This is a genomic window from Mesorhizobium sp. B2-5-3, from assembly GCF_006441005.1.
Lineage (GTDB): Bacteria > Pseudomonadota > Alphaproteobacteria > Rhizobiales > Rhizobiaceae > Mesorhizobium.
This window is the reverse complement of the sequence record NZ_VFUS01000005.1, coordinates 283,517-398,859: the sequence shown is the minus strand read 5'-3', so window position 1 is coordinate 398,859 and position 115,343 is coordinate 283,517. Positions and strand designations below refer to the sequence as shown.

Below are 115,343 nucleotides of genomic sequence, written 5' to 3'. Positions count from 1 at the left end.
CGCTCTTGAGGGCGTGGATATCCGGGTCGTAGCCGATGACCTGACCGGCGCCCTGGACAGCGCGGTTTCCTTCGCATCGCCCGGCCACGGCATTGGGGTGAGCTGGCGACTGGACGGTCCGTTTTCGGAGCGCATGGCTGTCGATGTCGCCACACGAGAGGGCGCCGAGGCCACGGCCGTCGCCAGGCACCAGGCGCTCGCGCCATGGCTCGCCGCCGGACAGCTGAGTTTCAAGAAGATCGACAGCCTTTTGCGCGGTCACGTCATCGCCGAAATAGAAGCCTGCATCGTCAAGGGGACGTACCAGCGCGTTGTGCTGGCGCCTGCTTTCCCGTTTCAGGGGCGCGTTACGCGCGTCGGACGCCAATGGCGGCTCGATCGCCCCGAAATGGTAGGTCCTGACCTCCTCGCCGACCTCGGCCAGCGCTTTTCGGCCGGGCGTTCAACACCGGGGGCACGGTCGGCTCATTTCATCACCCTCTACGACGCCGAAACGGACACGGACCTGGACAAGATCGTCGCAACGGCCGGAATGCCGGAGGCACGGATCTTGTGGGTCGGTACAGGCGGCTTGGCGGCGGCACTCGCCCGGCACATGAAAGCACAGCAGAAGCCTGCTCTTGCGTTATCCGGGCCGTTCCTTGGCCTTGTCGGCACAAATCACGAGGTCACAGCGGGACAGGTGGCCCTCTTTGCCGCCCGGCATGCGGATGCGCATATCGTTATCGAACGCGACATCGACAAAGCGAGAAAGCGCTTGGCGGAGCGGATGATGCAAGGCGCGCCATCAATTGTCAGCGTCGCTGCATCGGGTGATCGCCACGCGGTGGCGGATCATATCGGCAAGGTGTTTGCCTCGCTTCTCGAAGATTTGCCGAAGCCCGGCACGTTGCTCGTCACTGGCGGCGAAACATTGCGGTCGGTGTGCGACAGCCTAGGCGCCGTCGAACTCACAGTCGAAAGCGAGATCGAGCCGGGGCTGCCGGTTTCCGTCATCAAAGGCGGCGTTTTCGAGGGGCTGGCCACGATTTCGAAATCGGGCGCGTTCGGCGACAGCGCCCTGCTCTGCAGGCTTGCCGCTCTCGCGCGTTCCTGATCAGGACGATCGCCGGCGAAGACGCGGCACATCCGCCTTGCCGGTCAAATAGCGTCAAAAAACCCTGCGAAGCCGAGCGCGGTCGAGATTTCAGCCCGCAGAGGGAGAGGCGCAGTCCGATCATCCGTGAAATTTGATTGCGAATGATCGCGAAAGAAAACTATTGCGCATATCTGGCCAGAAGGATTAGAAGATGATCACAATTGACCGATATGGGGTGTTTATGTCTGGTCCAAGGCTCGGCATCACTATGGGTGATCCCGCGGGCATCGGCCCCGAGATCATCGCGAAGGCATGCGCACGGCTGAAACCGCGCCTGGCCGACGGGTCACTGTCGCTTCTCATCATCGGCAGCGCCACCGCGATGCGCGCGCTAGAGTCCATCTCAGGACGTATCGAGCGGGAAGAACCGTCGGCTTCGCCCACCGGACATTTTCCGCCCGTGGCCATTCTTGAGGCCGGACCAGAGCGGACCCCCATAGAGACGGGCGTCATGTCGGCCGAAGGCGGGCGTCTTGCCTACCTGGCCATCGAAAAGGCTGTTCGCCTGGCCCAGGCAGGCTCGATTGCCGGCATCGTTACGGCCCCTCTCAACAAGGAAGCGCTCAATCTGGCCGGCTATCACTATGCCGGCCATACCGACATGCTGGCGGAGCTGACAGGCGCACGCGATTCCGTGATGATGCTTGCCCATGGCGATTTTCGCGTCAGCCATGTCTCGACCCATGTGGCGCTGGCTCAGGTTCCGTCGAAACTGACCGAACCTCGTTTGCGCCGGGTTATCGAGTTGACTGTCGAGGCATTGCAGAGCCTCGGCATTGCCCATCCGCGCATTGCGATTGCCGCGCTCAACCCGCACGCCGGCGAAGGCGGCATTTTCGGTCGTGAGGATATCGACATCACGACCCCGGTCGTCGCCTCTTACACATCGCCCGATTTCACCGTGATTGGACCTGTTCCGGGCGACACGGTCTTCGTCAAGCTACGTGCCCGCCAGTATGACGCGGTGGTCGCGATGTATCACGATCAGGGCCATGTTCCGGTGAAACTGCTCGGCTTCAATGTCGATCCCGCGACCGGTGAGTGGAAAGCGCTCTCCGGTGTCAATGTCACGCTCGGCCTTCCGATCATCCGCACCTCCGTCGACCACGGCACGGCCTTCGATATCGCCGGCAAGGGCATCGCCAACGAGGACAGCCTGGTCGAGGCGATCGAGTTCGCCGTCCAGATGGCCGCGGCAAAATCCAAACCTTAGGCGCCGGCACGCCTGCAACGCACGAAGAAGCGGATCGAACCATGGCTGTAGAGAAGTCCCATCTCATGCTGATCGACGGCAGATTTGTCACCGGCGAAGCCGGCACGCGCCCGGTGATCAACCCGGCCAACGGCAAGGCTTTTGTCGACGTGCCCGAGGCAAGTCCGGATCAGGCTCGCCAGGCGATAGAGGCAGCCCGTAAGGCGCAGAAAGCCTGGGGGCTCAAATCACCCCTCGCTCGTGCGGCGATCATGAAGCGGATCGCGGTCTTGATCCGGCAGAACGCCCGACGTCTGGCCGAGGTGGTCGTCAGGGAACAAGGCAAGCCGATCAATGAGGCCATGGGTGAAGTCGGCGGTGCGGCCGAGTTCTTCGACTACTACGCCGAGTTTGCCCGCCGCATTCAAGGTGAGATCCTGCCATCCGACTACGCGGGAGAGCAGGTCTGGATCCAGCGCGTACCCGTAGGCGTCGTCGCCGCCATCATTCCCTGGAATTATCCGAGCGCCCTGGTCAGCCGAAAGGTGGCGCCCGCCATGATCGCCGGCGACACCATCGTCCTCAAACCGCATGAAGACACGCCGCTTTCGGCGCTCGAAATGGCTCGCATCTTTGTGGAAGCGGGCGTGCCGGACGGCGTGGTCAACATCATAACAGGACGAGGCGAAACCATAGGCGAGGTGCTGTGCACGGAACCCGGCGTCGACCTCATCACCATGACCGGAAGCGTGCCGACCGGCAAGCGCATCATGGCGAATGCTTCGCGCAACCTGACGCCCGTTTCGCTGGAGCTTGGCGGCAAGGCGCCCTTCATCGTCCTGGCCGATGCCGATCTCGACCTGGCGGTGCGGTCGGCGGCCACTTCGCGCTACATGAATTGCGGGCAGGTCTGCATATGCAACGAACGCACGCTCGTTCACCGTTCGATTTACGATCAGTTCGTCATGCGCTTCGTGGAGTTCTCGAAGTCGCTGGTCGTCGGTGACCCTATGCAGGCGAATACCGATATCGGTCCCAAAGTCAGCCGTGAGGAATTGGAAAAGGTGGAGGTGGTCCTGGCGGAAGCCGTCGCGGGCGGCGCGAAGCTGGCTCTGGCCGGCGGACGCCCGGCCAAGGCGCCGATCGACGGCGGCTACTGGCTCAATCCGACCGTATTGACCGACGTGACGCCCGACATGCCGATCATGACGCGGGAAATCTTCGGCCCGGTCGTGCCTATCATGCCCTTCGACACCTTCGAGGAGGCAGTCAGCATCACCAATGCCAGTCGCTATGGCCTGTCGGCCTATCTTTTCACCAACGATCTTGGTCGCGTCATGAACGCCGTCAACGAGGTTTCGTTTGGCGAAATCTATGTGAACCGGATCGGGCCAGAAATGCTGCAGGGCTTCCATGTCGGCTTCCGCGAGAGCGGATTGGGCGGTGACGACGGCGTACACGGGCTCGAGAGCTACATGCGCAAGAAGACGGTCTACGTGAATTACTCGGGTGCCGCCACGGCGGCATTGATGCCTTACGGGCGCTGAACAGCGCCCAGCCAGTACGACCAGCCAGGTCGCTACCCGGCCGCAATGGCCGTTTCATCTCATCGGGAGGAATAAAATGCACTATCGTGGATTCATGGCGGCGGCTTTGGCCGTGGCACTATCAGGACTGGCCGCATCTTCGGCGATCGCCGACGACACCATTCCACCGGAAGCAAAGGCATTGCTTGAGCCGTTGCCCCTGTCGCCGAGAGGCCAACCCGTTCCGGGCTTCCCTGACGGTCCACCGGCGGTGTCGCCAGACGTGCTGAAATTCTCCGATGCCGACCTTGCAAAGCTGAAGGCCGGAAAGTTCACCGCCGGGCTGGTGATGCACACGATGGATGCCGGCTGGCCTCAATTGCAGGTGGCCGGGATCTCGAACACGCTCAAGGACCTTGGCATCGAGGTTGTCGGAACCACCGACGCCAAGTTCCAGCCCGGCCAGCAGATCAGCGATCTCGAGCAGATGATCGCACGCAAGCCGGATGTGATCTTCTCGATCCCGATCGATCCGAAGTCCGAATCCGAAGCCTACAAGAAGGCGGCGGCAGCCGGCATCAAGCTTGTTTTCATGGACAACGTTCCGGTCGATATGGCGCCGGGCAAGGATTATGTGTCCGTTGTCGCTTCCGACAATGAGAAGAACGCCTATTTCGCCGCGCAGGAACTTGTCGGAGCCATTGGTGGCAAGGGCGAGGTCGGCATCATCACGCTGGTCTATGACTATTACTACTCGGTCGCGGCCCGCAAGGTCGGCGCACTCAAGGCATTCGGCGAACACCCCGACATCAAGGTCGCGGACGTCGGTACCTTCACCGCGCCCGAGAAGGCCTACGAGGTCGCCACCGCCATGTTGACGGCGCATCCCGACATGAAGGGCATTTTCGTTGCCTGGGACACGCCCGCGCAGCAGGTCGTGGCCGCGGCCAAGACACTCGGCCGCGACATCGTCATCACCACGAATGACATTGCCGCAGACAGCGCGCTGAACGTTGCACGTGGCGAGTTTCTGGCCGTGGGTGCGCAACGCCCCTATGACCAGGGTGTCGCGGAGGCCAAGGCGGCCGCGCTTGCTCTGCTTGGACATGACGTCCCGCCGTACATTTCGGTACCGACGTTGCGCGTCAAGAAGCTCGACCTTCTCAGTGCCCTCAAGCAGGTCACCAAGGAAGATGCGCCGGCTTCGGTGGTGAAAATCTGCAACGGCGAGTGCTTCTAGAGCAGTTCACCGTTTCACGGAAACGACGAACCGCTCTATCTCTTTGTTTTTGCGCAATTCCAGACGGAAAACCGTACACACTTTTCCTGGAATTGCTCTGGCTCCTTCTTTCGCCGGCGGGCCGCAGCAGTCCGCCGGCGCTCCCCGAGCGATCGAGAAATCGTCATGGCCGAAGCGAAAACTTCAACGTCCCAGCGCCCTATCGTAACGATGCAACGCATCGGCAAGTCGTTTGGCGCGAACCGCGTGCTGTCGGACATTTCGTTCGAGGTCAAGGCCGGCGAAACGCATGCACTGCTCGGCGAAAACGGTGCGGGCAAGTCGACGCTCATGAAGATCCTCATGGGCGCGTATCGGACGGACGAAGGCCGGATTCTGTTCGACGGCGAGGATGTCACCGCCCTGTCGCTTCGAGAGAGGATCGATCGCGGAATCGCAATGATCTTCCAGGAACTGAGCGTGTTGCCGAATCGTTCGGTTGCCGAAAACCTGTTTATCCTTCGCGAGCCGCTCGCCTTCGGCCGACGTGTCGATGCCAGAAAAATGCTGCGCGAGGCCCGGGCTCTGATCGAGCGATATGCCTTCTCGCTCGATGCTTCGGCACGTGTGGGCGACCTGGCGTTCGCTCAGCGCCAGATGGTCGAGATTCTCAAAGCGATCTCGCGGGGCGCCAAGCTGCTCGTAATGGACGAGCCGACTTCGTCGCTGACCATCCATGAGGAGGAAACGCTTTTTCGGACAATCGGTCAGCTCAAGCAGAACGGAATCGGTATCGTCTACATCAGCCATCGCATGGCCGATGTGCTGCAGCTTTCGGATCGCATTTCGATCATCAAGGATGGGCGACTGGTTGGCCCGCTTGATCCGGAGAAGACGTCCATCGAGGATATCGCGGCGTTGATGTCCCGGCCCAAGGTCCAAACGCCTTCCCCTGCCGCAGCCGCGCCAGCAAATCGGCAGCCTGCAACGCCCGCCGGGACGCCGGCTCTTGAGGTCCGTGACCTTGCCACCTCGCGCAAACTGTCCGGCGTGTCGTTCTCGATCGGCCCGGGCGAGATCGTCGGCCTTGCCGGGCTTGTCGGCAGTGGCCGCTCGACCCTGGGCAAGGCCTTGTTCGGCATCCTTCCGGATGTAACCGGCCACATCGCCGTCGGGAGCGACCCCGTCCAGCCGGGCAGTGTCAGCAGGGCCATCGCTGCCGGTATCGCGCTTGTCCCCGAAGACCGTCGGCTCGAAGGTCTTGTGGGTGGACGTTCGATCGAGGAGAACCTCGCGCTTCCGCGCCTTTCCGAGTTCTCGCTGGCGGGTCCGTTCGGGCCGATGGCGAAGGCCCGGATAACGGCTCTGTTCAGACAATACCGGGACGATCTCAGTATCCTGTGCCGCGGTCCCTTACAGAAAGCCCAGGAGCTTTCGGGCGGCAATCAGCAGAAGATCGTCTTCGCCAAATGGCTGGCCATGAAGCCGAAGCTGTTGATCCTCGACGAACCAACCTCCGGCGTCGACATCAATGCCAAGCGCGATATGCGCGAACTTGTGCGCCGCACGGCCGGCGAAGGCGTCGCCGTGCTGCTCATTTCTTCGGAACTCGAAGAACTCCTGGATTTGTCCGATCGCATTCTGGTGATGGCGCAAGGGCGGATCACGCGCAGCATCGATCGCGCGGACGACGAGACAAAACTTCGCGCGTTGCTGCAGGCCGAGGCGGCCAGACAAGCCAGTGCGCGCGCCCAGGGAGTTGCAGCATGAAACCGTCCCCTATGCCCTCGCACGCAAATGCGATAAATTTTTTCCGCGATCACATCACCTATGTGATCTTCCTGGCGATAACCCTCTACTTCGTCCTGTTTGCTCCACACTTCGCGTCTGTGTCGACCGCAAGCGCGGTTCTGCGCATCACGGCCATCGTTTCGGCAATGGCGATCGGCATGACATTCGTCATCATCTGCGGCGAAATCGACCTGTCGGTAGGATCGGTTGCAAGTTTTTCGGGGATGATCGGAGCGCTGCTGCTCGGCCAGGATGTTCCCACCTACGTCGCAGCTCTTCTGGTGCTGGCAGCCGGCGCAGCGATCGGGGCCACCTCCGGCATCCTTGTTACAAAAATACGCATTCCATCGTTTCTTGTGACCCTTGGCATGCTGTCGATCTTTTCCGGACTGGCGCTGACGATCACCGGCACCCGGCCAGTGTCGATCGTCGACGATGATTTCTCGAACCTGTTCTGGAACGGTAGTTTTCTGGGCGTGCAGGCGCCAATCTGGTGGACAATCGTCCTAACTTCCGTCGGCTATTATCTTCTGCACCAGATGCCCTTCGGCAGGCGTGTTTATGCGACTGGTGGAAACCCTGTAGCCGCCCGCTTTTCCGGGGTGCGGACGGACAGCGTCAAAATTTTCGCCTTTGTGCTGTCCGGCATGATGGCATCCCTTGCAGGGATGATGCTCGCGGCCCGCTCCACCGCCGGCAATCCCAGCCTGGGGGCGGGTCTCGAACTCGACGTCATCGCGGCCGTGATCATAGGCGGGACAAGTCTCTTCGGCGGCTATGGATCGATCGTCGGTTCTGTCGTCGGAGCAATCTTCATAGGAATTCTCGGATTCGGTCTTCTCGTGCTCGGTCTTTCGACCAGCATCCAGGAGGTGATCAAGGGCGCTATCATCATCATTGCCGTCTCGTTGAACCGGCGTTGAAAGCAGCAGAGTTCCATGACCCGACGAAACGCGCGCGTTCCACGCGTTGACTGCCGAAGTAGGACCGACCCACCCGAAATTCTCTGCCGTCACAGACCTGCTGGCCCGCTCGGTGTCTGCGCTAGGTAGCGGCTTCGTTGGCCAGGTGGTCCTGCATGAGGTCACCATAAGGTTCAACATCGAATGCGGTTGGAAAATTCTCGGGCTTATAGGCCGGGATCGCCGCCTTCCGATCCAGAACCGACTGATGGACCAGCGGCCGCCGTTCCTGTCGCTCGATCGTGCGCGGCTCGGCTTGCGGTAGGTAGAAGCCGAGGACGGATTTTCGCTTCCATTCACGCCATTTGACGGACTTTGGGATCCACTCGAGCGGCTTCCAGCCCACGGTCATTGAATCATGCACGATCCCCAACGGATCGGGGCTGACGAACGTCATCGTCCCCTCGCCCTTCCCTTCCCCGAAGACAAGCCGCTCCAGCATGCGGGAATTGGTCTGCAATCCAAATGCTTTGGCCTGATCAACCATCCAGTCGAGCGGAAATTTGGATATGGCGCTTTCCTCTTCAGGATAGCCACCGCCGACATCGGAATGAGATCCGGCGAACCAGACTTGTTTGATATCCTGCTCTTTTGCCGGCGAAATCTTGTCGAAAGGATTTTCGACGAATGGCTGCGGCTCGACCCACCGGTTCAGCCGGAACATGCGACGATGCTCATCGATCGCAATTGCATGTCGAAAGACTTCGACGCTCGGGTTGGTCCTCGTATGCGGCAGTGTCAGGAGCTGTGGTAGAAGCCGGTCGCTTCGCGGCACGATGATCGACGCCACGGTGTCCCAAACACCAAGAAATCTGATGCGCGCGTCCCGGGCTCCTGAAACCTTGGAAAAGTGCCAGGCAACGCTAAGGTCGTGCTCATCGCTGGCTTGCTTGTAAGAGCTTACGGCATACTCAACGATGTTGAGTTGGTCCGGATGCAGCAGGCCGATCATGTGGATCAAGCCCGCAACGGCGCGGGCTGTATAGGCTCCGCGGCTGAAGCCAAAGAGGAAGATTACGTCCCCTTCGACGTAGTGCCTGCAGATGAAGGCGTAGGCGCCGGCGATTTCGGCGTCGAGACCATATCCAGTTGCGAGCTCGAACACGGATTTCGCGTTCTGGCGCCATCGCGTCCAGGCATCGCTGGCACCGATGGTTCCTATGCCGGCGTCATAATAGACGCGCTGCTCCTCATTCTTCTTCAGGATGCGGAACAACTTCAAGACATTCGAGAGATTGCGCTCGATCTGGTTTCCCGTTCCATCGCAGCAGACAACGATGTTTTTGCCAGTCCGCTTCAACGCCACCGCCTTTGAAGGTCCAGTTCAGACCAACCGACTTTGACCCAAGCTGTGGATCACATCAACAGGCGTCTGACAATGGATACCGATGAGAATGTAGCGGCGCGGTCGGCGTGGTTCCGGTGGCGAAAGAAGAGGGCTTCAATCAAAGAAGCCCGTATCCTCTTCCCTGAGATACTTCCTGGCTGCTTCGGCGTCGATATCGAGGCCCAGTCCCGGCGCTTCCAGCAGGTCCACCATGCTGTCCTTCACGATCTGCGACGGCAGGCCGATCACGAGATCCTCCCACCAGGGGTCAGAGGCGCTCGGATATTCGAAGGCAATGTAGTTGGCGGGCAAGGTGGCGCAAACGTTGATCAGGGCGCCGAGGCCCAGCAGGCCGTTGGCGGTGCCGTGCGGCGCCATCAGGATGGAGTGCATATAGGCGTGCTCGGCGACCCATTTGAGTTCGGCAATACCGCCGATATCGGCAGGATCGGGGCCGATGACGCGCACGGCCTGCGTCTCGATCAGCTCCTTGAAATTGTGCCGCAAGTAGATCTGCTCACCGGTATGGATCGGCGTCGAGGTGGAGGTTGTCAACTCCCGATAGGCCTGCGGATTGACCCATGGCACATAGTCGCCGGTCAGCATGTCCTCGAGCCACATCAAATTGTACTTCTCCACCGCGCGAGCGAACTTGATCGCATCGGGCAGCATCCAGCCCGGGCCGCAGTCGAGCGCCAGGCTGACCTTGTCGCCCAGCACTTCCTTCATGGCGATCACGCAGTCGAGCATGTGGTTGAAACCGCGCTCGCTGATCACGCCCTGATCCATGGCACCGTGATAGCCGGCCTTCTTCTGCGTCACGCCATAATGGAAGTCCTCGATGCTGTCCTTCATGTTCGAGTGGAACGAGATTCCTTGCTTGACCATGAAGAAGTTCTGCGGCTGCTCCATCATCCATTTGACGTCGGCCGCATAATCCTCCGGCCGGTCGCCCGCGCGTTTCCGGCGGATCGAGCCGTTATAGACGCGCACCTTGTCGCGCACCTTGCCGCCGAGCAGTTTGTAGGCCGGCACGCCAGCGGCCTTGCCGGCAATGTCCCACAGCGCATGCTCGATCGCGGAGACGGCGGCGCCATAGGGCTTGAACGAACCTCGCTGGCGGATCTTCAGCATCACCCGCTCGACGTCGGTCGGATCCTCGCCGATCAGCGCCTCGCGGAAATGCAGCACAAAGGGCTTGAGATAGGTCTTTGTGAACTCGACCTCGCCAAGGCCATGGAGGCCCTCGTCAGTGACGACGCGAACGATGGGATGCCGCCCGATGACGGCGCAGCGCAGGTCGGTGATCTTCATGGCACAGTCCTATTTCACAGACGAGAAAGCTGTCGGTGTGAGCAGCTGGCTGGCGATATTGGCAACGATCTGCCCGTCACGCTCAGACTCGTCCCGGGCCCTGTGCCATGCCGGATCGGTGACGAAAGCCGCCCATTTCGCCTCACGCTCGGCCAGCGATTCCCAGGCGAGGAAATAGGTAAGGCGATTGCTGTTTTCGCCGATCGCCGTGGTGAAAAACCCGGCTTGGCGGATGCCATGCCTCTCCCAGATGGCCAGCGTTTGGTCGGAAAAGCGCTTGAGCAAAGCCGGCAGCCTGCCCGGCAGGCAGTCGTAGATACGCAGTTCGTAGATCATGGTTTCGTCCGTTTCTTTCTTCGCCTCTCCCCTCGGAGAGGTCGACACGAATAGTCGGTCGTTGGCCCTGTGAGCTTGAGGAATGAGGGCTGGGCGTCTGGGCTAACTCCAGGTCCGGTCCCAGCTATATTCATTGTCCCAATGCTCGGTGGATTGCCAGATGCCGGTGACACCCGGCTGCAGATGCTGCGAGATCACCTCGTCTACGACGTCGTCGATCCCCAGACCCGGCTTGTCCGGAACAGTGATGAACCCGTCCTGCACGAGCGGCTTGGGAAGGCCGGTGACGATATCGTCCCACCAGTCGACATCGGCGGAGTGATATTCGAGCGCCATGAAATTCTCGGTCGCGGTGGCGACATGGGCCGCGGCCATCGCGGCGATTGGACTTTCGGCCATGTGGATGGCCATGGCGACGCCGTGATCCTGCGCCATGTCGCCGATCTTCTTGGTCTCCAGGATGCCCCCGCTGGTGAGCAGGTCCGGGTGGATAATGGAGAGGCCACCGCTCTTGAGCAGAGGCTCGAACCCCTCCTTGAGGTAGATGTCCTCGCCGGTGCAGATGGGCACCGTGGTGGCGTCCTGCAACTGCCGGTACTGCTCGGTGTACTGCCAGGGGATTACATCCTCGAGCCAGGCCGGCACGTATTTTTCAATTCGCCTGGCGAGCCGAATGCCGTTCTGCAACGAGATGTGGCCGACGTGGTCAATCGCGAGCGGGATCTCCATGCCGATGACCTCGCGAACCTCGGCAATGTACTGCTCGAGCAGGTCGAGGCCCTTGTCGGAAAAATGGAGGCCGGTAAACGGGTGGGCGACATTATGCAGGTCGTAGGCCGCGTTGCGGGCGCGCCGCTCATCAACGGTCTTGAGTGGGCCGCGGGCAGGATGAACGCGATAGCCTTCCAGTGAGCCGGCAGGAGACACGACCGCGCCGGGCACATCCGCGATCTGCATCAGCCCCAGATCCATCTTGAGGAAGGTGAAGCCGAGCTCCATGCGCTGCTTGAGACGTTTGCCGGTCTCTGTGCCGCTCGGCACGGTTGCATCGGTATCGCAATAGAGGCGCACCTTCTCCCGAAACCGGCCGCCGAGCATCTGGTAGATCGGAACGCCATAGGCCTTGCCGGCGAGATCCCACAGCGCGATTTCGACCGCCGAGACGCCGCCGCCTTGCCGGCCGTGCCCGCCGAACTGCTTGATCCGGCGAAACAGGCGATCGATGTTGCAGGGATTCTCGCCAAGCAACCGGCTCTTCAGCATCAGCGCGTAGGTGGCGCTGGCCCCGTCGCGCACCTCGCCAAGCCCGACGATGCCCTGGTTGGTGTAGATCTTGAGCAGCGCCGTTGTGAACGGTGCGCCGACGATTTCAGCCACCCGCATGTCGGTGATGCGAAGATCGGACGGCTTGGAGTTCATGTTCACCCGATCAAGGGCTTCGTCGGCTCCACCGGTCTTGGGCATCACTTATCCTCGTTTTGGTAGGCGGGCTTTTCGGCGGCATGCAGCCCCGACATGAGGCGACATGCGTCAGCCCAGCTCAATCTCGTGGGCTTGCAGGTACTCGCGGTCCATCTCGATGCCGAGACCGGGCTTCGACGTCAGTTTCAGGCTGCCGTTCGAAACGTCGAGCGGTGTGTCGATGAGATGATCGTATTTACCCAGGTTCCACTCCGACGTCTCGAGCTTGTAGAAGTTAGGAACTGTCATCATCACCTGCGCCCCCGCCACCACGTTGATCGGCCCCGCGGCGTCATGCGGCGAGACCGGGACGTAGTAGGCTTCGCACAGGGCAGAGATCTTCTTGAGTTCGGTAATGCCGCCGGTCCAGGTGACGTCAGGCATGATGTAGTCAGCGAGCTTGTTTTCGAGCACCGGCACGAAGTCCCACTTGGTGTGGCCGCGTTCGCCCCACGAGATGGCGGCGCTGACCTTCTCACGCACCTGCTTGAGGGCATTGAGGCTCTCGGGCGGGCAAGGCTCCTCGAACCAGTCGATCTGGCCGGCTTCCTCGAGGCTTCGGCAGAGGCGAATGGCGGTCGGAACGTCGAAACGGCCGTGCGCATCGATGAGGATATCGACATCAGGGCCCGCCGTTTCGCGGATCAGAGCCGTGAGTTCGGCCGCTTCGCGCTCGTCCTTGCGAGTCATGTTGCCATCGAGGTAGCCGTCCCGCTGTTCGCGCGACACGCCATCGGCGCCACGTCCCTGATGCGGGAAAGGATCAAACTTGAGCGCGGTGTGTCCGGACTCGACGATGTCCCGAATTTCGCGGACCACCGCCTCCTTGCTGGTAAATTTGGACTGGTTGGGATGGGTGTAGAGCGCGATTTCATCGCGCACCGGCCCGCCCAGCAGCTCGTAGATGGGCTTGCCCAAAACTTTGCCCCGGATGTCCCAGAGAGCTATGTCGATGGCGCTCACGCATTCGACCGCGGCGCCGCGGCTGCCCATATAGGTGAAGCTGCGGAAAATCTTGTGCCAGAGATGCTCGATCCGGGCCGGGTCCTCGCCGGTCACGGCGGCGCCGATCTGCCGTAGGATCGTGCAGAGCGCGCGGTTGGCGAGCTTGGTGGTGGTCGTGATCTCTCCCCAGCCGCTCACCCCCTCGTCGGTCGTCACTTCGACGAACAGGTACTCTCCCCAATAGGACGCATCGGACTTGATCAGCCACGGCCGAATGCTCGTAATTTTCATGTCAGCTACCTCTGTCTGATCGTCTGGCTAACGATGTTCTGGATCGCGCATTCTATCCGGCCCGAGCGGCGTTGCGCGCACGCATATGTTCGAGGATGTGCCGGCCGGAGCCCTCGACATGGCGAGCAACGAGTTCGGCCGCCTTGTCGGCATCTCCCGCCTTTACCAGCGCGATGAGCTCGCGGTGCTCGCGAATGATCGCGGCACGCCGGGCAAGCGTGAAATTGAAACGCCGGCTCACGGCTCGCAGCACTTCACGATGCTTCCACCAAAGCTCGGCGGCATGGCGGTTGTAATGCCGCTGGTACATCACGGTGTGGAAGGCGGTATCCAGCTCGCTGTGCCTGAACGTATCGGCGAAGTTGTTCTCTTCAATCAGGTCCTGGAGACGTTGGAGTTCGGCGATGTCCTCGCCGGTGGCCATATTCACAAACCATCGCGTCAGGGCCGGCTCGATCAGAACGCCGATCTCATAAATGTCGCGGACAAACTCTTGATCGATAGGCCGGACGCGCGCCCCGCGGTTGGGGAGAAAGGTGACAAAGCCTTCGCCGCGCAACAGCTGCAAGGCTTCGCGCACGGGGTTGGTCGAGGTGCCGTGGCGCCGGGCGAGATCAGTGACCACGAGCCGTTCGTTGGCGGCAAGCCGTCCCTCGATGATGTCTTCCCTGATCAGCTCATAAAGCGAGGCGCCCTCGCTGGACGCCCCTATGGGGTCAATCCCCACCGGTGGCTTGGCTTTGAAATCGTTTGGTTCGGCCAAGGCCGGCTCCCCTGGATTAATACACACCCTTTCCGATTAACACGCAAAGTTTCGATAAACAATGTACGATCTAACGCGTTGACAGGCAATTCATGATCTGAAAACGTACAAGGCTCCCGAACGGGTACACAGATACAAAGACGTCCTGCGATCAAACGAGCAAGACCGCTTTGCCTCGCCGCAAAGCGGCATGGGAGAACCAGGGAGGATACCTATGACGAGGATTATACTCGGCAGTGCGGTCCTGCGCGGCACTGTCGTCAGCGTTTTGGCGGCATCACTGATGTCCACATCGGCGCTGGGCGCAACGCCGGTCGACCTCAGCAAGTGGTCGCCGGAATATGTCCGCGCCATTGCGGGCACACAGGATTTCGACACGGCGGCCGATTGTGCCAAGGTCACCCCGCTGGACTACAAGGGGCGACTGACCTTCTGGTATCAGGGCGTGTTCGAGGGCGACCCCGACCTCCTGCGCCAGTACTACAAGGAATTCTTCGAAACCTTCCGCAAGACCTATCCAAACATCCAGCTCGAGGAGCAAGCCCTCACCTATAACGACCTTCTCGACAAGTTCCGCACCGCGCTCCTCGGCAATGCCGCGCCGATGGCGGTCCGCTTGCAAATCCTGGGTGGTACCGAATTCGCTTCAAAAGGCTATCTGCAGCCGCTGAAGCCCGAGGATGTGGGCTATTCGACCGAGGACTTCTGGCCCGGCGCCATGAAGGCCGTGACCTGGGACGGGGTGACCTACGGCATTCCAACCAACAACGAAACGATGGCGTTCATCTGGAACGCCGACATCTTCAAACGCGCCGGCCTCGATCCGGACAAGCCACCGGCAACCTGGGACGACGTCATCAAGTACTCCAAGCAGATCCACGACAAGCTCGGCATTGCCGGGTATGGCCTCGTGGCTCGCAAGAATGCCGGCAATACGCCGTATCGCTTCATGCCGCAGCTATGGGCCTATGGTGGCGGCGTCTTCGACGAAGCGGCGGCAAACCCGACCTATGAGCAGGTCGAGCTGAACAGCCCGCAGAGCAAGGCGGCGCTGCAGGCTTCCTACGACATGTATGTTCGCGACAAGTCGGTTCCGGTTTCGGCACTCACCAACCAGCAGGCCGATAACCAGCCCCTGTTCGTCGCCGGCCAACTCGGCATGATGATCTCGCACCCGTCCGACTACAATGTCATGCTCGACCTGCAGAAGAAGGCGACGGGCACCGACAAGGACAAGGCGCAGACCGTCATAGACAACATGCGCTACGGCCTGATCCCGGCCGGGCCCGACGGCAAGCGCGCGGTCGTGTTCGGCGGCTCGAACATCCACATCCTGAAGCCCGAATATGTCGAAGGCGGCAAGGTAGACGAGCCGGCGGCGAAGGCTATCATCTGCATGTGGACGAGCCCTGAATGGTCGCTGAAGATGGCCTATGCCGGATCGAATCCCGGCAACCTGAACGGCTTCAAGACCAAATGGATGAAGGAACGTCTGGACAACATCAAATTCCTCGATGTCACGACCTCGATGCTGCCATACGGCATCCCGTTCCCGGCGCTGCCGCAGGCCCCGGAGATCATGAACATCATCGTCCCGGACATGCTGCAGAATGCTCTGACCGGAGCGATGACCGTCGACCAGGCGGCGGACGACGCGGCCCAGAAGGTGAAAGACCTGATGGGCGGGCTCTAGCCTGCGCCTGACCCACGACCTAACCGGCTGCGCTGACAGCGCAGCCGGTTCGTTCCGAAGAAACAAGGGCATACCATCGTGACGATCGTGACCGGCAACGCCGAGGCGCGCCGAAAATTGCAACCCGGCAGGTCCGGTGCGCTGCGGAATATCTGGGAGCATCGCGCCGACTACGCGTACGTGCTGCCCGCGATCGCCGTGATGCTCATCGTCATCGCCTATCCGATCTACTACACGATCGAGCTGTCGTTCTATAAGACGCCGCCCGGCTTGCAGCTTCGTGACAAGACCTTCATCGGCTTCGACAACTACACGGCCATCCTCACCAGCGAGGTGTTCTGGAAAGTCACCTGGAACACGCTGATCTGGACATTCGGGTCCACCTTCATCTCCTTTGTCCTGGGGTTTGCCACTGCGCTGGCGCTCCACCGCGACTTTATCGGACGCGGTGTGCTGCGCGCTATCCTGATCATTCCCTGGGTCATCAGCGCGGTCGCCGCCTCCTATATCTGGAAGTGGATCTACCATTCGGATTTCGGCATCATCGGCGCAGTGCTGGTCGGCCTCGGATTGGCCGACCGACCGCCGAATTTCATCGACAACGTCAGCACGGTTCTCCCCTCGCTGATCGTCGTCAATATCTGGCGCGAGTTTCCGTTCGCCATGATCATGATGATGGCGGGCCTGCAGACAGTCCCCGAGCAGTTGCTGCTCGCCGCGAAAGTTGACGGAGCCAATGCCTGGCAGCGCTTCTGGCACGTCACCTTCCCGCATCTGCGCAACGTCTCGGTGGTGACGATCCTGCTGCTGGCAGTGGCCAACTTCAATTCCTTCATCATCCCCTGGATCATGACCGGCGGCGGGCCGTCGAACGCATCGCATATCTGGATCACCCATATTTACGAACTCGCCTTCGGCCGGCAGCGCTGGGGCGTGGCATCGGCCTATTCGGTGCTCCTGTTCATCATCCTGATGACGCTGGGCTACTTCTACGTCCGTGCGCTGAGCGGCAACGAGCGGAAGGAGGGCGGCGTATGAGCGCGATTGCCGAGACGGTCTCCCGAGGCCAGACCCGTCGCCGTATGCGCGTCGACGGATGGCGGTGGGCCGGGCGCATCTTCCTCGTTTTCATGCTGCTTTATACGGCGTTGCCGATGATCTGGATGCTGATCACCTCGATCAAATCGGGGTTCGCGGCGACGCAATTCCCGCCGCAATGGTGGCCGGACGAGCCGACCCTCGCCAGCTATCAGAAATTGCTCGATCCGCAGAACAGCGTCGGCCAGGACTTCCTCCGCTTCTTCTGGAACAGCCTGTTCGTGTCGACCGTCACGACAATCCTTTCCGTGATCGTGGCTGTCCCCGCGGCCTACGCTTTTTCGCGCTTCAGTTTCCCCGGACGGAACTTCCTGTTCTTCGCCGTTTTGCTGCGCAACATGTTCCCGGCAGTGATCTTTCTCGTGCCGCTCTTCATCCTGATGCGCGCGATCGGCCTGGTGAACACGCACGGCTCGCTCATTCTCACCTATCTGACCTTCGGGCTGCCGCTGGCGATCTGGCTGCTCAAGGGCTTCTACGACAACATCCCGGTGCAACTCGAGCAGGCGGCGCGCATCGACGGCGCAACGCGGTTCCAGGCCTTCATCCTGATCGTGATGCCGCTCTCGACGCCTGGGATCATCGCCACCGCGATCTATTCCTTCATCGGCGCGTGGAACGAATACATCTACGCCTACACCTTCCTTTCCAAGAACGAGCAATTGACGCTGCCGGTCGGCATCCAGCGCTTCTTCTCGGAAAACACGACGGACTTTCCGGGCCTGATGGCGGCCAGCTTCATGATGAGCGTGCCCGTCGTGGTGCTGTTCCTCGTCCTGCAACGATACTTCGTACGCGCCCTTACAGAAGGCGCGGTCAAGCATTAGGGAGTTGCCGATGGCCCACGTGGTCCTCAAAGATCTCGTCAAGACCTATGGCGGCTTCAAAGCTGTCAACGATGTTTCGCTGACGGTCAATGACGGCGAATTCGTTGCGCTGGTCGGCCCTTCAGGCTGCGGCAAGACAACCACGCTCAATCTCGTCGCGGGGCTGACCTCGATCACATCGGGCGACATCGTCATCGGAGACCGGGTGGTCAATGATCTCGACCCCAAGGACCGGGACATCGCAATGGTGTTCCAGAACTACGCGCTGTACCCGCAGAAATCGGTCTACAAGAACCTGGCGTTCCCGCTGCAGATGCGCAAACTCTCCAGGGACGAGATCGACAAGAAGGTCAGGGAAGCGGCGCGCGTTCTCGACATGACGCACCTGCTCGAGCGCAAACCGCGGGAACTTTCGGGCGGGCAGCAGCAGCGCGTCGCCCTTGGCCGTGCCCTCGTCCGCGACCCCGCTGTGTTCCTCATGGACGAGCCGCTCTCCAACCTCGACGCCAAACTGCGCGTGCAGATGCGATCCGAGATCAAGCGCTTCCACCAGGACCTCAAGGCAACGATCATCTACGTGACGCACGACCAGCTCGAAGCCGTGACCATGGCCGACAAGATGGCGGTGATGAATGGCGGCTATCTGCAGCAATACGATTCACCGGCGCAGGTCTTTGCCCATCCGGTCAACATGTTCGTCGCCAGCTTTATCGGCAGCCCGGCGATGAGTCTCATTCCGCTGGAGGCTTCGACGGCAAACGGCAGCACCGCGCTGACCAGCGCGGAAGGCTGGACGCTTGAGCTGTCGCAACTCAACGCGCGCAAGGTCCAGGGAGCGACCACCAAGAAGGTCGTGCTCGGCGCGCGGCACTCGACGATCAAGCTGCACAAAAGCGCGGTCCCGGGCGCCATTCCGGCCAAGGCCTATACGGTGGAGCCGACCGGAGACGTCACCTTCGTGCAAGCATTCCTGTCGGGCGCCATCGTCAACATCAGCGTGTCGCCCAACGTCGCCGTCAAACCTGATGAGCGGATCTGGCTCGAGTTCGACCAGGAGCGGATGCATCTGTTCGACGGCGAAACTGAAATGGCCCTCAAGGCCGATTGAGACAGGGGATGCGCGTGGAACGCGGGCGTGTATGACCAAGAACCTGAAGATCACCGCGATCAAGCCCTACCCGGTATGGGTGGGAACGCGCAACCAGATGCTCGTCAAGGTCGAGACCGACCAGGGTATCTTCGGCTGGGGCGAGAGCGGCTTGAGCGGTCGCGAGAAAGCCGTGGCGGGCGCGGTCGAGCACTATCGCGAGTTTCTCATCGGCCGCGACCCGATGCAGATCGGCCTGATCTGGCAGGAGGTTTACCGCAGTCAGTACTTCGAAGGAGGCCGGGTCCTGCAGGCGGCGATTTCCGCCATCGACATCGCCCTTCATGACATCAAAGGCAAGGCGCTGGGGGTGCCCGTCTACGAGCTGCTTGGCGGCAAGCAGCGCGACCGCGTGCCCACCTTCGCCTCGACCGGAGACGAGGCCGAGGGCGATATTGCGATCGAACGCGCCCGCGAACTGCGCGCGCAGGGCTGGCAGGCAATCCGCTTCTTCCCCATCGGACAAAGCAGCAAGGACGTCTTCGAGCCGCGTGAATCGATCGGCCCTACGGCGAGCATGCTGAACAAAGCGCGCGAGGCGCTGGGCGATGAGGTGGTGCTCGGCGTCGATTATCATCACCGGCTGTCGGTGGCCGAGGCGGCGAGCTTCTGCAGCAAGCTCGGCCGCGGCGTGCTTGATTTCCTCGAGGAGCCGATACGGGCCGAGACACCAGAGGCGTACGAGTCCCTTCGTACGATGACCGACATCCCCTTTGCCATCGGCGAGGAATTTGCCAGCAAGTGGCAGTTCCTGCCTTACATCGAGCGCGGCATCCACCAGTTCAACCGGCTCGATGTCTGCAATGTCGGCGGGCTCACCGAGGCGATGAAAGTCGCTGGCTGGAGCGAGGCGCACTATGTGGACCTGATGCCACACAATCCCCTTGGCCCGGTGTGCACGGCCGCAACCGTGCATCTCGCCGCCGCGGTGCCCAACTTTGCGTGGCTAGAAACCAGGATCCCCGAAAGGAAGCTGGGTTTCGACAATTCCGACTTTTTCCCCGTACAGCCAAGGCTCGACGGGCCCGATTATCCGGTCAGCGACCTGCCGGGGCTCGGCGTCGAGGTCAATGAAGCGGCGGTCCAGGCGCAGAGTTTCCGTTTCTGGGAAGCGCCACATCTCAAGCGCCGCGACGGCTCTGTCACCAACTGGTAATTCAATTTCAACCGGAGTCCGAAAATGACGCATACTCCCGATATCACGCGGCCGCCCAAGGACCTGATCGACGCGCTAAGGGAGATCGGCGCCGCCACGGTCGCGGGCACACTTGGCCATATGGGCTTTCGCAATCCGCACATGGTCGGCCCGGTGCCGCAGAACCATGGGAAGTCGATCGTCGGGCCGGCACTGACATTGCAGTTCATGCCGCAGAGACCGGACCTCTTCACCGAGGGAGAATATGCCGATCCGGAGACGCAACTTCACAGACATGTGCTCTACCATGCGCAGGAGGGCGACGTGGTCGTCGTCGACGCGCGCGGCGACATGAGCTCCGGTGTCTTCGGCGATATGATGTCGACCTATTTCAAGGGCAGAGGCGGTGCGGGCATTGTCATCGATGGGTGCATGCGCGACCGGCCCAATGTCGAAAAGCTCGACCTGCCTCTTTGGCTGCGCGGCTGGACGCCAAATTATCATGTGCAGACCAGCATCTATCCCAATGCGGTCAACGTTCCGATTGCCTGCGGCGGTGTCACGGTGATCCCCGGCGACATCATCGTCGCCGATGACGACGGGGTGGTGGTGCTTCCCGTCGCAATGGCCCCGAAGGTCATCGAAGAATCCCAGAAGCATCACGATTGGGAGGAATTCTCACGAATGAAACTCATGGGGGGCGCGCCGTTGCAACGCTACTATCCACTGCACCCAAGCGCGAACGACGAGTACGAGGCTTGGCGGAAAGCCAACGCCAAACCTTGATAGACAGGATGAACTGACAGTCGCCAGCGCGCGTCAGCCATTCCCCCTAATTTATCCTGGCGCCGCGCTGTGCGTCGAACAGGTGCGCCTTGCGCACCATCGTCTCCAGCCCGATCTCCTGATCAGGTTTGAATGGCGGCCGATCCCGGCTCTCCGCCCGCTCGTTGACCTAAGCTGGGTTTAATCCCTGGCCACTCCAGACCTGTCCCTGCCGAAAGCTGGCGGCTTTTGCATCGGGAGATACCTGACCGCGCTGGTGGCGACACATTACCGTAACGGAAGCGGTCCTATCATTCATTCGGTGATTTTGGGCGGGGGCCGGGATCGTCGGCCGGGACCGTCAAGATTAGGGGACCTGATATGGCCACGCAGCTTTGTCACATAGAGACAGCATTCTCGGGAGCGGGCTCGGCAATGGCTCCAAAGTTCGCGGAATCATGCGCTTGGGCGAATGCACGAGGCGTAACAATCTATCAGCGTTCAAAAACGGTATGGATCGCGGCCGGCGGCTATCGAGGCCGCGATTTGAAAGTAAAGGGACGGTCGCCTGCCACCGCGCTCGCACTATGGATTGAGGCTGTCCAGTACAGAGGTTCTACATGAGGCTGACCAACGAGGCGTCCAAGGCACGCAAGGAGATCAGCATCCATCGTATCGCCGCCCTGATACCAGCTTAGGATATCGCAGGCCGTCGCCGAAAATCGATCCCCGGCCGAGCTTTGTCCATGCGATCAGCCCGGCCGCTTTGGTCGAGCTGGTTCATCATGAGCCCGCGAGCGCCAGCATGACGCTCGCCCCAAGTGCGGAACGCACCTGGCTCAACATCAAGCGGACGCCCGGAGCTGAAAATTTTACGCGGCCGCGCCTGGCGCCGCGGCTCCGGTCGCGTAAAAATGCTTCTGTCGAAGCTCGAATCAACTCCGCCATCATGTTTTCTCCAGAAGAAACGCCCATATAAAAGCAGGTTGGCGGGCCGTTGCCATTCGGGCAGACACCGCTGGCGTTGCGGCGGTGATCCGAACCCGCCAAAACGGATGGCGCGCCCTGCCGGACGGTTTGATATCGCGGTCAACACGTAGGGAGAAACACGCGATCGGGTTGCGCTCGGCATGTGTTGATGGTTTGTTGCCGGTCAGCGGAGAACGAGTGATGCGAGAATCCATCGGTCAAGACGAATACGGGTCGACCAGCCCCTTCGATCCGGATGACCTGCCGAATTTGAATGCGATCGGTCCGGCGATGGGCAGCGGCAATGACTTCGAGAGATACGCGGTCGCCGTCATAATCGTGTTCGGCGCCCTGATCATAGGCGGGCTGATGGCCGCGTCGATGACCTTCGGCCACCGCAACGGTTTCCTGTTCGCGCTCGGCGGCGCCACATCGGCCTGGATATCGGGAAACGCGCTTCTGCTCGACCGGCCGCGCATCTACGCACTGTTCGTCGGCATCGCGGCCCTGATGCTGATCGCATCCACCGTCACGCTGATTTCGTGACGGCTTGATCGTCAATTAAAGCGGTCGTTTCACGGAAACCCAGACCGCCCTGTCTTTCGTTTTCGATGCGATTGCGGACGCGGGTTCACGCGCTTGCGGAGTGCGCCAGTCCCATCAATAGCCGAGCGCCTCGCCGGAAGCGGCGCGGCTGTCGATGGCGCCATTGTAGCGGGCGCCGCCACCCTTCCCAATTTCCGCCAGGCTCTTGCCGCCGACCAGTATGCCCGCTGCCTGACCCCAGGTCTTGTCGCTGAGATCGAGATGATAACCCATGCCGGCCAGCAACCTTTCGGTGTCCGGCGACAGTCCGAACGGCTCGATATAGACCGTGTCGGGCAGCCATTGATGATGGATGCGCGGCGCGTCGATCGCCTCCTGGATGTTCATGCCGTGGTCGATGACGTTGACGATGGCTTCCAGCGTAATGGTGATGATGCGCGAACCGCCGGGGCTGCCGATGACCATGAACGGCTTGCCGTCCTTGGCCACCACGGTCGGGCTCATCGACGACAGCGGCGTCTTCTTCGGCTGGATGGCGTTGGCCTCGCCCTGGACCAGGCCGTAGAGGTTGGGCACGCCGGGCTTCTGGGTGAAATCGTCCATCTCGTTGTTGAGCAGGATACCGGTTCCGTCGGCGACGACGCCGGCGCCAAACGAGCCGTTGAGCGTGTAGGTGACCGCGACCGCGTTGCCGTCCTTGTCGATGATCGAATAATGCGTCGTCTCCTTGCTCTCGCCGAACCCCTTCGGCATCAGGTCCTGAGAGACGCCGGCCCGGAACGGATCGATCTTGTCGCGGATATCCTTGGCGTAGGCCTTGTCCAGCAGCTTCGAGACCGGATTGTCGACGAAATCGGGATCTCCGAGCGCCGAATTGCGGTCGACATAGGCGTGGCGCATGGCTTCGACCATGACATGCACGGTCTCGGCCGAACCGGCGCCAAGATAGGACAGCGGATAGCCTTCCAGCACGTTGAGGATTTCACAGATGATGACGCCGCCGGAGCTGGGCGGCGGCGAGGAAATGATCTCGTAGCCGCGATAGGAACAGGTCACCGGCTTGAGCTCGCGCACCGCATATTGTTCGAAATCGCCCTTGGCCAGGATACCGCCCTTGGCGCCGCTTGCCTTGACGATGGCATCGGCGATGGCGCCCTTGTAGAAGGCGTCGGGGCCTTTTTCGGAAATCGCCGAGAGCGACGCGGCTAGGTCGGGTTGGACCAGCCGCTCGCCGATGCCATAGGGCTTGCCATCCGGCTTCAGGAATATGGCCGCCGCAGCGGGATCCTTCGCCAGCCTGTCGGCACCTCCGGCAAACGAGGCGGCGTCACCCTGATTGAGGATGAACCCGTCCTTGGCATAGCGAATGGCCGGCGCCATGAGGTCCTGCCGGGACAAGGTGCCGTATTTTTCGCGCGCCATCTCGAAACCGGCGACGGAGCCCGGCACGCCGACGGCGAGGTAGCCGTCGAGGCTGGCGCCTTTCACCGGTTTGCCGTCCTTGTCGAGATACATGGTCTTGGTCGCGGCCAGCGGCGCACGTTCGCGGAAATCGAGGAAGGTCGACTTGCCGTCCTTGAAGCGGACGGTCATGAAGCCGCCGCCGCCGATATTGCCGGCATTGGGATAGACGACGGCGAGCGCATAACCAACGGCGACCGCCGCATCGACGGCGTTGCCGCCCTTCTTCAGGACTTCGACGCCCACCTCCGACGCCAGATGCTGCGCGGTGACAACCATGCCGTTCTCGCCTTTGGCAGGCGCTGGCGAGGCGGCGAAGGCGGCCGCCCATGGCGCGAAAGCGATTGTGAAGGAGAGGCTGACGGCGATCAGCGTGCGGCGAGTGATATGCATGGCGAGGCTCCTGGCGGGGGACGCCTAGGAAACCGTGTTGGGGTGATCGAGTCCACTAACAATTGAGGGAGCACGAGAAAGAGCCCCACCCGGATTGCCATCCGACCTCTTCCCTAGTCTAGTGGAGAGGAGGCTGTCAGCGCTCGCGCCAGTCTCTTCTCCCCAGCGGGGAGAAGGTGGCCGCGAAGCGACCGGATGAGGGGCGGGCTCGGCCTCAGACAATGCCACCGCTGCCGCCGGCAACGGCCGGGCGTTCCGCCGCGACCTTGGCGCGGTAGCCTGCCGCCCGGTAAGCGGCGACCGGATCGATGGCGCCGCCGGTGTTCAGCCGCGCCATGGCCAAGATCGGCTCGACATCGGTGCGGTAGGCTGATTTTAGCGTCTGCGTTGCCATCAGCGCGTCATTGCCGTCCTGAAAACCTTCAAGCGCCTTGCGGTCGACCAGCAGCGCCTGCGCGTAGGCGCGCTGCACCTCGACCGCGGACAGCATCAGGCTCTCGATCGGATCGGTGACGTTGTGGCTCTGGTCGAGCATATGCGCCGGATCGAAGCCGTCGGCGCCGGACAGTTCGGCGTCGACCAGTTCGTTGAAGACCAGGAACAGCCGGTAGGGGTCGATCGAACCGGCATCGAGGTCGTCGTCGCCATATTTCGAATCGTTGAAGTGGAAGCCGCCGAGTTTCCTGAACTGGATCAGCCGCGACACGATCATCTCGATGTTGACGTTGGGCGCGTGGTGGCCTAGGTCGACCAGGCAGAACGCCTTGTCGCCGAGTTCCTTGGCAATAATGTAATTGGTGCCCCAATCCTGCACGACGGTGGAATAGAAGGCAGGCTCGTATATCTTGTGTTCGGTGAACAGCTTCCAGTCAGCGGGCAGCCCGACATAGACCTCTTTCATGGCATGGAGATAGCGCTCGAACGCCTTGGCGAAGTTGACCTGGCCGGGGAAGTTCGAGCCGTCGCCGATCCACACCGTCAGCGCCTTCGACCCAAGCGTCTTGCCGATCTCGATGCATTCGAGATTGTGCTCGACCGCTTGCCGGCGCGTTCCGGCATCGGCATGCGAGAGCGAGCCGAATTTGTAGGACAGCTTTTGGTCCCTGGCGTCGGAGAACGTATTGGAGTTCATGGCGTCGAAGCCGAGGCCGAAACGCGAGGCCGCCTGCTTCAGCCGGTTCGGGTCGGCCTTGTCCCAGGGAATGTGCAGCGACACCGTCGGTGTCGCCTGCGTCAATTGCTTGATGACGGCGCAATCCTCGATCTTGTCGAAGATGTCGCGCGGTTCGCCGGCGCCGGGGAAACGGGCAAAGCGCGTGCCGCCGGTACCGACACCCCAGGAGGGGATCGCCACCGCGAATTTCTCGACCTTGTCTCGGATCGCGTCGATGGCGATGCCGCGACGGTCGAGCCGTTCGCCGAGCGAGGCGTAGTCACGCTCGAGGTCGGCCTTGCGCGCGGCGTTGTTTTTTTCGACGACGTCAGCCGAGATGATGGTTTCGGACACTGCTGTTCCTCCCAGATTTCGTTCGGCTGGCGCTGCCCCTCATCCGCCTGCCGGCACCTTCTCCCCGTGAACGGGGAGAAGGAAGGCCTAGCGCGTAAAGCTTTGCGCGTTACCGGCGTCGACATTGACGATGTTGCCGGTCGACTTGGCCGACATGTCGGAGGCGAAGAAATAGATCGCTTCGGCGATGTCCTCGGGAAACACCGAGCGCTTCAGCATCGAGCGCGAGCGGTAATGTTCCTCAAGGTCGTCGGTCGACATCTTGTAGGCGGCGGCGCGCTGTTCCTTCCACTCGCCGGACCAGATCTTGGAGCCGCGCAGTACGGCGTCCGGATTGACGACGTTGACCCTGATCTGCGCCTCCGCGCCCTCCAGCGCCAGGCAGCGGGCGAGATGGATCTCGGCGGCCTTGGCGGTGCAATAGGCGGCGGCGTTCGGCGAGGCGGCAAGGCCGTTCTTGGAGGCGACGAAAACGACGTTGCCGCCAATCTTTTGCACCCTAAACAGCCGGAACGCTTCCCGCGACACCAGGAAATAGCCCGTCGACAGGATGTCCATGTTCTTGTTCCACAGCGCCAGCGTCGTGTCCTCGATCGGCGCCGAGGAGGCGAGGCCGGCGTTGGAGACCAGAATATCGGTGCCGCCGAACTCGACCGCCGTTTCGGCAAAGCCGGCGACGACCTGATCCTCCGACGTGACGTTGATGACCACGGGGCGGACAAAATCCTTGCCATAGGCCTTGGCCAGTTCGTCGTTGGCGCTGGCAAGTGCTGTCTCGTCGATGTCGGCGAGCACCACGCAGGCGCCTTCGCGCAGCAGCCGGCTCGCCGTCGCGCGGCCGATGCCGCCCGCGCCGCCAGTGACGAGCGCGATCTTGCCGGCAAGAGCCTTGGGCTTCGGCATGCGCTGCAGCTTCAGATCCTCGAGCAGCCAGTATTCGATGTCGAAGGCTTCCTGCGCAGGCAGGCCGACATAGGAGGAGACGGTCGAGGCGCCGCGCATGACGTTGATGGCGTTGACGTAGAACTCCCCCGAAATGCGCGCCGTGGCCTTGTCGCCGGCGAAGGTGAACATGCCGACGCCGGGCATCAGATAGACGACGGCGTTGGGATCGCGGATGGCGGGCGAGTCCGCATGCTTGCAGCTGTCATAATAGGCCTGGTAGCCGACGCGGTATTCGGCAATGTCGTCGGCCAGCCGCGCGATGACGGCATCGACATCGGGCTTGGCCGGATCGAACTCGATGACCAGCGGCCGGATCTTGGTGCGCAGGAAATGGTCCGGGCATGAGGTGCCGAGTGCCGCCAGCGGGCGCAGATCCCTGGAATTGACGAATTCGAGCACGGCGGCGGAATCGTCGAAATGGCCGAGCTTATGACTCTTTTCCGAGATGAGGCCGCGGATCCTCGGCATCAGCTTCGCGGCGATGGCGCGGCGTTCGGCGGCGTCGAGCGACTTGACCGCTTCGCCACCGAAAATGGCGACGCCCTCGGAACGCCGCTCGAACCACTCGATCGCCTGGTTGATCACCGAGATCGTCGTTTCGTAGCATTCCTTCGGGCTGTCGCCCCAGGTGAACAGGCCGTGGCTTTCCAGGATCACGCCCTTGGCGGCTGGATGGTCGAGGCAGAGTTTCTCCAGCCACAGGCCAAGTTCGAAGCCCGGCCGCTTCCACGGCAGCCAGCCTATGGCGTCGCCGAAGATTTCCTTCGTCAAGGCCTTGGAATCTTTGGCGGCAGCGATGGCGATGATGGCGTCGGGATGCATGTGATCGACATAGGGCTTCGGCACGTAGGCATGCAGCGGCGTGTCGATCGAGGCCGCGCGCGGATTGAGATTGAAGGTGCAATGGGGTAGATAACCCACCATCTCGTCTTCATGCTCGACGCCGCGATAAAGGCCTTTGAGGGCTCGCAATTTGTCCATGTAGAGCGTGGCAAAACCATCGAGCTTGATCGAAGCGCTGTCGCCGCCGGAGCCCTTCACCCACAGCACTTCCACGTCCTGTCCGGTGAGCGGATCCTGTTGCCGGATTTTCGACGATGTGTTGCCGCCGCCGTAATTGGTGACACGCTTGTCGGAGCCGAGCGTGTTCGAACGATAGACCAGAAGCTCGGGATCGCTCATCCCCCTTACCTTCGCATCATCCCAAAGATTGGCGAGGCGCGAGCCGGAGCGCTTGTCGAGCATGGATAATCCTCCCTTGAAGCGCGGACGGTGCGCTCCTCTTTTCGTCGGGAATGTCTACGCAAGGCGTGGCTTTGTCAATCACAAACGATCAACATCAATCATATTGCACTGCACAATGAAATTATATGATCGGAAATGATTGACACTGCGCGATTTCTAATGCCACATGGCCATGCAGGGAGGAACCATGCACGAAAAAGAGCGCCACAGGATCATTCTGTCCGCCGTCCAGGAAAAGCCTGTGGTGACGGTGCAGGAAATGGTCGACCTGACGGAGTCTTCCGAGGCGACGATCCGGCGCGATATCGCGGCCCTGCACGTGCAAAAGCGACTGCGCCGGGTGCGCGGCGGCGCCGAGGCGATCACGCCGCCACAGTTCATCGGCCTTGCCGGCACGCCTTTTTCCGTCAACGAGACGCTCAATGCCGCGCAGAAGTGGGCGATAGCGCGGGAAGCGGTGGAACTCTGCAAGGACGGCGAGCCGATCATCATCAACGGCGGCACCACCACCTTCCAGATGGTGCATTTCCTGACCGGCCGCCGCATGCCGATCTTCACCAATTCCTTCCCGATCGCCGAAAGCCTGCTCAAGCACTCCAAGAACACGGTGATGCTGTCCGGCGGCACCATCTACCGCGAGCAGAACATCATCCTGTCGCCCTTCGACAATGACGTGACGCGCAATTTCTACGCGCGCCGCATGTTCATGGGCGCCCAGGGGCTCGGGCCGCTCGGCCTGATGGAAGGCGATCCGCTCTTGATCCAGGCGGAACAGAAGCTGATCGATCAGGCCGACGAGTTGGTGGTGCTGGTCGATTCCTCGAAATTCCGCAAACGCTCCAGCCTGATCCTGTGCGGCCTGTCGCGCATCGCCACCGTCATCACCGACGACGGCATCGAGGACCGCGAGGCAAAGATGCTCGAAACAGCGGGGGTAACGCTGATCGTCGCCCGCAAGTCGGCAAAGGAAGAATCTTCGCTGCAAGCCTGAGACACCCTCACGCCCGCAGCGGCGATGGAATGCAACGCTCAAGGGAGGAATATTCGATGAGCTTTCTGAAGAAACTGATGGTTACGGCGGCCTTTTCCGCCGCCATGGTCGTGAATGCCGCCCATGCCGAGAACGTCAAGATCGCGCTGGTGGTGAAGTCGCTCGGCAACGGCTTCTTCGACGCCGCCAACAAGGGCGCCGAAGAGGCGGCCAAGGAACTGGGCGATGTCGACATCATCTACACCGGCCCGACCAAGGCGACCGCCGAAGCGCAAATCGAGGTGGTCAATTCACTGATCGCGCAAAAGGTCAACGCCATCGCCATCTCGGCCAATGATGCCGACGCGCTGGTGCCGGTGCTGAAGAAGGCCATGGAGCGCGGCATCACCGTCATCTCCTGGGATTCGGGCGTCGCCAAGGAAGGCCGCCAGCTTCACCTCAACCCGTCCGATACCGGCCTGATCGGCGAGACCATCATCAAGCTCGCCGCCGACTATTTGCCTGAGGGCGGCGACGTCGCCATCCTGTCGGCCTCCTCGACCGCGACCAACCAGAACGCCTGGATCGACGCGGCCAAGAAGGTGCTGCCGGAGAAATTTCCGAAGATCAAGCTCGTCGCTACCGTCTATGGCGATGACGACTCGGCCAAGAGCACCGACGAAGCCAAGGGCCTCTTGAAGTCCTATCCGAACCTGAAGGCGATCATCGCGCCGACCACCGTCGGCGTCGTCGCCGCTGCCCAGGTCGTCACCGATGAGAAGCTGATCGGCAAGGTCAACGTCACTGGCCTCGCGCTGCCGTCGGAGTTCAAGAAGTTCATCGACAACGGCGCTTCACAGGCCGTGGCTCTTTGGAACCCGATCGACCTCGGTTACTCCGCCGTCTACCTCGCCCACGATCTGGCGGTGAAGAAGGAAGAGGCCAAGCCCGGCGCGACGCTGTCGATCGGCCGCGTCGGCAAGGTGACGCTCGACGACACCAATTCGGCTGCGATGGCTCCGCCCTTCCAGTTCGACAAGACCAACATCGAGAAGTTCTCCAAGATCTACTGATCCGGAGCTTCAAGCTGACGCGGCGGGGTTCACGCCCCGCCGCAACTTCAAACGCACCTTGTTTCAGGGCTTGATACGACCATGGACACGACAGCCCAACACGGCACGGTGAAGGACGGGCCCCTGGCCTCCACGCCGCGCCTGACGCTGTCCGGCATCTCGAAGAGCTTTCCCGGCGTGCGCGCGCTGCACAATGTCAGCCTCTCGCTCTATCCGGGCCAGGTGACGGCGCTGATCGGCGAGAACGGCGCCGGCAAGTCGACGCTGGTCAAGATCATGACCGGCATCTACCAGCCCGATGCGGGCACGATCAGCATAGACGGGCAGGACGTCACCCTGCCCAGCGCGCACGCCGCCTTCGGCCATGGCGTTACCGCCATCCATCAGGAAACCGTGCTGTTCGACGATCTGACGGTCGCCGAAAACATCTTTCTCGGCCATGCGCCGCGCACCCGCTTTGGCACCATCGACTGGCGCACCATGCGCAGAAATGCGCGCGAAGTGCTCGACACCATGCATGCCGGCCATATCGACGCCGATGCAAGGCTGAAGGACCTCGGCATCGCCAACAAGCATCTCGTTGCCGTGGCGCGGGCCATGTCGATCGACGCGCAGATCGTCATCATGGACGAACCGACGGCCGCCCTTTCGATGAAGGAGATCGAAGAGCTCTTTTTGCTGATCGAGTTCCTCAAGAGCGAAGGCAAGGCGATCCTGTTCATCAGCCACAAGTTCGACGAGATCTACCGCATCGCCGACCGCTACACCGTGTTCCGCGACGGCGAGATGGTCGGCGAAGGGCTGATCAAGGATGCCGCCCAGAGCCAGATCGTGCGCATGATGGTGGGCCGTGCGGTCGATCACATCTTTCCACAGCGCAAGGCCGAGATCGGCGCGCAGGTGCTGTCGGTCTCCGGCCTGTCGCACCCCACCGAATTCAACGACATCGGTTTCGAACTGCACAAGGGCGAGATTCTCGGCTTCTACGGTCTTGTGGGCGCCGGCCGCAGCGAGGTGATGCAGGCGATTTCAGGGATCACTCGCACCTCCGGCGGCACGATCACGCTGGACGGCAAGTCGATCGTGCCGAAATCGGCGGCGGATTCGATCGAGGCCGGCATCGTCTACGTGCCCGAGGAGCGCGGCAAGCAAGGCGTGGTGATCGGCCTGCCCATCTTCCAGAATGTTTCTCTCCCGTCGCTGGCACGCACCTCCAAATCCGGCGTGCTGCGGCTGGCGGAGGAATTTTCGCTCGCCCGCTCCTACACCGAGCGGCTCGACCTCAGGGCCTCCTCGCTCAGCCAGGATGTCGGCACGCTGTCGGGCGGCAACCAGCAGAAGATCGTCATTGCCAAATGGCTGGCGACCACGCCCAAGGTCATCATCCTGGACGAGCCGACCAAGGGCATCGACATCGGCTCCAAGGCCGCCGTGCACGGCTTCATGGCCGAGCTGGTGGCGCAAGGCCTGTCGGTTATCATGGTGTCGTCGGAGCTGCCCGAAATCCTCGGCATGTCCGACCGCGTCGTCGTCATGCGCGAGGGCCTTGTCGCGGCCGTCTACGACAACAACGGACTGGACGCCGAGACGCTGGTCCGGACGGCGGCGGGGATTGCGGCATGAAGGCTTTGCTGAAATATCGCGAAATCTGGTTGCTGGCGGCCATTCTCGTGCTGATCGGGCTGATCTCGACGCGTTTTCCCGCCTTCGCCGACCCCGGCAATTTGCGCCAGGTGTTCAACGACACCTCGATCCTGATGATCCTGGCGCTCGGGCAGATGGTGGTCATCCTGACCCGTTCGATCGATCTGTCGATGGCGTCGAACCTCTGTTTCACCGGCATGGTGGTGGCGATGCTGAACGCCGCCCACCCGGCGATCCCGATCCCGCTGCTGATCGTCATCGCGCTGGTCGTCGGCCTGGTGCTCGGCGCCATCAACGGCCTTCTGGTGTGGCGGCTGAACATCCCCTCGATCGTGGTGACATTGGGCACGCTGACCATCTATCGCGGCGTCACCTTCGTCATCTCCGGCGGCGCCTGGGTCAATGCCGACAAGATGAGCCCCGAGTTCATCGGCTTCCAACGCGCGGCCTTACTCGGCATTCCGGTGCTGTCCTGGATCGCCATTCTGGTCATCGCGCTGTTCTTCATCCTGATGACGCGCACCGCGCTCGGCCGCTCGATCTATGCCATCGGCGTCAATCCTACGGCGTCGGTTTATGCCGGCATCGATGTCGGGCGGACGAAATTCATCGTCTTCTGCATCTCCGGCATGATCGGCGGGCTCGCCGGCTATCTCTGGATCTCACGCTACGTGATCGCCTCGGTCGAGGTCGCCAATGGCTACGAGCTCAACATCATCGCCGCTTGCGTCATCGGCGGCATCTCGATTGCCGGCGGCATCGGTTCGGTCGGGGGCGCGGTGTTGGGGGCGCTGTTCCTGGGCATCATCTCCAACGCGCTGCCGGTCATCAACATCTCGCCCTTCTGGCAGATGGCGATTTCGGGCAGCGCCATCATCCTCGCCGTCGTGCTCAACGCGCGCGGCGAACGCCAGCAGGGCCGCATCATCCTGAGAAAAATGGAGGCGGCATGAGCGACGTCCCTGCCCCGCGCCACATTCCGGACCGGCTCGACAAGCCGTTTCGTTCGGCGATCTTTTCCTGGGAAGCGCTGCTGGTCGTGGTGGCCCTCGCCATCTTCGCCATCAACAGCTTCGCCTCGCCCTATTTCCTCGACCCCTATTCGCTGTCGGACCTGACCTTCAACTTCACCGAGAAGGGCCTGATCGCCTTCGCCATGGCGCTGCTGATCATTTCGGGCGAGATCGACCTGTCGGTCGCCGCCATCATCGCGCTGGCCTCGACCATGATGGGCATGGCGGTGCAGGCCGGCGCCGGAACGCCGGTGCTGGTGGCGATCGGCATCGTCGTCGGGCTCGGCTGCGGCGCCTTCAACGGCCTGCTGGTCACGAGGCTTGGCCTGCCCTCGATCGTCGTCACCATCGGCACGATGAGCCTGTTTCGAGGCATCGCCTTCATCATCCTCGGCGACCAGGCCTACAAGGGTTATCCCGAGAGCTTCGCCTTCTTCGGCCAGGGTTACGTCCGGTGGGTGGTGTCGTTCGAGCTGGTGCTCTTTCTCATCGCCGCCGTCGTCTACTGGTTCGTGCTGCACCGCACGAGTTTCGGCCGCCGCGTCTTCGCCATCGGCAACAATCCGGTCGCGGCACAGTTTTCCGGCGTGCGTGTCGGCCGCATCAAGTTCATCCTGTTCTGCCTGACCGGGCTGATGTCCGGCATCGCCTCTGTGCTGATCACCTCCCGGCTCGGTTCGACCCGTCCCTCGATCGCGCAGGGCTATGAGCTGGAAGTCATCACCATGGTGGTGCTTGGCGGCGTCAGCATCCTTGGCGGCGCAGGCAGCATTGTCGGCGTCGTGCTCGCCGCCTTCATCATGGGGCTGGTGACCTTCGGGCTCGGCCTGCTCAACGTGCCCGGCATCGTCATGTCGATCTTCATCGGCCTGCTCCTGATCATCGTCATCGCGCTGCCGATCGTCTGGCGGCGGCTGCGCGGGGGACGCTGATGGCCGAAAAATACGCGTTCAAGATGATGCTCAAGCCCGGCATGAAGGCGGAATACAAGAAGCGTCACGACGAGATATGGCCATCGCTGGTCGCGCTGTTGAAGCAGGCCGGGGTTTCCGACTATTCCATCCATCTCGACGAGGAGACCAACATCCTGTTCGGCGTGCTGTGGCGGCGGGACGACCATGGCATGGCCGACCTGCCGAAGCATCCGGTGATGCAGCGCTGGTGGGCAGACATGGCCGACCTCATGGAGACCAGGCCTGACAATGAGCCGGTGGCCGTGCCCCTGGAAACCATGTTCCACATGGCATGAGTGCCCCGCGCCACATCGCCGTCATCGACATCGGCAAGACCAACGCCAAGGTGGCGCTGGTCGACCTCGCCACGCTGCGCGAGGTCGCGCTGCGCCGAATGGCGAACGCGCCGGTGCGGCAAGCCCGCTACCCGCATCACGACGTCGAGGCGCTGTGGGCCTTCATCCTCGACAGTCTTGCCGATCTCAACCGCGAACAGACCATCGACGCCGTTTCGATCACTACCCATGGCGCGACGGGCGCTCTGGTTGAGGCCTCCGGCGAACTGGTGTTGCCCGTGCTCGACTACGAATTCGACGGCCCCGAGGAACTCGCGGCCGAGTATAACGCGATCCGTCCGCCCTTCGCTGAAACCGGCACGCCGCGGCTGCCGCTCGGCCTCAATCTCGGCGCGCAATTCTTCTGGCAGCAGAAGCGCTTTCCGACGGAATTCGCCAGGGCAACGGCGATGTTGATGTATCCCCAATATTGGGCGCTGCGGCTGACCGGCATCGCCGCCAACGAGGTGACCTCGCTCGGCTGCCACACCGATCTGTGGAACCCGTGGAAAGCGGATTTTTCGGCAATGATCGACCGCCTCGGTTGGCGCGCGTTGATGGCGCCGGTGCGGCCGGCAAGGGACCGGCTCGGCCCGCTCCTGCCGGCGCTTGCCGAGCGAACGGGGCTCGATCCGCGGACGCCTGTGTTCTGCGGCCTGCACGATTCCAACGCCTCGCTGTTGCCGCATCTTCTCGCCGACGCGCCGCCTTTCAGCGTCGTCTCGACCGGCACCTGGGTGGTGTCGATGTCGGTCAGCGGCAGATCGGTGGCGCTCGATCCGGCGCGTGATACGCTGGTCAACGTCAACGCGCTGGGCGATCCCGTGCCATCGGCGCGCTTCATGGGCGGCCGCGAATTTTCCGTGCTGACGGATGATCAGCCGGAGAACTGGACCGAAGACGATGTCGGGGCCGTGCTGGCAAAAAGGACGCTGCTGCTGCCATCGACACAACAGGGGTCGGGACCGTTCCCGCATCATGCGGCGGCGTGGCTCAACGCTGACGGCATGAATAGCGGCCAGCGCTTTGCCGCCATCTCTTTCTATCTGGCGCTGATGTCGGCGACCTGCCTCGATCTGATCGGCGCCGACGGCCCGACCATTGTCGAAGGCCCTTTCGCCCGCAACCGGCTCTTTGTCGGCATGCTGGCGGCGGCGACCGCCAGAAGCGTCGTCGCCTCCGAAGCCGCGACCGGCACCAGCATCGGCGCCGCGTTGCTGGCATCGGACAAGGCTGAGGCGCATGGCAAGGGCTTGAGACAAGAACCGCCGGTCGACCCCGCCTTGACGGATTATGCAAGCACCTGGCGTGCGGCGGTCGAAGGGCGGGGCTAACTACGGATCCGCTTGCCTAATCTTCATAGACCAGCCCCTGTGGATCGATTTCGGGCTTTCGGCCGGCGACGAGGTCGGCGAGGAATTTGCCCGAGCCGCAGGCCATGGTCCATCCGACATGGCCGTGGCCGGTGTCGAGATAGAGATTTTTGTAGCGGGCCCGGCCGATGACCGGCACGGAATTGGGCATCATCGGCCGCAGGCCCGCCCAGAACATGGCCTTCTTCTCGTCGAAGGCGCCAGGGAAAAGATCCTTGCCGGTGCTGATGATGGTGTTGAAGTCAGCGGGCTTGAAGCTTCGGTCAAAGCCGGTGAACTCGGCCGTCGAGGACATCCGCAAGCGGTTGCCCAGCCTGGAATAGCCGATCAGCCGGTCCTCGTCGGCGCCACCCATAGTCGGCCCCTTGCTTTCGTCCTCCAGGGGGATCGTCGCGGTATAGCCTTTCACCGGATAAACCGGCAGGTCGATGCCGTAGCGGCGGCCGAGTAGGCCGCTTTCCGGGCCCATTGCGATGACAACCGCATCGCCGGCCACCGGGCCTGACGAGGTGATGACGGCCCGCACCCTGTCGCCTTCGATATCGAAACCTTCGACCGTGGTGCCGAACCGGAACTCGGCGCCAAGCCTCTCGGTCGCATAGGCGGCGAGCCTGTCGACAAACAGTTTGGAATCGCCAGTCTGGTCAGTGGGCGAATAAACCCCGCCGGCTATCTTGTCCTTCACCCCGGCAAGCCCCGGCTCCAGTTCGACCAGCCGGTCGCGCCCGACGATCTCGATCGGCAAGCCATGCTCGGCAAGATAGCGATAATTGTCGGTCCCGGTGTCGAGACTCTTCTGCGAGCGGAAGAAGTAGAGGATGCCCTTCTTGCGCTCGTCATAGTGGATGCCGGTCGCCTCCGACAGCGCATTGATGCAGTCGCGCGAATAGAGCGCGAGCCGCAGCTTGATGTCGGTGTTGGCGCGCAGGCGCGCCACCGTGCACTGGCGCAGGAAGCGCAGGCTCCAGGCGAGAAAATAGGGATCGAAGCGCAGTCGCACCTTGATGCCGAGATCGTGGTTGTAGAGCCCGCGCAGGAAGGTCTTCAGCGCCGCCGGGGAAGCCCAGGCGGTGGCATCGCCCGGCGACACCAGCCCGGCATTCGACTGGCTGGTGCCCCGCGCCGGCGCCGGATGACGCTCGATGACGGTGACCTCATGGCCGTCGCTCGCCAGATAGTAGGCGGCCGCCGTGCCGACGACGCCGGCCCCGAGCACCGTTATCTTCATGTCGTCCCCCCAAAAAAGGTCGAACCGGGCAGCGCGCTTCCGCACCCTCCGCGAACGCTTCCATAGCGCTTCGCGGAGCGGCTTGCGAGCCCTTGGGAAAACCCGCTCAACCGCGTGCGGAATTCTTCCCCGTCAGGATACGCTCCCAGGCGAGCGCATCTGCAACGATCTGGTCGAGATCGTCGCGTTGCGGCGTCCAGCCGAGTTCCGTCCGGGCGAGATCGGAATTGGCAACCACCGCGGCGGCGTCACCGGGGCGGCGCTCGCCCGTCCTGACCTCGAAATCATGGCCGAAGGCGCGGCGCACGCTCTCGATCACCTCCAGCACCGAGTAGCCGTGGCTGTAGCCGCAATTGGCGACGAGGCTCGCGCCCCCGGCGCGCAGCCGCTCAAGGGCCAGGCGATGCGCCGCGGCCAGGTCGCTGACATGGATATAATCGCGCATGCAGGTGCCGTCGGGCGTCGGATAATCGGTGCCGTACACCTGCATGAACGGCCGCTTGCCGAGCGCCGTCTCGCAAGCGACCTTGATCAGATGCGTGGCGCCCGGCGTCGACTGGCCGGTGCGCCCCCTGGGATCGGCGCCCGCGACGTTGAAATAGCGCAGCGCCGTATAGCGCAGGCCATGCGCGATCGCCGCATCGCGCAGCATCCATTCGCTCATCAGCTTGGAGAGGCCGTAGGGCGATTCCGGCGCCAGGCGGGCATCCTCGCGCACCGGTTCCAGCCCAGCGCCGCCATAGACGGCGGCTGTCGAGGAGAAGATGAAGTTCGGCACGCCCTCGCGCACCGCCGTTTCGATCAGCGTGCGCGTCTTGCAGGTGTTGTTCTCGTAGTAGCCGAGCGGATCGGCGACGGATTCGGGAACGACGATCGAGCCGGCAAAATGGATGATCGCATCGACATTGTTGTCGCGGATGATGGAGCCGACCAATTCCTTGTCGGCGACATCGCCGACGACCAGCTTTGCCTCCGGTGCCACCGCCCATTCGAAACCGGTCGAAAGCCGGTCGAGAACGACCACGCTTTCGCCCGCATCCAGCAATTCCCAGACCATATGGCTGCCGATATAACCGGCGCCGCCCGTCACCAAAACCGTCATTCCGCGTCCTCGCATTCAAGATCTATCGGAAACTGTCTCAATACCGCTCTACTGGAAAGCCCGCCCCATGACCAATAAAACCCTGCGTAACCGACTTGGCCGGCATATGGCATCATGTCGAAACAAAAGCGCCCTACAGGCCGTTATCGCCAGGAAATAGGCCATGATCCGCCCCTCGTTAGGAACAGGTGCGGGGCGTGGCATTTTGACCAAAACGGGCCGGTGGACGGCCAATCGGGCAATGATTATGATCCAGCGCAAAACTGGGAAGCCGACATGAATTATCAGCGGTTCTTCGAGGACGCGATCGACCAGCTCCATGCGGAACGACGCTACCGCGTCTTTGCCGACCTCGAGCGCATAGCGGGCAAATTTCCGCGTGCCATCTGGCGCGCCAACGGCCGCGCAGAGGAAATCACCGTCTGGTGCTCCAACGACTATCTCGGCATGGGCCAGCACCCGGATGTCATCGCAGCGTTTCAGAACGCGGCGGGCCGGATGGGTTCGGGCGCCGGCGGCACCCGCAACATCTCCGGCACCAGCAATCCGCTGGTCGAACTCGAGCATGAGCTCGCCGACCTGCACGACAAGGAAGCCGCGCTGGTCTTCACCTCCGGTTTTGTCTCCAACGAGGCCTCGATCTCGACCATCGCGCGGCTTTTGCCCAACTGCCTGATCATCTCGGACGAGTTGAACCATGCCTCGATGATCGAAGGCGTGCGGCGCTCGGGCGCGGAAAAGAAGATTTTTCGCCACAACGATGTCGCGCACCTGGAAAGCCTGCTGCAGGCGGCGGGCCGCGAACGCGCCAAGCTGATCGTGTTCGAGAGCGTCTATTCGATGGATGGCGATATCGCGCCGATCAGAGAGATCGTCGACCTCGCCGAGCGCTATAACGCCATGACCTATATCGACGAGGTCCACGCCGTGGGCATGTATGGTCCGCGCGGCGGCGGCATCACCGAGCGGGAAGGCCTCGCCGACCGCATCGACATCATCGAGGGCACGCTCGCCAAGGCTTTCGGCACGCTGGGCGGCTACATCACCGGCACGAGCGCTGTCATCGACGCCGTGCGCTCCTATGCGCCGGGCTTCATCTTCACCACCGCGCTGCCGCCGGCCATCGCCGCCGCTGCCACTACCTCGATCCGTCATCTCAAGCGCTCGCAGGCCGAGCGTGACGCCCAGCAGCAGCAGGCGACGCGGACCAAGCAGATCCTCTCCGCCGCCGGCCTCCCGGTGATGGAATCGGCGACCCACATCGTGCCAGTGCTGGTTGGCGACCCCGAGCTTTGCAAGATGGCAAGCGACCGGCTGCTCGGCGTGCACGGCATCTACATCCAGCCGATCAACTATCCGACCGTGCCGCGCGGCACGGAGCGGCTGCGCATCACGCCGACGCCGTTCCATTCGGATGCGCTGATCGCCGAGCTGCAGGACGCCCTGGTCGAGACCTGGGACGCGCTCGGCATTTCCTATGGTTCAGCAGGACGACCTTCCGTGGCCAAGACCGACCGGATCATTCCCCTGCTGGTGCCCAAGTCAGGCGGCTGAAACCCGTTTGAAACTCCACTCCGGCGGCCGTCTGGGGCGCCGGAGCGACTTTCAATTCGGGCGTCATCAACCTCTCAAACAGTCGTCATCCACTTCGCCAGCCTGTGCGCCGCCTCCTCGAGCTGGTCGAGGCGGCGGTGGAAGCACAGCCTGAGGAAGGCTTCGCCGCCTGGGCCAAAGGCCGTGCCCGGCGCCAGGCCGACATTGGCCTTGTCGACGATCTCGAAGGCGGCGCTGCGCGAATCGGTGATGCCGTCCACCCTGAAGAACAGGTAGAAAGCACCTTGCGGCACGGTGAACCGGGCGCGGTCGGTGGCGCCGAGAATGCCGCAGACCAGATCGCGCGCCTTCCTACCCCTCTCCACCTGTTCGGCGACGAAGACATCGCCTTCATCGAGCGCCGCGACCGCGCCGCGCTGCATGAACTGGGCGACACCTGAATTCGAATACTGGATCAGGTTCTCGAACACCTGCTGCAAACTCGGATGGGTCTTGATCCATCCGACGCGCCAGCCGGTCATCGCCCAGTTCTTGGAGAAGCTGTTCACGAACAGGATGCGGTCCTCTGCGGTCGCGATGTCGAGGAAGGACGGCGCGCGGCCTTGGCCATAGTGGAACAGCGAATAGATCTCGTCGGCGATGATCCAAAGGCCATTTGCCCGGGCGAGATCGAGAATGGCGCGCAAAGTCTCGTGGTCGGCGGTCCAGCCGGTCGGATTGGACGGCGTGTTGATGAACAACGCCCTGGTCTTGGGCGTGATGGCGGCCGCGATCTTCTCGACATCGCACGACCAGCCATTGCCGGATTGATCGAGCGTGACCGGCACCGGCACGGCACCGGCGATGGCGGCGGCGGCGTCGAAATTCGGCCAGGCGGGCGACAGATAGATCACCTCGTCGCCGGCACCGGCAAGCGCGTCGAGCGCAAGCTGGATCGCATGCATGCCCGAGCCGGTGACGATGAATTCGTCCTCGGCGAAGTGTTTGCCGAAATGCCTGTGGTAATAGCGGGCAAGCGCCTGCCTCAGATCGGGGATGCCCCTCTGCCAGGTGTAGAACGTCTCGCCACCGGCCAGCGCTTTCGACGCGGCATCGGTGATGAAGGATGGCGTCGGCAGATCGCCCTCGCCGGCCCAGAGCGGGATCAAGCCGTCGCGCAGCCTGCCATAGTTGACGACGGCGACGATACCGCTTTCGGGCGCAGCCAAGGCCTCGGGGCGCAGGTTCTGGATCAGGGTCATTGGCAGGTCCGTTCGAACAGGGATAGCATGCCGGCTGTTCTACTACGGGCGAAAGCAAAAAACCCCGGCCGTGAACGACCGGGGTTTTGGTCCAGAAGAACCTGATGTCTCTATCTCCTGGCAAGCAGATCGCGGATTTCGGTCAGAAGCTGCACATCGGCAGGCGGCGGCGCGGCGGCAGGCGCGGGCTTTTCGGCCTCCAGGCGCCTGCGCAGGTTGTTCACCGCCTTGACCATCAAGAAGATGATGAATGCGAGGATGAGAAAGTTCAGCACGACGGTGATGAAGCTGCCATAGGCGAAGACGGCGCCCTCTTTCTTTGCCTCCGCCAGCGTGCCCGAGTGGACGTTCGAGGACAGTCCGAAGAAGTAGTTGTTGAAGTCCAACCCGCCGAAAATCGCGCCCACGATCGGCATGATGATGTCGTTGACAAGGGAATCGACGATCCTGCCGAAAGCAGCGCCGATGATGACGCCGACGGCCAGGTCCATCACATTGCCCTTGGAAATGAATTCCTGGAATTCTTTCAGCATTTCGACCCTCCTTGCCATGATCGGCCGCGTTCTCCAGCGCCGGCCAAGCCCACAATAGCAAAAACCTCCGGTTGCAAAACCGGAAAAAGGGCCAAGGCACCGGTTTGTTTTTACCCGCATCATCAGACGTCCATGCGCCGAACGCCGCGATGGACTCAGCTTCCAAGCTGTGGTTGCGTGCGGTGAGCGGGCGTCGAGCCGGCCAGGGAGGAAGCGCGAGCCGTGCAGGGCTTGTTCATCGTTGTCATCGCGATCGCTTATGTGACGCTTCTATTCGCCATCGCCAGCCTTGGCGACCGCCGCTCGGCCAGCTCCGGGCCCGGTCGCGCACGTCCGTTCATCTACGCGCTCAGCCTGGCCATCTATTGCACCTCCTGGACATTTTTCGGTTCTGTCGGCCTGTCTTCCGAGCGCGGCCTGGAGTTCCTCGGCATCTACACCGGCCCGGTGCTGGTGTTCGTGTTCGGTTTTCCCTTGCTCAACCGTCTCGTGCGGCTGGCCAAGACCGAGAAGATCACCTCGATCGCCGACTTCCTCGGCGCGCGCTATGGCAAGAGCTTCACCGTGGCCGCCATCGCCACGCTGATCGCGACCATCGGCGCGGTGCCCTATATCGCGCTGCAGCTGAAGGCGATCTCCGGTTCCGTCAGCCTGATGGTCGAGCATTACACCGGCTCGCCGCCCTCGTTCGATCCTTTCGTCAGCGACATCTCGCTGGTGGTCGCCATGCTGCTGGCGCTGTTCGCGGTGCTGTTCGGCACGCGCCACGCCGACGCCACCGAGCACCAGGACGGGCTGGTGCTGGCGGTGGCGGTCGAAACCGTGGTCAAGCTTGCCGCCTTCCTGGCGATCGGCCTGATGGTCACTTTCCTGATCTTCGGCGGGCCCGGCGACATGTTCGGCAAGCTGGCCGAAAACGGCCAGGTGCGGCAGGCGATGGGCTATTCGACGTCGCTCGCCACCTGGCTGGTGCTGACCTGCCTGAGTGGCTTCGCCATCATCCTTCTGCCCCGGCAATTCTACGTCACCATCGTCGAGAACCGCAGCGAGGCGGAACTGCGCACCGCGACATGGGTGTTTCCGCTCTATCTGGTGGCGATCAACCTATTCGTGCTGCCGATCGCCTTCGCCGGACTGTCGCTGGTCGGCACGAAGACGAGCAGCGACCTTTATGTGCTGTCGCTGCCCTTGTTCGGCGGTCACGATTTCCTGGCCATGGCTGCCTTCATCGGCGGCCTGTCGGCGGCCACCGCCATGGTCATCGTCGAGAGCGTGGCGCTGTCGATCATGATCTCCAACGACCTCATCATCCCGCTGTTCGTGCGGCGGCTGCTGAGGACGACGTCTTCCGAAAACGAGGACTGGTCTACGCTCATCCTCAACGTGCGGCGGGCATCGATCTTCATCATGCTTTTCATCGCCTTCCTCTACTATCGCGAGAGCACCGACAGCGCGCGGCTGTCGTCGATCGGCCTGATGTCGTTCGCGGCGATCGCGCAATTCGCGCCGGCGCTGATCGGCGGGCTGATCTGGCGCGGCGCCAATGGCAGGGGCGCGGCCCTCGGCATGGTCGCCGGCATCCTGATCTGGGGCTACACGCTGCTGTTGCCATCGCTCGTCGCGCCCGAAACCGGCATATTGGTGCATGGCCTGTTCGGCTTCGAAGCGCTGCGGCCGCAGGCGCTGTTCGGCACCGTTGCGGAGCCGTTGAACCACGGCGTGCTGTGGAGCCTGTCGATCAACGCACTGTTTTTCGTACTGGGCTCGCTGTCACGCGCCGCGGTGCCGCTGGAGCGCATCCAGGCGTCGATCTTCGTGCCGCGCGAAGCCGGGCCGATGCCCAGCCTGCGCCGTTTCCGTACCGCCGTCACCGTCAACGACCTGAAGGACACCATCGCGCGCTATCTCGGCGTCCAGCGCACCGAGCGGTCGTTCCAGTCCTTCGAAAAGACCACCAACGTCATCCTGCATGGCAATGAGCAGGCCAGCATGGACGTCATCCGCTTTTCCGAGCAGCTTTTGGCCAGCGCCGTCGGCTCTTCGTCGGCGCGGCTGATCCTGTCGCTGCTGTTTCGCCGCCACGACCGCGAATCCAGGGATGCCTTCCGGCTGCTCGACGACGCCACGGAAGCATTGCAACACAATCGCGACCTGTTGCAGATCGCGCTCGACCAGATGGAACAGGGCATCACCGTCTTCGACCGGGATTTCAGGCTGATCTGCTGGAACCGCCAGTACCGGGAGCTGTTCGACCTGCCCGACGACATGGGCCAGGTCGGCGTCTCGCTCGACCAGATCCTGCGCCATCTGGCGGAGCGCGGCGATATCCCGACCGACCAGCGGGTGACGATGCTCAACCGGCTGACCAGCTTCGTCAGCCCCTGGCAGATGGAACTGAAGACCAGCGGCCGGATCCTGGAGCTGCGCTCCAACCCGATGCCGGACGGCGGCATCGTCGCCACCTATGCCGACATTTCCGGCCGCGTCGAGCAGGACCTGGCGCTGAAGCGGGCGAACGAGTCGCTGGAACAGCGGGTGAAGACCCGCACCATCGAACTGACCAGGGTCAACGAGGAGTTGACCCGGGTCAACGAGGAACTGGCGCAGGCGCAGATGCTTGCCGAGGAGGCCAATCTGGGCAAGACGCGCTTCCTCGCCGCGGCCGGCCACGACATCCTTCAACCGCTCAACGCCGCCAGGCTCTACTGCTCGTCGCTGATCGAAAAGGCCGGCAAGGGCCCGGCCGGCAAGGCCGCGGTCAACATCGACTCCTCGCTGGAATCGGTCGAGACCATTCTGGGCGCCGTGCTCGACATTTCCCGCCTCGATGCCGGTGCCATGAAACCGGACGACACGGCCTTCAACCTAGACGCATTGCTGCGCCAGATCGGCAATGATTTCCGGCCGCTTGCCGCGGAAAAGCAACTCAAGCTGACGATCATGCCCTCGTCGCTGACAGTGATGACGGATCGCAACCTGTTGCGCCGCCTGATCCAGAACCTCGTTTCCAACGCCATCAAATACACACGTCACGGCCGCATCCTGGTTGGCGTGCGGCGGCGCGGCGAACTGGCGGAAATCCAGGTGATCGACACTGGCATCGGCATTGCCGGCGACAAGCTGAACACGGTGTTTCGCGAATTCACCCGGCTGGACGAAGGCGCGCGCGAGGCCGAAGGCCTCGGCCTCGGCCTTTCGATCGTCGATCGCATCGCGCGGGTGCTGAGGCTTGAAATCCGTATTTTCTCCAATCCGGGCAAGGGCACGCGCTTTTCCGTCATCCTGCCGGTGGCGGCCGTGCAGGAACCGAAACGCGAGGTCGAAACCAGGGCGCCGGCCCGCGCGGCGGCTTCGCTGGCCGGACTGAGCGTGCTGTGTATCGACAACGACGCCCGCATCCTGGAAGGCATGCGGCTGCTGCTCGAAGGCTGGGGCTGCGCCGTCGAGACCGTGTCCGGCACAACGAACCGGGATATCGCGATCCGCCGCCCGGACATTGTCCTTGCCGACTATCATCTCGATGGCGAAACCGGCCTCGACGCCATCGTCGGGCTGCGAGCGATCCACGGCGACGACCTGCCCGCCGTGCTGGTCACCGCCGACCGTTCCAACGAGGTACGCACGGCGGCGGCCGGGCTCGACGTCCCGGTGATCAACAAGCCGCTCAAACCGGCCGTGCTGCGCTCGATGATGGCCAGGGTCAGGCCGCTGGCGCCGGCGGCGGAGTAACTGTCAGATCTGCTTCATTTCGGCCCCGCCGACGGCGCCCAGGCTTCGAGATAGGCGCAAAACATGTCGGCCATCGCTTCGGCATGGCTTCTATCTCTGCCGACGGGCGAGGCGTTTCCGAAAAACTGGTCGCCGGGCCGACATCCGCATAACCATCCGCCAGGTTCGGGCGCTCAGCTCACCGGCTGCAGCGGATCGCTGCCGATCTTGGACAGCAGGATCACCGCCTGGGTGCGGCTGTCGACGCCGAGCTTCTGCAATATCGCCGAGACATGCGCCTTGATCGTCGCCTCGGAGACGCCGAGCTCATAGGCGATCTGCTTGTTGAGAAGGCCTTCCGCCAGCATGCCGAGCACGCGGGTTTGCTGCGGCGTGAGCGCCTGCAAGCGCTTGATCAGGTCCGATATTTCGGGATCGCGCTCGACACCGAGATCGATGCCGGCCGGTGCCGCGATATCGCCCGCAAGGACCGATCGCACGGCGTCGCGGATTTCCTCCATGCTGGCCGATTTGGAGATGAAACCGGACGCGCCGAGGTCGAGCGCGCGCCGGATGGTCGCCGGGTCGTCATGGGCGGAGACCACCACCAGCGGCGCCGCCGGATGGATGCCGCGCAACGAGATCAGGCCGGAAAGGCCGCTCGCGCCCGGCATCGACAGGTCGAGCAGCACCAGATCGACCTCCTCGTTGGCCACGACCAGCGCCTTGGCGCTTTCGAAATCGCCGGCTTCGTGAATAGCGGTGACATTGCCGATGCCGGCAAGCGCTTCGCGCAACGCACCGCGAAACAGCGGGTGATCGTCGGCGATGACGAAAGAATAGCCTGATGGCAAATATCCCTCCCCGGATCCCTTGATGGTCTTCTGTTTTCTCGGGACCTGATGCAACGATTATGAGGCGCTTCGCGCTGTTTTCAAGCAGCAAAGCCGGCGCACCGGATTTCCCCAGACGGCCTGTCTTCAGGTCTTCTGCGAGTTGGGTTTGGCGCCGTCGCCGCTGTCCTTGTCCATATCTTTGACGATGCCCATGAAGCCCTTCAGGAAACGCTCCATGTAGCTCATCGTCTTGTTGAAATCCTCCTCGCTCGGCAATGTCGATTCGAGGCGGGCCGAGAGCGAATTCTCGAGCCTGGTGACGCGCTCGTCCATGGCTTTCATCGAGGTTTGCAGGCGATCGACCTCGTCCTGGAAGGCAGCGCGTTCATCGGCCGCCATCTTGCAGACGAGTTGGCCGGAGCGCTCCGCGCAGATCGACATCGCGCCCGTCTGTGTGTCCATGCGGACATAGCCGTTGGCGGATTTCTCCAGACGGTAGCGGTCGGCCTCCTCGGAAAAGGCGGACGCCGCGACCAGCGAAACGAGCGCGGCGGGGATCAAGATGTGCTGCAGACGCATGTTGTCCTCCATGGCCAAAGCCTGAGATATCGCATGTTTGCGCCGGAAATGGGGAAGATCCTTGGCACGGCCTTCCCCGCACGGCTGGTTCGGACTATAGCGCAACCATGTCTCAGATTATCTACAAGATAACCCCGGAAGGGCCTTGGCGCGAGGCCGAAGCGAACGGCCGCTTCACCGGAGCGCCGATCGATGTCGCCGACGGCTTCATCCATTTCTCCACGGCGGCACAGGTCAAAGAGACGGCGGCGAAACATTTTGCCGGCCAGGCGGGGCTTCTGCTGGTCGCCATCGACGGGACCAGCCTGGGCGATGCGCTAAAATACGAGGCCTCCCGCGGCGGCGCGCTGTTTCCGCACCTCTACGGCGTGCTCGACCTGAAAGCCGTGCTGTGGGTTCGGCCGCTGCCGCTCGGCGCCGACGGCACCCACCAGTTCCCGGCGCTGGAGGCCGAATGAGCGTGCTCGACCGGATTGGCCAGAAGCTGCTCTTCACGTTCGACCCGGAAACCGCGCATGGCCTGTCGATCGCGGCGCTGCGCTGCGGCCTGCCGGTCGGCTCACGGACGGCGCGCGATGCGCGGCTGAAGGTCAGCCTCTGCGGCCTCGATTTCCCCAATCCGCTCGGCATGGCTGCCGGTTATGACAAGAATGCCGAGGTGCCCGATGCGCTTCTCGGCCTCGGCTTCGGCTTTGCCGAGGTCGGCACGGTCACGCCGTCGGCGCAGCCTGGCAATCCGAAGCCGCGCATCTTCCGGTTGCCGGCGGATGAAGCGGTGATCAACCGGCTCGGCTTCAACAATGAAGGCCATGCGGCCGCCGAGAAACGCCTGGTCGGCCGCAAAGGGCGCTCCGGCATCGTCGGCGTCAACATCGGCGCCAACAAGGACAGCGCCGACCGCGTCAACGACTATGAGCGCGGTGTCATCCGCTTCGCGCCTTACGCCAGCTATCTCACCGTCAATATTTCCTCGCCCAATACGCCCGGCCTGCGCACCATGCAGGCGCGCGAACAGCTTGGCGAGCTGTTGTCGCGGGTCATGGCCGCGCGTGCGGCGGCGGCAAGGCAGCCGCCGGTGTTTCTCAAGATTGCGCCTGACCTGGTCGAAGCCGAGCTGGAAGACATCGCCGCCGAGGTCACCCATAAGGCAATAGACGGCATCATCGTGTCCAACACCACCATTTCTCGCCCGGCGCTACGCTCCAGCGGCGCGGCAAGCGAGACCGGCGGGCTTTCCGGCCGGCCGCTATTCGAGCGCTCGACCATCGTGCTGGCCCGTATGCGCAGGCTGCTGGGGCCGGACATGGCCATCATCGGCGTGGGTGGGGTCAACTCCGCCGAGACGGCGCTCGAGAAGATCCGCGCAGGCGCGGATCTCGTCCAGCTTTACACCGGCATGATCTATGCCGGGCCGGCGCTGCCGGGGCGCATCGTCGCCGGCATGGCGCATTTCGCCGAGACGGAACGGCTCAAGTCCATCAGCGACTTGCGCGACCGCCATCTCGACCAATGGGTTTCAAGGCCGCTCAACTGAATGCCGTCCGCAGCCGCAACCGCAGGATGGCCAGCAGGCTGAGGCCACGCACCAGCAGGAAGACATGCAATGCCGCCCACAGCCCATGATTGCCGAAAGCGGGCGCCAGCGTAATCAGCGCGGCGGCGAAGGCCAGGAAAGACAAAAGCATCATGTTGCGCATGTCGCGCGACCAGGTCGCGCCGATGAAGACGCCGTCCATCTGGAAAGCCAGCACGCCGCTCAGTGCGGTGAAGGCCGCCCAGGGCAGGTAGGTGTCGGCCACCGAGCGGACTTCCTGCGACGTGGTGACGACGGCAACCAGATTGGCACCGGCCAGCAGAAGCACCAGGGTTGCGGCGCCCGCCAATCCGAAACCCCAGAACAGGGTCAACCGCACCGCGCGCCGGAACGGGTGCTCAGCCCGCGCACCGACGGCGCGGCCGGCGAGCTGTTCCGCGGCGGTGGCGAAACCGTCGAGGAAATAGCCTGCGACGAGGAAAAAATTCATCAGCACGGCGTTGGCGGCCAGCGTGACCGTGCCGAATTGCGCACCCTGGCGGGTGAACAGCGCAAAGGCGGCAAGCAGCGAGAACGAGCGGATCATGATATCGCGGTTGAGCGACAGCATGCGCAGGAACGCGCTCATGTCGAGCAGGCGTTGGCGCGGCACGGGCGGGCTTGCCCTGAACCGTCTGATGACGATGGCGAAGCCAAGCAACATGGCCAGGAATTCGCCGGTGACGGTTGCCCAGGCGACGCCGGCGACGCCCCAGCCAAGCTCCAGGCCAAGCAGGATGCAGAGCGCGATGTTGATGCCGTTCAGCACCAACTGCAGCACCAACCCGAGCCCGCCCTCGCCTCGGCCGAGGACATAGCCGAGAATGGCGTAGTTGATCAGCGAGAAAGGTGCCGCGAGCAATCTGATGCCGATATAGACGCCCATCGCCTCGCTGACGCGCGGCCCGGCATCCATGAACCACCGCCCGCCGGCCGCGATCAGCGGCGAAAGCGCCGCCAGCACGATGCCGGCGACAACAGCGATCAGCACCGCGCGCCAGAACACCGCCTGTTCCTCCAGCGCGTCGTTGCGCCCGAAAGCCTGGGCGACCAGACCGGTGGTGCCGGAGCGCAGGAAATTGAAGGTGGTGAAGACGACGTCGAAGACCAGCGCGCCTGCCGCCAGGCCGCCAAGCAAGGCGGCGTCGCCGAGCTGTCCGACAACAGCCGTATCGACCATGCCGAGCAGCGGCGTCGTCAGGTAGGCGAGCGTCATCGGTACGGCGATGACGAGCACCGTGCGGTTGGTGACGACAAAGGATCCGGGAACGATTGGGGATCCGGCGTCGGCTGGGATTGCACCCTTCTCCAAAGAATTGCTGCCTTGCTGATTGCGGCTTGATCGAACAGCCGGTGTGCCCCATTTTCCGGCCACCGCGCAATCCACCCTTGCCATGGCGGCCAACCGAAATTCCGGTCTGGCGCGAGCCGCCGGATCCGGTTCATGTCCCTCCAGATCGTCCATCATCCCGACTACGACGCCGGCTTCGCCGTCAACCATCGCTTTCCGATGAGCAAATATCCGCTGCTGATGGAGGCCTTGCACGCACGCGGACTGGCCGTGCAGGGGGCGCTCAGCATGCCGGAAGCGGCACCCGCACCATGGCTGAAGCGTGCCCATGCGGCTGACTATGTCGACCAGGTCATCAGCTGTTCGGTGCCGGAAAAGATCGAACGCGAGATCGGCTTTCCGGTCGGCCCGCGCGTCTCGCTGCGCGCCCAACTCGCCACCGGCGGCACAGTACTGGCGGCCCGGCTGGCCTTGCGCCACGGCATTGCCTGCAACACCGCCGGCGGCAGCCATCATGCGCGCCGCGCGCAGGGCGCGGGCTTCTGCACCTTCAACGACGTCGCCGTCGCTTCGCTGGTGCTGCTTGCCGAAGGCGCGGCGCGGAACATACTCGTGGTCGATCTGGATGTGCATCAGGGCGACGGCACGGCGGATATCCTGGCTGGCGATCAGCGCGTGTTCACCTTCTCCATGCATGGCGAGCGCAACTACCCCGCGCGCAAGATCGCCTCCGACCTCGATGTCGCACTGCCCGACGGCACGGGCGATGCCGCCTATCTCGAAAGGCTGGCCGCCATCTTGCCGGAACTGTCCGCCCATGCGCGCTGGGACATCGTTTTCTACAATGCCGGCGTCGACGTCCATGCCGAGGACCGGCTCGGCAGGCTGGCGCTTTCAAACGACGGGCTTCGCGCCCGCGACGCCATGGTGATCGGTCACTTCCGCTCGCGCGGCATCGCGCTATGCGGCGTCATCGGCGGCGGCTATTCGACCGACGTGGCCGCGCTCGCGGCGCGCCATGCCATTCTGTTCGAGGCGGCGGCGGACTACGCCTGACCGCTATTTCCTGTAGTTGGCGATTCTGAGCAGGATGAACGCCGGAACCACGATCGCCGCACCCAGCAGAATATAACCCAGGAAGCGGTCGATGGCATGGAAGCCCAGATTCCAGAGATCCAGGACGAATTTGCGGATGCCATAGAGCACGTCCATCGGCGACCAGCCGAAGGCGGTCATGACGAGGCCGACGAGGAACGACACCACCAGCAACTTCAGGAGTACCCTGAGCGGGGTGTCGCCGAGAAAGCGCGTCAATGCGGACAAGACCTGTCTCCGGCTCTGATCGCCCGATTCGGCGACAGGATCAGAAATACGCACTTGGCCGCCCCGCTTCAAGCCGGGCGGGCCAAGGCTCTGAACCTGGCTGACAAAGCCTATGACGGCCGGTCCGGCGGTGCCGCCGGCTTTTCATGATAGGAATTTTTTCCTTGACGGGGTGAAGGCAACTATGGTAGATATTTGGCTATGGTGCTGAGTTGCGCCAGGGACCCGCCGCACAGGCGGGTTTATCCGTTCAAGGCTCCGTCAACAGCGCACCGTCGAAGGCTCCGAAGGAACACGTTAACGCGGATCGTGCCCTGGTACCAAGCGGCGACCATAGGCGCATGGCAGGCGAGCGGCCGGCGGCGGCTGATCGCGGCCGGCTTATCTGTTTTCTAACCAATTGCCGCTATTGCCATTCCTGGAGCGGGAGCTAGGCTTTGATGGAAGCGGAAAAAATCGGCGCGCGCCGCGCGGTCATGCTTTCGGTTGTCGTGCCGTGCTATAACGAGCGGGACGGCGTGGCTGAGCTTCACCGACGCGTCACCGCCGCTTGCCTGGCGCAAAACCCTTCCTACGAGATCGTGCTCGTCATCGACGGGGCGACCGACGGCACCCGCGATGCCGTTTTCGAACTGGCGCAAAAGGACGACCACGTCGTCGCCATCGACCTTGCCCGCAACTATGGCCACCAGATCGCGCTGAGCGCGGGGCTGGAGTTCTGCCGGGGCCAGCGCATCCTCATTCTCGATGCCGATCTCCAGGATCCGCCTGAACTGCTCGGCGCGATGATGGCGAAGATGGATGAAGGCTTCGATGTCGTTTACGGTCAAAGGGCCAAGCGTGATGGCGAAGGCTGGTTCAAGCTGGCTTCCGCGTCGATGTTCTACCGGCTGCTGCGCCGGATGGTCGACGTCGAGATCGCGCCGGACACCGGTGATTTCAGGCTGATGAGCCGCCGCGCCCTCGACCATCTGAACGCCATGCCGGAGCGCTACAGGTTCATTCGCGGCATGGTGAGCTGGATCGGGCTGAGACAGGCCGCCTTCTCCTATGAGCGGCAACGGCGTTTCGCCGGCGCCACCCACTATCCGCTCAAGAAGATGGTTCTCCTGGCTGTCGATGCGATGACCAGCTTTTCCATCGCGCCGTTGCGGTTTGCCTCGCTTCTGGGAATGCTTTCCGGCGCACTGGGAATGGTCGTGCTCGGCTATACGCTGCTCGAATGGTCGCTGGGAAACGTGCTGCCGGGCTGGACCAGCCTTGCCGCGATCATGCTGATCCTGGGCAGTGTTCAGCTTCTGGTGCTCGGCATATTCGGCGAATATCTCGGCCGGATGTACATGGAGACGAAGCGGCGGCCGCTCTATTTCGTCAACGAGATCGTTTCGCGAAGCGATGTGGCCCTCGAAAACCAGGACCTGCCTGTCCACCGCCTCCAGGAAATGGTGAAGAGAGCCGCGCGTGGCTAAGGCGACGATCGACCGGCCGCTACGGGATCTCTCGACCGGAACGAACGCGAAATGGCCGGGGGCCGCGACATGAACCAAGCCACGGCAATCGCGATGGCTACGCCGTCGCTCGAAGACGCACAGCGCAGCAGGCTGTTGTTCTGTCTTTTCTGCGCCTGCACCATTGCCTACGTGCTGATGAGGCATGCCAACTCCCTCCTTCTGGATCCTGACAGCTGGTGGCAGGTGAAGGTCGGGCTGGATTTCCTGGCGAACCGGACCTTTCCGACTGTCGACCCCTATTCCTATACCTTCGCCGGCCAGCCCTGGATCGCCAAGGAATGGCTGGGGCAGGTGCTTCTGGCGCTCGCCTATGGCGCCGGTGGCTGGAATGGCGTCGTCACGCTGATCATCGCCACGATCGGCCTGACAGTCTTCCTGATGGGATGGTTCCTCAGCGCATGGCTGAAGCCGGTGTTAGCGGTGGTGCTGGCTTTCGTCGCGGCTTTCCTTGTCGCCCCGATCTATACGGCGCGCCCCCACGTCTTCACTTTGCCGATCATCGTCATTTGGACGGCAATGCTGTTTCGCGCGGCGCAGGAGGAAAGAGCGCCATCCCCGTGGCTGCTCGCGCTCGTCGTGTTGTGGGCGAACCTGCATGCCACATTCACCTTGAGCTTCGTCATCGCCGGCTTTGCCGGTCTGTATCTCCTGTCGCGCATAGGCCTGTCGAAACCGGTTCTCCTGGCAAAATGGGTCGCGTTCGGCCTGCTTTGCCCAGTGGTCAGCCTGGTCCATCCCTATGGCGTCAAGGCCATCCTGGCGACGCTTACCGTCGCCTATGGCAACGAGGCGGTGCCGCTAATCCTGGAATGGCGGCCCTTCAACGCCCAGGAAGAGCTCGTCAAGGAAGCCGTGATGCTGCTGGCGCTTTTCGGGCTGTTGGTGTCACGGCTGCGGATTGGCTGGGCCAAGGCACTGTTCATCGTCTTCACCTTGCATGCCTATCTCAGTCACCAGCGGTTCATGTATCTGTTCTTCCTTCTGGTTCCGCTGGTGATCATGGCTGAGGTCGCACAGCAATATCCCGCACTTTCAGCCGCGACCTGGCTGGCGCAAAAGCGCGACGGATTGGAAAATTTCTTCGCCAGGCATTACTACGCAATCTCAGGCGCGGTGGCCGTCCTGCTGATCGGCGCGGTCTCGGTCCTCGGCAGCGTCCAACAGATCGCGCCGAGCCCGAAGACGTCCGCCAGCGGAGCACTCGCCTTCGCAAGGGATCAGCACCTGTCCGGCAACGTGCTGAATTCCTACAATTTCGGCGGCACGCTGATCTTCCACGGGATCAAGACCTACATCGACGGCAGGACGGACCAGCTGTTCCTGGACGGGTTCACGAAAACCGACGACGCGACCGGACACAGTGACGGCAAACCACTGCTCGAGGCCCGGCTGAAGAAATACGCCATAGGCTGGGCGCTGCTGGCGGCCGGCGACACCCGCATTCCCCTCTTCGAGGAATTGGGCTGGAAGCGGGCCTACGCGGACGAATACGCCGTGATCTACCTGCCCGGCGCCTGATCCGCGGCGCCAGCCCAAACCGGCTTCGGCCCTCCAGCATTCGCCTTGACACCGATGTTGCGGTGCAGCAAATTGCACCGGAGAGGACGAAGAAGTGGGACCGAGAATCAAGGCTTTCTCGCATCGCGGCAATGCCGCCGCATGGGCCGGTAAACCGGGTGCGCCACGACTGCCCCCGGCCACGGCGCGCGAACCGGTCGCATGAACTACAGACGCGACATCGACGGCTTGCGGGCCATAGCGGTGCTGCCTGTCGTCCTCTTTCATTTCGGCTTGTCCGCCATCCCAGGCGGCTTCACCGGCGTCGACATCTTCTTCGTCATATCGGGCTATCTGATCAGCGGCAGCCTGCTCGACGATCTCGAACGAGGCCAGTTCTCGATCGGCCGCTTCTATTGGCGCCGCGCGCGGCGCATCCTGCCGGCGCTGACCTTCGTCATCGTGCTCGCAGGCATTGCCGCCTGGTTCATCCTTTTGCCGTCGGACCTGCACGAATTCAGCCTCAGCGTCATCGCGGCCTCGACCTTCTGGTCGAACATCTATTTCTGGAAGACGACGAACTATTTCTCGATCGACGCCGAGCTGCGGCCGCTGCTGCACACATGGTCGCTCTCGGTCGAAGAGCAATATTACATCTTCGCGCCCATACTGGTGTACCTGATCTATCGCTATGCCTCGAAACGCTGGCTGACGATATTGCTGCCGATCGCGATCGGCAGTTTCGCCCTGGCGGTCATGGCGACCTCGATGGCGCCCACGGCGGGTTTCTACCTGTTGCCGACGCGCATCTGGGAACTGGCCCTAGGGGCCATGCTGATGCTGAGAAAGCCGCCGGCACTTGCCAGCCGGCCGGCAATGGAACTGATCGGCCTCGCCGGCTTTGCCATGGTCGCCTTCGGCTTCGTCACGATTTCAGAGAGCGACCCCTTTCCGGGCTACAATGCCTTGTTCCCCTGCATCGGCACCGCCCTGCTCATCTATGCCGGCCACGAAAGGGCGGGCGAACAGGGGCCGGCAACCATCGCCACGCGGGTGTTGCAGTTTCCGCCGCTGGTCTGGATCGGCCTCATTTCCTATTCGCTCTACCTCGTTCATTGGCCGATCAATTCCTTCGTCCATTACGTTTCGCTGAAAGCCATCGGCGTGCCGACGATCATCGCCATGACCGTGGCAAGCTTCGCCCTGGCGGCGTTCTCGTGGAGATATGTCGAGCAGCCGTTTCGGCGGAAACGGGCCTACACCGCACCGCTGCCTATCTTCGCCTTTTCCGCGACGGCAATCGTCCTGCTCTGCGTCGGCGGCGTGGCCGGGGCGCTCGGCAACGGTTTTCCGCAACGCTTCCCGGACTTTTCAACGGAACGGATCCAGGTTGGCGATTGGCGCAACGGCATCTGCTTCAACGAAGGCTCGAACCGGATCGAGGACTGGAACCTTGCCGCCTGCACCCGAACGAGCGGCTTTGCCACCAATGTGCTGTTGTGGGGCGATTCCTTCGCCGCCCACTATGTCTCGGGACTTGAAGCCAACGCCCAGAAAATCCAGGCTAACGTCATCCAATACACCTATGCCGGCTGCCCCCCGGACCTGACCTATTTTTCCTATGCCCGACCTGCCTGTACCAGCTTCAACGAGCGGGCCATGTCGATCATCCGCGAAGCCAACATTCAGGCCGTGATCCTGAGTGGCCGATGGACCGACTACGAGGTCAGGGGCTTCGGCGGTCTCCAGAAGACGATCGACCGGCTTCGCCAGATGGGCGTCAAGGTCTACGTCATCGGCCAGTCTCCCGAATTCATCGCCGACGTCCAGAAAATCGCCTTCTTCGCAAGACGAGGAGATACCGCGAACATGTCCTGGCCGATGGCCATGGATCCGGACATCAACAAGCGGGTTCTGCCCTTCGTCAAAGGCGCTGACTTCATAGACCCGCTGACCTATCTGTGCGACGCCGCAGGCTGCTCGTATGCCGATGCCGGCAACAAGCAATTTCTCTATTTCGACTATGGTCACTTCTCTTCCGCAGGCGCAGCACTCGCCATCTCGAGATACTGGCCGAGCTTTGCAGCCGGCACCGAGATCGCGAAAGTGAGATAGCAGGCGTGACCGGCATGCGGCGCGCCGGTCGCTGGGACGGTACCGTGTGGAAAGTGAGCCGCTTTGCGATTGCCCGATGGCCAGCCCTCATGGTAACGAGGCTGCTGCGCGGGTATGATGTAATGGTAGCCTGTCAGCTTCCCAAGCTGAACGCGCGGGTTCGATTCCCGCTACCCGCTCCAGTCTGCGCCAAGGGTTTGAGCCCTTACCAAGCCGCTCCAACTACCGGTTTCTCGCGCAATTCCGGGAAAACCGCTCCAGCCGTTTTCCCGGTATCGTTTTAGAGCCAAACACTAACCCAGACGCGCCTGCGCCAGCAGCGGACATGGCGGCGACCGCGGCGCCAATAGCTGCGGCAGACCCTGCGCCAGGCGCGGCGGCGCCCATGACGACGGTGCCGGCGATGCCACCGGCGATGCGAGATCTGCTCCACCTCGGCTTGATCGTCTCCTTCGAAGACGGCCGCATCAGCCCTGTCGAGGTCGTCCTTATCGAGTTCGTCAAGGATTCCGTTGCCGTTCGGGACCCCGGCAACTGCTCTGCCAGGCCTGGCCAGGCCTGCAAAAGCAACTGCCCCCGCGACGCCAAGCATTCCAGTAAGAAACAACCGACGTTCCATCAAAATCTCCCGAGTTGTTTATCATCGGCGCATCGTTCCCCGGCTCAAAACGAGCTCCGGCGCGAACGCCGATTGGCCTTTGAACGCACTTACCTGGTTTTTGTTCCGGTCACCCCACTTCGCGCAGGATGAAATCATGCAGCATCTTCGCCGCCGGCGACAGCGCACGGTTCTTCACTGTGATCAGGCTGTAAGGCCGAACCTCGATGTCGAATTCGGTCTGCACGACGTCGATGGCGCCGGCCAGCCCTTCGGGATTCTGGATGAATTTCGCCACCTGGACCGAGACCGGCGCGATGGCGTCGGAGTGCGCGACCATGACCAGGGTCAGGAGCAGCGAGCTGGTGTTGAGGATGCGGTCCGGCAGCGCGATGTTGCGGTTCAGGAAATTGCTCTCCATGGCCTGGCGCAGCGGCGAGCCGCCGGACTGGAAAACCCAGTCATAGGCCGCGGTCTCCTCCAACCGCACCGCTTTGCCCTCGGTCAGCGGATGGCCCCGGCGCACGATCAGGCAGGCCTTCTCGACGCCGATGACACGGGACTCGAACAGCCGCGGGTTGAGATCGTCGGGGATGCGCGCGATGATGAAGTCATGGCGCGACGCGATCAACTCGCGCGCCAGCACGTTGGAGGTCTCGACCTGCATGGTGATCTCGATGCGCGGGTAGATGCGGCGGATTTCGCGGATCGCCGGGACCGCGAGCTCGATCGCGGGCGCCGTCACCGCACCGAGGAACACCGAGCCGCCCTTGCCCGCCTTGAGTTCGGAGATCTCGCGATCGACCTCGCGCATCTCCAAAAGGATGGAGCGCGCGCGCCTGGCCAACGCCTTGCCATAGGGGGTCAAGGTGACGCCGCGCGGCAGCCTTTCGCAGAGCGTGACGTCCAGCACGGCTTCCATCTCGGCGATCATGCGCGAGGCCGCCGGCTGTGAGATATTCATGACCTGGGCGGCGGAACTGACCCGGCCGTGATCGTCCAGCGCAACGATCATGCGCATATGGCGCAGGCTGAGGCCGCTGCGCAGCAGGGTCTCGCCGTCACCGGGGAGCACCTCGTAACCTTCTGAAATCCCGCCAGGATTGCGCAACGTTGCCATTGATTTCCCTTCGCTCCCAATGCCCTTGAGTTTAGCGTCAACGTATACCAGTTTCGGTATAGCAATCATCAAAGATCGCATTTGACAGTTATGGCAAAGGGACACACCCTTCGCGCGTCCTGGGGCGTGCCAGTCGATGACGAGGAAATCGTGTCGATTGAAATCAGTCCCAGGGCCGATTGGGAGGATACCGGAGATCGATAGACGACAGCGGCGCTTGCGCTCCTGCTCGCCTGCGCGGCCCGCGAAGCCCCGAGGTGTCGCGTCCATCAACCAGGGAGAGTAATTGTGAAGATCATCAAGACGCTGGCCGCCGTCGCGGCCCTTGGCATCGCTGCCATGACCTATTCGGCGCACGCCGCCGACAAGGGTCTCGTCGGCGTGCTGATGCCCACCAAGACCTCGCAGCGCTGGATCAACGACGGCGATGCCGTCAAGTCCCAGCTCGAGGCTTTGGGCTATACGGTCGACCTGCAATATGCGCAGGACGACATCCCCAACCAGCTCAGCCAGCTGGAAAACGAAATCACCAAGGGTCCGAAGGCGCTGATCATCGCCTCGATCGACGGCACCACCCTGTCGGATGCGCTGCAGAAGGCCGCTGATGCCGGCGTCGTCGTCGTCGCCTATGACCGCCTGATCAAGAAGACGCCCAATGTCGACTACTACACCACGTTCGACAATTTCGGCGTCGGCGTGATCCAGGCGAATTCGCTGGTCAAGGGCCTCAAGGAGCGCTTCCCGAATACCAAGCCGTGGAACGTCGAACTGTTCGGCGGCTCACCCGACGACAACAACGCCTTCTTCTTCTACAACGGCGCGATTTCCGTCCTGCAGCCGCTGATCGATGACGGTTCGATCAAGATCAAGTCCGGCCAGACCGGCATGGACAAGGTCGGCACGCTGCGCTGGCTCGCCGCCACCGCCCAGGCGCGCATGGACAATCTGCTGTCAGCCAACTATTCGGACGGCAGCCGCGTCGATGGCGTTCTGTCGCCCTATGATGGCCTGTCGCGCGGCATCACCGCCTCGCTGCGCGCTGTCGGTTACGGCACGGAGGCCCAGCCGTGGCCGATCGTGACCGGCCAGGACGCCGAGACCGCCTCGGTCAAGCTGATCATCTCGGGCGAGCAGTACTCGACCGTGTTCAAGGACACCCGCGAACTGGCCAAGGCCACCGTCGAGCTCGTCGACAAGGTGCTCTCGGGCGGCAAGCCGGAAGGCCTCGACACCAAGACCTACAACAACGACGTCAAGGTCGTTCCCTCGATCCTGCTGACGCCGCATGAGGTCGACAAGTCGAACTACCAGGCCCTGGTCGTCGACTCCGGCTACATCAAGGCCGACGAACTGAAGTAAATTCGGTTGTATAGCCAGGGGTCCTGCGCAACGCAGGGCCCCTTTTCGTTCACCAGCGACCCCGGTATTGTTGCGGGTCTCGCAGGAGCACTTTACCCATGGCCTCGACGATTTTGGAGATGCAGGACATCACCAAGACGTTTCCCGGCGTCAAGGCGCTGTCGAACGTCAACCTTCGGGTCGAGGAAGGCGAGATCCACGCCGTGGTCGGCGAGAACGGCGCCGGCAAATCGACGCTCATGAAGGTGCTGTCGGGCGTCTATCCCTCCGGCACCTATGACGGCCAGATCATCTTTCAGGGCCAGGAATGCCAGTTCAAAGGCATTCATGACAGCGAACGCAAGGGCATCGTCATCATCCACCAGGAGCTTGCGCTGGTGCCGATGCTGTCGATCGCCGAAAACATCTTCCTCGGCAACGAACACGCCCGATACGGCGTCATCGACTGGAATGCCAACGAGGCGCGCACCAGCGCCCTGCTGAAGAAGGTGGGCCTCAAGGAGGACCCCAAGACGCTGATCACCAATATCGGTGTCGGCAAGCAGCAGCTGGTCGAAATCGCCAAGGCGCTGAGCAAGGAGGTCAAGCTCCTGATCCTCGACGAGCCGACGGCGTCGCTCAGCGAAAAGGACAGCCAGGCGCTGCTCGACCTTCTGCTCGAATTCAAGCGACAAGGCATGACCTCGATCCTGATCTCGCACAAGCTCAACGAGGTGAACCGGGTCGCCGACAAGGTGACCGTCATCCGCGACGGACGAACCATCGAGACGCTGTCCAGGAAGGACATCTCGGAAGACCGCATCATCACCTCGATGGTCGGCCGTTCGCTCGACGACCGCTATCCGCCGCGCGAGCCCGATATCGGCGAGGTCGTGTTCGAGGTGAAGAACTGGTCGGTCTATCACCCGCTCCATGCCGAGCGGCAGGTGATCAAGGGCATCGACATCAATGTGCGCAAGGGCGAGGTGGTCGGCATTGCCGGGCTGATGGGCGCCGGGCGAACCGAATTCGCCATGAGCCTGTTCGGCCGCTCCTATGGGCGCCGCATCACCGGCGAGGTGCTGCTCAAGGGCAAGCCGATCGACGTCTCCTCTGTGAGCAGGGCGGTCGAACACGGCATTGCCTATGTGACCGAGGATCGCAAGACCTACGGCCTCAATCTCATCGACCATATCAAGCACAACATTACGCTGGCCAATCTCGGCGGCGTGTCGCGCCACAGCGTGATCGACGATTTGCGCGAGCTTGCCGTCGCCAACGACTATCGCAAGCAGACCAACATCCGCGCCTCCAGCGTCTATCAGATGACCGGCAATCTTTCCGGCGGTAACCAGCAGAAGGTGGTGCTGTCGAAATGGCTGTTCGCCGACCCGGAAGTGCTGATCCTGGACGAGCCGACGCGCGGCATCGATGTCGGCGCCAAATATGAAATCTATACGATCATCGCGCGCCTTGCGGCCGAAGGTAAGGCGATCGTGGTCATCTCGTCGGAAATGCCAGAACTGCTCGGCATCACCGACCGCATCTATGTCATGAACGAAGGCCGCATCGTCGGCGAAATGCCCGCGGCGGACGCAAGCCAAGAAAGAATAATGCGCGCCATCGTTCGGGGAGAAGGAAAAGCAGCATGAGCACGGAAAGCGCCCCCGCCCCGCAAAGCAACGTCGCCGAAGATGTAGGGCAGCGTCCACGCATCGCCGTATCGGCGCTGGCGACGAACCTGCGCGAATACGGCCTGATCCTGGCGCTGATCGCCATCATGGTGTTCTTCCAGTTCACCACCTCGGGAACGCTGTTCAAGCCGGTGAACCTGAGCAATCTGGTGCAGCAGAACTCCTTCATCATCGTGATGGCGCTCGGCATGCTGCTGGTCATCGTATCGGGTCATATCGACCTCAGCGTGGGGTCCGTGGCCGGCTTCATCGGCGCGCTGGCGGCGATGATGATGGTGATCTGGCCTCTCGGCATATTCAGCAACCCGCTGGTGGTCTCCATCGTCTGCCTGATCGTGGGCGGCCTCATCGGCGCGGCGCAAGGCTACTGGATCGCCTATCACCGAATACCGAGCTTCATCGTGACGCTGGCCGGCATGCTGATCTTCCGCGGCATCTGCCAGGCGCTGCTCGGCGGCGGATCTTCGGTCGGGCCGCTGCCGCCCGAGTTCAAGGCACTCAGCTCCGGCTTCATTCCAGATGTCATCGGACCGCTGACGCTGATCCCGCCAACGGTGAATGCAGCCGGCAAGACGATTATGGGCAGCGGCCTGACGCTGCACATGACGACGATCGTGCTGGGCCTGATCGCCGTGCTGGCCTATGCCTATTTCGGGCTGCGGACGCGACGCAAACGCGAACGCCACGGCTATGAGGCCGAGCCGTTTACCCTGTTCGTCATCAAGACGCTGGTCGGCAGCGCGCTGGCGCTGTTCCTGGTCTACCAGTTCGCCAGCTATCGGGGCCTGCCGGTGGTGCTGCTCGTCATGGGCTTGCTGATCTCACTGTTCGTCTTCGTCACCAAGCGCATGACGATCGGCCGCCGCATCTATGCGATGGGCGGCAATGCCAAGGCCGCGCAGCTGTCGGGCATCAAGACCGAGCGGCTGACGCTTTACGTGTTCGTCAATATGGGCGTGCTGTCGGCGCTTGGCGGCCTGATCATCGCGGCGCGTCTCGGCCAGGCCGTGCCGGCGGCAGGCCTCGGCAGCGAGCTCGACGTCATCGCCGCGGTGTTCATCGGCGGCGCCTCGGCGATGGGCGGCGTCGGTCAGGTCATCGGCGCGGTGGTCGGCGGCTTTATCATGGGCGTGATGAACAACGGCATGTCGATCATGGGCGTCAATGTCGACTGGCAGCAAGTGGTCAAGGGCCTGGTGCTGCTCGGCGCCGTGATCTTCGACGTCTACAACAAGAACAAGGCCTGAACAGGTTTCAGGCGAGGCAAGCAGGAGACATACGGTCGCGGCGCTGCCGGCAATTCGCCGGCTTGAAGAAGTCCTTCAGGGACCGGGCTCGCGAGCGCAATCCGGACGAAGAGTTCAACCCGTGGCACGGCCAGTCCGAGCCGCGCAGGTCAGGGTTTGCCAGAAGGCAGCCATGCCAAGACATATGAGAGAGGACTGATCATGCTGATCTCGCAGATTCTCGACGACGCCGAGACCATCCGTGTCGTTGCCCGCACAGGCGGCAAGACCCGGATCATCAACGGCGCACGCAGCGTCTATTCGCTGGCGATGGAAGCCGCTCGTACCGGCGTCGGCCTTGCCGCGTTGATCGAACGCAAGGGGCTCGGCGAGACCGTCGATCTCGACGCCGCCTACAAGAAGGGGCGGCTGCTGTCGCCGATCAATCATCCCGATCCGGCGCATCTGCATCTGACCGGCACGGGGCTAACGCATCTCGGCTCGGCGGCGACGCGCGATTCCATGCACAAGAAGCTCAGCACCGACGGCGAGGAGCAGCTCACCGATTCCATGAAGATGTTCCGCATGGGGCTGGAAGGCGGCAAACCCGCGAAAGGCCAGATCGGGGTGCAGCCGGAATGGTTCTACAAGGGCAATGGCACGATGGCCGTGGCGCCGGGTGCCGCGCTCCTGTCGCCGGCCTTCGCCAAGGATGCCGGCGAGGAGCCCGAGGTTGCCGGCATCTATGTCATCGGCGACGACGGCGCGCCGTTCCGGGTCGGCTTCACGCTGTCCAACGAATTTTCCGATCATGTGACCGAACGCGTGAACTACCTCTTTCTCGCCCATTCCAAGCTGCGCAACGCTTCCTTCGGACCGGAGATCCTGGTCGGCGACCTGCCCGCCGACATCAGGGGCTCCTCACGCATCTGGCGCGACAGCAAGTTGATGTGGGAAAAGCCGTTCCTGTCGGGCGAAGCGAACATGTCGCACACCATCGCCAATCTCGAACACCACCATTTCAAATATTCGGCTTTCCGCCAGCCGGGCGACGTGCATGTGCACATGTTCGGCACCGCGACCCTGTCCTTCGCCGACGGCATCAAGACCGAGGCCGGCGACGTGTTCGAGATCGAGGCCGGCGATTTCGGCCTGCCGCTGCGCAATCCGCTCGAAATCGAACAGCCGGTGAAGGTGGCGGTGAAGGCGCTGTGAGATGAGCGTGATCTCCTCCCTGGTGGGAGGAGATCGGCAGCTTCCATCTCAATAAATATCGAAGTCGAAATACTTGTCCTGGATCTTCTTGTAGGTGCCGTCGGCGACGATGGCGTCAATGGCTGCGTTGAGCTTGTCGCGCAGCGCCGTATCCTCGAGACGCACGGCAATGCCGGCTTCGGTCTCGGTGCCCTTGACGTCACCGACCATCTTGCAGCAACCGTCGCTCGCCTTCTTCATCCAGTCCATCAGCACGAACTTGTCGGAAAGGACGGCGTCGAGGCGGCCGTTCTGGAGATCGGTGATTGCCTCTTCCTGGGTCGGATAGAGCTTCGCTTCGGCGCCGGCCTTGCCATAGACGTCCTGGGCGTAATTGGCCTGCGTGGTCGCCGCCTGGGCGCCGACCGTCTTGCCGGTGAGTGCCGCCGGTTCGGTCGAGGCGATGTCGCTGTCCTTCAGGGCGACGAGCGACAGCGGCGTCGTATAATATTTGTGGGTGAACGCGACCTGCTTCTTGCGCTCCTCGGTGATGCTCATCGAAGCGATGATGGCGTCGAACTTCTTGGCCTGCAGCGCCGGGATAATGCCGTCCCAGTCCTGGGTGACGATCTCGCATTCGACCTTCATCTGCGCGCACAAGGCGTTGGCGATGTCGATGTCGAAGCCCTCGACCTTGCCGTCGGGCGTGATGGTGTTGAACGGCGGATAGGCTCCCTCGGTGCCGATCTTGATTTTCTCCGCCGCATGCGCCGACAGGGCGCCGGCACCAAGCGTCAGCATGGCGGCGGCCGCCGCCGATATTATCCATTTCGAAATCTGCATTTTCATTCCCCTTGAGCGCCGCCACGTCGGCGGCCGGCGAGGCAGCCAAGCATGGCGAGCCGGCGCAGGCAAGTATCTTGCCTGACGGTGATGAGCGTTCAGGGCGCGGCGCGAAAGTGCTTGGACAGCTTCAGGCCCTGCGCCTGGTAGTTCGAGCCGAGCTCGGTGCCGTAAAGCGCCTGCGGCCGCTTCAGCATATGCTCGTAGACCAGCCGGCCGACGATCTGGCCATGATCGAGGATGAACGGCACCTCATGGCTGCGCACTTCGAGCACGGCGCGGCTGCCGGTGCCGCCGGCCGCCGAATGGCCGAAACCCGGATCGAAGAAGCCGGCATAGTGGACACGGAACTCGCCCACCAGCGGATCGAAGGGCGTCATTTCGGCCGCGTAGAGCGGCGGCACATGCACCGCTTCCTGGCTGACGAGGATGTAGAACTCGTCCGGATCGAGCACCAGCTCGCCGGCGCCGCTCTTGTGGATCGGCTCCCAGAAGTCGACGATCTCCTGCGCCGCGCGTTTGTCGACATCGACGAGGCCGGTATGGTGTTTGCCGCGATAGCCGACCAGCCCGTCACTGTCGCCGTTGAGATCGATCGACAATGCGATGCCGCCGCCGGAGATGTTCGGCGGTTCGGTGGCGACCAGCATTTCGGCCCGGTGCAATTGATGCAACTCTGCTTCCGAGAGCAGCGCATTGCCGGTGCGGAAGCGTATCTGCGAAAGGCGCGAGCCGGCGCGCACGACGATCGGGAAGGTGCGTGGGCTGACTTCGAGATAGAGCGGACCATGATAGCCGGCGGCGATCTTGTCGAACTCGTGGCCGCGATCGGTCATCACGCGGGTGAAGATGTCGAGCCGCCCGGTCGAGCTCTTGGGATTGGCGGACGCCGAAATTTCCGCCGGCAGCGCCAGGCTTTCGAGCAGGGGCACGATGTAGACGCAGCCGGTTTCCAGAACGGCGCCGTCGGCCAGGCTGATCTCGTGCAGCTTCAGCCGGTCGAGTTTTTCACTGACCTTGTGGTTGGGACCCGGCAGGAAGGACGCGCGCACCCGCCACGCCTTGTCGCCGAGCCTCAGATCGAGGCTGGCCGGCTGGATCTGGTCGGCGTCGAGCGCAAGCGACGACTTCAGCGCGCCGGACTGGAACAGCGCCGCAATGTCCTGATCGGGAAGAATTCCTGTCTGCCGCAAAGTCTGGCTCCGCTCTGCTGGTACAAGTCTCTTAATGAAGCCGGCAATTGACGCAAGCGTGGCGCGGGTCTAAAGGGTCGTTATCCCGTGGTGATTTGGCCGGTCGGCTTGCAGCCACGTTAAACAAGTCGCTAAAGGACCGTCGGGCCGCAAGGCCGCATGGACCGGTTGCGACTTTTTCGCGGCCGGTTTTTTTGTGTTTGGATAGGACGATGACGAGCAAGACGCGCAACTGGAAGCCTCAGACCGCACTCGTGCATGGCGGGACTCTGCGTTCCGGCTTCGGTGAAACTTCCGAGGCGATGTACCTGACCCAGGGCTATGTCTATGAAACGGCCCAAGCCGCCGAAGCCCGCTTCAAGGGCGAGGAACCGGGCTTCATCTATTCGCGCTACGCCAATCCGACCGTCGACATGTTCGAGAAGCGCATGTGCGCGCTCGAAGGCGCCGAGGACGCGCGCGCCACCGCGTCCGGCATGGCGGCGGTGACGGCAGCACTCCTGTGCAGCGTCAAGGCCGGCGATCATATCGTTGCGGCGCGCGCCCTGTTCGGCTCCTGCCGCTGGGTGGTCGAGACGCTGGCGCCGCGTTACGGCATCGAGGCGACGCTGGTCGACGGCACCGACATCGCCAATTGGGAAAAGGCGGTTCGGCCCAACACCAAGCTGTTTTTCCTGGAAAGCCCGACCAACCCGACGCTTGAGGTGGTGGACATCGCCGCCGTCGCTTCGCTTGCCAATTCGATCGGCGCGCGGCTGGTTGTGGACAATGTCTTCGCCACGCCGCTCCAGCAGAAGCCGTTGCAGCTCGGTGCGCATATCGTGGTCTACTCTGCGACCAAGCACATCGATGGCCAGGGCCGCTGTCTCGGCGGCGTCATCCTGTCGGACAAGAAGTGGATCGACGAGAACCTGCAGGATTATTTCCGCCATACGGGCCCCAGCCTGTCGCCGTTCAATGCCTGGACGCTGCTGAAGGGCCTGGAAACGCTGCCGCTGCGCGTGCACCAGCAGACGGAGAGCGCCGGCAAGATCGCCGATTTCCTGGCCGAGCAGCCGGAGATCGCCCGCGTCATCTATCCCGGCCGCGCCGACCATCCGCAGGCCGATATCGTGAAGAAGCAGATGTCGGGCGGCTCCACCCTGATCTGCTTTGACGTCAAGGGCGGCAAGCAGGGTGCCTTCGCCTTGCAGAACGCGCTCGACATCGTCCTGATCTCGAACAATCTCGGCGACGCCAAAAGCCTGATCACCCATCCGGCGACGACAACGCACAAGAACCTCAGCGACGAAGCGCGCGCCGAGCTCGGCATCGGACCCGGCACGCTCAGGCTGTCGGTCGGGCTGGAAGATACCGACGATTTGCTGGACGACATCGCGCAGGCGTTGAAGGCCCGATGAGGACTGGTGGCAGACCGAGGACTACAGGCCTGCCGCTTTGCGCAACGCTTCGTTCATGCGCGTCTGCCAGCCATCACCACCGGCCCTGAAACGGTCGACAACATCGGCGTCGAGGCGCAACTGTACCGCACGTTTGGGTCGCGCAAGCGGCGGTCGGCCAACTTTGCGGCGCGAAGCGGCATCGGTCGGCTGCGCATCCGGATCGGCCTCGGCGGCGGCAGTGATCGCAGCATCTTCCTCGTCGGTCCTCGCGCCAAGCGCCTTTCTGGCGAGCCCCAAAGCATCAGCGCGCGACTGCTTTGGGGGAGTAGCCTCGCGGCGCACGATCGTCTTAGAGGTTTTCGACATAGTCCGTAATCTCCTGTCTCGTTGCCTTGCGTAGCGAAATTACGCGGATCGCATGGCTTCGCTCGACATAGACCATCACATAAACGCCAGCCTCGATCAGACCGATGGCAACAAGACGATCCTCGCCTAAATCCTCGCTGTCATCGAGCCGGATAACGGCATTGGCGAAATCGAAGGACGGAGCGATCGCGAAATCCACGCCATGCTTGGCCCTGTTTGTCTTTGCCTTGTTTTCATCCCACTCGAACAGCATCGCCGTCGGGGCGCTCCATAGGTTATTGTATACACAAAAATAGAGCCTAGTTCAACAATTTTTGTATATACGATAACCTTCCTCGACATCAAGCTGAACTGCCGACATCAAGCGCGGGAGGGCGTCTCTTCGAGCTCGGCCGCCTGGGTGCCGATGGTCATGGCGTTGCCGCGCCAGTCGACGGCCCCGCCCAGCCAACCGCGCATCCAGATCGCGGGCAAAATCAGGTCGCGTGCGATCATCGCGGTGACGATGCGCGGCGACAGATACCAGCCCTTTGCCGAGGCGAGCATGCATTCCGGCAGGTAGGCGAGCGCCAGCACGCAAAGCGCTGTCATGGGCAGGCTGACGCCGGCGCTGGCCGCGGCGATCAATGCCAGCACGAGCGGAGCCGCCACGCCGGTCAGGATCTCGGGTGCGAAGAACAGCGGAAAGGTGACGCGGCGCAGGCGCGCCCAGCGGGCCTGGCGCGACCAGATCTCGCCCGGCATGCGCTGCCCGAGCGGCTGCTCGAAGGGCGAAGCGACGAGATTGACGCGCAGGCCGAGCCTGTTGACCAGTTTGGTCGACGCGGCATCCTCCGCGATCTCGGCGGCGAGCGCACGGATGCCGCCATTGGCGTCGAGCATCTGCTTGTTCCACAACATGCTCTTGCCCTGGGCAAAGCCGAGGCCAAGCGCCTCGCCGGCATATTGCCAGCGCGCCTGCAGCGTGTTGAGGAAAGCGCATTCGACTTCTGCCCAGAAGCCGTCGGGCCGCGAACCGATCGGCGTCGAGCAAACCAGGCCGGTGTCCCGCCGCCATGCCGCCATCAGGTGCTGGACGTAGTCTTTCGGCATCAGCACGTTGGAATCGGCGAGAATGACCCAGTCGTGGCGCGCTGCCTCCCAGCCCTTGACGCAGTTGTTCAGTTTCGGGTTGGCGCTGACGCGGTCGTCGCCGGTGAGCAGGCGGGCCGGCACGGCTGGAAAGCGGGCAATCGCGGCGCGGATCGGCTTGACCGCGGGGTCGTCGGCATGGGCGACACAGAAGATCAGTTCGTAGCGCGGCCAGTCGAGCGAGAAAGCGCGCTCAAGCGTCTCATGGGTAAACGGCTCGACGCCGCGCGCCGGGATGACGATCGAGACAGGCAGCGGCTTGCCGGCCGGCGGCGCGATGGCGGCGCGCCGTTTCAGGCGCGAGCAGGCGAGCAGGATGCTGGCGAGATTTGAGGCGATGAGAGCGATCGAAAGCGAGCCGGTTATGAGAGCGAGTTCCATCGATATCCGGTCACTCCAGAAAACCCGGCCCGCTTGGCGGCCGTTTTCGACAGTTCGACAGAGCGCCCGAGTCGCCCGGCATTGCTGGTGCACACCATCATTGTCATGTGTCACTCAAATGACATTGTTTGTCGGCACCTGCCCTTCAGGGACAGCAACTCGGACGCGCACGGTTGATCGAACCGCAAAGAGCGCCGAATGTTCCACACCGGATTTGTTTTGGAGCCGCTCATGTACCGCGCCGTCACGCGCAACATCGAAGTGCAGGTCAGGCCGTTCTATCTCGAGGACCGCTCGGATCCTTCGGAAAACCGCTATGTCTGGGGCTACCAGATAACGATCGACAACCAGTCCGACGAATTCGTGCAGCTGTTGTCGCGCTATTGGCACATAACCGACGGCGCCGGCCGGGTCGAGGAAGTGCGAGGTGCCGGCGTGGTCGGCGATCAGCCCGAACTCAATCCCGGCGACAGCTATCAATACACGTCGGGCTGTCCGCTCTCGACCCCGTCGGGGATCATGGTCGGTCACTACACCATGCGCAACGAGCGGGGCGAGACATTCGACATCGCCATCCCCGCCTTCTCACTCGACCTGCCGGGGACAAGGCGGACGGTGAATTAGACGAGGCGAAATCGGCGACAGCGTCGTTCTCCCCGTCACTATACGGCGAGAAATGTCCGGCAGGAATGAGGGGCAGCGCCGCCCCTCATCCGCCCTTCGGGCACCTTCTCCCCGTAGAACGGGGAGAAGGTGGAACCCTACTGCGTCGTAAATTCCGCCGGGTCGAAGTCATATTGCGTCGAGCAGAACTCGCAGGCGACGTGGATCCCACCGTCCTCGGTGCTGTCCTTGATCTCCTGCGCGGAGAAGCCCTCGAGGATGCCGCGGATCTTGTCGCGGGAGCATGAGCACTGATCGGCGACGGGAACGCCGCCGAAGACGCGCACGCCATGCTCGTGGAACAGACGATAGAGCAGCCGCTCTGCGCCGATGGTCGGATCGATCAGTTCGGTCGGCTCGATGGTGCCGAGCAGCGCCAGCAATTCCTGCCAGGAATTGTCTGTGGGATCGTGGATCTCCTCGCGCGGATCGCCATCCCCGCCGGGCAGGTCAGGAACGCGCATGCGCTCGGAGGCCTGCGGCAGGAATTGCGCCAGGATGCCGCCCGCCCGCCACTGCTCGCGCGCGCCGCCGGGGCCGGGCGTCAAAAGCTTGGCGACCGAAAGCCGGAGATCGGTCGGGATCTGCTCCGACTGGCGGAAATAGGTGCGCGCGGCCTCTTCCAGGGTCTCGCCGTCGAGTTGGACGATGCCCTGGTAGCGCTGCGTGTGAGCACCTTGGTCGATGGTCAGCGCCAGCACACCATTGCCGAGCAGCGTTTGCTGCGAGGTCTCGCCGGCCGCAATCAGCGCCTCCAGCCGGTCGGCATCGAAGCGCGCATAGGCGCGCAGCGCCGAGGGCGTGGAAAAATCCGCGACCAGCATGTCGACAGGGCCGTCGGTGCGGGTCTGCAGGATGAACTTGCCCTCGAACTTGAGCGAGGTGCCTAGCAGCACCGTCAGCACACAGGCTTCCGCCAGCAACCGGGCGACCGGCTCGGGATAATCATGGCGGCCAAGGATCGCATCGAGCATCGGCCCGAGCTGAACGGTGCGGCCGCGCACATCGAGCGGGCCGACCTCGAAGGGCACCACGTGATCATCGCCGGCGTAACCGAATTCGCCGAGTTGGGGGTGATGTTCAGCCACTTGATGGGTTTCCAGCATGACAAAGCTCCAGGGCGCGGCCATGCCGCCCTTTGGGGAGCATGCGTCTAAACGCGCTTGATTTGCGTGATGCCGCGCAGATAGGCATCGCGCCTCCGGAGATCAAGTTCCCCGGCACGTCAAGCGCCAAGACACTTCAAGTCCACTTCAGGCCCCAAGACACCAGGCAAGCACGGCCTTCTGGGCGTGGAGCCGGTTCTCGGCCTCGTCGAAGACCACCGAATGCGGACCGTCAATGACCTCGTCGGTCACTTCCTCGCCGCGATGCGCCGGCAGGCAGTGCATGAACAGCGCGTCGGGCTTTGCCTTGGCCATCAGCTTGGCGTTGACCTGGTAGGGCGAAAACACGTTGTGGCCGCGGGCACGGTGCTCCTGGCCCATCGACACCCAGCAGTCGGTGACGACGCAGTCGGCCTGGTCGACGGCTTCCTCTGGCGAGCGGGTAAAGGAGAGCTTGCCGCCATGTGCGGTTGACCAGTCGACGTGCTTCTGCGCCGGCTCGCTGCCTTCGGGCACCGCGACGTTGAGGTTGAAGCGGAACCGCGCCGAGGCTTCCAGCAGCGAATGCAGCACGTTGTTGCCGTCGCCAGTCCAGGCGATGGTCTTGCCGGCGACCGGACCGCGATGCTCCTCGAAGGTCATGATGTCGGCCATCAGCTGGCAAGGATGGGTATCGTCGGTGAGCCCGTTGATCACCGGGATGGTTGCATTCTCGGTCAGCTCCAGCAGCCGCTCATGCGAGGTGGTGCGGATCATGATGGCATCGACATAGCGCGACAGAACCTTGGCTGTGTCGGCGATGGTCTCGGACCGGCCGAGCTGCATCTCGGTGCCCGTCAGCATGATGGTCTCGCCGCCAAGCTGACGCATGCCGACATCGAAGGAGACGCGCGTGCGCGTCGACGGCTTGTCGAAGATCATCGCCAGCACCTTGCCTTCGAGCGGTTTCGAGCGCTCGCCCGCCTTGAGGCGCGCCTTGCGCTCCATTGCGTCGGTCAGCATGGAGCGCAGGTCGCCTTCGGAAACGGCGGAGAGGTCGGTGAAATGACGAAGTGACATCAGGAGCTTTCGAATTTACTTCGCGGCTTCAGCGGCGATGGCCTCGGACAGGGCCTTGGCGCCGGCGCGAATGCGCTCCAGCGCTTCATGGATCTCGCTGTCCGTGACGGTGAGCGGCGGCAGCAGGCGAATGACGTTGTCGCCGGCCGGAACCGCGAGCAGATGCTGGTCGCGCAGCGCCATGTTCACCTTGCCGTTGGGCATGGCGCATTTGAGGCCCAGCATCAGCCCCGTGCCCCTGATGTCCTCGATGACCTCGGGGAATTCGTCGGCCACCCCTGCCAACCCTTGCTTCAACAACAGCGCCTTGCGCTGCACATCCGCCAGGAAGCCCTCCTCCAGCACCACGTCGAGCACGGCATTGCCGACCGCCATGGCCAGCGGGTTGCCGCCGAACGTAGTGCCGTGGACGCCCGCGGTCATGCCGACAGCCGCCTCGTCGGTGGCAAGGCAAGCGCCCATCGGGAAGCCGCCGCCAATGCCTTTGGCGATGGCCATGATGTCTGGAGCGACCCCCGACCATTCATACGCGAACAGCTTGCCGGTGCGGCCGATGCCGCACTGGACCTCATCGTAGATCAACAGCAGGCCGTGCTGGTCGCAGAGCTGCCGCAGCCGCTTCAGCGACTGTGTCGGCACCGGGCGGATACCGCCCTCGCCCTGCACCGGTTCGATCAGGATCGCCGCGGTATCCGGCGTGATCGCCTTTTCGGCGGCGTCGATATCGTCGAAGCCGACCTGGTCGAAACCCTCGACCTTGGGGCCGAAACCTTCGAGATATTTGTACTGGCCGCCGGCCGCGATGGTCGCCAGCGTGCGGCCATGGAAGGCGCCCTCGAAAGTGATGACGCGGAAGCGCTCGGGATGCCCCTTGACGAAATGGTAGCGCCGCGCCGTCTTTATCGCGCATTCCAGCGCCTCGGCGCCAGAATTGGTGAAGAACACCTTGTCGGCGAAGGTGGCGTCGGCCAGCCGCTCGCCGAGCCGGCTCTGCCCCGGGATCTCGTAGAGATTGGAGACGTGCCAGAGTTTGGCAGCCTGCTCGGTGAGCGCCGCGACCAGATGCGGATGGCCGTGGCCCAGCGAATTGACGGCTATGCCGCCGGCAAAGTCGAGATATCGCTCGCCCTTGTCGGTAACCAGCCAAGTGCCTTCCCCGTGATCGAAGGCCAGGGGTGCGCGAGCAAAGGTCTCGAAAAGCGCCGAACCGCTCATTATATGCGTCTCCGGAACCGGAAAATCAAAAAAGCCGCCAAAGCGGCGGCCTTTGCGGCTTATCGGGTTTTTCAGCCATGAAGTCAACGAAAACGTCGCGTAGTGGCGCGCGGCAAGCCTCCCGACGGGACGCCGGCTCATAAGTGAGCTGGCAAGTTGGGGAAAACCGAAAAAACCGATTCGTGTTGCACTTCGGACTCTTGTCACCGAGTCAGCGCATAAGGTAGTTGTAGTCGGGAAATAACTAGATTTCGTGCGGCGGACCTAATCACCAGATATATGTGGTGTCTGCCCCAGCAGTGGTGCTGGGCCGGGAATGGATTCCGATTGCCGTACGCTTAGCAGGAGCGCGGTCATGAATTGGACTGACGAGCGGGTCGAACTCTTGAGAAAACTGTGGTCGGAAGGTCTGAGCGCAAGCCAGATTGCTGCCCAGCTTGGAGGGGTCAGCCGCAATGCCGTCATCGGCAAGGTGCACCGGCTGAAATTGTCGGGCCGCGGGCGCGCCACGGCAGCGCCGGCACGCCAGAAGAAGACGGCGCAAGGGTCGGGCGCGCAGAAATCGGTGTCGCGCCCCGCGAGTGCGACCCGCCACGTCACGACATCGATCGGAGCAACGGCGCTGCAAGCGCAGTTCGATGCCGAGCCGGTGGCCCGCCACTATATCCGGCCGGTCGAGAATGTGGTGGTGCCGATCTCGCGGCATCTCCAGCTCACCGAACTCACCGAGCGCACCTGCAAATGGCCGAACGGCGATCCGCTGTCGGAGGACTTCAATTTCTGCGGCAACGAAGCCGCCGAAACCGGACCCTATTGTAAATACCATGCCCGCGTGGCGTTCCAGCCGGCAGCGGAGCGGCGGCGGAATAGATAAGGGACTAAGGCAGTAGGGCAGTAGGGCAGTATGTTTTGAATTTGCGCTCCCGAGCGTTTAGCCTACTGCCTACTGCCTACTGCCCTACTCTCACAGCCATCCATTCTTGCGAAACCGCCAGTAGAGGAAGCTGCAGATCAGCGCGATCGCCAGCAGCACCATCGGGTAGCCGTATTCCATCTTCAGTTCCGGCATGTCGCTGAAATTCATGCCGTATATGCCCGCGAAGGCTGTCGGCACGGCCAGGATTGCCGCCCATGAGGCGAGCTTTTTGGAGATCGCCGTTTCCTGGCTCTGGCCCACCAGCAGGCTCGCCTCGAAAGCAAAGGCCAGCACTTCGCGCAAGCTGTCGATCTTTTCCTGGACGGTGCGGATATGGTCGGTCACGTCGCGAAACAGCGGGTGCATGGCTGAATGGATCTGCGGCAGGTCGGCGCTGGTCAGCCGGCGGCAGACCTCCACCAGCGGCAGTGCGGCATTGCGCAGCCGCAACAGATCGCGACGCAGCATATAAAGGCGTTCGATATCGGGGCCGGTCATCGGCTTCAGCAGGACCCGGTCCTCGATCGCCTCGACCTCATCCTCGATCTGCTCGAGCACCGGCATGTAGTTGTCGACGATGAAATCGAGAATGGCATAGAGGACGAAATCCTCGCCCTTGGCCAGTGAATGCGGGCAGCTTTCCCAGTGCTGGCGCACCACAGCATAGGATGTCGAAGGGCCGTGCCTGACGCTGACGATGTAGCCGCTGCCCACGAACAGATGCGTCTCGCCGAAGGTGACGCGGCCCTCGATCAGCTGCGCGGTGCGGGCGACGATGAACAGCGCATCACCATATTGCTCGATCTTCGGCCGCTGGTGCGGATGCTCGGCATCCTCGATTGCGAGCTCATGCAGATGAAATTGCGCCTGCACGCGCAGCAGAAGCTCGCGGTCGGGTTCAAGCAGCCCGATCCACACGACGTGTCCCGCTTTCCTGGCCCATGTGCCGGCTTCCTCGATCGGGATGTCGGCGATGCGGCGCCCGGCTGTGTAGACGCTGGAGGCGATGACGGCCGATGTCGGCGGCGCAGGCTTGAAGTCCCGGACATATTCCATCGCAGCCTCCCGAAGCACTGCCTTTGCGGGGAACCAGCAGGCTTGCCTCAGGGATAGTCTAGCGCAATACGACCAAGCGTTCGAGAGAAAGTGCGTTCACTTGATCGGCTGCGTTGCGGAAAGGCCGATCTTGTCCGTCTTGTCGCCCTTCGGCCGGTCGGCAGGCATCTGGTCGCCGGTGACGATATAGTAGATCGTCTCGGCAATGTTGGTGGCATGGTCACCGATGCGTTCGATGTTCTTGGCGCAGAACAGCAGATGCGTGCAGGGCGTGATGTTGCGCGGATCTTCCATCATGTAGGTCAGCAATTCGCGAAACAGCGACGTGTACATGGCGTCGATCTGGTCGTCGCGGTCACGTACGAAGCCGATCCTTTCGACCGAGCGCGAGGCGTAGACGTCGAGCACTTCCTTGAGTTGGGTCAACGCCAGGTCGGCCAGGGCTTCGAGGCCGCGGAACAGGCTGGTCGGCTGGCGCCCGTCGGCAACCGCCACCACACGCTTGGCGACATTCTTGCCGAGATCGCCGACCCGCTCGAGATCGGCCGAGATGCGGATCGCGCCGACGATCTCGCGCAAGTCCGTCGCCATCGGCTGGCGCCGGGCGATGATGATGATTGCCCTGTCGTCGATTTCGCGCTGGCCTTCGTCGAGGACGGCGTCGTCGCGGATCACCTTCTGGGCAAGGCCGGGATCGGCATTGACCAAGGCGGAGATCGCCTGTTCGACCATGCGTTCGGCATGTCCGCCCATGGCGGCGATGCGCTTCGACAGATCTTTCAGCTCCTCGTCATAGGCGCTGACTATGTGCACGGACTGCATGACCGGATGCCTTCCCACGGATGATCTGATTTTGAGTCGTTTCCTCGAAACCCCGCTGATACGCTAACCGGATGACAGAAAAAAGAAATGGCACCTTGGAAACTAGGGCGGCTCAGGCCGCCGGCAAATGAACCGAGAAGGCGGCGCCCTTGCCGACTTCGGACTTGATCGAGAGCCTGGCGTTGTGGCGCGTCAGGATATGCTTGACGATCGACAGGCCAAGGCCTGTGCCCTTCTGGGTTCGACTGCTCTCGACGTCGACGCGATAGAAGCGCTCCGTGATGCGCGGAATGTGCTCCTCGGGAATGCCGGGGCCAAAATCCCTGATCGTCACGTCGATGCCCGCTTCGCCCTCGGCGTCGCCGCGCTCGATCGACACCACCACGCGGCCGCCCGACTGCCCATATTTGCAGGCGTTTTCCAGAAGGTTCTCGAAGACCTGGAACAGTTCGTCGCGGTCGCCCGGCACGTCGAGAGGGCCGTCGGCGAAATCCCGCTCGATGACGACGCCGTTTTCCCGCGCCAGCGGGGCCAGCGAATCGATGACGCTGTCGACGGTCTGGCGCAGGTCGACCTCGGTCCCCGGCCGCAGATAGGGCTTCATCTCCAGCCGCGACAGCGACAAAAGGTCATCGATCAGGCGTGCCATGCGGCCGGTCTGGTTCTGCATGATCTGCAGGAACTGCTCGCGCGCCGCCGGGTCATTGCGGGCCGGTCCGCGCAGCGTTTCGATGAAACCCGATATCGAGGCGAGCGGCGTGCGCAATTCGTGGCTGGCATTGGCGATGAAATCTGCGCGCATGCGGTCGATGCGGCGCGCTTCGCTCTGGTCCTTGAACACCATCACGTAGAGATCAGTGCCGTGACCGACGGAGGAGGCACTGACCCGGTAAGTCCGCTCGACCGGCAGCCTCTCGGTGTAATCGATGACATCCGACGCGACCTCGCCCGACAGCACGCCGTCCAGAAGAGCCTGCATTTCCGGCGCCCGGAATTTCAGCGACAACGATACGCCAGGCGCGATGCCGCCGAAGGCGGCGAAGGCGGCGGCGTTGGCATGAACGATGGCCGCGGCATGGTCGAAGATGATCAAGGGGTCGGCGACGGCCGCCGCCAGATATTCGCCGGACAGGCGTTGCAGGCCGATGGCCTCGATCGCCGCGCCGCTTTCGCCGGGCTGGCGCGTGGCTCCAGCCGGTATCATCGCCGCCACCAGCAGCAAAGCCAGCGCCGGCAGCAGCACATAGGCGGAAATGCCCGCAAAGGCATAAACCGCCATGACCGCGACAAGACCGGCGACCAGCAACCATCGGCTGTTCCACAGCCGCGCGGCAAGCGCCTGCGTCACGCCCTTCTCATCTGCGCCCTGGTCCGCCATTCGCGCCTGCGCCCCGCTCCCGGTCCGGCAATTTCGCTGGACCGGCCTGGCGCATGACGCCGAAAAATCAGAATCGATTTTCGGAAAGGATCATGCGCAAAATCCAAAAGTGCAGCGCCCTTTGCGTCTGAAGCGGCGCGCGGCACTGCAATGGCTCAATAGCACGAGTCCGTAAGCTGGAAAGGTTCGTCTCGATGAAAAAAGCCAAGGAAAACACCGCCGCGCCGACCCCGGGGCCGCTGAAGCTCAGGATCAACGGCAAGGAGCGGGAGTTCGACATCGAGAATCCAGCACTGCCGGACTGGATCGAGGAGCGCAAGCTGACCGCGGGCGGCTATCCCTACGACAAGAAGATGAAAAGCGACGAATATGACGAGACGCTCGAGGCATTGCAGATCGAGCTGGTCAAGGCGCAGGCGTGGCTGCAGTCGACAGGCAGGCGGATGATGGCGCTGTTGGAGGGCCGCGACGCGGCCGGCAAGGGCGGCACGATTTTCGTCCTGCGCCAGTACCTCAATCCGCGCACGGCACGCAACGTGGCGCTGACCAAGCCGACGCCGACCGAGCTGGGGCAATGGTACTACCAGCGTTATGCGGACCACTTCCCGACCGCGGGCGAATTCGTCACGTTCGACCGTTCCTGGTACAACCGCGCCGGCGTCGAACCGGTGATGGGCTTCTGCACGCCAGAACAGCACGAGAAGTTTCTCGACGAGACACCGCACTTCGAAAGGATGATCGTCAATGACGGCATCCACTTCTTCAAATTCTGGCTGAACATCGGCCGGGAAACGCAGCTCGAGCGATTTCACGATCGCCGCCACAGTCCGCTGAAGAGCTGGAAGTTTTCGCCGATCGACATTGCCGGCATTACCAAGTGGGACGATTACACCAGGGCGCGCGATACCATGTTCGAGCGCACCCACAAGGAATTCGCTCCGTGGATCATCGTGCGTGCCAACGACAAGCGCCGCGCGCGGCTGGCGGTGATGCGGCGCATCCTCCTGTCGCTGCCTTATGACGGCCGCGACCTCGACATCATCGGCAAGGAAGACAAGAAAATCATCGGCGAAGGGCCGTCATTCCTGGCAAAACAGGACTGACGGTGCCTGCGCCACGCGGCACTGGACCGCGTGGCGCAACGCCTTCGGCGCGACGCTCAGGCCGCCAACCGGGCAATCCGCTGCAGCCGCCGCAGCGTGGTGTCGTCCTGCAGCGCCTGCTGGAACAGCGAGATCTCCTGATCGATGCGTTCGCAAAGTTCCGCGGGGTTCCCCTTGAGCAGGCCCCGCGTCTGCAGCAACGCGGCGACCGGCTTCCTGGCGAGCTGCCTTGCCCGGCCGAGGGTTGCCTCCTCGACGCTGCCTTCGGAGACAATCTCGGCGACCAGCCCGAGCGCCCTGGCGTCGTCGGCGCGCAGCGTGTCGCCGAGGCAGAAAAAGCGGAAGGCGCCGGCGTAGCCGAGCTTCTGCGGCGCCAGGATGCTGGTCGCGGCATCCGGCACCAGGCCGAAATCGACGAACGGCACCCGGAACGTGCTTTCGGCGGACGCGATCACCATGTCGCAATGGAACAGGATGGTGCAGCCGACGCCGACCGCATCGCCGTCGACACAGGCCAGTATGGGTTTGGGGAACGTCGCCAGCGTGCGGAACATGTCGGTGACGGCGGCGATCAGCTTCTGGTGCTTGGTAGCGTCGAGGAATTCGGAAAAATCGCCGCCGAGGCAGAAGCAGCCCGCCAGGCCGCGCAGCACGACGACACGAACGTCGTCATTGTCGGCGGCTTCGTGGAACGTCCTTGCCAGGCTTTCATAGGCCCTTCTGTCGAGCACCGGCCGGCCGTCGGTCGACGATACGGTGACGATCAGCGTGTGGTTGCGCAGTTCGGGTTGCGGGTGCGCGTTCATGGCCGTTTCCGATCTCATGACGCCCGCCTTTGCCCGAACATATCGGGATATCCCCTGGCCAGAACGGGAGCGTGGTGATTGCGGCGCGAACGCACCACATCCAGCGTGTGCTCATTGAAGGTGAGCAGCGTCGCGACGACCTGCTGGTTGCCATAGGTGCGCTGATAGCCCAGCGGCGTGGCCAGGAAATGCAGCTGCAGCGCGCGCAGCACCCACATCGGCTCGAACTCGATGATCACCTTGTCGACGCCGCGCTTCAGCCCCCACTCGACGAAGCCGGCAATGAGCTCGGTACCGACGGTCGAAACGCCTCGGCGGCCGTCGCGAAAGCCGGGTGCCACTGCATAGCGGGTCAGTTCCCAGATGTTCGGACCCGACGGCGGCGTTCCCACGGAAAGATCGGCCAGCACCTCGGTCAAGAGATGTGGCCGCGTGGTCGGCAACATCCTCTGATAGCCCGCGACCTCGTTGCCTCTGATGACGATCTGATGCACCGCTTCGTCATGATCGAACTGGTCGATCTCGAAGCCATCGGGGCGCCGCAGGTCCTCCCACCCCATTTCCTCGACGAAAATCCTGTAGCGCAGCCGATGCACGGCCTCCCACAGATCGGGATGTTCCATCAGTTCTTTTGTTGTAAGGGAAAAAATCATTTTGCCGTCTCCTGTTCAAGAGGAAGATACGGCCGTGCCCTCGCAAGAAAATTACGCGATCACGTAGGCAGGAATTTCTAGGCCGACCCGGCCGACCTAACTAATATAGCCGCGCCTTATCGCTTCAGCGACTGCCTGTACGCGGTTGACGGCGCCGAGTTTGCTTTTGGCGTTAAGGAGGTGTTTCTCCGACGTGTGTTCCGAGATGCCGAGGATTTGCGAAATCTCCCATTCGGACTTGCCGACGGCGGCCCATTGCAGGCATTCGCGTTCGCGCGGTGTCAGCTCTACGCTATCGATGGTCTTGCTGGCCTTCGTGTGAAGCTGCATGGCGCGGCCCACCGCATAGGTCGACACCAGCGACACCAGGCCGAACTCGGCGGCGGACAGTTCCACGGCCTCGCCACCCAGTGACACCATGACGATCTGGCCGTCGAGCGTGATCAGCGGGAAGGCCAGCCCGTCGCGCAGCTTGAACACGACGGCGTCGCCCATCACTTCGCCGCTGCTTCTGTCGATGCTAACGCCCTGGGCCGCTTCCCGCCACTGGAACGGCGCCTGCAACTGTTTCATGTGGCTGACGATCGGGTCGTGATCGACATAGTTGCGCGCCACGTAGCGCTCCAACCATTCGACAGGCCAGTCGCAAAGCAGCACATGCTGCTTTTGCTGGCCGGTCGGCGTGCCCGGTTGCGGTACGGTGCCCGCCATCAGAGCGGTCAGGCCAAAATCCGACGTTATGCCCAACAGCCTCTCGCAAACCGCAGCCGCCGTTCCGGCTTGCTGCAGGTGATCTATGTATTCCAGCGTGCGATCGAACTGACCCATCGCAACATCAAACCCCATGTTGCCTCGTTGAAATCGATGATCCGTGCCTTGTTGGCACTTCGCCACCGACCAGGGATTGCAAAGCGTTGCCTTGTGGTTGTGGTTCTCGACCCTGGTCCCCACCAGGGCAGCCACCGCTGTTTGCAAACCTGCTAAAGCATATCCTGAAATCGACGCGTTGAAATCAAAAAGCATTGTGCCTGTACTATTTTCGTACCAGAACCGATGCGAACACAGGTGCGGTGGAAGTTTATCATGGCGTTCCAGCGGAGGTCTCTCGTCCTTGCGTCGATGCTGATCGCGTCGCTGGCGTTGGGTGAGCGCGCGCGCGCGGCCGAGCCGCAGGTGCCGGTGCTGTGGGATGCCAAGGAGCGGCTACCGAAACCGGATCTCTCCGCACTGCCGCGGCTGCGGTTCCTGACCACCACCGATTTCCCGCCCTTCAACTTCCTGGACGCCGCGGGAAAGCTGTCCGGTTTCCACATCGACCTGGCGCGCGCCATCTGCGCCGAGCTCGGCATCGTCGACAAATGTCAGATCCAGGCATTGCCCTGGGCCGAGCTCGAAGGAGCGCTTGAGAAAGGCGAAGGCGAAGCGATCATCGCCGGCATCGCCGCGACGCCGCAGTCACGCCAGACATACGCCTTCTCGCGGTCCTACCTGCAATTTCCGGCGCGCTTCATCATGCCGAAGGGCGAGGCGCTGACCGAGCCGCTGTTCGCCAAGCTGCGCGGCAAGCGTGTCGGCGTGATATCAGGCTCGGCGCATGAGCGCATGCTGCGCGATTATTTCAACACCGTTCAGGTCGTCACCTTCGACAGGCCGGAAGACCTCTACGCCAACCTCAAGGCCGGCAAGATCGATGCCGCCTTCGGCGACGGCATGCGTTTCGCCTTCTGGCTGGGCGGTTCGGATGCGGCCGGCTGCTGCCGCTTTGCCGGCGGACCTTATCTGGCGCCGGAATATCTGGGTTCGGGCATGGCCGTCGCCGCCCGATCCGATGACCCGGCGCTGGCCGCCGCTCTCGACTACGCGCTGCAGGAGATTTCGCTGAAAGGCACGTTCGCCGAGTTCTACCTGCGCTATTTCCCGGTCAGTTTCTTCTGATCCGGTCCCGGTCAGCTTTTTCTGATCCGGTCCCGATCAGTTTCTTCCGGTCGGTTGAGTGTCGCCGCTCAGGTCAGCGTGCGCAGGCGCGCCTTGGCCGCACGGGCGATCGCCGCGACGGTCAGCGTGTCGAGATCGAGCTTGAGGCGAATGAGTTGGAGCACCCGCACCTCCTCCATCCGCATTTCGAGATCGACGGCCGCGACCTCGAAAGCGGCTGCATAGGCGGTGTCGCGCAGGCGCTCCGGCAGGGCCTCGGCCACGCTTGCCAGGACACCCTCCAGCCCGCCCTTTTCATGCAGCTTCTTCTGGCAGGCCTGGGCGACGCCAACCAGGCGGTCGTGGTCGAAATCCTCGAATACCGGCCATGAGCGGACGACCTCGCCGATCCGCGCCAGCTCGACATCCGTCATGTCGCGGTCGGAGGCGGAGGTGATGACCATCAGGTAGATCAGCGCTTCATGCGGGGTCGGCATTCAACAACTCCTCGATACGGGCTGCGAAGGTAGGAACGCGTTCCCTGCGCTGCAAGGAAAAAGCGCCGCGCTCGTTGACGCTCCGGTCAGGCGCGCATAGAGACCGGTTGAAAATCCTCACTTGCGGCTTTGCCGGCGTCTAATTTGGAAAACAGTGACATGGCGGGATCAAACATCATCGATCTCAATCCCGAAGTGCTGACGGCGGCGGCCGAAAGCAAGGCGTGGCCGTTCGAGGAAGCTCGCAAGATCATTGAGCGCTACAAGGGCCGCGAACTCCCGCAAACGGTGCTGTTCGAAACCGGATATGGCCCGTCCGGCCTGCCGCATATCGGCACGTTCGGCGAGGTGGCGCGCACGTCGATGGTGCGGCATGCCTTCCGCGTCATCACGCAGGACAAGGTCGCCACCAAGCTGCTGTGCTTTTCCGACGACATGGACGGCATGCGCAAGATACCCGACAGCGTGCCGGATCGCGCGGCGCTGGAGCCGCACCTGCACAAGCCGCTGTCTTCGGTGCCCAACCCTTTCGGCGGCGATTATGCGAGTTTCGCCGACCACAACAACGCGATGCTCTGCCGCTTCCTCGACACGTTCGGCTTCGACTACGAGTTCGCCAGCGCGACGCAGTACTACAAGACCGGCCGCTTCGACGCGATGCTGTTGCGCGCGGCCGAACGCTACGACCAGATCATGGCGGTGATGCTGCCGACGCTGGGAGAGGAGCGGCAGGCGACCTACAGCCCGTTCCTGCCGATCTCGCCGAAGAGCGGCCGCGTGCTCTACGTTCCCATGAAGCATGTCGATGCCAGGGCGGGCACCATCACCTTCGACGATGATGGTACCGAGACCACGCTGCCGGTTACCGGCGGCAAGGTGAAGCTGCAGTGGAAGCCCGATTTCGGCATGCGCTGGGCGGCCCTTGGCGTCGATTTCGAGATGTTCGGCAAGGACCATCAGACCAATGCGGTGGTCTATGACCGCATCTGCAACATCCTCGGCGGGCACGCGCCGGAACATTTCGTCTACGAGCTGTTCCTGGATGAGAACGGCCAGAAGATCTCCAAATCCAAGGGCAATGGGCTGACCATCGACGAATGGCTGACTTACGCGCCGACGGAGAGCCTGGGCCTCTATATGTACCAGCGGCCGCGGCAGGCCAAGAAGCTCTATTTCGACGTCATCCCGCGGGCCGTGGACGAATATTACACCTTCCTTGCAGCCTATCGGAGGCAGGACTGGAAGGAACGGCTGGGCAACCCGGTCTGGCACATGCACGACGGCAATCCGCCCGCCATCGATATGCCCGTGCCGTTCTCGCTGCTGCTCAACCTGGTCAGCGCCTCCAATGCGCAGAATAAGGACGTGCTGTGGGGCTTCATCTCGCGCCATGTGCGGGGCGTGACGCCGGCGACCCACCCTGAGCTCGACAGGCTGACGGGTTATGCGATCCGCTATTTCGACGATTTCGTGAAGCCGACGAAGACCTTCCGCGCGCCCGACGACGTCGAGCGGGAGGCGCTGGAAGCGTTGGATCAGGCGCTCGGCGCCCTGCCGGCGGGCTCGGACGGCGAGGCGATCCAGAACGCCGCGCTCAACGTCGCCCGCAAGGTGGAACGCTATCAGGATCATTCCAAGAAGAGCCCCGAAGGTGGTCCGGGCGTTTCGGGCGCCTTCTTCCAGATGATCTACCAGGTGCTGATCGGGCAGGAGCGCGGACCGCGCTTCGGCTCGTTCGCGGCACTCTACGGCATCGCCGAGACGCGCGGGCTCATTCAGAAGGCGTTGGCTGGTCAGCTGGCTTGAGAATGCCGCCGACCTCTTCCAAGATCGAGCCCGGCGCTTGCGGCGCCGGGGCGCGGGCGGCCGGCATCGAAGGCACGCCTGAAAGGCTTGGCGCCGATCCGAAAATGCCTTTCCTTTCGCTGCGCGCTTTTTCCCCGACTTCGACGTAAGGGCCGCCTTTGGCGGCGCGCGCCCAGCCGTTCTCGACCAGCCATCGGCCGACATCCTGCTTGCCGATCCGGCAGTCGGCGGCGATCAGGTCGCGGCCGCCTTCCGGCGGCACGGCGCAGACCACCGCCCGGCCGCGCAGGAAGGCGCGGAACGCCGTGCGCGCGCGGACGCCGCAGGGCCAGGATTTACCGTCCGAGGTGCAGGTCTCGTCCTGCCCGACAATGTCGACGCCGGAAACCGCGACAGAATAGCCCTTCGCCTCGATCAGTCCGGCGGCGGGCGCGACCGGCTGGAACAGCTTCGTCCCTTTCCAGTCGTCCGGCATTTTCGGCTTGGGCGGCATGGCCAGCGCCAGCTTGCTCAACGGCGCGCGCGGCTCCACCCGCTCCAGCTCCTTGCTGGGAAGCTCCGGCGGCGCCACGACTTGGGGATCGATCGCACGCGAGTGCGGGCTAGCGGCGGGGGGCGGCGGAGCGGCAATGGCCGATGTGGCCCGCTCCTCCGGCACACCGTCGGTGCCTGGCTGAGAGACCGTATCGGCGCTCGGATCGATCTGTTCCACCCCGACGGCAGCTTCGCCGCTCTTCAGCGCGCGGCCGCCGGCGACTACCAGCGCGGCCATTCCAGGGACCATCAGAACCGCAAGGACAAGATGAGGAAGCCGCACCAGCCCGCACCCTATTGGCTTGCCCAGACGATCCGCGCCACCCATTCAACCTCGCGCATGGGAATGTCGCGGTCCGGATGATCGGGATTGAGCGAAACCAGTGCGATCGACCTGGCGGTCTGGCGATCGAGCACCTTGGCCATCACCTCGCCGCCCGTCGTCTTGACGACGACGCGATCGCCCTTGCGGATGAGGGCTGCCGGCTCGACGATGAGCACGTCGCCATTGCGGTAGAGCGGCAGCATTGAATCGCCTTGCACCTGAAGCGCATAGGAACTCTCGGTCGATTGCGCCGGCAGTTCCACCAGATCCCAGCCTTGACCGGCCGGGAAGCCGGCATCGTCAAAAAACCCGCCGGCGCCGGCCTGGGCAAAGCCGAGCAGCGGAACGGCACGCCCGCGGGCGGGCATCGCGCCGTGGCCGGCCCAACCTTCTATCAGCCCGGTGAATTCGTCGAGCGAAGCGCCCGTCGCCTCGATGATCTTGGCCAGCGATTCGGTCGAGGGCCAGCGTGGCCTGCCGTCCGACGACAGTCGCTTCGACTTGTTGAAGGCAGTCGAATCAAGGCCGGCCCGCTTCGCCAGGCCGGAAGCCGAGAGCGAATACCGCTCGGCCAGAGCGTCGATGGCGGCCCAAACACGGTCATGCGAGAGCAATTCCGCTCTCCTTGCAAAAAGGAAAAAATGCCTTTCCTTTCTAGTCTTCGAATGAAGGTTTGTCCACCGGCTGTGGCATCGCATCACATCTTCCTGCTGGCCGCGCCAATTCCGGTTCCCGGGTCAACCGATCCGCTTGGCCTGCTCGCGGAGGTTCCGGTGCGAGGCCATGAACGCCCGCTCGGCTTCGCTGGGCGGACGCGGCTGGGCGGAGCGGCCAAGCGCGGCGACGACCTCGTCAATATCGAGAAAGCGCCGGGCGGCGCGGTCGTAGACGCCGGCTGTCGTCATGATCAATGCGGCGGTCTCGCCATTGTCGAGGACGAAACGGTGCTTGCCGATGACCTGGCTGCCTTCCCAGGTCTCGATCGAAGACACCACTTCGAAACGCCGCCACAGTTTGATCTCACGCACATAGGCCGATTGCAGCCCGCCGATCATCGGCGCCCAGCCATTCGTTCTCGCCAGCGTGATGAGGCCGGCGCGGATGAAGATATCGATGCGGCCAAGGTCCGCCAGCATCATGTAGCGGGCATTGTTGAGATGGCGATTGAAATCGATGTCCGTCGGCAGGCAGCGAAAGGCCAACCGGCTTTCGTCACCCATCTGGTAGGAGCCACGGCTGCCCGCCGAGGCCATCATACGCGCAAGGCGCCCCCAGACATACATTACGGCGCGGCGCGTCTTTTCGGACGCGCCAGGGACGCCGCGGCATCTTTGATTCCGACCACGCTCAGGCCGCCTGCTTCACGTCGCCCTTCGCGTAGGGGTCGAAGCGCTGGTAGAAAGTCTCGCCCTTCTCTGCCATGTCGAGCAGCAGCCTGGGCGTCTTGAACTCTGCGCCGTATTTCTTCTGCAAGCCCTTTGCGATCTTGACGAACTGCCCGGCGCCGATGCCGTCGATGTAGGACAGCGCGCCGCCCGTATAGGGCGCGAAGCCGAAGGCCAGGATCGAGCCGACATCGGCCTCGCGCGGATCGGTGACGATGCCCTCCTCCATCACCCGGGCCGCTTCCAACGCGATGGTGACCAGCAGGCGCTGCTGCAATTCCGCATAGTCGACCTTCTCCGGCTTGAGCTGCGGATAGAGCTCCTTAAGGCCCGGCCACAGCTTCTTCTTGGCCGGCTTGGCCGGATAGTCGTAGAAGCCCTTGCCGTTCTTGCGGCCGAAGCGGCCGTGGTCGTCGACCATGGTGTTGATCAGCGCCATCTGCTTCGGGTCGACCGCCTTCTCGCCGAGATCCCTGATGGTCTGCTTCATGATCTTCTGGGCAAGGTCGATGGCCGTCTCGTCGGTCAACGCCAGCGGGCCGACCGGCATGCCGGCGGCCTTGGCGGCGTTCTCGATCATCGGCGCCGGAACGCCCTCGATCAACATCTTGTAAGCTTCCGACATATAGCGCAGGACGCAGCGGTTGACGTAGAAACCGCGCGTATCGTTGACGACGATCGGCGTTTTCTTGATGGCGCGCACGAAGTCGATCGCGGTGGCCAGCGCCTTGTCACCGGTCTTCTTGCCAAGGATGATTTCGACCAGCATCATTCTGTCGACCGGCGAGAAGAAATGGATGCCGATGAAATTCTTCGGCCGCGCCGAATTCTTGGCCAGGGCGGTGATCGGAATGGTCGAGGTGTTCGACGCGAAGACCGCCGACGACTTCAGCGCCGCTTCCGCCTGTTCGATAGCGCTTTTCTTCACCGCGGAATCCTCGAACACCGCCTCGACCACGAGATCGCAGCCGGCAAGGTCGGCATAGTCCGATGTCGGCGTGATCAGCGACAGGAGCCTGTCCTTGTCCTCAGGCTTGGCACGGCCCTTCTTCACCTGATCCGAGATCAGGCCATCCGAATGGGCCTTGCCCTTCTCGGCGGACTCCATGTCGCGGTCGAGCAGCACCACCGGAATGCCGGCTTTGGCCGTGACATAGGCGATACCGGCGCCCATGAAGCCCGCGCCGAGAATACCGATCTTCTTGAACCTGGTTTCCGGCGCGCCGGCCGGGCGGCGCGCGCCCTTGTTGAGTTCTTGCAACGACACGAACAGCGAGCGGATCATCGCCGCCGCTTCCTTGGTCTGCATGATCTCCGTGAAATAGCGCTGTTCGATCCTGAGCGCGGTGTCGAACGGCACCAACAGGCCCTCATAGACGCATTTCAGGATCGCCGCGGCGGCCGGATAATTGCCATAGGTCTCGCGGCGCAGGATGGCGATGGCCGGCGGCCACAGATTAGCGCCCGCCGCCGAATAGACCGGGCCGCCGGGCAGCTTGAATCCCTTCTCGTCCCACGGCGCTACCGGCTTGAGGCCGTTCCTGATCATGGCCTTCGCAGTCTCGACCAGCTTGGCCGGCTCGGCGACCTCGTGGATCAGGCCCATCGCCTTCGCCTTCTGCGGCGACAGGTTCTGGCCGGAGGTCAGCATTTGCAGCGCCTGCTGCTGGTCGGTGAGACGCGGCACCCGCTGGGTGCCGCCGGCGCCCGGGAAAATACCGATCTTCACCTCGGGGAGCGCCATCTTCACCTTGTCGGAATCGGCGGCGACGCGGCCATGGCAGGCCAGCGACATTTCGAATGCACCGCCCATGCAGGTGCCGTTGATTGCTGAAACCCACGGCTTGCCCGATGTTTCCAGCTTTCGGAACAGGCCGGTCATGATGCCGGCGTTTTCGAACAGCGCCCTGGTGGCCTTTTCGAGATCCTTGCCCTTTTCAGTCGCGAAGGTCGTCAGCATCTTCTGGAGCATGGTGATGTCGGCGCCGCCTGAGAACGTATCCTTGCCGGAGGTGATGACCGCGCCCTTGATGGCGGCGTCGCCCGCCACCTTGTCGACAATGGCGTTCAGCTCGCGCATCACCTTCTCGGTGAAGACGTTCATCGAGCGGTCCGGCATGTTCCAGGTGACCAGCGCAATGCCGTCGGCGTCGATGTCGAGGGTGAAATTGGTGTAGCTCATCGTTTCTCTCCCCGTCAGACGCGTTCGATGATGGTTGCGGTGCCCATGCCGGCGCCGATGCACAGCGTCACCAGCGCGGTGTTCAAATCACGGCGCTCGAGCTCGTCCAGCACGGTGCCGAAGATCATCGCGCCGGTGGCGCCCAGCGGATGGCCCATGGCGATGGCGCCGCCATTGACGTTGATCCTGTCGTGCTCGATATCGAAGGCCTGCATGTAGCGCAGCACCACGGAGGCGAAGGCCTCGTTGAGCTCGAACAGATCGATGTCCGACAGCTTCATCTTGGCGCGCTTCAACAGCTTCTCGGTGACGTCAACGGGGCCGGTCAACATCAGCACCGGCTCGGAGCCGATGTTGGCGAAGGCGCGGATGCGCGCGCGCGGTTTCAGGCCCATGGCCTTGCCGGCCTTCTTCGAACCGAGCAGCACGGCCGCCGCGCCATCGACGATGCCCGACGAATTGCCGGCATGGTGGACGTGATTGACCTCCTCCACTTCCGGATGCTTCTGCACCGCGACGGCGTCGAAGCCGCCCATTTCGCCGGGCATGACGAAGGAGGGATTGAGCGAGGCCAGCGACTGCATGTCGGTCGATGGGCGCATATGCTCGTCATGGTCGAGGATGGTGAGACCATTCTGGTCCTTGATCGGGATCACCGAATTCCTGAAGCGGCCATCGGCCCAGGATTTTGCCGCGCGCTTCTGGCTCTCGACGGCGTAGGCGTCGACATCATCCCGGCTGAAGCCGTATTTTGTGGCGATCAGGTCGGCCGAAATACCTTGCGGCACGAACCAGCCGGGCAGGCCGACCGAAGGGTCCATGAACCAGGCGCCACCCGAGGCGCCCATGCCGACGCGCGACATCGATTCGACACCGCCGGCAATGACGATCTCATCGGCGCCCTGGGCTATCTTGGCGGCGCCGAAATTGATGGCGTCGAGGCCGGAGGCGCAGAAGCGCGAGATCTGCATGCCGGGCGCCGAGGTCGCGTAGCCGGCCTCGAAGGCCGCGGCGCGCGGAATGACCGACCCCGCCTCGCCGACCGGGTCGACACAACCGAAGATGATGTCGTCGACAGTTGCAGTGTCGAGCCCGTTGCGGTCGCGCAGCGCCTCCAGCGTCCTGGCGGCGAGCCGCACTGCCGGCACTTCGTGCAGCGAGCCATCCTTCTTGCCCCTGCCGCGCGGCGTGCGAACGGCGTCATAGACGTAAGCTTCGGCCATTTTCCTGCTCCTTGGGTTTGCCGACCGATGCTCAGAGCGAGCGGCCGATCAGCAATTTCATGATCTCGTTGGTGCCGCCATAGATGCGCTGGACGCGGGCGTCGCGGAACATGCGGGCGATCGGATATTCATTCATGTAGCCATAGCCGCCATGCAGTTGAAGGCATTCGTCGACGACTTTGCCCTGCAGGTCGGAAAGCCAGTACTTGGCCATCGACGCCGTCACCGGATCGAGACCGCCATCGATGTGGCGCGCCACGCAATCATTGTAGAAGACGCGGCCGATCGTGGCCTCGGTCTTCAGTTCGGCCAGCTTGAACTGGGTGTTCTGGAAATCGATGACCGCCTTGCCGAACGCCTTGCGCTCCTTGACGTATTCGATGGTCAGCGCCAGCGCGCGCTCGACCATGGCAATCGCGCCTGTGCCGATCTGCAAACGCTCCTGCGGCAATTGCTGCATGAGCTGGATGAAGCCTTGTCCCTCCTCGTGGCCGAGCAGGTTGGAGGTCGGCACACGCGCATCGTTGAAGAACAGCTCCGATGTGTCATTGGCCTTCAAGCCGATCTTGTCGAGGTTGCGGCCGCGCTCGAAGCCGTCGACCTCGTCGGTCTCGACGACGATCAGCGAAGTCCCCTTGGCGCCCTTGTCCGGATCGGTCTTGGTGACGACGATGATGAAATTGGCGAGCTGGCCATTGGTGATGAAAGTCTTGGAGCCATTGATCTTGTATTGGTTGCCGTCCCTCTCGGCCCGCATCTTGACGCCTTGCAGGTCGGAGCCGGCGCCGGGCTCCGTCATGGCGATGGCGCCGATCAGTTCGCCGGTGGCGAGCTTCGGCAGCCATTTCTTCTTTTGCTCCTCCGAGCCGTAGTGGAGGATGTAGGGGGCGACGATCGAATTGTGCAGACCGATGCCGAAGCCGTCGACGCCGACATGGCCGATGGCCTCGATGATGGCGCTCTCATGGGCGAAGGTGCCGCCCGATCCGCCATATTCCTCCGGCATTGAGGCGCAGAGCAGGCCGGCGGCACCGGCCTTCAGCCAGCTCTCGCGGTCGACCATTTCGTTCTTCTCGAACTCGTCGTAACGCGGCGCGATCTCTTCGGACATGAAGCGGTGCGCCATGTCGTAGAGCATGCCGACCTCGTCCGCCGCCCAGGCGGGCTTCGGCAGGCCAAGGATTTCGGCTGGGTTGGTCATGCGATGATCTTCCTCCCAAGGTCTGCCATCGAAATTGAGATCCGCGCACTGTCGCGGCGCCCCCTCCCGGCCCCTCTGGACCGCCCTCCCCTCAAAGGGAGAGGGACCATTTCTAGAACGCTTCCGCCGGCAGTGCCATCAACGTATCGGCGCCACTGGAGATGCGGGCGAGACGCGTCGCGGTTTCCGGCATGATCCTCTCCATGAAGAAGCGCGCCGTCACCAGCTTGTTGTCGTAGAAGGACGACGCGCCGTTGGCGCCCGCCTTGCCTTGGGCGGCCCTGGCCATCTGCGCCCACATATAGCCGAGCGCCACGAGGCCGAAGAGATGCATGTAGTCGGTCGAGGCGGCGCCGGCATTGTCGGGCTTGGCCATGCCGTTCTGCAGCAGCCACATGGTCGCCGCCTGAAGATCGTTGAGGCTCTTCTTCAATGCCTTGGTGAAGGGGGCCATCTTCTCGTCGGCGCGGTTCTCTTCACAGAACTCGCCGACTTCCTTGAAGAACGCCTGCACCGCGCGGCCGCCGTTCAGACCCAGCTTGCGGCCGACGAGATCGAGCGCCTGGATGCCGTTGGCGCCTTCATAGATCATGGCGATGCGGGCATCGCGCACGAACTGGCTCATGCCGTGCTCTTCGATGTAGCCATGGCCGCCGAACACCTGCTGCGCCATCACGGCATGATCGAAGCCCTTGTCGGTGAGCACGCCCTTCACCACCGGCGTCATCAGCCCGGTGTAGTCGTCGGCCGCCTGGCGGTCCTTGTCGTCGGCGGAGCGATGGGCGATGTCCGACTTGATCGCCGTCCACAGCGCCAGCGCGCGGCCGGCCTCGTTGAAGGCCCTCATGGTCATCAGGCTACGGCGGATGTCGGGATGGACGATGATAGGATCGGCCTTCTTGTCCGGCGCCTTCGGCCCCGACAGCGAGCGGCCCTGCAAGCGGTCCTTGGCGTAGGCGACGGCGTTCTGGTAGGCAATCTCGGACAGCGACAGCCCCTGCAGGCCGACGCCGAGCCGCGCCTCGTTCATCATCGTGAACATCGCCTTGAGGCCGCCATTGGCCTCCCCCAGCAGCGTGCCTTGCGCCTCGTCATAATTCATGACGCAGGTCGAATTGCCGTGGATGCCCATCTTTTCCTCGATGGAACCGCAGGAGACGGTGTTCCTCTCATCGGGATTGCCAGAAGCATCGAGCTTGAGCTTCGGCACGATGAACAGCGAGATGCCCTTCACCCCTTCGGGCGCCCCCTCGATGCGGGCCAGCACCAGGTGGACGATGTTGTCCGCCATGTCGTGCTCGCCGGCCGAGATGAATATCTTCTGGCCCGAGATCTTGTAAGTGCCGTCGCCATTCGGCACGGCCTTGGTGCGCAGCAGGCCCAGATCGGTACCGCAATGCGGCTCGGTCAGGTTCATGGTGCCGGTCCAGGCGCCCTCGACCATCTTCGGCAGCCATTTGGCTTTCTGCTCGTCGGTGCCATGGGTGATGATCGCCGCGATCGCGCCCTGCGTCAGGCCCGGATACATCATCAGCGACATATTGGCCGACACCATATACTCGGCCACGGCGGTATGCACGGCATAGGGCAGGCCCTGGCCGCCGAACTCGACGGGCGCCGCCAGCCCCATCCAGCCGCCCTCGCGATACTGATCGAAGGCTTCCTTGAAGCCCCTCGGCGTCGTCACCGAGCCATCGTCATGGCGCACACAGCCTTCCATGTCGCCGACACGGTTGAGCGGATGCATTACGTTTTCCGCGAGCTTGGCGCCCTCGGCGAGGATCGCCTCCAGCACGTCGGGCGTTGCATCAGAAAAGCCGGGGAGATTGGAATAGCGCTGGTAGCCCAGCACCTCGTTGAGCACGAACAGCGTATCCTGCACCGGCGCCCTGTAGATCGGCATGCTCTTCTCCACCCTGCGGACCTGATCCGAAACCCCCGAATTCATGTCAGGCGGCATGCGGACCCGTGTTCAGCGGGAGATAACAAAAATTGACGTTTGCGTAAACGTCAATTCAGCCGATGCGACAAAATTTCTCCTGCACCGCAGCAAACCGCACGCGATGCAGTACATGTGTTGGAACCCTTAATGACAAAAGCCGCGTGGCGCTCGCCACACGGCTTTTTTCGATCATGGATGTTGCGCCGCAAGGCGGCGGCCCAAATCAGCCGGCGACGCTCGCCTGCGGCGCCGAGCGCTCGACCAGCATCTGCCGGACGGCAGCCATGGAGGTGCTCAACTCGCTGATGGCGTCATCGATGAGCGTGCGCTGCTTCTGGAGGCGGGCAAGCTGCTTCTCCGACTTGTCCAATGCCAGCCGCAACTGCTTGGTGTTGGAGCCGGTGGGATCATAGAGATCCATCATCTGCTTGACGTCGCGCAACGAGAACCCGACCTTGCGGCCGAGCAGGATCAGTTTCAGCCGAACCCTGTCGCGGCGCGTGTAGAGGCGGGTTGAACCGTCGCGCTGCGGGTTGAGCAGGCCCTTGTCTTCGTAGAAACGCAGCGTGCGCAGCGTCACGCCATATTTCTTGGCCATTTCGCCGATGCGGACGAGGTCCTCGCCCGAGTCGACGGATATAGTGTTGGTATTGGCCGCGGTCTCGCCGGCCGAGATAAGCTTCATGGTCACTGGCTTTCCCCGTCTGTGGCGTCGCGGTCCTGGACCAAGCGATGCCTGACTGAAAGCGGGGGCGTGCTTCCAGCCGTGGTTTCGACAAACAAATCGCAAACAGCACGCTTGATGCGCCTTTTACGTTTACGTCAATTCTATACCGATAGCCCTCTCATGACGCAAGGGCGTTGTGCGGGCGGCGCTTTATGCCGCAGCGGCCGGTTCACCGTGAACTTCGTCGCAACTTCTTAAGCTTGGTTAACGCGTTGTTTACCACGTTGGGCGAATTGTGCGCATGTCGGCTACCCGTGTTTATCCTGTATCGATTTTTTCACGGTTTTTCGGAGCGCGGGTGAACCCCGGGAAGCTTGTCTTCCACCGTGGTGCGGTCGCCTTCGTTCCGGCGAGGATTTGGGGAGCTGGTCGCAAACCGGCCAATCTGAAAGACGGACGCACCGATGAACAGCAAGCGGTCCTACCTCGACACACTCAACGCCGGCAGGCAGCGCAGGCCTCAGACCACGCTCGAGCAGTTGAACCGCTCGCTGGAGACGCTGGAACAGCGGCTGGAGAGGACGCGCGAGGATACGATGGCACGTCCCGATCCCCGCCAATATGGCGCCGAACCGCGCTATCCCGCAGCACAGCCTTCGGCTCAGCCGCGCTGGTACCAGGATCCGCAGCCCGCGCCGCATCCGCAGGCGCCGATGCCGGCGCCGGCCGTCGGCCAGAACTACCAGAACCTTGCCCGCGATATCGACCGCATCCGCGGTCAGGAAGACAGCGTTGCCATGGTCGGCAAGATAGCCGGCGAGCTGCGCGGCATGCGCGAGGAATTGCGCCACCAGATGACTGCCGGGCTGCAGAGCGAATTCGAGGCGCTGCGCAAGGACATCGACCGCGCCCTGCTGGCAAACGCCAAGTCAGGCGCTTCGGGCAAGGGCAGCGCCGAACTTGGCCTCGAATTCGAGCGGCTTTCCGGCGCCATCAAGACGCTGTCGGAAAAAAGCGACGACAGAAGCGTCAACATGCTGCGGCTCGAACTCGAACAGGTCAAAGCCGCGCTCGACACGCTGGCGCGCGAGGAGAGCGTGCAGAAGGTCGACCGCCGCTGGGACGATTTCGATCGTCGCTGGACAGCCTTCGAGGACCGCGTCGACGCCGACCAGCGCAACCGCTCACCGGACCCCGCCATTTCGGGCCTGACCGATCGGCTGGAGCAGATCAGCAACGCCGTCAACAACCTGCCGGAATCGCTATCCCTGCGCTCGCTGGAGGAAAAGGTCCGCACGCTGGCCAGCGCCGTGGATCATTTCGCCAGCCAGCAGGACAATCGCGGCGGCAGCACGCTGGCCATGATCGACGAGCGGCTGGACGAGATCTCCCGCGCCATCGTCGCCTCGACCGTCGCGGCACAGGCCAATACGCTCGACCATGAAGCCTTCGAGCGCATCGAGAAACGGATCGATTCGCTCGCCCGGCAGATCGAGGAAGTGGCGCAGGACCACCCCGGCAACGCCGTCGTCGACCGGCTGAACACGCTGTCGAGCCGGGTCGACGAACTCGCCGGCCGCGCCGCCCTGCCCGAGCAGGCGATGGAACGGCTGGCCAAGCAGATCGCGCTCATCGCCGACAAGATCGACCGGGCGCCGGCCATGCCCGACGCCGACTATATCTTCCACGGGCTTGAGCAACGCTTCGACGTGCTGTCGTCGATGATGGAACGGCGCCAGGGCGACGCCATCGAACAGGGCAACATGCTGTTCCGCGACCTTGAGCGCCGACTGGACGAGGTCGCCGACCGGCTCGACCAGCGCATGCCGCAAGTCGACGGCGCCGGCATCATGGAAGCCATCGATGCCCGCTTCACGGCCCTCGCCAAGCGCATGGAAACACGCATTCCCGACCCCGCCGGCGAAGCCGCGATCCGTGGCCTGGAAAGCCGGCTCGAAGACATTTCGAGCCGCCTGGACTCGTCCGCCGCGCAAGTGGCCGGCATCGATCCGGCGCTGATCCGCAGCCTGGAGGCGCAAGTCGCCAGCCTGTCCGCCCACCTGTCCAGGCCCAGCGCACCGCTGCCGGAGTTCGAGGACATCAGCCCACGCCTCAATGAAATCGAGAAGGCGCTGGCGGGAACGCGCGACTCCATCCTTGGCGCGGCGCGCGAGGCGGCCGAGAACGCGGTGCGCTCGCTGGCCGGCTCGGGCGCCGACACGTCGGCGGTTTCCGGCCTTGCCCAGGACCTGAAGACGCTCGAGACGCTGACACGCCGTTCCGACGAGCGTAACTCGAGAACGTTCGAGGCCATCCACGACACGCTGCTCAAGATCGTCGACAGGCTGGGTTCGCTGGAGCCAGGCGAACCGTCCGAGGCGATGAGCGAGCTCCTGGATGCACGCCCGGACGAAGCGATCGGCAAGCGCCGTGCGCGAGCCGACAAGATGGCCGTGGACGCTCCGTCGATGGATATCGACGAGCCCATGCCGCTGACAGGGAACATGGCCGATCTCGACGGCCGCGCCGCCGCGATCATGCGCAGCCAGCCCGCTTCGCCACGCGGGCCGGGTGCGCGCTCGCCCGCGGAGGCGGCGGCCGCCGCCGCCATGGCCGCGCTTGGTTCCGATCCGATCGCCGGGAAGGGCGAGCCGACCGGCCGCCGCAAATCGATGCTGGGCGGCTTGGCGCGCGCGTTCAAGGGCAAGAAGGAAGCAGACGTTCCGCCGCTGGCGGGCTCGATGCCGGGTCCGGAAATCCCGAGCGTCGATCTCGACGAGCCGCTCGACCCGAAAATGGCCAATCGGCCACTGGAGCCCGGCTCCGGCGCGCCCGACCTCAACGCCATCATGAAGCGCGTGCGCGACGAGCGCGGGCAACCGGCGAAGCTCAGCGACAGCGATGCCGCAAAATCGGACTTCATCGCGGCGGCTCGCCGCGCGGCGCAGGCCGCCGCCGCCGAGGCCGACGCCTTGAAGCGCCAGTCGACGATGAAGGGACCGGTGAAGGCGCTCAGGATCGGCGACCTGCTCAAGGCGCGGCGCAAGCCGATTTTGATGGCGGCCGCCGCGATCATGCTGGCGCTTGCCGGCTTGCAGCTTGGCAAGGCGTTCCTCGCCGATCCCGCCCAGGTGGCAAGCAATGACGCGCCGGCCGTTGCCTCGCAGCCGCTGCAAACCGCATCCGTCGACGCCGCGAGCCCGCCCAAGCCGGAAACCCAGTTGGCGGCGGCGAACAGCGAACCGGCCCGTGAGGTCAGGCAGGCCGAGCCCTCCGCTCCGGCGGTCAAGGACGACATGGTGGCGCAGACCGCGCTCGCCATGCCGTCGGACGGCGATGGGCCGACGAACGCCGGCCCGACGGCGGAGCGGGCTCCGACGGCGATGGCTCCCGTCATGCCTGCCGGCGCGGGTGCGGCAGGCTCCGACGCGATGGCTTCGGCAGAACCCATTTCCGCCGGTCCAGCGGCTCCTTCTTCTCCGGCACCTTCCGCTGCTGCCGGCGGAACGCAAACGACGGATGCGGACAGCGGTATCCAACCGACAGTGGCTGCACCGGCCATGGCCAATGACAGCACCGGCGCCGTCGTGCCCGCCGGCGCTCCCGCGGCCCCGGCCAAATTCGACATTCCCGCCGATGCAGGCCCGGTCGCCCTGCGCGACGCCGCAGCCACCGGCGACGCCAAGGCGCTGTTCGAGATCGGCTCGCGCTATTCCGAGGCGCGCGGCGTCAAGGAAGACATGGCGGCCGCGGCCAAATGGTATGAAAAGTCCGCGGAACTCGGCTTCGCTCCGGCCGAGTATCGCATCGGCAATTTCTACGAGAAGGGCATCGGCGTCCCGCGCGACATCAAGAAGTCGAAGACCTGGTACCAGCTCGCCGCCGAGCAGGGCAACGCCAGCGCAATGCACAATCTGGCAGTGCTGTTCGCCATGGCCGCGGACGGCGTGACCGACAATGAATCGGCCGCGCACTGGTTCCAGGAGGCCGCCGATCTCGGCGTGAAGGACAGCCAGTTCAATCTCGGCATCCTCGCCGCCAAGGGCGTCGGCATGAAGCAGAACCTGGAGGAGTCCTACAAATGGTTCGCGCTCGTCGCCAAGACCGGCGACAAGGACGCTGCCGCCAAGCGCGACGAGATCGCCAACGCGCTGCGTCCCGAGCAACTCGAGCGCGCCCGCGCCGCCACCGAACTGTGGAAGGCCAAGCCGCTCGATCAGGCCGCCAATTCGGCCGACATTCCCGAATCCTGGCAAGATGGCACACCGCAGACCACGGCCAGCATCGATATGAAGAAGGCGGTCAAGAACATCCAGCTCATCCTCAACAAGAACGGCTACGACGCCGGCGGCGCCGACGGCGTGATGGGCGCGAAGACCAAGAACGCGATCGTCGCGTTCCAGACCGACAACAAGCTGCCTGCGACCGGTGCGGTCGACGAAAAGCTGGTCAAGGCGTTGCTGGCGCGCAAATAGCGGCAGGAGCGTCGTATCCGCGACGCCCCTGCCACACATTTGCCTGTTAACTGCTTGAGATGTTTTTTGTTTCGGCGCGGCGGCGGGGTTTGACCCGGCCGCCGCTTCGGCGCAAGGAAAAATTGGCTTTTCGGTGCGATACTATCCGCAACGGCGGTATTCGCCGACTGGCAAACTGATCGAGACCGACGGGTGGGCATCTATCTCCCGATTGCGGAAATTTCCGTCAACGTCTTCGTGCTGCTGGCCATGGGCGCTGCGGTGGGCTTTCTGTCGGGCATGTTCGGTGTCGGCGGCGGTTTTCTCATCACGCCGCTCCTGATCTTCTACAACATCCCACCGGCAATCGCGGTGGCGACCGGCGCCAACCAGGTCATCGCCTCATCCTTCTCCGGCGCGCTGTCGCATATGAAGCGCGGCACGCTCGACTTCAAGCTCGGCGGGGTGCTGCTTGCCGGCGGCATCGTCGGTTCCACCGGCGGCATCTACGTCTTCGCTTTCCTGCGCAGGCTGGGACAGCTCGACCTGTTCATCTCGCTGCTCTATGTCGTGCTTCTGGGCACCGTCGGCGGGCTGATGCTGGTCGAAAGCATCAATGCGCTGCGCGCCACGCGCAGCGGCGCGGCACCGGTGCTGAAGAAATCCGGCCAGCACAACTGGATCCACCGCCTGCCGCTGAAGATGCGATTCAGGGCCTCGAAGCTGTTTGTCAGCGTCATCCCCGTGCTTGGGCTGGGCGCGGCCATCGGCTTCCTGTCGTCTATCATGGGTGTCGGCGGCGGCTTCATCATGGTGCCGGCTCTGATCTATCTCCTGAAAGTGCCGACCAACGTCGTCATCGGCACCTCGCTGTTCCAGATCATCTTTACCTCGGCCTACACCACTCTGGTCCACGCCACCACCAATCAGACGGTCGACGTGATGCTGGCCTTTCTTTTGATGGCCGGTGGTGTCGCCGGCGCGCAATATGGCGCCAAGGCCGGCCAGCGGCTGCGCGGCGAGCAGTTGAGAGCGCTGCTGGCGATGCTGGTGCTGGCGGTGGCGATAAGGCTTGCCATCGACCTCTTCGTCACGCCGCCCAATCTTTATTCGCTGTCCGGCGCGGGCTTCAACTGATGAATGGCCTGAAAGCGCTCGCAACCGCCGCTCTTCTGTCATTGATCGCCGCCGCACCCGCGAAGGCGCAGACGCCGCCGACCGAAAGCATCCAGATCGGCCTTTCCACCGACAAAGTCTCGATCACCGCCGGCTTTTCCGGGGCCGACCTGACCATTTTCGGCTCGCTGGAAAATCCTGATCCGCTGGTGGCGCGCCAAGGCCGCTACGACATCATCGTCGTGCTCGAAGGTCCACCCAAGCCGGTGGTGGTGCGCCGCAAGGACCGGGTGCTCGGCGTCTGGGTCAACCTGGAATCCGAGACCTTCGAAAACGTGCCGGTGTCCTATTCGGTGGCGACGACGCGGCCGTTGCAGGACATCACCGAGCCGAACAGCTACAGGCAATTGTCGCTCGGCGCCTCCAATCTCTACATGCAGCCGGCCGATGCCGGCGACAGCCCGGCCACGATCGAGGAATTCACCGCGGCGTTGCGCGAACGCAAGGCCGCGACCGGTCTCTACAGCGAGAATGTCGGCGGCGTGCAGTTCCTGTCACAGAACCTGTTCCGCGCCACGGTGCGGCTGGCGCCGAACGTTCCGGTCGGCACCCACAAGGCGCGCGCGTTCCTGTTCAAGAGCGGCCTGTTCATCAAGGAGAGCTCGGCCCAGCTCGAGATCCGCAAATCCGGTTTCGAACAGTCGATCTTCCGTGTCGCCCACGACTATTCCTTCCTCTACGGCGTCTTCGCCATATCGCTGGCCATGGTGACGGGCTGGCTCGGAAGGTTGATCTTCCGCAAGGACTAAAGCGGCTACAAAGGGGTTTTCCTTTCCCGGATCATGCTATAGACCGCCACCTCCCGGTCTACCGGGCAACACGCACAATTCAATTCGGCAGAGCGGTCCGATCACCCCGGACGACAGAGAGCGCACGCTTCACAGACGGCGCCGAACCGCTGCTTTAGCAGAGATGACAGGAGGCTGCGATGCGACCAGCATTCGCCGGCATCGATTTTGGCACTTCCAACTCCACCGTGGGCGTGGTCAGGAGCGGCCAGCCGCACCTCGTCGCGCTGGAAGGCGGCGAGGTCACGCTGCCAAGCGCCGTGTTCTTCAACTTCGAGGACAACCGTACCTGTTTCGGCCGCCACGCAATCGCCAATTACACCGACAGCGTCGAAGGTCGGCTGATGCGCTCGCTGAAGAGCGTGCTCGGCAGCGCGCTCGCGCAGGAAAAGACGCGCATCAAGGCGCGATCGATCGGCTTCATGGAGATCGTCGGCCTGTTCCTCGGCCATCTGCGAAAAAGACTGGAGGACGATGCCGGCGGCGCCGTCGAGAGCGTGGTACTCGGCCGGCCGGTGCAGTTCGTCGACGACGACGCCGAGGCCGATGCCAGGGCACAAAGCGAGCTCGAAGGAGCCGCCCGCGCCCAGGGCTTCAAGCATATCGCCTTCCAGTTCGAACCGATCGCGGCGGCCCTCGACTACGAGCAGAAGGTGACGCGCGAGGAACTGGCGCTGATCATCGACATGGGTGGCGGCACGTCGGACTTCTCGATCGTAAGGGTCTCGCCGCAGCGTGCCCGCTCGCTTGACCGCAAGGACGATATCCTGGCCAGCCGCGGCATCCATATCGGCGGCACCGACTTCGACCGATTGCTCAGCATCGCGCATGTGATGCCGGAACTCGGCTACCTCAGCCCGACCAAGGACGGCAAGCGCAACCTGCCGGCCAGCTACTTCATCGATCTTGCCACATGGCAACGCATCAACCTGGTCTACACGGCCAAGGCGATGACGCATCTTCGCCAGATCCGCTACGAGGCCGAGCGCGCCGATCTCGTCGACCGCTTCATCCATATCGTCGAGCACCGGTACGGGCACGCGCTGGCCGCTCTTGTCGAAAGGGCCAAGATCGAGCTGACCGACAAGGTCTCGGCCGATGTCGAGGTGAGGCTGCCGGAAGTCCAGTTCGCCGCCGAGATCACCCGAAAGGCGCTGGACGCCACGATCGCCAGGGACATCGAGCGCGTTGCCGCCACGGTCGGCCAGACCATCGGCGACGCCGGGGTCAAGTCGTCCGACATCACCGCCGTGTTCCTGACCGGAGGATCCACCGCGATCCCGCTGGCGAGACAAAAAATCCTGTCGCTGATGCCTCAGGCTTCGGTCATCGAGGGCGATATGTTCGGCTCGGTCGGACTTGGCCTTTCGCTGGACGCGCAGCGCAAGTTCGGCTGATATCCGGACAATTCACGAACGCGCGGACGCCTTCTCGTCGGCCCCCAAATGCGCCTTGAGCGCCATCTGGGCCAGGCTTGCCTGGCGGTCGCGATGTATAATCATGGCGAAGTCGCGTTTCGGCAGTTCGAGCGGCACGGACCGCAGGCTGCCTTCAGCAACGGCGCGTCCAACGACGAGCTCCGAAATGATGGTGGCGCCGGCACCGGCCTCGACCGCCTGGCGAACCGCCTCGTTGCTCGGCAGCACCAGAAATATCTGCAGGTCGTCAAGCGAAATCCCTTCGCGGCGCGCCAGATCCTCCAGCACCTCCCGCGTGCCGGAACCGCCCTCGCGGATGATCCAGCGCAGCCCTTTTATGTCGGGGCGGCCCGGCGCGATTTCGGCGATCTCGGGATGAGAACCGGCAACCACCAGCATCAACCGGTCGATATCGACCTTGGCGCGGCGCAATATGTCAGACTCGGTGCGCCCCTCGACCAGGCCGAGATCGGCGGTTCCATCCAGCACGCTGGCTTCGACCTGCCTGGTGTTGCCGATGCTGACGCTCAGCCTGACCGCAGGATAGGCTTCGTGGAAGGACGCCAGCCGGCGCGGCAGCCAATAGCTGGCGATCGTCAGGCTGGCGGCGATGGAGAGGCTGCCGGCAACCGTCTGCGAGACATGTTCCAGCACATTGCGTGCGGCGGCGGCTCGTTCCAGTACGGCCTTGGCTTCTGGCAGGAACCGGTGACCGGTCTGGGCAAGCTCGATGTTGCGGCCGACGCGGTTGAACAGATGGACGCCATGCTGTTCCTCAAGCGCGCGGATGGCAGCCGACGCGGCCGATTGGGAGATGCCCAGCAGCTCCGCCGCCTTGGTCATGTGGCCGCGCTCGGCGACGGCGACAAATATCCGCAACTGGTCAAGTGTCATAAGGCATTAAGAACCAATATCGATCGAATTTACAAGAACAACTGATTAGACGGGTTGATAGCTTTATTCTAAGTTTTCAATCGAAGTTAGAAAAAATTCGCTACCGATTGACAGAGAATGAAATGATCGGGCGGTTCAAGTCCCTGTTCGCGCACTGGACCCGCGGCCTGCGGCGGCGGCTGGCCGGCGATCGCTATCATCCGGAAGAGCATTACATGCGCGGTCCCGGGCCGAAAACCAGGGCCAAAGCCGCGAACCGCAGAAGCGCTCGGGGATCATGACCCAAGGATCTCTGCGCGGCGCGAATTCCGCCCCGTCCCAACGCCCGCTCGCCGACACGAACGCACCCGACGAGAACGATGGCGTCGACACCTCGCCCGCCATCTCCGACCGCATCGCCAAGACCACATGCTATATGTGCGCCTGCCGCTGCGGCATCGACGTGCACATCAAGGACGGCAAGGTCCGCTACATCAACGGCAACAAGGATCATCCGGTCAATCGCGGCGTGATCTGCGGTAAGGGCAGCTCCGGCATCATGCAGCATTACAGCCCTGCCCGGCTGAAAAAGCCGCTGCTGCGCACCGGCTCGCGCGGCTCGGGAGAATTCCGCGAGATCGAGTGGGAAGAAGCGCTGACGATCGCCGCGGAGCGGCTTTCGTCCATCCGCCGCAGCGACCCGAAGAAACTCGCCTTCTTTACCGGCCGCGACCAATCGCAATCCCTGACCGGCTGGTGGGCAAGCCAGTTCGGCACGCCGAACTTCGCCGCGCATGGCGGTTTCTGTTCGGTGAACATGGCCGCAGGCGGGCTTTATACGATCGGCGGCTCGTTCTGGGAGTTCGGCGAACCCGACTGGGACAATACCCGGTATTTCATGCTTTTCGGCGTCGCCGAGGACCATGATTCCAACCCGATCAAGATCGGCCTCGGCAAGCTGAAGGCGCGCGGCGCCAAGGTGGTGTCGATCAACCCATGTCGCACTGGCTACAACGCCATCGCCGACGACTGGATCGGCATCCGGCCGGGCACCGACGGCCTGTTCGTGTTCGCCCTCATCCACGAGCTCTTGAAGGCAGGCCGCGTCGATCTCGACTATCTCCTGCGCTACACCAACGCCCATGTGCTCGTCATCCAGGATCCGGGTGCGGCCAATGACGGGCTGTTTGTCCGCGACAGCGCCGGCAACCTGCTCGCCTGGGACAGGGTGGCGAAGGTGCCTGTCCGCGCCACCGACGCCAGCGCCAAACCGGCATTGACCGGCAGCTTCACCGTCGACGGTCGTCGCTGCGTTCCGGTGTTCCAGCTGATCGCCGATCGATACCTCAATGAGAGCTATTCGCCCGATGCGGTCGCGGAGCGCTGCGGCATTGCCGCCGATACGATCCGCAGGATCGCCGCCGAGCTCGCTCATGTCGCCTTTGAGCAGACGATCGAACTGCCGGTGGCGTGGACCGACTGGGCCGGCCGCCGCCACGAGACGATTAGGGGACGGCCTGTGTCGATGCACGCGATGCGCGGCATCTCAGCCCATTCCAACGGTTTTCATTCTTGCCGAGCCATTCATCTTCTGCAGGTGCTGCTCGGTACGGTGGACGTCCCGGGCGGCTTCCGCTTCAAACCGCCTTATCCGCGTTGCGCGCCGCCAGGACCGAAGCCTGCCGGCAAGAGCGTCCGGCCGATGACGCCACTGGACGGCATTCCGCTCGGCTTCGTCTGCGGGCCTGACGACCTTCTGGTCGATGAGGCAGGGGTGCCGATCCGCATAGACAAGGCCTATTCCTGGGAGGCGCCGCTCGCTGCGCACGGCTTGATGCACACCGCCATCCGTAACGCCTGGGCCGGCGATCCATACAAGATCGACACACTGATGATGTACATGTCGAACATGGCCTGGAATTCCTCGATGAACACCGTCGAGACGATTCGTATGCTGACCGACCGCGACGAGGCGGGCAATTACAAGATCCCTTTCATCATCTATTCCGACGCCTATTATTCCGAGACCGTGCCGTTCGCTGACCTCGTGCTGCCCGACACAACCTATCTCGAACGGCACGACTGCATCAGCCTGCTCGACCGGCCGATCAGCCATGCCGACGGACCGGGCGATGCTATACGCCATCCCGTGGTCAAGCCGGACCGGGACGTGCGCCCGTTCCAATCGGTGCTGATCGAGCTCGGCGCGCGCCTCGGCCTGCCGGGTTTCGTCAGAGAAGACGGGGCGGCCAAATATGCCGACTATGCCGACTACATCATCAATCACGAGCGCACGCCCGGTATCGGCCCGCTTGCCGGCTGGCGCGGCAAGGACGGCAATTCGACCGGCAAGGGCGAGCCAAACCCGGACCAGTTGCAGCGCTACATCGACAATGGCGGCTTCTGGCACCGCGATTTCGCTGAGGACCAGCGCTACTACAAGATGGCCAACCGGTCCTATCTCGATTTCGCGGTGCAGATGGGCTTCATCCCGAAGGCCGAACCAGTCGTCTTCCAGCTCTATTCCGAACCCTTGCAGCGCTTTCGTCTTGCCGCGCGCGGCCATGGTCGGGCCGTGCCGCCCGAGAGCGAACGCCAGCGCATCGAGACCTACATGGACCCGCTACCCTTCTGGTACGTGCCGTTCGAGGAAGCGGCCGTCGACCAGCAGAAATATCCGTTGCATGCGCTGACGCAGCGGCCGATGCACATGTACCATTCCTGGGGTTCGCAGAATGCGTGGCTGAGGCAGATTACCAGCCAAAACCGGCTGTTCGTGCATGAGAGGACCGCCGCAGGTCTCGGCCTTGCCGACGACGACTGGGTGTGGATCGAAAGCATCAATGGCAAGGTCAAGGGACAGATCAAGCTGGTCGAGGGCGTGAACGAAAGCACGGTCTGGACCTGGAACGCCATCGGCAAAAGGCGCGGCAGCTGGGGGCTGAAGGACGATGCCGCCGAGAGCAATCGCGGCTTCCTGCTCAACCACATCATCGGCGACCAGACCGCGGCAGACACCAACGGCAGGCGGTATTCGAATTCCGATCCGGTGACCGGCCAGGCGGCATGGTTCGATCTCAAGGTGCGCATCGTCAAATGCGCGGCGGAGGAAGCCGGTTTCACCGAGCCGCAATTCGAGCGTTTCCACCAGCCGCCGCAATTCCAGCCATCGCCGGACACACTTCGCTTTGGCGCCGAATTCCGCATGAACAGGGAAGCCGCCAAATGACCTGCGTCCCCGCCCACACGGGCAAAAAACTAGGCCTGGTCATAGACCTCGACACCTGCGTCGGTTGTCAGGCCTGCGTCACCGCCTGCAAGGAATGGAACACCGGCGGCCACATGGCGCCGCTGACCGACATCGACCCCTATGGCGGCCATGTCGACGGCGTCTGGTTCAATCGCGTGCACAGCTACGAGCACACCACCGCGATGGGCGGCCGCACGGTGAACTTCCCGCGCTCGTGCCTGCATTGCGAGACGCCGGCCTGCGTCATTGTGTGTCCGACCGGCGCTTCCTACAAACGAGCCTCGGACGGCATCGTGCTGGTCGATGAGGACAAGTGCATCGGCTGCAAGCTATGCAGTTGGGCCTGCCCCTATGGCGCGCGCGAATTCGACACCGATGTCGGCGTGATGAAGAAATGCACGCTCTGCGTCGACCGCATCTACAATGACAATCTGGCCGAGGAGGACCGCGTGCCGGCCTGCGTCGCGGCCTGTCCGACCAGCGCACGGCATTTCGGCGATCTCGGCGACCCCGCCTCGGCGGTGTCGCAACTGGTTGAGGAGCGTGGCGGTGTCGACCTGATGCCGGAACTCGGTTATCGCCCGACCAACAAATACCTGCCGCCGCGCGCGCATACCGAACGCGCCGCAAAGATTTCTGCGCCAACCCTGGAGCCGGTGAGGGCCGAGGGTGGTTTCCTCGGCTGGGTCGACCGCATGCTCTCGAACTGACCACCATGCATCCAGCCTTCTCCGTCGTCTTCTTCACCACCGCCACCGGCGCCGGCTACGGCCTGCTGGCGCTGCTCGGCGTGCTGGCGCCACTTGGCGTCATCGCACCCGATTTCTGGCTGGGCTTCATCGGCATGGGACTGGCGCTCGGGCTGATCACCGCCGGCCTGTTGTCCTCGACCGGACATCTCGGCCGCCCCGAACGCGCCTGGCGTGCGCTCTCGCAATGGCGCAGTTCCTGGCTGTCGCGCGAAGGCGTCGCCTCGGTCGCCACCTTCGTCCCGGCCGGACTGTTCGGCATTGGCTGGGTCATTCTTGGCCGCACCGATGGCTGGGTCGCCGCCGCCGGACTTCTGGCAACGATTGGCGCCGTCATCACCGTCTGCATGACCGGCATGATCTATGCCTCGCTGAAACCCATCGCTCAGTGGCACAGCCCTTACACCTTGCCCGGCTATCTCATTTTCTCGGCGATGAGCGGCAGTGTGCTTCTGGCCGCGCTATGCCAAGGCTTTGCCGTCGGTTCCAAAATGCTTCTGGCAGCCTGCGTACTGCTGACCCTGCTCGGTTGGGCCTGGAAGCTTGCGACCTGGCGGTACAACGACCAATTTGAAATCCCCACCAACGCCAACACCGCAACCGGGCTTGCCGGGGGGACGGTTAGATCGCTGGAATGGCCGCATACCGAGGAAAATTATTTGCTCAAGGAAATGGGTTTTCGCATCGCGCGCAAGCACAGCGCAAAGCTGCGGCGGATCACCCAGCTCCTGGGTTTCGCGCTGCCCGCCTTGCTGCTGATTACGGCCTTCGCCTTGCCGTCACCTTTCGCGGCGCTCGCATCGGTGTTCGCCGCGGTCGCACAGTTTGTCGGCATGCTGGTCGAACGTTGGCTGTTCTTCGCCGAAGCGAAGCACACGGTCACTCTCTACTACGGGAAATAGCGGCTTCAGCCGGGTCGCAGCATCGAGCCTGAAATCGCAAAGATGCGGTCCGTGCCGAGCATATACGCCATCAGCGATTCCAGGCGGAACAGGCCGGCATAGGCGCGGTCGAGCACGTTGAGTGAGCCGGTATAGGCGCCGAAGGCGGGCATGATCATGCGGCCGCCATCGCCGGCGAAGCAGCGCCGCCGCACCGAACGGCCCTGCTGGACGATGCGGGCGCAGGGATGGAGATGGCCCGATATCTCGCCCTCGACGCGCAGCTTCGACGGCTCGTGCCGGAACAGCAACGAGCCGATGGCGAGTTCGCGCACCGTATCGCCCGGCAGGTCGGCCGGCGCCTCCGGGTCATGGTTGCCGGCCACCCAGAACCAGTCGCGGCCCGCCATCAGCGCCTCCAGCCGTTCGCGGAAACTTCGATGCATGCGCTCGGCGCCGCCGCCATCATGGAAGGAATCGCCCAGGCTGATGACGATTGCCGGCTGGTAGTCTGAGATGACGGCCTGCAATCGCAGCAAGGTCGCGCCGGTGTCATAGGGCGGGAGCAGCATGCCGCGCCTTGCCAGCGATGAGCCTTTTTCCAGATGCAGATCGGAAACGGCCAGAAGCTTGAGCTCGGGAAAGTAGAGCACGCCGCGCGGATCGCAGACCGCACGTTCGCCGGCGATGCCGACCAGATCGGCGTCGGCGATCAACGATGCACGCGCCAGCGAAAAATTCATTCCTCAGCCATCTCCGGCCCCATGGCTTCCTCAACCAGCGTGGCCGCATCCATCAGCAGCGTTTCATCGGCTTCGCCGTGCACCGGCATCTTGCCGATCTCGAGCATGATCGGCACGGCGAGCGGCGATATCTGTTCGAGGTTCTTATGCATGATTCGACCTTGAATGCGCGAGAGCATGTCCGCAAGTCTGCTGACATCGAGCAGGCCCGCCGCCGCGTCCGCGCGCGTCGCCTGGAGCAATATGTGATCCGGCTCATGGCTGCGCAGGACGTCATAAATAAGGTCTGTCGAGACAGTCACCTGACGGCCACTCTTCTCCTTGCCGGGATGACGCTTTTCGATCAGCCCTGAAATCAGCGCGCAATTGCGAAAAGTGCGCTTGAGAAGCCAGCTGTCTGCCAGCCAGGCCTCGAGATCGTCGCCAAGCATGTCCTCATCGAAAAGCGCGCCGAGCGAGGGTTTTCCGGCTTTGAACATCGCCCCCATGTCGCCCAGCGACCAAATGGCCAAGGCATAGTCGGTGGCGACGAAGCCAAGCGGCCTGGCGCCCGTCCTGTCCAGACGGCGGGTAAGCAGCATGCCGAGCGTCTGGTGGGCCAGCCTGCCCTCGAAGGGGTAGGCGACCAGATAGTGGCGGTTGCCGCGCGGAAAGGTCTCGATCAGCAGGTCATCGCGTTTGGGCAGCACCGATTTGTCGACCTGGAAGCGCAGCCAGTCGGCCACCTGCTCGGGCAGTTTCTTCCACCGCTGCGGATCGTCCAGCATGGCGCGGACCTGTTCGGCGAGATAGGTCGAAAGCGGGAACTTGCCGCCGCCATAGTAAGGCACCTTCGCATCGCTGCCGGGCGCGTTCGAGACGAAGCACTCATTCTCGCGAATGCCTTCGAAGCGAAGAACTTTGCCGGCGAACATGAAGGTGTCGCCATGCGTCAGCGTCTCGAGGAAAGCCTCCTCGATCTTGCCTAAAACCCTGCCGCCGCGCGACACGGAACCCTTGCTGCCGGCCTGGACATAACGCACGTTGAGCGCCGGCACCTCGATGATAGTGCCGACGTTCAGCCTGTATTGCTGGGCCACGCGCGGATTGGATACCCGCCACAATCCCTCCTTGTTGAGGCGGATGCGGGCGTATCGCTCATAGCTCTTCAAGGCGTAGCCACCCGTGGCGACGAAATCGACGACGCGGTCGAATGTCGGCCGATCGAGGCCGGCATAGGGGGCCGCCGACCGCACCTCCTCGTAAAGATCATCCGCGCGGAACGGTGCGCCGCAGGCGCAGCCAAGGACATGTTGCGCCAGCACGTCGAGCCCGCCATCGACCAGTGGAGGCGTATCCTGCGCGCCGAGATAGTTGGCGTCCAGCGCTGCCCGGCATTCGAGCACCTCGAAGCGGTTGGCCGGGATGAGGATGGCTTTGGACGGTTCGTCCATGCGGTGGTTGGCGCGGCCGATGCGCTGTGCCAGCCGGCTCGCTCCTTTCGGTGCGCCGACATGCACGACGAGGTCGACGTCGCCCCAGTCGATGCCGAGGTCGAGCGTCGAGGTGGCGACGATGGCGCGCAGCGCATTGTCGCCCATCGCCTTCTCGACCCGCCGCCGCTGCGCGACATCGAGCGATCCGTGATGCAGCGCGATCGGCAAGGTATCTTCGTTGACGCGCCACAATTCCTGGAACAGCAACTCCGCCTGGCTGCGCGTATTGACGAACAGCAGGGTCGTCTTGTGGCGCTTGATCTCGCGGTAGATCTCGGGCGTCGCGTAGCGGGCCGAATGTCCGGCCCAGGGCACGCGCTCTTCCGAGTCAAGGATGGATATTTCGGGCTTTGCGCCGCCGGTAACGACGATCAGTTCGGCCATATCGCCGGGTGGATTCTGGCCGACCAGCCAGCGGCGCAATTCGTCCGGTTCGGCCACCGTGGCGGAAAGTCCGATGGTCTGAACCTCGGGCATGAACTGGCGCAGCCGCGCCAGACCAAGCGCTAGGAGATGACCGCGCTTCGAAATCACCAGCGAATGCAACTCGTCGAGCACGACATAGCGCAGGTCTTCGAAGAAACGCCTTGCATCGGGAGCCGCGATCAGCAGCGCAAGCTGCTCGGGCGTGGTGAGCAGGATGTCGGGCGGCACCAGCTTCTGCCGCTGGCGTTTGTGCGCCGGCGTGTCGCCGGTGCGGGTCTCGATGGTGAGGGAGAGCCCGATCTCCTCCACCGGCTTGCCAAGGTTGCGCTCGATGTCGACAGCCAGCGCCTTCAGCGGCGAGATGTAGAGTGTGTGGATGCCGCGATGGGCCTGACCCGGTTTTCGCCTGGCCCTGACGGCCAGTTCGGTCAGCGAAGGCAGGAACCCGGCCAGCGTCTTGCCGGCGCCGGTCGGTGCGATCAGCAGTACCGACTGCCCTGCCTGAGCCCTCGCCAGCAATTCGATCTGGTGCGCGCGCGGCGCCCAGCCCTTCTCGCCAAACCATCTGAGGAATGGGTCGGGCAGAATGACGGCGGCATTCTGGTCGGCAAGGCGCGGCTTCTCTGTCACGCGTCAGAGTTAGCGCGACGGCGCGCTAACGCCAAGAACAATCGGAACAAAAGGTGATCGAGCAGTTTTTCTCTCCCTGGGAGAAGGGAGGATTGGCGCTAGGGCCGCCGGAACCCCGTCGGCCCGCCGTAGAGATAGCCGATGCGGGCGACGGCTTCCTTCAGGCCTTCGCGCGACACCAACATGGTGTGGCCGTTGGCGTGGATCATGGTCTCGGCATCGGTCATGATGGCGACATGGCCTTTCCAGAAAACGAGATCGCCGCGGCGCAGGCCGGAATAATCGGGGCCTGGATCCAGCGGCTCGCCGATGCTCTGCGCCTGCATGTCGGAATCGCGCAGGACATCGGCGCCGGCCATGCGCATCGCCAGTTGCACGAGGCCGGAGCAATCGATGCCGAAGCCGGAGACACCACCCCAGAGATAGGGCGTGCCGAGAAACATCTCGGCCACCGAAACATAGTCGGCGGCCACATTACTGAGCGGCCGCAGGTGACCCGCTATGATTGCCTCACCGGAGGGCAGGACGGCATAGTGGGTGCCGCGCGTTTCGGCGGACCCGGTCACCGTGACGGTGGACCCCATCGACAGCTGTCCCGCGATCGGAAGGCGCAGATCCGGGCCGGGATAGAGGAAAGTTCGGGGCACGGAGACGATATGGGTGAGCGCATGATCCCGCCCGCCCAACATGGCGTCGGCGACATAGCCGACATAACCGTCCCGTTCGGCCTGGATCCAGGCCCAGCCCTCTCTGTCCTCGAAAACGAGCACGTCATCGCCGAATAGCGCTTGCGTGTTGACACCAGCGTCTGGACGCGGAGCCTTGCGGATATCGGCAACTGGGATCGAAATCCGCGCCGGCCGGCCGGCGACAAAGCGGTCGGCAGCGACCTCTCCTTTCAATCTCGCATCGGCAAGATCGGGCCGAAAGGCGTGGAGGCGGGCATCCCTGGCGGTCAAATCAGTCATCCATTGAAGCGGCTGGTCGTCAGATGGGCAGCTCTTGTGCCTTGGCGATGATACCATCGCCGAAGCGCTCGACAAAGAGGGCGCCTTCGACCGTGCGCTTGATCAGCACGTTGCGCTTGTCGAGCTCGTCGCGATGACGCGACACCAGTTTGAGCGCACCCATTGTATCCAACGCGCGGGTGATGACCGGTTTGGTGACGTTGAGACGGGCCGCCAGCCCGCGCACCGTGTGCGGCGGCGGATCGAGATAGATGGTGAACAGGATAGCCGTCTGGCGCATGGTGAGGTCGGGCGCGTCGTCGCGCACCTGCGACAGCATCACTTGCTGCCACAATCGCAAGGCCTGGCTCGGGCGCATCGAAATCGACATCGCACGAGAATGACGGCAAATTGTTTCGGTTCCGTTTCAGTTTCGGCAACCTGCCGGCCCTGAAAGTCGCCGCCACCTCAGCCAAAACGCTTCGAGATGACGCGCTCCAGTGCCCGGATGCCTTGCGCCTCGCCGCCGGCAGGTCCGTGCGGACGATCGGCGGGGTTCCAGGCGAATATGTCGAAATGCGCCCAGCTTGGCGTCTTCTCGACAAAGCGCTTGAGAAACAGCGCCGCGGTGATGGAACCGGCGAACCCATCGGTGGTGACATTGTTGATGTCGGCGATCTTCGACGATAGCTTCGCATCATAGGGCCGCCACAGCGGCATGCGCCACAGCGGATCCTCGACCGCCAGCGAGGCTGTCGTCAGTTCCGAGGCTAGTGCCTCGTCGCCGGTGTAGAAGGGCGGCAGGTCCGGACCTAGCGCGACACGAGCAGCCCCGGTGAGCGTCGCCATGTCGACAAGCAATTGCGGCTCCTCCTCGTCGGCCAGCGCCAGCGCATCACCCAGAACCAGTCTTCCCTCGGCATCGGTGTTGCCAATCTCGACTGACATGCCCTTGCGGCTCGCCAACACGTCGCCAGGCCTGAAGGCGTTGCCGGCGATCGAATTCTCGACGGCCGGGATCAGCACGCGCAGCCGCACGTTCAATCCGGAGGCCATGATCATCGAGGCCAGACCCAGCACATTGGCGGCGCCCCCCATGTCCTTCTTCATCAACAGCATGCCGGACGACGGCTTGATATCGAGGCCGCCAGTGTCGAAACAGACGCCCTTGCCGACCAACGTCACTTTCGGCGCGCTCCTTGGCCCCCAGCCCATGCCGATAAGACGCGGTGCGCTGGACGAAGCCCGGCCGACGGCATGGATCATCGGGAAATTCTGCTTGATGAGATCGTCGCCCTTGATGACCGACACCTCGGCCTTGTGAATTTCGGCCAGGGCTCGAACCGCCTTCTCCAGCTCGTCCGGCCCCATGTCGCTGGTCGGCGTGTTGACAAGATCGCGCGTCAGGAAGACGCCTTCGACGATGCGGCGAACGCGTTTTGCCTCTACGCCGGCCGGCAATTCGAAGCGCAGCGCCTTGCCCGGTTTCTTGCCATAGCGGGTAAAGACATAGCCGCCGAGGGCCAGCGCGATCGCCGCCAGCTCCGGCTCGGCCGGCGCGGAGGCGAAATGCCAGTCGCCCTCCGCCAGGCTTTTCGCCAGCGCGCCGACGGCCAGCGCGCCCTCGCCGTCGCCAATGCCGAACAAGGCACCGCCGAGCGCGCCGTTTTCCGCAGGCACGATGAGCGTCCTGCCCGCTTCGCCGGAGAAGCCGTTGGCCCTGGCCCACGCCACGGCTGATGACGTCAGACCGGCCGTCTCCAGACCGTCCTTAGCCACTAGATGGACAGGAAGCGGGTTGTTCAGCTTGTTCTCGACCAGTTCCACTGACATTCGATGTTCTCCTGCCGACGTCCGTCGATTCGGCGCTTCTTAACTGTCCGTTAGGGTTAACAGAATATTTCTTCGAGAGGGAAGATGGCCACGCAATGGCCACGCGCATGAATGGAGGCCCAGGGTGCCGATGTCGACGAACCGCACGATGAACGCCAGCGGAAAGCGGCTCATCACCACGGCCTTCATGCTCGCGCTGGCCGCAGGCGTTGCCGGCTGCGGAACCGACAAGATCAGCACAGGCTCGATCGGACGCACCAGCGGCAAGCCGCTGGAGACGATGTCGGCGGGAGAATTGCACAATGCGACGGCAGCGCTTGGCCAGTCCTATTCCAGGAATCCCAACGATAAGCGGATAGCGACCAACTTCGCCGCGGCGCTGCAGATGGATGGCGATGCCGACCAGTCGCTTGCCGTGATGCGCAAGCTGGCGATCGCCTATCCCAAGGATCGCGACGTGCTTGCCGCCTACGGCAAGGCGCTGGCCGCCAACGGCCAGTTCGAGGCGGCGCTTGATGCCGTGCGCCGGGCGCAGACGCCGGAATATCCCGACTGGAGGCTGGTGTCGGCGGAAGCGGCCATTCTCGACCAGCTCAGCCAGAAGGACGACGCGCGCCAGCTCTACCGCAAGGCGCTGGAGCTCAAGCCGAACGAACCTTCGGTGCTTTCCAACCTTGGCATGTCCTATGTGCTGGGAGGCGACCTGCGCACCGCCGAAACCTATATGCGCTCGGCCGCACAGCAGCCGAATGCCGACAGCCGCGTGCGCCAGAACCTGGCGCTGGTCGTCGGCCTGCAGGGCCGCTTCGACGAAGCCGAGAAGATCGCCTCGCAGGAGCTGTCACCCGAACAGGCGCAGGCCAATGTCGCTTATCTCAGGCAGATGCTGGCTCAGCAAAATGCCTGGAGCCAGCTCAAGGATCAGGACAAGGCGAAAGCCGCAACCAACTGAGCGGCACGCGGCCACCGAACCCTGCATAAGAGAACCGCGCTGCGTCAGCCGCGCGGTTTTTCTTTGGATCGGTCAGATTCACCTACTGGCTGCTGGTTTCGTGCGCCTGGCCGAAGATGCCGCGCTGGCTGACCTGGATGCCGGCAGGGCCGAGGATGATGGCGAACAGCACCGGCAGGAAAAACAGGATCATCGGCACGGTGAGCTTGGGCGGCAAGGCGGCGGCCTTCTTCTCGGCAGCGTTCATGCGTTGGTCCCGGCTTTCACCCGCGAGCACGCGCAACGCATGCGCCACAGGGGTGCCGTAACGCTCGGCCTGGACGAGTGCCTGCGACACCGACTTGACGGATTCCAGGCCGGTGCGGCTGGCGAGATTCTCATAGGCCTGCTTGCGCTCCTGCAGATAAGAGAGCTCGGCGTTCGTCAGGATGAATTCTTCCGCAAGGGCCACCGATTGGGCGCCGATCTCGTCGGCGACCTTGCGCAACGCCGCTTCCACCGACATGCCAGACTCGACGCAGATCAGCATCAGGTCAAGCGCGTCCGGCCATGCCATCTGGATCGATTGCTTGCGCTTGGTGGCGCGGTTGTTGACATAGACGACCGGTGCGTAGAAGCCGCCATAGGCAACGAGGACGCAGACGAACAGCCGGATGAACAATGGCTGCTGCGGCAGTCCTCCGAGCACGAATATGTAGATCACGCCCAGTGCGAAGCCGACAAACGGAAGCACGAGGCGGAAGAAGAGAAACCGCGTCAGCGGGTTCTGTCCACGGAAACCGGCAACCTTGAGCTTCTGCAAGGTACCCTCGTCGGCGAGGGCGCGCCGCAGGTCGAGCCTGTCGACGATGTTGCGCATGCCGATCGACTGTTCTTCGCGCAGGCCCTTGCGGCGGCGATCCGCCTCGCTTGCAAGCCGCGCGCGCTGCTTGGCGCGCAATTCGTCGCGTTCCAGCGCGACCGACTTCATGCGCGCCTTGAGCTGGTTTCCGCCAAATGCCGGCAGCAAGGTGAAGACCGTCGCGAACACGGCAATGCCGACCAGCAGCGCGATCAGGAGGCCGGGATCCGTCAGTGATTTGACGACTTGTTCGGTCATGCCGCGGCCCTAGACTTCGAAGTTCATCATCTTGCGCATCACGAAGATGCCGATCGACATCCAGACGGCCGAAACCCCCAGGATCAGGTTACCGATGCTCGTGGTGAACAGCGGCATCAGGTAGTTGGGGCTGGAGAGATAGACGAGAAACGCGACGATGAAAGGCAGCGCGCCGATGATGGCGGCGGACGCCTTGGCTTCCATCGACAGCGCCTGGACCTTGGCCTTCATCTTCTTGCGGTCGCGAAGCACGCGCGAAAGATTGCCCAGCGCCTCGGAGAGATTGCCGCCGGCCTGCGACTGGATCTGAATGACGATGCCGAAAAAGCTCGCCTCGGTGCATGGCATGGTTTCGGGCATGCGCAAGGTGGCATCCGGGATCGACAGGCCCATCTGCTGCGAATCGACGATGCGGCGAAACTCGGCCTTGACGGGCTCGGGAGATTCATTGGCGATCAGGCGCACCGCATCGTTCAGCGGCAGGCCGGATTTGACCGCGCGCACGATGATGTCGAGCGCGTTGGGAAATTCGTTGAGGAATGCCTTGACCCGCCGCGCGCGGCGAAATGAGACGAACCAGCGCGGCAGGCCGAGCGCACCGGCCAGCAGCACGCCAGGCAAAACAAAAAGCGGCGCCCCCACCACGAAGGCGATGATCGTCAGGGCAAGGCCGCAAATGGCGGAATAGATATAGAAGCGTTCGATGGAAACCTTCAGGCCGGCTTGGCGCAGTTGGGCCTTCAGCGGCGGTTTCTTGACCGCGCTGTCCTTGGATTTCTGCTTCTCGTCGAGTTCCTTCAAGGAATCCTGGACCGACTTGCGTCTTTTGGCCGCCTCCGCCACGCGATCGCGCGAGGCCTTGACGACGGAGCGATCCGTCTCCGCGGTCTTGATCGTTTCCAGCCGCTTACCGGCCTGCTTTTCGTTGCTGATCCGGGTGAACAGGAATGCATAGGCGACCGCGCCGGCGCTGAAGCCGGCGAGCACGACAAACGCCAATACGGTGCCGTCAATTCCAAACATCGATCAGAACCCTTACGCCTGCAGCAGCGTCAGTCAGCGCGTTTCTCCATCGCCTCAAGCGCTATTGCGAGGCGCTGCTCCTCGCCATAGTAACGGGCGCGGTCCCAGAAATGGGGGCGACCGATGCCGGTCGATACATGCTCTCCCAGCAGCCGCCCATTCGCGTCCTCGCCCTTGATGTTGTAGAGGACGATGTCCTGCGTGATGATGACGTCGCCTTCCATTCCGATCACCTCGGTGATGTGAGTGATGCGGCGCG

Annotated in this window: 98 protein-coding genes, 1 tRNA gene and 1 riboswitch (2 of these 100 running past the window's edge); of the genes, 49 read left to right on the top strand and 50 right to left on the bottom strand. The window is 63.1% G+C overall.

Annotated elements, in window-relative coordinates:
- From FJ867_RS14770 to FJ867_RS14740, 7 genes are all read left to right on the top strand, one after another.
- Positions 1–9, top strand: the 3' end of a protein-coding gene (locus FJ867_RS14770; RefSeq protein WP_348640502.1) for a DeoR/GlpR family DNA-binding transcription regulator. Its footprint begins 720 nt before the window's first position; 9 of the gene's 729 nt are visible here — the last part of the coding sequence; its start codon lies beyond the left edge, outside the window; its stop codon occupies positions 7–9.
- 4 nt (positions 10–13) lie between these two features.
- A complete protein-coding gene (locus FJ867_RS14765) occupies positions 14–1,096 on the top strand; it encodes a four-carbon acid sugar kinase family protein (RefSeq protein WP_246675052.1) in 1,083 nt (360 codons plus the stop codon).
- A 223-nt stretch (positions 1,097–1,319) separates the two neighbouring features.
- On the top strand, positions 1,320–2,351 hold the full coding sequence (pdxA, locus tag FJ867_RS14760) for a 4-hydroxythreonine-4-phosphate dehydrogenase PdxA (protein WP_210242308.1): 1,032 nt from the start codon (positions 1,320–1,322) through the stop codon (positions 2,349–2,351).
- Between the two features lie 41 nt (positions 2,352–2,392).
- Positions 2,393–3,877, top strand: a complete 1,485-nt coding sequence (aldA, locus tag FJ867_RS14755; protein ID WP_140817743.1) for an aldehyde dehydrogenase — start codon at positions 2,393–2,395, stop codon at positions 3,875–3,877.
- Between the two features lie 76 nt (positions 3,878–3,953).
- Positions 3,954–5,096 (top strand): substrate-binding domain-containing protein, encoded by a 1,143-nt coding sequence (locus FJ867_RS14750; RefSeq protein ID WP_140496521.1) that lies wholly within the window; start codon positions 3,954–3,956, stop codon positions 5,094–5,096.
- A gap of 165 nt (positions 5,097–5,261) precedes the next feature.
- Positions 5,262–6,845, top strand: coding sequence for a sugar ABC transporter ATP-binding protein (locus tag FJ867_RS14745; RefSeq protein WP_140817741.1), 1,584 nt, complete (start codon positions 5,262–5,264; stop codon positions 6,843–6,845).
- 62 nt (positions 6,846–6,907) lie between these two features.
- Entirely contained in the window at positions 6,908–7,789 is an 882-nt protein-coding gene (locus FJ867_RS14740) for an ABC transporter permease (RefSeq protein ID WP_181165435.1), read from the top strand.
- A 121-nt stretch (positions 7,790–7,910) separates the two neighbouring features.
- On the opposite strand, the gene FJ867_RS14735 is transcribed toward FJ867_RS14740, so the two are convergent.
- The 6 genes from FJ867_RS14735 to FJ867_RS14710 form a co-directional block, all read right to left on the bottom strand.
- Positions 7,911–9,128: a DUF2235 domain-containing protein gene (locus FJ867_RS14735; RefSeq protein ID WP_140557677.1), complete on the bottom strand. Its 1,218-nt coding sequence runs from the start codon at positions 9,126–9,128 to the stop codon at positions 7,911–7,913.
- A 141-nt stretch (positions 9,129–9,269) separates the two neighbouring features.
- Positions 9,270–10,469: a mandelate racemase/muconate lactonizing enzyme family protein gene (locus FJ867_RS14730; RefSeq protein ID WP_140496529.1), complete on the bottom strand. Its 1,200-nt coding sequence runs from the start codon at positions 10,467–10,469 to the stop codon at positions 9,270–9,272.
- A 9-nt stretch (positions 10,470–10,478) separates the two neighbouring features.
- Positions 10,479–10,805 carry an NIPSNAP family protein gene (locus FJ867_RS14725; RefSeq protein WP_140496531.1) on the bottom strand — a complete coding sequence of 109 codons (327 nt, stop codon included), beginning with the start codon at positions 10,803–10,805 and terminating at the stop codon, positions 10,479–10,481.
- Positions 10,806–10,907: 102 nt separating this feature from the next.
- The gene (locus tag FJ867_RS14720; protein WP_140580357.1) at positions 10,908–12,269 is read right to left on the bottom strand and encodes a mandelate racemase/muconate lactonizing enzyme family protein; all 1,362 of its coding nucleotides are present in this window, start codon (positions 12,267–12,269) and stop codon (positions 10,908–10,910) included.
- A gap of 66 nt (positions 12,270–12,335) precedes the next feature.
- A complete protein-coding gene (locus FJ867_RS14715; RefSeq protein ID WP_140580358.1) occupies positions 12,336–13,502 on the bottom strand; it encodes a mandelate racemase/muconate lactonizing enzyme family protein in 1,167 nt (388 codons plus the stop codon).
- A 52-nt stretch (positions 13,503–13,554) separates the two neighbouring features.
- Positions 13,555–14,265 (bottom strand): GntR family transcriptional regulator, encoded by a 711-nt coding sequence (locus FJ867_RS14710; protein WP_140524027.1) that lies wholly within the window; start codon positions 14,263–14,265, stop codon positions 13,555–13,557.
- A gap of 214 nt (positions 14,266–14,479) precedes the next feature.
- Between FJ867_RS14710 and FJ867_RS14705 the strand changes: the two genes are divergently transcribed.
- From FJ867_RS14705 to FJ867_RS14675, 7 genes are all read left to right on the top strand, one after another.
- Positions 14,480–15,958, top strand: a complete 1,479-nt coding sequence (locus tag FJ867_RS14705; protein WP_140580360.1) for a sugar ABC transporter substrate-binding protein — start codon at positions 14,480–14,482, stop codon at positions 15,956–15,958.
- A 78-nt stretch (positions 15,959–16,036) separates the two neighbouring features.
- Positions 16,037–16,996, top strand: coding sequence for a sugar ABC transporter permease (locus FJ867_RS14700; protein WP_140817739.1), 960 nt, complete (start codon positions 16,037–16,039; stop codon positions 16,994–16,996).
- The gene (locus FJ867_RS14695; protein WP_140496543.1) at positions 16,993–17,883 is read left to right on the top strand and encodes a carbohydrate ABC transporter permease; all 891 of its coding nucleotides are present in this window, start codon (positions 16,993–16,995) and stop codon (positions 17,881–17,883) included. The genes FJ867_RS14700 and FJ867_RS14695 overlap by 4 nt, the downstream gene beginning before the upstream one ends.
- Before the next feature lie 10 nt (positions 17,884–17,893).
- Positions 17,894–18,991, top strand: a complete 1,098-nt coding sequence (locus FJ867_RS14690) for an ABC transporter ATP-binding protein (RefSeq protein WP_140496545.1) — start codon at positions 17,894–17,896, stop codon at positions 18,989–18,991.
- A gap of 31 nt (positions 18,992–19,022) precedes the next feature.
- Positions 19,023–20,186, top strand: a complete 1,164-nt coding sequence (locus tag FJ867_RS14685; protein ID WP_140685005.1) for a mandelate racemase/muconate lactonizing enzyme family protein — start codon at positions 19,023–19,025, stop codon at positions 20,184–20,186.
- Positions 20,187–20,210: 24 nt separating this feature from the next.
- Positions 20,211–20,951 carry a ribonuclease activity regulator RraA gene (locus FJ867_RS14680; RefSeq protein WP_140496549.1) on the top strand — a complete coding sequence of 247 codons (741 nt, stop codon included), beginning with the start codon at positions 20,211–20,213 and terminating at the stop codon, positions 20,949–20,951.
- Between the two features lie 1,149 nt (positions 20,952–22,100).
- Positions 22,101–22,445: a hypothetical protein gene (locus FJ867_RS14675; protein WP_140496551.1), complete on the top strand. Its 345-nt coding sequence runs from the start codon at positions 22,101–22,103 to the stop codon at positions 22,443–22,445.
- A 114-nt stretch (positions 22,446–22,559) separates the two neighbouring features.
- Here the strand turns inward: FJ867_RS14675 and ggt are convergent, their stop codons facing one another.
- The 3 genes from ggt to FJ867_RS14660 form a co-directional block, all read right to left on the bottom strand.
- Positions 22,560–24,299: a gamma-glutamyltransferase gene (ggt, locus tag FJ867_RS14670; protein WP_140496553.1), complete on the bottom strand. Its 1,740-nt coding sequence runs from the start codon at positions 24,297–24,299 to the stop codon at positions 22,560–22,562.
- A gap of 214 nt (positions 24,300–24,513) precedes the next feature.
- Positions 24,514–25,806 (bottom strand): L-rhamnose catabolism isomerase, encoded by a 1,293-nt coding sequence (gene rhaI, locus FJ867_RS14665; RefSeq protein ID WP_140629507.1) that lies wholly within the window; start codon positions 25,804–25,806, stop codon positions 24,514–24,516.
- An 87-nt stretch (positions 25,807–25,893) separates the two neighbouring features.
- Entirely contained in the window at positions 25,894–27,996 is a 2,103-nt protein-coding gene (locus tag FJ867_RS14660; protein ID WP_140817737.1) for a bifunctional rhamnulose-1-phosphate aldolase/short-chain dehydrogenase, read from the bottom strand.
- 187 nt (positions 27,997–28,183) lie between these two features.
- Here FJ867_RS14660 and FJ867_RS14655 point away from each other — a divergent pair, with 187 nt between their 5' ends.
- The 7 genes from FJ867_RS14655 to FJ867_RS14625 all read left to right on the top strand — a co-directional run bounded on the left by FJ867_RS14655 (position 28,184) and on the right by FJ867_RS14625 (position 35,318).
- Entirely contained in the window at positions 28,184–28,987 is an 804-nt protein-coding gene (locus FJ867_RS14655) for a DeoR/GlpR family DNA-binding transcription regulator (RefSeq protein ID WP_140817735.1), read from the top strand.
- A gap of 56 nt (positions 28,988–29,043) precedes the next feature.
- Positions 29,044–30,039 (top strand): rhamnose ABC transporter substrate-binding protein, encoded by a 996-nt coding sequence (gene rhaS, locus FJ867_RS14650; protein ID WP_140513297.1) that lies wholly within the window; start codon positions 29,044–29,046, stop codon positions 30,037–30,039.
- Positions 30,040–30,120: 81 nt separating this feature from the next.
- Positions 30,121–31,662 carry a sugar ABC transporter ATP-binding protein gene (locus FJ867_RS14645; protein WP_140496563.1) on the top strand — a complete coding sequence of 514 codons (1,542 nt, stop codon included), beginning with the start codon at positions 30,121–30,123 and terminating at the stop codon, positions 31,660–31,662.
- Positions 31,659–32,636: an ABC transporter permease gene (locus tag FJ867_RS14640; protein ID WP_140817733.1), complete on the top strand. Its 978-nt coding sequence runs from the start codon at positions 31,659–31,661 to the stop codon at positions 32,634–32,636. The genes FJ867_RS14645 and FJ867_RS14640 overlap by 4 nt, the downstream gene beginning before the upstream one ends.
- On the top strand, positions 32,633–33,628 hold the full coding sequence (locus FJ867_RS14635; RefSeq protein ID WP_140513291.1) for an ABC transporter permease: 996 nt from the start codon (positions 32,633–32,635) through the stop codon (positions 33,626–33,628). Before FJ867_RS14640 ends, FJ867_RS14635 begins: the two co-directional genes overlap by 4 nt.
- On the top strand, positions 33,628–33,945 hold the full coding sequence (gene rhaM / locus FJ867_RS14630; protein WP_140496569.1) for an L-rhamnose mutarotase: 318 nt from the start codon (positions 33,628–33,630) through the stop codon (positions 33,943–33,945). The genes FJ867_RS14635 and rhaM overlap by 1 nt, the downstream gene beginning before the upstream one ends.
- Positions 33,942–35,318, top strand: coding sequence for an FGGY-family carbohydrate kinase (locus FJ867_RS14625; protein ID WP_140817731.1), 1,377 nt, complete (start codon positions 33,942–33,944; stop codon positions 35,316–35,318). The genes rhaM and FJ867_RS14625 overlap by 4 nt, the downstream gene beginning before the upstream one ends.
- A gap of 16 nt (positions 35,319–35,334) precedes the next feature.
- Here the strand turns inward: FJ867_RS14625 and FJ867_RS14620 are convergent, their stop codons facing one another.
- Complete coding sequence (locus tag FJ867_RS14620; protein ID WP_140496573.1) at positions 35,335–36,585, bottom strand: D-amino acid dehydrogenase; 1,251 nt, start codon at positions 36,583–36,585, stop codon at positions 35,335–35,337.
- A gap of 106 nt (positions 36,586–36,691) precedes the next feature.
- Entirely contained in the window at positions 36,692–37,687 is a 996-nt protein-coding gene (gene galE / locus FJ867_RS14615; RefSeq protein ID WP_140496575.1) for a UDP-glucose 4-epimerase GalE, read from the bottom strand.
- Between the two features lie 276 nt (positions 37,688–37,963).
- Between galE and hemA the strand changes: the two genes are divergently transcribed.
- A complete protein-coding gene (gene hemA, locus FJ867_RS14610; RefSeq protein ID WP_140513285.1) occupies positions 37,964–39,241 on the top strand; it encodes a 5-aminolevulinate synthase in 1,278 nt (425 codons plus the stop codon).
- 74 nt (positions 39,242–39,315) lie between these two features.
- On the opposite strand, the gene FJ867_RS14605 is transcribed toward hemA, so the two are convergent.
- Positions 39,316–40,482 carry a pyridoxal phosphate-dependent aminotransferase gene (locus FJ867_RS14605; RefSeq protein WP_140817729.1) on the bottom strand — a complete coding sequence of 389 codons (1,167 nt, stop codon included), beginning with the start codon at positions 40,480–40,482 and terminating at the stop codon, positions 39,316–39,318.
- Positions 40,483–40,592: 110 nt separating this feature from the next.
- The gene (mscL, locus tag FJ867_RS14600) at positions 40,593–41,015 is read right to left on the bottom strand and encodes a large conductance mechanosensitive channel protein MscL (protein WP_140496583.1); all 423 of its coding nucleotides are present in this window, start codon (positions 41,013–41,015) and stop codon (positions 40,593–40,595) included.
- Positions 41,016–41,237: 222 nt separating this feature from the next.
- On the opposite strand from mscL, the gene FJ867_RS14595 reads away from it, so the two are divergent.
- Positions 41,238–44,744, top strand: coding sequence for a PAS domain-containing hybrid sensor histidine kinase/response regulator (locus tag FJ867_RS14595; RefSeq protein WP_140523992.1), 3,507 nt, complete (start codon positions 41,238–41,240; stop codon positions 44,742–44,744).
- A gap of 173 nt (positions 44,745–44,917) precedes the next feature.
- Here the strand turns inward: FJ867_RS14595 and FJ867_RS14590 are convergent, their stop codons facing one another.
- Together FJ867_RS14590 and FJ867_RS14585 are read right to left on the bottom strand one after the other, a co-directional pair.
- On the bottom strand, positions 44,918–45,577 hold the full coding sequence (locus FJ867_RS14590) for a response regulator transcription factor (protein WP_140513279.1): 660 nt from the start codon (positions 45,575–45,577) through the stop codon (positions 44,918–44,920).
- Between the two features lie 126 nt (positions 45,578–45,703).
- Positions 45,704–46,138, bottom strand: a complete 435-nt coding sequence (locus FJ867_RS14585; RefSeq protein ID WP_140817727.1) for a hypothetical protein — start codon at positions 46,136–46,138, stop codon at positions 45,704–45,706.
- Positions 46,139–46,245: 107 nt separating this feature from the next.
- Between FJ867_RS14585 and FJ867_RS14580 the strand changes: the two genes are divergently transcribed.
- Positions 46,246–46,596 (top strand): DUF952 domain-containing protein, encoded by a 351-nt coding sequence (locus FJ867_RS14580; RefSeq protein WP_140496591.1) that lies wholly within the window; start codon positions 46,246–46,248, stop codon positions 46,594–46,596.
- Positions 46,593–47,672, top strand: coding sequence for a quinone-dependent dihydroorotate dehydrogenase (locus FJ867_RS14575; RefSeq protein WP_140817725.1), 1,080 nt, complete (start codon positions 46,593–46,595; stop codon positions 47,670–47,672). Before FJ867_RS14580 ends, FJ867_RS14575 begins: the two co-directional genes overlap by 4 nt.
- Here the strand turns inward: FJ867_RS14575 and FJ867_RS14570 are convergent.
- Positions 47,665–48,927 (bottom strand): MATE family efflux transporter, encoded by a 1,263-nt coding sequence (locus FJ867_RS14570; RefSeq protein WP_246675051.1) that lies wholly within the window; start codon positions 48,925–48,927, stop codon positions 47,665–47,667. The two genes, FJ867_RS14575 and FJ867_RS14570, sit on opposite strands and share 8 nt — an antisense overlap.
- A 228-nt stretch (positions 48,928–49,155) precedes the next feature.
- Between FJ867_RS14570 and FJ867_RS14565 the strand changes: the two genes are divergently transcribed.
- Complete coding sequence (locus tag FJ867_RS14565) at positions 49,156–50,058, top strand: histone deacetylase (protein ID WP_140817721.1); 903 nt, start codon at positions 49,156–49,158, stop codon at positions 50,056–50,058.
- A gap of 3 nt (positions 50,059–50,061) precedes the next feature.
- On the opposite strand, the gene FJ867_RS14560 is transcribed toward FJ867_RS14565, so the two are convergent.
- On the bottom strand, positions 50,062–50,325 hold the full coding sequence (locus FJ867_RS14560; protein WP_140513271.1) for a DUF6460 domain-containing protein: 264 nt from the start codon (positions 50,323–50,325) through the stop codon (positions 50,062–50,064).
- Positions 50,326–50,765: 440 nt separating this feature from the next.
- Here FJ867_RS14560 and FJ867_RS14555 point away from each other — a divergent pair, with 440 nt between their 5' ends.
- The 5 genes from FJ867_RS14555 (at position 50,766) to FJ867_RS28765 (ending at position 56,199) form a co-directional block, all read left to right on the top strand.
- Positions 50,766–51,794 (top strand): glycosyltransferase family 2 protein, encoded by a 1,029-nt coding sequence (locus tag FJ867_RS14555; RefSeq protein WP_140817719.1) that lies wholly within the window; start codon positions 50,766–50,768, stop codon positions 51,792–51,794.
- A gap of 69 nt (positions 51,795–51,863) precedes the next feature.
- Positions 51,864–53,354 carry a hypothetical protein gene (locus FJ867_RS14550; RefSeq protein ID WP_140817717.1) on the top strand — a complete coding sequence of 497 codons (1,491 nt, stop codon included), beginning with the start codon at positions 51,864–51,866 and terminating at the stop codon, positions 53,352–53,354.
- A 201-nt stretch (positions 53,355–53,555) separates the two neighbouring features.
- A complete protein-coding gene (locus FJ867_RS14545) occupies positions 53,556–55,448 on the top strand; it encodes an acyltransferase family protein (protein WP_140817715.1) in 1,893 nt (630 codons plus the stop codon).
- A 108-nt stretch (positions 55,449–55,556) separates the two neighbouring features.
- Positions 55,557–55,630: transfer RNA gene (locus FJ867_RS14540), tRNA-Gly, on the top strand.
- Between the two features lie 203 nt (positions 55,631–55,833).
- Positions 55,834–56,199, top strand: a complete 366-nt coding sequence (locus FJ867_RS28765; protein WP_140649375.1) for a hypothetical protein — start codon at positions 55,834–55,836, stop codon at positions 56,197–56,199.
- On the opposite strand, the gene FJ867_RS14530 is transcribed toward FJ867_RS28765, so the two are convergent.
- Entirely contained in the window at positions 56,177–57,166 is a 990-nt protein-coding gene (locus FJ867_RS14530; RefSeq protein WP_140513261.1) for a LysR family transcriptional regulator, read from the bottom strand. The genes FJ867_RS28765 and FJ867_RS14530 overlap by 23 nt on opposite strands.
- A 288-nt stretch (positions 57,167–57,454) precedes the next feature.
- Between FJ867_RS14530 and chvE the strand changes: the two genes are divergently transcribed.
- The 4 genes from chvE (at position 57,455) to araD1 (ending at position 62,639) form a co-directional block, all read left to right on the top strand.
- The gene (gene chvE, locus FJ867_RS14525) at positions 57,455–58,525 is read left to right on the top strand and encodes a multiple monosaccharide ABC transporter substrate-binding protein (protein ID WP_140496611.1); all 1,071 of its coding nucleotides are present in this window, start codon (positions 57,455–57,457) and stop codon (positions 58,523–58,525) included.
- Positions 58,526–58,623: 98 nt separating this feature from the next.
- Positions 58,624–60,156 carry a multiple monosaccharide ABC transporter ATP-binding protein gene (gene mmsA, locus FJ867_RS14520; RefSeq protein WP_140496613.1) on the top strand — a complete coding sequence of 511 codons (1,533 nt, stop codon included), beginning with the start codon at positions 58,624–58,626 and terminating at the stop codon, positions 60,154–60,156.
- Positions 60,153–61,445 carry a multiple monosaccharide ABC transporter permease gene (mmsB, locus tag FJ867_RS14515; RefSeq protein ID WP_140496616.1) on the top strand — a complete coding sequence of 431 codons (1,293 nt, stop codon included), beginning with the start codon at positions 60,153–60,155 and terminating at the stop codon, positions 61,443–61,445. The genes mmsA and mmsB overlap by 4 nt, the downstream gene beginning before the upstream one ends.
- Positions 61,446–61,646: 201 nt before the next feature.
- The gene (gene araD1 / locus FJ867_RS14510) at positions 61,647–62,639 is read left to right on the top strand and encodes an AraD1 family protein (RefSeq protein WP_140496620.1); all 993 of its coding nucleotides are present in this window, start codon (positions 61,647–61,649) and stop codon (positions 62,637–62,639) included.
- A 48-nt stretch (positions 62,640–62,687) separates the two neighbouring features.
- Here araD1 and FJ867_RS14505 read toward each other — a convergent pair whose 3' ends face one another.
- Positions 62,688–63,461 (bottom strand): ABC transporter substrate-binding protein, encoded by a 774-nt coding sequence (locus FJ867_RS14505; RefSeq protein ID WP_140496622.1) that lies wholly within the window; start codon positions 63,459–63,461, stop codon positions 62,688–62,690.
- A 98-nt stretch (positions 63,462–63,559) separates the two neighbouring features.
- Positions 63,560–64,654 (bottom strand): 2'-deoxycytidine 5'-triphosphate deaminase, encoded by a 1,095-nt coding sequence (locus FJ867_RS14500; protein WP_140817713.1) that lies wholly within the window; start codon positions 64,652–64,654, stop codon positions 63,560–63,562.
- Between the two features lie 77 nt (positions 64,655–64,731).
- Positions 64,732–64,809: riboswitch (SAM riboswitch) on the top strand.
- A gap of 57 nt (positions 64,810–64,866) precedes the next feature.
- Between FJ867_RS14500 and FJ867_RS14495 the strand changes: the two genes are divergently transcribed.
- Positions 64,867–66,054 carry an O-succinylhomoserine sulfhydrylase gene (locus tag FJ867_RS14495; protein WP_140738475.1) on the top strand — a complete coding sequence of 396 codons (1,188 nt, stop codon included), beginning with the start codon at positions 64,867–64,869 and terminating at the stop codon, positions 66,052–66,054.
- A gap of 21 nt (positions 66,055–66,075) precedes the next feature.
- Here the strand turns inward: FJ867_RS14495 and FJ867_RS14490 are convergent, their stop codons facing one another.
- The 3 genes from FJ867_RS14490 to FJ867_RS14480 all read right to left on the bottom strand — a co-directional run bounded on the left by FJ867_RS14490 (position 66,076) and on the right by FJ867_RS14480 (position 67,914).
- Positions 66,076–66,402 carry a BrnA antitoxin family protein gene (locus tag FJ867_RS14490; protein ID WP_140496628.1) on the bottom strand — a complete coding sequence of 109 codons (327 nt, stop codon included), beginning with the start codon at positions 66,400–66,402 and terminating at the stop codon, positions 66,076–66,078.
- The gene (locus tag FJ867_RS14485; RefSeq protein WP_140624803.1) at positions 66,386–66,655 is read right to left on the bottom strand and encodes a BrnT family toxin; all 270 of its coding nucleotides are present in this window, start codon (positions 66,653–66,655) and stop codon (positions 66,386–66,388) included. Before FJ867_RS14485 ends, FJ867_RS14490 begins: the two co-directional genes overlap by 17 nt.
- A gap of 107 nt (positions 66,656–66,762) precedes the next feature.
- Positions 66,763–67,914 (bottom strand): ceramide glucosyltransferase, encoded by a 1,152-nt coding sequence (locus tag FJ867_RS14480; RefSeq protein WP_140560867.1) that lies wholly within the window; start codon positions 67,912–67,914, stop codon positions 66,763–66,765.
- Positions 67,915–68,145: 231 nt separating this feature from the next.
- Between FJ867_RS14480 and apaG the strand changes: the two genes are divergently transcribed.
- The gene (gene apaG / locus FJ867_RS14475) at positions 68,146–68,538 is read left to right on the top strand and encodes a Co2+/Mg2+ efflux protein ApaG (protein ID WP_140496634.1); all 393 of its coding nucleotides are present in this window, start codon (positions 68,146–68,148) and stop codon (positions 68,536–68,538) included.
- Between the two features lie 137 nt (positions 68,539–68,675).
- Here the strand turns inward: apaG and FJ867_RS14470 are convergent, their stop codons facing one another.
- The 3 genes from FJ867_RS14470 to FJ867_RS14460 form a co-directional block, all read right to left on the bottom strand.
- On the bottom strand, positions 68,676–69,707 hold the full coding sequence (locus FJ867_RS14470; protein ID WP_140817711.1) for an Hsp33 family molecular chaperone: 1,032 nt from the start codon (positions 69,705–69,707) through the stop codon (positions 68,676–68,678).
- Between the two features lie 123 nt (positions 69,708–69,830).
- Positions 69,831–70,742 (bottom strand): ornithine carbamoyltransferase, encoded by a 912-nt coding sequence (gene argF, locus FJ867_RS14465; protein ID WP_140685018.1) that lies wholly within the window; start codon positions 70,740–70,742, stop codon positions 69,831–69,833.
- A 15-nt stretch (positions 70,743–70,757) separates the two neighbouring features.
- Positions 70,758–71,957 carry an aspartate aminotransferase family protein gene (locus FJ867_RS14460; RefSeq protein ID WP_140685019.1) on the bottom strand — a complete coding sequence of 400 codons (1,200 nt, stop codon included), beginning with the start codon at positions 71,955–71,957 and terminating at the stop codon, positions 70,758–70,760.
- 355 nt (positions 71,958–72,312) lie between these two features.
- On the opposite strand from FJ867_RS14460, the gene FJ867_RS14455 reads away from it, so the two are divergent.
- Positions 72,313–72,831 (top strand): GcrA family cell cycle regulator, encoded by a 519-nt coding sequence (locus FJ867_RS14455; protein WP_140496642.1) that lies wholly within the window; start codon positions 72,313–72,315, stop codon positions 72,829–72,831.
- Between the two features lie 90 nt (positions 72,832–72,921).
- Here FJ867_RS14455 and FJ867_RS14450 read toward each other — a convergent pair whose 3' ends face one another.
- The 3 genes from FJ867_RS14450 to FJ867_RS14440 all read right to left on the bottom strand — a co-directional run bounded on the left by FJ867_RS14450 (position 72,922) and on the right by FJ867_RS14440 (position 76,129).
- A complete protein-coding gene (locus FJ867_RS14450; RefSeq protein ID WP_140496643.1) occupies positions 72,922–73,929 on the bottom strand; it encodes a magnesium and cobalt transport protein CorA in 1,008 nt (335 codons plus the stop codon).
- A 96-nt stretch (positions 73,930–74,025) separates the two neighbouring features.
- The gene (phoU, locus tag FJ867_RS14445; protein WP_140496645.1) at positions 74,026–74,751 is read right to left on the bottom strand and encodes a phosphate signaling complex protein PhoU; all 726 of its coding nucleotides are present in this window, start codon (positions 74,749–74,751) and stop codon (positions 74,026–74,028) included.
- A 112-nt stretch (positions 74,752–74,863) separates the two neighbouring features.
- A complete protein-coding gene (locus tag FJ867_RS14440; RefSeq protein ID WP_140557631.1) occupies positions 74,864–76,129 on the bottom strand; it encodes an ATP-binding protein in 1,266 nt (421 codons plus the stop codon).
- Positions 76,130–76,323: 194 nt separating this feature from the next.
- On the opposite strand from FJ867_RS14440, the gene ppk2 reads away from it, so the two are divergent.
- Positions 76,324–77,232 carry a polyphosphate kinase 2 gene (gene ppk2, locus FJ867_RS14435; protein WP_140817709.1) on the top strand — a complete coding sequence of 303 codons (909 nt, stop codon included), beginning with the start codon at positions 76,324–76,326 and terminating at the stop codon, positions 77,230–77,232.
- Positions 77,233–77,288: 56 nt separating this feature from the next.
- On the opposite strand, the gene FJ867_RS14430 is transcribed toward ppk2, so the two are convergent.
- From FJ867_RS14430 to FJ867_RS14420, 3 genes are all read right to left on the bottom strand, one after another.
- Positions 77,289–78,038, bottom strand: coding sequence for an enoyl-CoA hydratase-related protein (locus FJ867_RS14430; protein ID WP_140496652.1), 750 nt, complete (start codon positions 78,036–78,038; stop codon positions 77,289–77,291).
- A 14-nt stretch (positions 78,039–78,052) separates the two neighbouring features.
- Positions 78,053–78,691, bottom strand: a complete 639-nt coding sequence (locus FJ867_RS14425; protein ID WP_140496654.1) for an acyl-homoserine-lactone synthase — start codon at positions 78,689–78,691, stop codon at positions 78,053–78,055.
- A 96-nt stretch (positions 78,692–78,787) separates the two neighbouring features.
- Positions 78,788–79,714, bottom strand: a complete 927-nt coding sequence (locus tag FJ867_RS14420; RefSeq protein ID WP_246675045.1) for a LuxR family transcriptional regulator — start codon at positions 79,712–79,714, stop codon at positions 78,788–78,790.
- A 60-nt stretch (positions 79,715–79,774) separates the two neighbouring features.
- Here FJ867_RS14420 and FJ867_RS14415 point away from each other — a divergent pair, with 60 nt between their 5' ends.
- A complete protein-coding gene (locus FJ867_RS14415; protein WP_140496656.1) occupies positions 79,775–80,626 on the top strand; it encodes a transporter substrate-binding domain-containing protein in 852 nt (283 codons plus the stop codon).
- A gap of 68 nt (positions 80,627–80,694) precedes the next feature.
- On the opposite strand, the gene FJ867_RS14410 is transcribed toward FJ867_RS14415, so the two are convergent.
- A complete protein-coding gene (locus tag FJ867_RS14410) occupies positions 80,695–81,102 on the bottom strand; it encodes a tellurite resistance TerB family protein (protein WP_140496659.1) in 408 nt (135 codons plus the stop codon).
- Positions 81,103–81,261: 159 nt separating this feature from the next.
- On the opposite strand from FJ867_RS14410, the gene FJ867_RS14405 reads away from it, so the two are divergent.
- The gene (locus FJ867_RS14405) at positions 81,262–82,908 is read left to right on the top strand and encodes a lysine--tRNA ligase (protein ID WP_140523947.1); all 1,647 of its coding nucleotides are present in this window, start codon (positions 81,262–81,264) and stop codon (positions 82,906–82,908) included.
- Here FJ867_RS14405 and FJ867_RS14400 read toward each other — a convergent pair.
- The 8 genes from FJ867_RS14400 to FJ867_RS14365 form a co-directional block, all read right to left on the bottom strand.
- The gene (locus FJ867_RS14400) at positions 82,874–83,725 is read right to left on the bottom strand and encodes a thermonuclease family protein (RefSeq protein WP_348641382.1); all 852 of its coding nucleotides are present in this window, start codon (positions 83,723–83,725) and stop codon (positions 82,874–82,876) included. The two genes, FJ867_RS14405 and FJ867_RS14400, sit on opposite strands and share 35 nt — an antisense overlap.
- 11 nt (positions 83,726–83,736) lie before the next feature.
- The gene (locus FJ867_RS14395) at positions 83,737–84,381 is read right to left on the bottom strand and encodes a helix-turn-helix transcriptional regulator (protein ID WP_140817707.1); all 645 of its coding nucleotides are present in this window, start codon (positions 84,379–84,381) and stop codon (positions 83,737–83,739) included.
- Positions 84,382–84,504: 123 nt separating this feature from the next.
- Positions 84,505–85,050: a thioesterase family protein gene (locus tag FJ867_RS14390; protein ID WP_140817705.1), complete on the bottom strand. Its 546-nt coding sequence runs from the start codon at positions 85,048–85,050 to the stop codon at positions 84,505–84,507.
- Positions 85,051–85,114: 64 nt separating this feature from the next.
- Complete coding sequence (locus FJ867_RS14385) at positions 85,115–87,334, bottom strand: 3-hydroxyacyl-CoA dehydrogenase NAD-binding domain-containing protein (RefSeq protein WP_140817703.1); 2,220 nt, start codon at positions 87,332–87,334, stop codon at positions 85,115–85,117.
- Positions 87,335–87,348: 14 nt separating this feature from the next.
- Entirely contained in the window at positions 87,349–88,557 is a 1,209-nt protein-coding gene (locus tag FJ867_RS14380) for an acetyl-CoA C-acetyltransferase (protein WP_140523939.1), read from the bottom strand.
- A gap of 31 nt (positions 88,558–88,588) precedes the next feature.
- A complete protein-coding gene (locus tag FJ867_RS14375) occupies positions 88,589–89,758 on the bottom strand; it encodes an acyl-CoA dehydrogenase family protein (protein ID WP_140817701.1) in 1,170 nt (389 codons plus the stop codon).
- Between the two features lie 112 nt (positions 89,759–89,870).
- Entirely contained in the window at positions 89,871–91,661 is a 1,791-nt protein-coding gene (locus tag FJ867_RS14370; protein ID WP_140817699.1) for an acyl-CoA dehydrogenase, read from the bottom strand.
- A 262-nt stretch (positions 91,662–91,923) separates the two neighbouring features.
- The gene (locus FJ867_RS14365) at positions 91,924–92,385 is read right to left on the bottom strand and encodes a MerR family DNA-binding transcriptional regulator (RefSeq protein ID WP_140497287.1); all 462 of its coding nucleotides are present in this window, start codon (positions 92,383–92,385) and stop codon (positions 91,924–91,926) included.
- Positions 92,386–92,831: 446 nt separating this feature from the next.
- Between FJ867_RS14365 and FJ867_RS14360 the strand changes: the two genes are divergently transcribed.
- The 4 genes from FJ867_RS14360 to FJ867_RS14345 all read left to right on the top strand — a co-directional run bounded on the left by FJ867_RS14360 (position 92,832) and on the right by FJ867_RS14345 (position 100,182).
- Positions 92,832–96,842 (top strand): peptidoglycan-binding protein, encoded by a 4,011-nt coding sequence (locus FJ867_RS14360; protein WP_140817697.1) that lies wholly within the window; start codon positions 92,832–92,834, stop codon positions 96,840–96,842.
- Positions 96,843–97,034: 192 nt separating this feature from the next.
- Positions 97,035–97,958, top strand: a complete 924-nt coding sequence (locus FJ867_RS14355) for a sulfite exporter TauE/SafE family protein (protein ID WP_140496679.1) — start codon at positions 97,035–97,037, stop codon at positions 97,956–97,958.
- Complete coding sequence (locus FJ867_RS14350; protein ID WP_140496681.1) at positions 97,958–98,746, top strand: TIGR02186 family protein; 789 nt, start codon at positions 97,958–97,960, stop codon at positions 98,744–98,746. The genes FJ867_RS14355 and FJ867_RS14350 overlap by 1 nt, the downstream gene beginning before the upstream one ends.
- Positions 98,747–98,925: 179 nt before the next feature.
- A complete protein-coding gene (locus FJ867_RS14345) occupies positions 98,926–100,182 on the top strand; it encodes an Hsp70 family protein (protein ID WP_140513226.1) in 1,257 nt (418 codons plus the stop codon).
- Between the two features lie 12 nt (positions 100,183–100,194).
- Here FJ867_RS14345 and FJ867_RS14340 read toward each other — a convergent pair whose 3' ends face one another.
- Positions 100,195–101,097 carry a LysR substrate-binding domain-containing protein gene (locus FJ867_RS14340; RefSeq protein ID WP_140663928.1) on the bottom strand — a complete coding sequence of 301 codons (903 nt, stop codon included), beginning with the start codon at positions 101,095–101,097 and terminating at the stop codon, positions 100,195–100,197.
- A gap of 277 nt (positions 101,098–101,374) precedes the next feature.
- Here FJ867_RS14340 and FJ867_RS14335 point away from each other — a divergent pair, with 277 nt between their 5' ends.
- From FJ867_RS14335 to FJ867_RS14325, 3 genes are read left to right on the top strand one after another with little or no spacing between them, the layout of a single operon-like run.
- On the top strand, positions 101,375–104,305 hold the full coding sequence (locus tag FJ867_RS14335) for a molybdopterin oxidoreductase family protein (RefSeq protein WP_140817695.1): 2,931 nt from the start codon (positions 101,375–101,377) through the stop codon (positions 104,303–104,305).
- Entirely contained in the window at positions 104,302–105,036 is a 735-nt protein-coding gene (locus FJ867_RS14330) for a 4Fe-4S dicluster domain-containing protein (protein WP_140817693.1), read from the top strand. Before FJ867_RS14335 ends, FJ867_RS14330 begins: the two co-directional genes overlap by 4 nt.
- 5 nt (positions 105,037–105,041) lie before the next feature.
- Positions 105,042–105,977, top strand: coding sequence for a DmsC/YnfH family molybdoenzyme membrane anchor subunit (locus FJ867_RS14325; protein WP_140817691.1), 936 nt, complete (start codon positions 105,042–105,044; stop codon positions 105,975–105,977).
- A gap of 5 nt (positions 105,978–105,982) precedes the next feature.
- Here FJ867_RS14325 and pdeM read toward each other — a convergent pair whose 3' ends face one another.
- The 5 genes from pdeM to FJ867_RS14300 form a co-directional block, all read right to left on the bottom strand.
- Positions 105,983–106,699 (bottom strand): ligase-associated DNA damage response endonuclease PdeM, encoded by a 717-nt coding sequence (gene pdeM, locus FJ867_RS14320; protein ID WP_140496693.1) that lies wholly within the window; start codon positions 106,697–106,699, stop codon positions 105,983–105,985.
- Positions 106,696–109,230 (bottom strand): ligase-associated DNA damage response DEXH box helicase, encoded by a 2,535-nt coding sequence (locus FJ867_RS14315; protein ID WP_140817689.1) that lies wholly within the window; start codon positions 109,228–109,230, stop codon positions 106,696–106,698. The genes pdeM and FJ867_RS14315 overlap by 4 nt, the downstream gene beginning before the upstream one ends.
- 98 nt (positions 109,231–109,328) lie before the next feature.
- Positions 109,329–110,198, bottom strand: coding sequence for an NlpC/P60 family protein (locus FJ867_RS14310; protein ID WP_140557611.1), 870 nt, complete (start codon positions 110,196–110,198; stop codon positions 109,329–109,331).
- 19 nt (positions 110,199–110,217) lie between these two features.
- The gene (locus tag FJ867_RS14305; protein ID WP_140513216.1) at positions 110,218–110,568 is read right to left on the bottom strand and encodes a MarR family winged helix-turn-helix transcriptional regulator; all 351 of its coding nucleotides are present in this window, start codon (positions 110,566–110,568) and stop codon (positions 110,218–110,220) included.
- Positions 110,569–110,645: 77 nt separating this feature from the next.
- On the bottom strand, positions 110,646–112,010 hold the full coding sequence (locus FJ867_RS14300; RefSeq protein WP_140658055.1) for a leucyl aminopeptidase family protein: 1,365 nt from the start codon (positions 112,008–112,010) through the stop codon (positions 110,646–110,648).
- Between the two features lie 130 nt (positions 112,011–112,140).
- Here FJ867_RS14300 and FJ867_RS14295 point away from each other — a divergent pair, with 130 nt between their 5' ends.
- Complete coding sequence (locus FJ867_RS14295; protein WP_140523904.1) at positions 112,141–112,962, top strand: tetratricopeptide repeat protein; 822 nt, start codon at positions 112,141–112,143, stop codon at positions 112,960–112,962.
- Positions 112,963–113,044: 82 nt separating this feature from the next.
- Here FJ867_RS14295 and FJ867_RS14290 read toward each other — a convergent pair whose 3' ends face one another.
- The 3 genes in view from FJ867_RS14290 to FJ867_RS14280 are tightly spaced (at most 29 nt apart) and all read right to left on the bottom strand, a layout consistent with a single transcriptional unit that may run on beyond the window.
- On the bottom strand, positions 113,045–114,061 hold the full coding sequence (locus FJ867_RS14290) for a type II secretion system F family protein (protein ID WP_140496706.1): 1,017 nt from the start codon (positions 114,059–114,061) through the stop codon (positions 113,045–113,047).
- Between the two features lie 9 nt (positions 114,062–114,070).
- Entirely contained in the window at positions 114,071–115,084 is a 1,014-nt protein-coding gene (locus FJ867_RS14285; RefSeq protein WP_140496708.1) for a type II secretion system F family protein, read from the bottom strand.
- A gap of 29 nt (positions 115,085–115,113) precedes the next feature.
- Positions 115,114–115,343: the final stretch of a CpaF family protein gene (locus tag FJ867_RS14280; RefSeq protein ID WP_140496710.1), read on the bottom strand. Its footprint extends 1,279 nt past the window's final position; only the last 230 of its 1,509 coding nucleotides appear in the window; its start codon lies off the right edge, out of view; its stop codon occupies positions 115,114–115,116.

Bases quoted from the DNA above. Each gene is read 5' to 3' on its own strand.
- pdxA (WP_210242308.1), top strand. From the start codon at position 1,320: ATGTCTGGTCCAAGGCTCGGCATCACTATGGGTGATCCCGCGGGCATC.
- aldA (WP_140817743.1), top strand. From the start codon at position 2,393: ATGGCTGTAGAGAAGTCCCATCTCATGCTGATCGACGGCAGATTTGTC.
- FJ867_RS14750 (WP_140496521.1), top strand. From the start codon at position 3,954: ATGCACTATCGTGGATTCATGGCGGCGGCTTTGGCCGTGGCACTATCA.
- FJ867_RS14745 (WP_140817741.1), top strand. From the start codon at position 5,262: ATGGCCGAAGCGAAAACTTCAACGTCCCAGCGCCCTATCGTAACGATG.
- FJ867_RS14730 (WP_140496529.1), bottom strand. From the start codon at position 10,469: ATGAAGATCACCGACCTGCGCTGCGCCGTCATCGGGCGGCATCCCATC.
- FJ867_RS14725 (WP_140496531.1), bottom strand. From the start codon at position 10,805: ATGATCTACGAACTGCGTATCTACGACTGCCTGCCGGGCAGGCTGCCG.
- FJ867_RS14720 (WP_140580357.1), bottom strand. From the start codon at position 12,269: ATGCCCAAGACCGGTGGAGCCGACGAAGCCCTTGATCGGGTGAACATG.
- FJ867_RS14715 (WP_140580358.1), bottom strand. From the start codon at position 13,502: ATGAAAATTACGAGCATTCGGCCGTGGCTGATCAAGTCCGATGCGTCC.
- FJ867_RS14705 (WP_140580360.1), top strand. From the start codon at position 14,480: ATGACGAGGATTATACTCGGCAGTGCGGTCCTGCGCGGCACTGTCGTC.
- FJ867_RS14695 (WP_140496543.1), top strand. From the start codon at position 16,993: ATGAGCGCGATTGCCGAGACGGTCTCCCGAGGCCAGACCCGTCGCCGT.
- FJ867_RS14690 (WP_140496545.1), top strand. From the start codon at position 17,894: ATGGCCCACGTGGTCCTCAAAGATCTCGTCAAGACCTATGGCGGCTTC.
- FJ867_RS14685 (WP_140685005.1), top strand. From the start codon at position 19,023: ATGACCAAGAACCTGAAGATCACCGCGATCAAGCCCTACCCGGTATGG.
- FJ867_RS14680 (WP_140496549.1), top strand. From the start codon at position 20,211: ATGACGCATACTCCCGATATCACGCGGCCGCCCAAGGACCTGATCGAC.
- FJ867_RS14675 (WP_140496551.1), top strand. From the start codon at position 22,101: ATGCGAGAATCCATCGGTCAAGACGAATACGGGTCGACCAGCCCCTTC.
- ggt (WP_140496553.1), bottom strand. From the start codon at position 24,299: ATGCATATCACTCGCCGCACGCTGATCGCCGTCAGCCTCTCCTTCACA.
- FJ867_RS14660 (WP_140817737.1), bottom strand. From the start codon at position 27,996: ATGCTCGACAAGCGCTCCGGCTCGCGCCTCGCCAATCTTTGGGATGAT.
- FJ867_RS14655 (WP_140817735.1), top strand. From the start codon at position 28,184: ATGCACGAAAAAGAGCGCCACAGGATCATTCTGTCCGCCGTCCAGGAA.
- rhaS (WP_140513297.1), top strand. From the start codon at position 29,044: ATGAGCTTTCTGAAGAAACTGATGGTTACGGCGGCCTTTTCCGCCGCC.
- FJ867_RS14645 (WP_140496563.1), top strand. From the start codon at position 30,121: ATGGACACGACAGCCCAACACGGCACGGTGAAGGACGGGCCCCTGGCC.
- FJ867_RS14640 (WP_140817733.1), top strand. From the start codon at position 31,659: ATGAAGGCTTTGCTGAAATATCGCGAAATCTGGTTGCTGGCGGCCATT.
- FJ867_RS14635 (WP_140513291.1), top strand. From the start codon at position 32,633: ATGAGCGACGTCCCTGCCCCGCGCCACATTCCGGACCGGCTCGACAAG.
- rhaM (WP_140496569.1), top strand. From the start codon at position 33,628: ATGGCCGAAAAATACGCGTTCAAGATGATGCTCAAGCCCGGCATGAAG.
- FJ867_RS14625 (WP_140817731.1), top strand. From the start codon at position 33,942: ATGAGTGCCCCGCGCCACATCGCCGTCATCGACATCGGCAAGACCAAC.
- FJ867_RS14620 (WP_140496573.1), bottom strand. From the start codon at position 36,585: ATGAAGATAACGGTGCTCGGGGCCGGCGTCGTCGGCACGGCGGCCGCC.
- galE (WP_140496575.1), bottom strand. From the start codon at position 37,687: ATGACGGTTTTGGTGACGGGCGGCGCCGGTTATATCGGCAGCCATATG.
- hemA (WP_140513285.1), top strand. From the start codon at position 37,964: ATGAATTATCAGCGGTTCTTCGAGGACGCGATCGACCAGCTCCATGCG.
- FJ867_RS14605 (WP_140817729.1), bottom strand. From the start codon at position 40,482: ATGACCCTGATCCAGAACCTGCGCCCCGAGGCCTTGGCTGCGCCCGAA.
- mscL (WP_140496583.1), bottom strand. From the start codon at position 41,015: ATGCTGAAAGAATTCCAGGAATTCATTTCCAAGGGCAATGTGATGGAC.
- FJ867_RS14585 (WP_140817727.1), bottom strand. From the start codon at position 46,138: ATGCGTCTGCAGCACATCTTGATCCCCGCCGCGCTCGTTTCGCTGGTC.
- FJ867_RS14580 (WP_140496591.1), top strand. From the start codon at position 46,246: ATGTCTCAGATTATCTACAAGATAACCCCGGAAGGGCCTTGGCGCGAG.
- FJ867_RS14575 (WP_140817725.1), top strand. From the start codon at position 46,593: ATGAGCGTGCTCGACCGGATTGGCCAGAAGCTGCTCTTCACGTTCGAC.
- FJ867_RS14570 (WP_246675051.1), bottom strand. From the start codon at position 48,927: ATGACGCTCGCCTACCTGACGACGCCGCTGCTCGGCATGGTCGATACG.
- FJ867_RS14565 (WP_140817721.1), top strand. From the start codon at position 49,156: ATGTCCCTCCAGATCGTCCATCATCCCGACTACGACGCCGGCTTCGCC.
- FJ867_RS14555 (WP_140817719.1), top strand. From the start codon at position 50,766: ATGGAAGCGGAAAAAATCGGCGCGCGCCGCGCGGTCATGCTTTCGGTT.
- FJ867_RS14550 (WP_140817717.1), top strand. From the start codon at position 51,864: ATGAACCAAGCCACGGCAATCGCGATGGCTACGCCGTCGCTCGAAGAC.
- FJ867_RS14545 (WP_140817715.1), top strand. From the start codon at position 53,556: ATGAACTACAGACGCGACATCGACGGCTTGCGGGCCATAGCGGTGCTG.
- FJ867_RS28765 (WP_140649375.1), top strand. From the start codon at position 55,834: ATGACGACGGTGCCGGCGATGCCACCGGCGATGCGAGATCTGCTCCAC.
- FJ867_RS14530 (WP_140513261.1), bottom strand. From the start codon at position 57,166: ATGGCAACGTTGCGCAATCCTGGCGGGATTTCAGAAGGTTACGAGGTG.
- mmsA (WP_140496613.1), top strand. From the start codon at position 58,624: ATGGCCTCGACGATTTTGGAGATGCAGGACATCACCAAGACGTTTCCC.
- mmsB (WP_140496616.1), top strand. From the start codon at position 60,153: ATGAGCACGGAAAGCGCCCCCGCCCCGCAAAGCAACGTCGCCGAAGAT.
- araD1 (WP_140496620.1), top strand. From the start codon at position 61,647: ATGCTGATCTCGCAGATTCTCGACGACGCCGAGACCATCCGTGTCGTT.
- FJ867_RS14505 (WP_140496622.1), bottom strand. From the start codon at position 63,461: ATGCAGATTTCGAAATGGATAATATCGGCGGCGGCCGCCGCCATGCTG.
- FJ867_RS14495 (WP_140738475.1), top strand. From the start codon at position 64,867: ATGACGAGCAAGACGCGCAACTGGAAGCCTCAGACCGCACTCGTGCAT.
- FJ867_RS14490 (WP_140496628.1), bottom strand. From the start codon at position 66,402: ATGTCGAAAACCTCTAAGACGATCGTGCGCCGCGAGGCTACTCCCCCA.
- FJ867_RS14485 (WP_140624803.1), bottom strand. From the start codon at position 66,655: ATGCTGTTCGAGTGGGATGAAAACAAGGCAAAGACAAACAGGGCCAAG.
- FJ867_RS14480 (WP_140560867.1), bottom strand. From the start codon at position 67,914: ATGGAACTCGCTCTCATAACCGGCTCGCTTTCGATCGCTCTCATCGCC.
- apaG (WP_140496634.1), top strand. From the start codon at position 68,146: ATGTACCGCGCCGTCACGCGCAACATCGAAGTGCAGGTCAGGCCGTTC.
- FJ867_RS14470 (WP_140817711.1), bottom strand. From the start codon at position 69,707: ATGGCCGCGCCCTGGAGCTTTGTCATGCTGGAAACCCATCAAGTGGCT.
- argF (WP_140685018.1), bottom strand. From the start codon at position 70,742: ATGTCACTTCGTCATTTCACCGACCTCTCCGCCGTTTCCGAAGGCGAC.
- FJ867_RS14460 (WP_140685019.1), bottom strand. From the start codon at position 71,957: ATGAGCGGTTCGGCGCTTTTCGAGACCTTTGCTCGCGCACCCCTGGCC.
- FJ867_RS14455 (WP_140496642.1), top strand. From the start codon at position 72,313: ATGAATTGGACTGACGAGCGGGTCGAACTCTTGAGAAAACTGTGGTCG.
- FJ867_RS14450 (WP_140496643.1), bottom strand. From the start codon at position 73,929: ATGGAATATGTCCGGGACTTCAAGCCTGCGCCGCCGACATCGGCCGTC.
- phoU (WP_140496645.1), bottom strand. From the start codon at position 74,751: ATGCAGTCCGTGCACATAGTCAGCGCCTATGACGAGGAGCTGAAAGAT.
- FJ867_RS14440 (WP_140557631.1), bottom strand. From the start codon at position 76,129: ATGGCGGACCAGGGCGCAGATGAGAAGGGCGTGACGCAGGCGCTTGCC.
- ppk2 (WP_140817709.1), top strand. From the start codon at position 76,324: ATGAAAAAAGCCAAGGAAAACACCGCCGCGCCGACCCCGGGGCCGCTG.
- FJ867_RS14430 (WP_140496652.1), bottom strand. From the start codon at position 78,038: ATGAACGCGCACCCGCAACCCGAACTGCGCAACCACACGCTGATCGTC.
- FJ867_RS14425 (WP_140496654.1), bottom strand. From the start codon at position 78,691: ATGATTTTTTCCCTTACAACAAAAGAACTGATGGAACATCCCGATCTG.
- FJ867_RS14420 (WP_246675045.1), bottom strand. From the start codon at position 79,714: ATGCTTTTTGATTTCAACGCGTCGATTTCAGGATATGCTTTAGCAGGT.
- FJ867_RS14415 (WP_140496656.1), top strand. From the start codon at position 79,775: ATGGCGTTCCAGCGGAGGTCTCTCGTCCTTGCGTCGATGCTGATCGCG.
- FJ867_RS14410 (WP_140496659.1), bottom strand. From the start codon at position 81,102: ATGCCGACCCCGCATGAAGCGCTGATCTACCTGATGGTCATCACCTCC.
- FJ867_RS14405 (WP_140523947.1), top strand. From the start codon at position 81,262: ATGGCGGGATCAAACATCATCGATCTCAATCCCGAAGTGCTGACGGCG.
- FJ867_RS14390 (WP_140817705.1), bottom strand. From the start codon at position 85,050: ATGTATGTCTGGGGGCGCCTTGCGCGTATGATGGCCTCGGCGGGCAGC.
- FJ867_RS14385 (WP_140817703.1), bottom strand. From the start codon at position 87,334: ATGAGCTACACCAATTTCACCCTCGACATCGACGCCGACGGCATTGCG.
- FJ867_RS14380 (WP_140523939.1), bottom strand. From the start codon at position 88,557: ATGGCCGAAGCTTACGTCTATGACGCCGTTCGCACGCCGCGCGGCAGG.
- FJ867_RS14375 (WP_140817701.1), bottom strand. From the start codon at position 89,758: ATGACCAACCCAGCCGAAATCCTTGGCCTGCCGAAGCCCGCCTGGGCG.
- FJ867_RS14370 (WP_140817699.1), bottom strand. From the start codon at position 91,661: ATGCCGATCTACAGGGCGCCGGTGCAGGATACGCTGTTCGTGCTCAAC.
- FJ867_RS14365 (WP_140497287.1), bottom strand. From the start codon at position 92,385: ATGAAGCTTATCTCGGCCGGCGAGACCGCGGCCAATACCAACACTATA.
- FJ867_RS14360 (WP_140817697.1), top strand. From the start codon at position 92,832: ATGAACAGCAAGCGGTCCTACCTCGACACACTCAACGCCGGCAGGCAG.
- FJ867_RS14350 (WP_140496681.1), top strand. From the start codon at position 97,958: ATGAATGGCCTGAAAGCGCTCGCAACCGCCGCTCTTCTGTCATTGATC.
- FJ867_RS14345 (WP_140513226.1), top strand. From the start codon at position 98,926: ATGCGACCAGCATTCGCCGGCATCGATTTTGGCACTTCCAACTCCACC.
- FJ867_RS14340 (WP_140663928.1), bottom strand. From the start codon at position 101,097: ATGACACTTGACCAGTTGCGGATATTTGTCGCCGTCGCCGAGCGCGGC.
- FJ867_RS14335 (WP_140817695.1), top strand. From the start codon at position 101,375: ATGACCCAAGGATCTCTGCGCGGCGCGAATTCCGCCCCGTCCCAACGC.
- FJ867_RS14330 (WP_140817693.1), top strand. From the start codon at position 104,302: ATGACCTGCGTCCCCGCCCACACGGGCAAAAAACTAGGCCTGGTCATA.
- FJ867_RS14325 (WP_140817691.1), top strand. From the start codon at position 105,042: ATGCATCCAGCCTTCTCCGTCGTCTTCTTCACCACCGCCACCGGCGCC.
- pdeM (WP_140496693.1), bottom strand. From the start codon at position 106,699: ATGAATTTTTCGCTGGCGCGTGCATCGTTGATCGCCGACGCCGATCTG.
- FJ867_RS14310 (WP_140557611.1), bottom strand. From the start codon at position 110,198: ATGACTGATTTGACCGCCAGGGATGCCCGCCTCCACGCCTTTCGGCCC.
- FJ867_RS14305 (WP_140513216.1), bottom strand. From the start codon at position 110,568: ATGTCGATTTCGATGCGCCCGAGCCAGGCCTTGCGATTGTGGCAGCAA.
- FJ867_RS14300 (WP_140658055.1), bottom strand. From the start codon at position 112,010: ATGTCAGTGGAACTGGTCGAGAACAAGCTGAACAACCCGCTTCCTGTC.
- FJ867_RS14295 (WP_140523904.1), top strand. From the start codon at position 112,141: ATGTCGACGAACCGCACGATGAACGCCAGCGGAAAGCGGCTCATCACC.
- FJ867_RS14290 (WP_140496706.1), bottom strand. From the start codon at position 114,061: ATGACCGAACAAGTCGTCAAATCACTGACGGATCCCGGCCTCCTGATC.
- FJ867_RS14285 (WP_140496708.1), bottom strand. From the start codon at position 115,084: ATGTTTGGAATTGACGGCACCGTATTGGCGTTTGTCGTGCTCGCCGGC.